The 115343-nt window shown below is 50.9% G+C and carries 99 protein-coding genes, 3 pseudogenes and 1 riboswitch (2 of these 103 only partly in view); of the genes and pseudogenes, 57 read left to right on the top strand and 45 right to left on the bottom strand.

From position 1 onward, the window contains the following. The 3 genes from DDY07_RS23865 to DDY07_RS08165 form a co-directional block, all read left to right on the top strand. Positions 1-1516 carry the 3' portion of an MFS transporter gene (locus DDY07_RS23865; protein WP_216614725.1) on the top strand. It extends 548 nt beyond the left edge of the window, so only the last 1516 of its 2064 coding nucleotides appear in the window; the start codon falls outside the window, past its left edge; the stop codon is at positions 1514-1516. Further along, on the top strand, positions 1513-2313 hold the full coding sequence (locus tag DDY07_RS08170) for a 2,3-dihydro-2,3-dihydroxybenzoate dehydrogenase (RefSeq protein ID WP_171695522.1): 801 nt from the start codon (positions 1513-1515) through the stop codon (positions 2311-2313). Before DDY07_RS23865 ends, DDY07_RS08170 begins: the two co-directional genes overlap by 4 nt. A 292-nt stretch (positions 2314-2605) precedes the next feature. Continuing rightward, positions 2606-3727, top strand: coding sequence for an XdhC family protein (locus tag DDY07_RS08165; protein ID WP_171695521.1), 1122 nt, complete (start codon positions 2606-2608; stop codon positions 3725-3727). A 253-nt stretch (positions 3728-3980) separates the two neighbouring features. On the opposite strand, the gene DDY07_RS08160 is transcribed toward DDY07_RS08165, so the two are convergent. The 3 genes from DDY07_RS08160 to DDY07_RS08150 form a co-directional block, all read right to left on the bottom strand. Then, complete coding sequence (locus tag DDY07_RS08160) at positions 3981-6182, bottom strand: cytochrome-c peroxidase (RefSeq protein ID WP_171695520.1); 2202 nt, start codon at positions 6180-6182, stop codon at positions 3981-3983. A 192-nt stretch (positions 6183-6374) separates the two neighbouring features. After that, positions 6375-7208, bottom strand: coding sequence for a hypothetical protein (locus DDY07_RS08155; protein WP_171695519.1), 834 nt, complete (start codon positions 7206-7208; stop codon positions 6375-6377). A gap of 197 nt (positions 7209-7405) precedes the next feature. Next, on the bottom strand, positions 7406-8155 hold the full coding sequence (locus DDY07_RS08150; protein WP_171695518.1) for a hypothetical protein: 750 nt from the start codon (positions 8153-8155) through the stop codon (positions 7406-7408). Positions 8156-8581: 426 nt separating this feature from the next. Then, a riboswitch (cyclic di-GMP riboswitch) is annotated at positions 8582-8656 on the bottom strand. A 713-nt stretch (positions 8657-9369) separates the two neighbouring features. On the opposite strand from DDY07_RS08150, the gene DDY07_RS08145 reads away from it, so the two are divergent. The 4 genes and pseudogenes from DDY07_RS08145 to DDY07_RS08130 all read left to right on the top strand — a co-directional run bounded on the left by DDY07_RS08145 (position 9370) and on the right by DDY07_RS08130 (position 11358). Further along, positions 9370-9753: a hypothetical protein gene (locus DDY07_RS08145; protein ID WP_171695517.1), complete on the top strand. Its 384-nt coding sequence runs from the start codon at positions 9370-9372 to the stop codon at positions 9751-9753. Positions 9754-9941: 188 nt separating this feature from the next. Then, positions 9942-10208: pseudogene (locus DDY07_RS08140) on the top strand (XdhC family protein); the annotation flags it as partial. Next, complete coding sequence (locus tag DDY07_RS08135; RefSeq protein WP_253734439.1) at positions 10201-10791, top strand: NTP transferase domain-containing protein; 591 nt, start codon at positions 10201-10203, stop codon at positions 10789-10791. The pseudogene DDY07_RS08140 and the gene DDY07_RS08135, both read left to right, overlap by 8 nt. A 3-nt stretch (positions 10792-10794) precedes the next feature. After that, positions 10795-11358 (top strand): D-alanyl-D-alanine carboxypeptidase family protein, encoded by a 564-nt coding sequence (locus DDY07_RS08130; protein ID WP_171695515.1) that lies wholly within the window; start codon positions 10795-10797, stop codon positions 11356-11358. A 43-nt stretch (positions 11359-11401) separates the two neighbouring features. On the opposite strand, the gene DDY07_RS08125 is transcribed toward DDY07_RS08130, so the two are convergent. The 10 genes from DDY07_RS08125 to DDY07_RS08075 all read right to left on the bottom strand — a co-directional run bounded on the left by DDY07_RS08125 (position 11402) and on the right by DDY07_RS08075 (position 23446). Continuing rightward, positions 11402-11848, bottom strand: a complete 447-nt coding sequence (locus tag DDY07_RS08125) for a hypothetical protein (protein WP_171695514.1) — start codon at positions 11846-11848, stop codon at positions 11402-11404. A gap of 17 nt (positions 11849-11865) precedes the next feature. After that, entirely contained in the window at positions 11866-12576 is a 711-nt protein-coding gene (locus DDY07_RS24430) for a MerT/CopZ fusion-like heavy metal transport selenoprotein (protein WP_331725253.1), read from the bottom strand. A gap of 97 nt (positions 12577-12673) precedes the next feature. After that, positions 12674-13078, bottom strand: coding sequence for a MerR family DNA-binding protein (locus DDY07_RS08110; RefSeq protein ID WP_171695511.1), 405 nt, complete (start codon positions 13076-13078; stop codon positions 12674-12676). Between the two features lie 51 nt (positions 13079-13129). Continuing rightward, positions 13130-13456, bottom strand: a complete 327-nt coding sequence (locus DDY07_RS08105; protein WP_171695510.1) for a hypothetical protein — start codon at positions 13454-13456, stop codon at positions 13130-13132. A 49-nt stretch (positions 13457-13505) separates the two neighbouring features. Next, on the bottom strand, positions 13506-15737 hold the full coding sequence (locus tag DDY07_RS08100) for a cation-translocating P-type ATPase (RefSeq protein ID WP_171695509.1): 2232 nt from the start codon (positions 15735-15737) through the stop codon (positions 13506-13508). A 96-nt stretch (positions 15738-15833) separates the two neighbouring features. Further along, positions 15834-19016 (bottom strand): CusA/CzcA family heavy metal efflux RND transporter, encoded by a 3183-nt coding sequence (locus tag DDY07_RS08095; protein WP_171695508.1) that lies wholly within the window; start codon positions 19014-19016, stop codon positions 15834-15836. Between the two features lie 18 nt (positions 19017-19034). Next, positions 19035-20582 carry an efflux RND transporter periplasmic adaptor subunit gene (locus DDY07_RS08090; protein ID WP_171695507.1) on the bottom strand — a complete coding sequence of 516 codons (1548 nt, stop codon included), beginning with the start codon at positions 20580-20582 and terminating at the stop codon, positions 19035-19037. Next, complete coding sequence (locus DDY07_RS08085; RefSeq protein ID WP_171695506.1) at positions 20579-21940, bottom strand: TolC family protein; 1362 nt, start codon at positions 21938-21940, stop codon at positions 20579-20581. The genes DDY07_RS08090 and DDY07_RS08085 overlap by 4 nt, the downstream gene beginning before the upstream one ends. A 90-nt stretch (positions 21941-22030) precedes the next feature. Further along, entirely contained in the window at positions 22031-22447 is a 417-nt protein-coding gene (locus tag DDY07_RS08080; RefSeq protein ID WP_171695505.1) for a hypothetical protein, read from the bottom strand. Between the two features lie 567 nt (positions 22448-23014). Further along, positions 23015-23446: a desulfoferrodoxin family protein gene (locus DDY07_RS08075; protein ID WP_171695504.1), complete on the bottom strand. Its 432-nt coding sequence runs from the start codon at positions 23444-23446 to the stop codon at positions 23015-23017. 469 nt (positions 23447-23915) lie between these two features. Between DDY07_RS08075 and DDY07_RS08070 the strand changes: the two genes are divergently transcribed. From DDY07_RS08070 to DDY07_RS08020, 11 genes are all read left to right on the top strand, one after another. Further along, a complete protein-coding gene (locus DDY07_RS08070) occupies positions 23916-24572 on the top strand; it encodes a thiopurine S-methyltransferase (RefSeq protein ID WP_253734438.1) in 657 nt (218 codons plus the stop codon). A gap of 546 nt (positions 24573-25118) precedes the next feature. Then, positions 25119-25358: a cytochrome oxidase putative small subunit CydP gene (gene cydP, locus DDY07_RS08065; RefSeq protein ID WP_171695502.1), complete on the top strand. Its 240-nt coding sequence runs from the start codon at positions 25119-25121 to the stop codon at positions 25356-25358. Beyond that, positions 25348-26898, top strand: coding sequence for a cytochrome ubiquinol oxidase subunit I (locus DDY07_RS08060; protein WP_171695501.1), 1551 nt, complete (start codon positions 25348-25350; stop codon positions 26896-26898). Before cydP ends, DDY07_RS08060 begins: the two co-directional genes overlap by 11 nt. A gap of 24 nt (positions 26899-26922) precedes the next feature. Beyond that, positions 26923-28062, top strand: a complete 1140-nt coding sequence (cydB, locus tag DDY07_RS08055) for a cytochrome d ubiquinol oxidase subunit II (protein WP_171695500.1) — start codon at positions 26923-26925, stop codon at positions 28060-28062. Positions 28063-28073: 11 nt separating this feature from the next. After that, positions 28074-28229 (top strand): cytochrome bd-I oxidase subunit CydX, encoded by a 156-nt coding sequence (gene cydX / locus DDY07_RS24425; protein WP_020481307.1) that lies wholly within the window; start codon positions 28074-28076, stop codon positions 28227-28229. Further along, entirely contained in the window at positions 28226-28438 is a 213-nt protein-coding gene (locus DDY07_RS08045) for a DUF2892 domain-containing protein (protein WP_033156334.1), read from the top strand. The genes cydX and DDY07_RS08045 overlap by 4 nt, the downstream gene beginning before the upstream one ends. A 42-nt stretch (positions 28439-28480) precedes the next feature. Further along, on the top strand, positions 28481-29752 hold the full coding sequence (locus DDY07_RS08040; RefSeq protein ID WP_101052267.1) for an NAD(P)/FAD-dependent oxidoreductase: 1272 nt from the start codon (positions 28481-28483) through the stop codon (positions 29750-29752). Between the two features lie 122 nt (positions 29753-29874). Next, on the top strand, positions 29875-31215 hold the full coding sequence (locus DDY07_RS08035; RefSeq protein WP_171695499.1) for a TolC family protein: 1341 nt from the start codon (positions 29875-29877) through the stop codon (positions 31213-31215). Positions 31216-31225: 10 nt separating this feature from the next. Continuing rightward, positions 31226-32323, top strand: a complete 1098-nt coding sequence (locus DDY07_RS08030; RefSeq protein WP_171695498.1) for an efflux RND transporter periplasmic adaptor subunit — start codon at positions 31226-31228, stop codon at positions 32321-32323. Further along, the gene (locus tag DDY07_RS08025; protein ID WP_171695497.1) at positions 32320-35595 is read left to right on the top strand and encodes an efflux RND transporter permease subunit; all 3276 of its coding nucleotides are present in this window, start codon (positions 32320-32322) and stop codon (positions 35593-35595) included. The genes DDY07_RS08030 and DDY07_RS08025 overlap by 4 nt, the downstream gene beginning before the upstream one ends. A gap of 91 nt (positions 35596-35686) precedes the next feature. Continuing rightward, positions 35687-36085: a cupin domain-containing protein gene (locus tag DDY07_RS08020; protein WP_033156330.1), complete on the top strand. Its 399-nt coding sequence runs from the start codon at positions 35687-35689 to the stop codon at positions 36083-36085. 137 nt (positions 36086-36222) lie between these two features. Here the strand turns inward: DDY07_RS08020 and DDY07_RS24050 are convergent, their stop codons facing one another. Continuing rightward, entirely contained in the window at positions 36223-36426 is a 204-nt protein-coding gene (locus tag DDY07_RS24050; protein ID WP_225893094.1) for a hypothetical protein, read from the bottom strand. A gap of 4 nt (positions 36427-36430) precedes the next feature. Here DDY07_RS24050 and DDY07_RS08010 point away from each other — a divergent pair, with 4 nt between their 5' ends. Then, positions 36431-36652, top strand: a complete 222-nt coding sequence (locus DDY07_RS08010) for a DUF433 domain-containing protein (protein ID WP_367575530.1) — start codon at positions 36431-36433, stop codon at positions 36650-36652. 47 nt (positions 36653-36699) lie between these two features. Beyond that, complete coding sequence (locus DDY07_RS08005; RefSeq protein WP_253734437.1) at positions 36700-36918, top strand: DUF5615 family PIN-like protein; 219 nt, start codon at positions 36700-36702, stop codon at positions 36916-36918. A gap of 227 nt (positions 36919-37145) precedes the next feature. On the opposite strand, the gene DDY07_RS24045 is transcribed toward DDY07_RS08005, so the two are convergent. Then, positions 37146-37376 (bottom strand): hypothetical protein, encoded by a 231-nt coding sequence (locus tag DDY07_RS24045; protein WP_225893095.1) that lies wholly within the window; start codon positions 37374-37376, stop codon positions 37146-37148. 166 nt (positions 37377-37542) lie between these two features. On the opposite strand from DDY07_RS24045, the gene DDY07_RS07995 reads away from it, so the two are divergent. From DDY07_RS07995 to recD, 5 genes are all read left to right on the top strand, one after another. Beyond that, positions 37543-38262 (top strand): response regulator transcription factor, encoded by a 720-nt coding sequence (locus DDY07_RS07995; RefSeq protein ID WP_171695496.1) that lies wholly within the window; start codon positions 37543-37545, stop codon positions 38260-38262. A gap of 71 nt (positions 38263-38333) precedes the next feature. Then, a complete protein-coding gene (locus DDY07_RS07990; RefSeq protein ID WP_171695495.1) occupies positions 38334-39710 on the top strand; it encodes a diguanylate cyclase in 1377 nt (458 codons plus the stop codon). Between the two features lie 109 nt (positions 39711-39819). Continuing rightward, positions 39820-43311, top strand: a complete 3492-nt coding sequence (gene recC / locus DDY07_RS07985; protein WP_171695494.1) for an exodeoxyribonuclease V subunit gamma — start codon at positions 39820-39822, stop codon at positions 43309-43311. Continuing rightward, the gene (gene recB, locus DDY07_RS07980) at positions 43308-46976 is read left to right on the top strand and encodes an exodeoxyribonuclease V subunit beta (RefSeq protein WP_171695493.1); all 3669 of its coding nucleotides are present in this window, start codon (positions 43308-43310) and stop codon (positions 46974-46976) included. The genes recC and recB overlap by 4 nt, the downstream gene beginning before the upstream one ends. Then, a complete protein-coding gene (recD, locus tag DDY07_RS07975; RefSeq protein WP_171695492.1) occupies positions 46973-48931 on the top strand; it encodes an exodeoxyribonuclease V subunit alpha in 1959 nt (652 codons plus the stop codon). The genes recB and recD overlap by 4 nt, the downstream gene beginning before the upstream one ends. 283 nt (positions 48932-49214) lie before the next feature. Here recD and DDY07_RS07970 read toward each other — a convergent pair whose 3' ends face one another. From DDY07_RS07970 to DDY07_RS07935, 8 genes and pseudogenes are all read right to left on the bottom strand, one after another. Beyond that, positions 49215-50249, bottom strand: coding sequence for a hypothetical protein (locus DDY07_RS07970; protein ID WP_171695491.1), 1035 nt, complete (start codon positions 50247-50249; stop codon positions 49215-49217). 2 nt (positions 50250-50251) lie between these two features. Then, positions 50252-51082: a hypothetical protein gene (locus DDY07_RS07965; RefSeq protein WP_171695490.1), complete on the bottom strand. Its 831-nt coding sequence runs from the start codon at positions 51080-51082 to the stop codon at positions 50252-50254. Between the two features lie 2 nt (positions 51083-51084). Then, positions 51085-51441: a hypothetical protein gene (locus tag DDY07_RS07960; RefSeq protein WP_171695489.1), complete on the bottom strand. Its 357-nt coding sequence runs from the start codon at positions 51439-51441 to the stop codon at positions 51085-51087. Positions 51442-51755: 314 nt separating this feature from the next. Further along, positions 51756-52070: a hypothetical protein gene (locus DDY07_RS07955; RefSeq protein ID WP_171695488.1), complete on the bottom strand. Its 315-nt coding sequence runs from the start codon at positions 52068-52070 to the stop codon at positions 51756-51758. A gap of 623 nt (positions 52071-52693) precedes the next feature. Next, positions 52694-53032: a hypothetical protein gene (locus DDY07_RS07950; RefSeq protein ID WP_171695487.1), complete on the bottom strand. Its 339-nt coding sequence runs from the start codon at positions 53030-53032 to the stop codon at positions 52694-52696. A 215-nt stretch (positions 53033-53247) separates the two neighbouring features. Then, positions 53248-54567, bottom strand: a complete 1320-nt coding sequence (locus tag DDY07_RS07945; RefSeq protein WP_171695486.1) for a TolC family outer membrane protein — start codon at positions 54565-54567, stop codon at positions 53248-53250. A gap of 334 nt (positions 54568-54901) precedes the next feature. Continuing rightward, complete coding sequence (locus DDY07_RS07940; protein ID WP_171695485.1) at positions 54902-56422, bottom strand: DUF4301 family protein; 1521 nt, start codon at positions 56420-56422, stop codon at positions 54902-54904. A 157-nt stretch (positions 56423-56579) separates the two neighbouring features. Next, positions 56580-57614 (bottom strand): annotated as a pseudogene (locus DDY07_RS07935) (IS630 family transposase). Between the two features lie 269 nt (positions 57615-57883). Between DDY07_RS07935 and DDY07_RS24040 the strand changes: the two are divergent. Further along, positions 57884-58174, top strand: a pseudogene (locus DDY07_RS24040) (UTP--glucose-1-phosphate uridylyltransferase); the annotation flags it as partial. A 22-nt stretch (positions 58175-58196) separates the two neighbouring features. On the opposite strand, the gene DDY07_RS07925 reads toward DDY07_RS24040, so the two are convergent. The 4 genes from DDY07_RS07925 to dksA are packed head-to-tail and all read right to left on the bottom strand — an operon-like array spanning position 58197 to position 62383. Further along, complete coding sequence (locus DDY07_RS07925; protein WP_367650861.1) at positions 58197-59087, bottom strand: DMT family transporter; 891 nt, start codon at positions 59085-59087, stop codon at positions 58197-58199. A 1-nt stretch (position 59088) separates the two neighbouring features. Next, complete coding sequence (gene acs, locus DDY07_RS07920; protein ID WP_171695484.1) at positions 59089-61029, bottom strand: acetate--CoA ligase; 1941 nt, start codon at positions 61027-61029, stop codon at positions 59089-59091. A 26-nt stretch (positions 61030-61055) separates the two neighbouring features. After that, positions 61056-61928 (bottom strand): tRNA glutamyl-Q(34) synthetase GluQRS, encoded by an 873-nt coding sequence (gluQRS, locus tag DDY07_RS07915; RefSeq protein ID WP_367650914.1) that lies wholly within the window; start codon positions 61926-61928, stop codon positions 61056-61058. Positions 61929-61951: 23 nt separating this feature from the next. Next, the gene (gene dksA, locus DDY07_RS07910; protein WP_033156319.1) at positions 61952-62383 is read right to left on the bottom strand and encodes an RNA polymerase-binding protein DksA; all 432 of its coding nucleotides are present in this window, start codon (positions 62381-62383) and stop codon (positions 61952-61954) included. Positions 62384-62493: 110 nt separating this feature from the next. On the opposite strand from dksA, the gene DDY07_RS07905 reads away from it, so the two are divergent. Genes DDY07_RS07905 through DDY07_RS07895 form a run of 3 tightly spaced genes read left to right on the top strand, consistent with a single transcriptional unit; the run spans position 62494 to position 64715 of the window. Next, positions 62494-63657: a pyridoxal phosphate-dependent aminotransferase gene (locus DDY07_RS07905; RefSeq protein WP_171695483.1), complete on the top strand. Its 1164-nt coding sequence runs from the start codon at positions 62494-62496 to the stop codon at positions 63655-63657. Next, positions 63648-63971, top strand: coding sequence for a rhodanese-like domain-containing protein (locus DDY07_RS07900; RefSeq protein WP_033156317.1), 324 nt, complete (start codon positions 63648-63650; stop codon positions 63969-63971). Before DDY07_RS07905 ends, DDY07_RS07900 begins: the two co-directional genes overlap by 10 nt. Positions 63972-63986: 15 nt before the next feature. Further along, on the top strand, positions 63987-64715 hold the full coding sequence (locus DDY07_RS07895; protein ID WP_171695482.1) for a DUF3581 domain-containing protein: 729 nt from the start codon (positions 63987-63989) through the stop codon (positions 64713-64715). 113 nt (positions 64716-64828) lie between these two features. On the opposite strand, the gene glp is transcribed toward DDY07_RS07895, so the two are convergent. Further along, positions 64829-66073 (bottom strand): gephyrin-like molybdotransferase Glp, encoded by a 1245-nt coding sequence (gene glp, locus DDY07_RS07890; RefSeq protein ID WP_171695481.1) that lies wholly within the window; start codon positions 66071-66073, stop codon positions 64829-64831. After that, positions 66066-66590, bottom strand: coding sequence for a molybdopterin-guanine dinucleotide biosynthesis protein B (mobB, locus tag DDY07_RS07885; RefSeq protein ID WP_171695480.1), 525 nt, complete (start codon positions 66588-66590; stop codon positions 66066-66068). The genes glp and mobB overlap by 8 nt, the downstream gene beginning before the upstream one ends. An 89-nt stretch (positions 66591-66679) precedes the next feature. Between mobB and DDY07_RS07880 the strand changes: the two genes are divergently transcribed. Continuing rightward, on the top strand, positions 66680-67159 hold the full coding sequence (locus tag DDY07_RS07880) for a DnaJ domain-containing protein (protein WP_367650913.1): 480 nt from the start codon (positions 66680-66682) through the stop codon (positions 67157-67159). 486 nt (positions 67160-67645) lie between these two features. Beyond that, the gene (gene rpoS, locus DDY07_RS07875) at positions 67646-68626 is read left to right on the top strand and encodes an RNA polymerase sigma factor RpoS (RefSeq protein WP_033156312.1); all 981 of its coding nucleotides are present in this window, start codon (positions 67646-67648) and stop codon (positions 68624-68626) included. Positions 68627-68701: 75 nt separating this feature from the next. Here the strand turns inward: rpoS and DDY07_RS07870 are convergent, their stop codons facing one another. Further along, positions 68702-69937 carry a hypothetical protein gene (locus DDY07_RS07870; RefSeq protein WP_171695479.1) on the bottom strand — a complete coding sequence of 412 codons (1236 nt, stop codon included), beginning with the start codon at positions 69935-69937 and terminating at the stop codon, positions 68702-68704. Further along, a complete protein-coding gene (gene ppx, locus DDY07_RS07865; RefSeq protein ID WP_171695478.1) occupies positions 69931-71433 on the bottom strand; it encodes an exopolyphosphatase in 1503 nt (500 codons plus the stop codon). The genes DDY07_RS07870 and ppx overlap by 7 nt, the downstream gene beginning before the upstream one ends. 118 nt (positions 71434-71551) lie before the next feature. On the opposite strand from ppx, the gene DDY07_RS07860 reads away from it, so the two are divergent. Together DDY07_RS07860 and DDY07_RS07855 are read left to right on the top strand one after the other, a co-directional pair. Continuing rightward, positions 71552-72457, top strand: coding sequence for an ABC transporter ATP-binding protein (locus tag DDY07_RS07860; protein WP_171695477.1), 906 nt, complete (start codon positions 71552-71554; stop codon positions 72455-72457). Further along, positions 72454-73218 (top strand): ABC transporter permease, encoded by a 765-nt coding sequence (locus DDY07_RS07855; RefSeq protein ID WP_171695476.1) that lies wholly within the window; start codon positions 72454-72456, stop codon positions 73216-73218. Before DDY07_RS07860 ends, DDY07_RS07855 begins: the two co-directional genes overlap by 4 nt. Positions 73219-73222: 4 nt before the next feature. Here the strand turns inward: DDY07_RS07855 and DDY07_RS07850 are convergent, their stop codons facing one another. From DDY07_RS07850 to DDY07_RS07840, 3 genes are all read right to left on the bottom strand, one after another. Then, complete coding sequence (locus DDY07_RS07850) at positions 73223-73957, bottom strand: helix-turn-helix domain-containing protein (RefSeq protein WP_171695475.1); 735 nt, start codon at positions 73955-73957, stop codon at positions 73223-73225. Between the two features lie 62 nt (positions 73958-74019). After that, entirely contained in the window at positions 74020-75024 is a 1005-nt protein-coding gene (locus tag DDY07_RS07845) for a class 1 fructose-bisphosphatase (protein WP_171695474.1), read from the bottom strand. A gap of 137 nt (positions 75025-75161) precedes the next feature. Continuing rightward, entirely contained in the window at positions 75162-76661 is a 1500-nt protein-coding gene (locus DDY07_RS07840; RefSeq protein WP_171695473.1) for a flagellar hook-length control protein FliK, read from the bottom strand. A 293-nt stretch (positions 76662-76954) separates the two neighbouring features. On the opposite strand from DDY07_RS07840, the gene DDY07_RS07835 reads away from it, so the two are divergent. Beyond that, positions 76955-78889 carry a hypothetical protein gene (locus tag DDY07_RS07835; protein ID WP_171695472.1) on the top strand — a complete coding sequence of 645 codons (1935 nt, stop codon included), beginning with the start codon at positions 76955-76957 and terminating at the stop codon, positions 78887-78889. Between the two features lie 279 nt (positions 78890-79168). Here the strand turns inward: DDY07_RS07835 and DDY07_RS07830 are convergent, their stop codons facing one another. Both DDY07_RS07830 and DDY07_RS07825 read right to left on the bottom strand, forming a co-directional pair. Next, on the bottom strand, positions 79169-79750 hold the full coding sequence (locus DDY07_RS07830; RefSeq protein WP_033156304.1) for an ANTAR domain-containing response regulator: 582 nt from the start codon (positions 79748-79750) through the stop codon (positions 79169-79171). A 2-nt stretch (positions 79751-79752) separates the two neighbouring features. Beyond that, complete coding sequence (locus DDY07_RS07825) at positions 79753-81231, bottom strand: NarK family nitrate/nitrite MFS transporter (protein WP_253734435.1); 1479 nt, start codon at positions 81229-81231, stop codon at positions 79753-79755. 431 nt (positions 81232-81662) lie between these two features. Here DDY07_RS07825 and nirB point away from each other — a divergent pair, with 431 nt between their 5' ends. The 3 genes from nirB to DDY07_RS07810 are packed head-to-tail and all read left to right on the top strand — an operon-like array spanning position 81663 to position 85504. After that, positions 81663-84203, top strand: coding sequence for a nitrite reductase large subunit NirB (gene nirB / locus DDY07_RS07820; protein WP_171695471.1), 2541 nt, complete (start codon positions 81663-81665; stop codon positions 84201-84203). Continuing rightward, positions 84203-84583, top strand: coding sequence for a nitrite reductase small subunit NirD (nirD, locus tag DDY07_RS07815; protein ID WP_171695470.1), 381 nt, complete (start codon positions 84203-84205; stop codon positions 84581-84583). The genes nirB and nirD overlap by 1 nt, the downstream gene beginning before the upstream one ends. A 3-nt stretch (positions 84584-84586) precedes the next feature. Then, positions 84587-85504 (top strand): PhzF family phenazine biosynthesis isomerase, encoded by a 918-nt coding sequence (locus DDY07_RS07810; protein ID WP_171695469.1) that lies wholly within the window; start codon positions 84587-84589, stop codon positions 85502-85504. A 3-nt stretch (positions 85505-85507) separates the two neighbouring features. Here DDY07_RS07810 and DDY07_RS07805 read toward each other — a convergent pair whose 3' ends face one another. The 5 genes from DDY07_RS07805 to DDY07_RS07785 all read right to left on the bottom strand — a co-directional run bounded on the left by DDY07_RS07805 (position 85508) and on the right by DDY07_RS07785 (position 90410). After that, positions 85508-86023 carry a metal-dependent hydrolase gene (locus tag DDY07_RS07805; protein ID WP_171695468.1) on the bottom strand — a complete coding sequence of 172 codons (516 nt, stop codon included), beginning with the start codon at positions 86021-86023 and terminating at the stop codon, positions 85508-85510. 61 nt (positions 86024-86084) lie between these two features. After that, positions 86085-87449, bottom strand: coding sequence for a cell envelope integrity protein CreD (gene creD, locus DDY07_RS07800; protein WP_171695467.1), 1365 nt, complete (start codon positions 87447-87449; stop codon positions 86085-86087). A 161-nt stretch (positions 87450-87610) separates the two neighbouring features. Next, complete coding sequence (locus DDY07_RS07795; protein WP_171695466.1) at positions 87611-88858, bottom strand: hypothetical protein; 1248 nt, start codon at positions 88856-88858, stop codon at positions 87611-87613. A 198-nt stretch (positions 88859-89056) separates the two neighbouring features. Beyond that, positions 89057-89404 carry a hypothetical protein gene (locus tag DDY07_RS07790; RefSeq protein WP_171695465.1) on the bottom strand — a complete coding sequence of 116 codons (348 nt, stop codon included), beginning with the start codon at positions 89402-89404 and terminating at the stop codon, positions 89057-89059. Between the two features lie 127 nt (positions 89405-89531). Further along, the gene (locus DDY07_RS07785; protein WP_171695464.1) at positions 89532-90410 is read right to left on the bottom strand and encodes an HDOD domain-containing protein; all 879 of its coding nucleotides are present in this window, start codon (positions 90408-90410) and stop codon (positions 89532-89534) included. An 87-nt stretch (positions 90411-90497) separates the two neighbouring features. Here DDY07_RS07785 and prmB point away from each other — a divergent pair, with 87 nt between their 5' ends. The 10 genes from prmB to DDY07_RS07735 all read left to right on the top strand — a co-directional run bounded on the left by prmB (position 90498) and on the right by DDY07_RS07735 (position 98714). Then, positions 90498-91427, top strand: a complete 930-nt coding sequence (prmB, locus tag DDY07_RS07780; RefSeq protein ID WP_171695463.1) for a 50S ribosomal protein L3 N(5)-glutamine methyltransferase — start codon at positions 90498-90500, stop codon at positions 91425-91427. Positions 91428-91429: 2 nt separating this feature from the next. After that, entirely contained in the window at positions 91430-92518 is a 1089-nt protein-coding gene (aroC, locus tag DDY07_RS07775; protein WP_171695462.1) for a chorismate synthase, read from the top strand. Continuing rightward, positions 92519-93673, top strand: coding sequence for an MFS transporter (locus DDY07_RS07770; protein WP_171695461.1), 1155 nt, complete (start codon positions 92519-92521; stop codon positions 93671-93673). It begins immediately after the preceding gene. 34 nt (positions 93674-93707) lie between these two features. Next, positions 93708-94322: a MotA/TolQ/ExbB proton channel family protein gene (locus tag DDY07_RS07765; protein WP_020481246.1), complete on the top strand. Its 615-nt coding sequence runs from the start codon at positions 93708-93710 to the stop codon at positions 94320-94322. Further along, positions 94322-94756 carry a biopolymer transporter ExbD gene (locus tag DDY07_RS07760; RefSeq protein WP_171695460.1) on the top strand — a complete coding sequence of 145 codons (435 nt, stop codon included), beginning with the start codon at positions 94322-94324 and terminating at the stop codon, positions 94754-94756. Before DDY07_RS07765 ends, DDY07_RS07760 begins: the two co-directional genes overlap by 1 nt. Beyond that, entirely contained in the window at positions 94753-95754 is a 1002-nt protein-coding gene (gene lpxK / locus DDY07_RS07755) for a tetraacyldisaccharide 4'-kinase (RefSeq protein ID WP_171695459.1), read from the top strand. Before DDY07_RS07760 ends, lpxK begins: the two co-directional genes overlap by 4 nt. Continuing rightward, positions 95747-95938 carry a Trm112 family protein gene (locus DDY07_RS07750; protein WP_033156289.1) on the top strand — a complete coding sequence of 64 codons (192 nt, stop codon included), beginning with the start codon at positions 95747-95749 and terminating at the stop codon, positions 95936-95938. The genes lpxK and DDY07_RS07750 overlap by 8 nt, the downstream gene beginning before the upstream one ends. Further along, positions 95935-96714 (top strand): 3-deoxy-manno-octulosonate cytidylyltransferase, encoded by a 780-nt coding sequence (gene kdsB / locus DDY07_RS07745; RefSeq protein WP_171695458.1) that lies wholly within the window; start codon positions 95935-95937, stop codon positions 96712-96714. Before DDY07_RS07750 ends, kdsB begins: the two co-directional genes overlap by 4 nt. A gap of 10 nt (positions 96715-96724) precedes the next feature. Beyond that, complete coding sequence (locus tag DDY07_RS07740; RefSeq protein WP_171695457.1) at positions 96725-97366, top strand: hypothetical protein; 642 nt, start codon at positions 96725-96727, stop codon at positions 97364-97366. An 874-nt stretch (positions 97367-98240) separates the two neighbouring features. After that, positions 98241-98714 carry a GNAT family N-acetyltransferase gene (locus tag DDY07_RS07735; RefSeq protein WP_171695456.1) on the top strand — a complete coding sequence of 158 codons (474 nt, stop codon included), beginning with the start codon at positions 98241-98243 and terminating at the stop codon, positions 98712-98714. Between the two features lie 2 nt (positions 98715-98716). On the opposite strand, the gene DDY07_RS07730 is transcribed toward DDY07_RS07735, so the two are convergent. After that, positions 98717-99175, bottom strand: coding sequence for an EVE domain-containing protein (locus DDY07_RS07730; RefSeq protein ID WP_171695455.1), 459 nt, complete (start codon positions 99173-99175; stop codon positions 98717-98719). 416 nt (positions 99176-99591) lie between these two features. Between DDY07_RS07730 and DDY07_RS07725 the strand changes: the two genes are divergently transcribed. Beyond that, positions 99592-103407, top strand: coding sequence for a DUF1631 family protein (locus DDY07_RS07725; protein ID WP_171695454.1), 3816 nt, complete (start codon positions 99592-99594; stop codon positions 103405-103407). Positions 103408-103435: 28 nt separating this feature from the next. Here DDY07_RS07725 and dnaQ read toward each other — a convergent pair whose 3' ends face one another. Together dnaQ and ppk1 are read right to left on the bottom strand one after the other, a co-directional pair. Then, positions 103436-104155: a DNA polymerase III subunit epsilon gene (gene dnaQ, locus DDY07_RS07720; protein WP_171695453.1), complete on the bottom strand. Its 720-nt coding sequence runs from the start codon at positions 104153-104155 to the stop codon at positions 103436-103438. A gap of 8 nt (positions 104156-104163) precedes the next feature. After that, positions 104164-106233 carry a polyphosphate kinase 1 gene (gene ppk1, locus DDY07_RS07715; protein WP_171695452.1) on the bottom strand — a complete coding sequence of 690 codons (2070 nt, stop codon included), beginning with the start codon at positions 106231-106233 and terminating at the stop codon, positions 104164-104166. Positions 106234-106359: 126 nt separating this feature from the next. On the opposite strand from ppk1, the gene cysM reads away from it, so the two are divergent. From cysM to truA, 4 genes are read left to right on the top strand one after another with little or no spacing between them, the layout of a single operon-like run. After that, entirely contained in the window at positions 106360-107250 is an 891-nt protein-coding gene (cysM, locus tag DDY07_RS07710) for a cysteine synthase CysM (RefSeq protein ID WP_171695451.1), read from the top strand. A gap of 58 nt (positions 107251-107308) precedes the next feature. After that, on the top strand, positions 107309-108631 hold the full coding sequence (gene rlmD / locus DDY07_RS07705) for a 23S rRNA (uracil(1939)-C(5))-methyltransferase RlmD (RefSeq protein WP_171695450.1): 1323 nt from the start codon (positions 107309-107311) through the stop codon (positions 108629-108631). Next, entirely contained in the window at positions 108628-109149 is a 522-nt protein-coding gene (locus tag DDY07_RS07700) for a L,D-transpeptidase (RefSeq protein ID WP_171695449.1), read from the top strand. Before rlmD ends, DDY07_RS07700 begins: the two co-directional genes overlap by 4 nt. Before the next feature lie 12 nt (positions 109150-109161). Then, positions 109162-109965, top strand: coding sequence for a tRNA pseudouridine(38-40) synthase TruA (truA, locus tag DDY07_RS07695; protein ID WP_171695448.1), 804 nt, complete (start codon positions 109162-109164; stop codon positions 109963-109965). Positions 109966-109996: 31 nt separating this feature from the next. Here the strand turns inward: truA and DDY07_RS07690 are convergent, their stop codons facing one another. Then, complete coding sequence (locus tag DDY07_RS07690) at positions 109997-111229, bottom strand: AMP-binding protein (protein WP_367650860.1); 1233 nt, start codon at positions 111227-111229, stop codon at positions 109997-109999. A 263-nt stretch (positions 111230-111492) separates the two neighbouring features. Between DDY07_RS07690 and DDY07_RS07685 the strand changes: the two genes are divergently transcribed. The 5 genes in view from DDY07_RS07685 to DDY07_RS07665 are tightly spaced (at most 10 nt apart) and all read left to right on the top strand, a layout consistent with a single transcriptional unit that may run on beyond the window. Then, positions 111493-112719 carry an NAD(P)/FAD-dependent oxidoreductase gene (locus DDY07_RS07685; RefSeq protein ID WP_171695446.1) on the top strand — a complete coding sequence of 409 codons (1227 nt, stop codon included), beginning with the start codon at positions 111493-111495 and terminating at the stop codon, positions 112717-112719. 10 nt (positions 112720-112729) lie between these two features. Continuing rightward, complete coding sequence (locus DDY07_RS07680) at positions 112730-113899, top strand: beta-ketoacyl-ACP synthase (protein WP_171695445.1); 1170 nt, start codon at positions 112730-112732, stop codon at positions 113897-113899. Beyond that, entirely contained in the window at positions 113871-114362 is a 492-nt protein-coding gene (locus DDY07_RS07675; RefSeq protein WP_253734434.1) for a 3-hydroxylacyl-ACP dehydratase, read from the top strand. Before DDY07_RS07680 ends, DDY07_RS07675 begins: the two co-directional genes overlap by 29 nt. After that, positions 114359-115087, top strand: a complete 729-nt coding sequence (gene fabG, locus DDY07_RS07670) for a 3-oxoacyl-ACP reductase FabG (protein ID WP_171695444.1) — start codon at positions 114359-114361, stop codon at positions 115085-115087. Before DDY07_RS07675 ends, fabG begins: the two co-directional genes overlap by 4 nt. After that, positions 115081-115343 carry the start of a beta-ketoacyl-ACP synthase gene (locus DDY07_RS07665; RefSeq protein ID WP_171695443.1) on the top strand. It continues 973 nt past the right edge of the window, so only the first 263 of its 1236 coding nucleotides appear in the window; the start codon lies at positions 115081-115083; the stop codon falls past the right edge of the window. The genes fabG and DDY07_RS07665 overlap by 7 nt, the downstream gene beginning before the upstream one ends.

The raw sequence follows: 115343 nt of genomic DNA, 5'->3' as shown, positions 1-115343 counted from the left end.
GGCGTTGGCGGATGCCGGTCGCACCGTGGTTGTGGTAATGCACGACCTGGTTGCCGCGCGCCATGCGGATTGGTTGGTGGCCTTGGATAACGGCCGACTAGCGGCCTGCGGTTCCCCGGTGGATGTATTGAATCCGGTTTTATTGCGGCAGCTTTACGGCATCGATAGCCATATCCTGACCGCACCCGACGGTACACCTGTCGTCGTGCCGGTAAGACCAGCCGATTTGCCGTTGCCGCAAGCGCAGCCTTTGCCTGTGAGCATGGCTTCGGTCGGCCCGTCCGCCGAAGCGTCGGCTAGCCTAGCGGAGCGTCGTTTAGTGCTGTTGTTTGCGGTACTTCAATTCACCCTTTTACTTGATTATATGGTGCTGATGCCGCTGGGCGCGGCGCTGATGCGCGATTTCGACATGGGTCCGGCGCGCTTCGGATCCCTGGTTGGTGTCTATACGCTGGCCTCGGCGCTGACCAGTCTGCTCGGTGGTCGATGGATTGATCGCGGCGACCGCAAGCGCACCTTGTTGGCCTTGTACGCCGGATTTGTGGTCGCCACGCTGGCTTGCGGTCTTGCGGGGCAATTCGGCGAATTGCTGATCGCGCGGGCGTTGGCGGGCGCTTGCGCCGGGTTGATGAACGCAACCATGATGGCGATGATAGCCGACCACATCGAGCCCGAGCGCCGCGGCCAGGCCATCGGTACCATTATGTCAGCCTTCGGTGTGTGTGCCGTGATCGGTGTACCCTCGGGCTTGGGATTGGCGGCGTTGGGCGGCTGGAGAATTCCTTTTTTAGTGGTTGCGGCACTGTCTGCCTTGTGGTGGCTAAGACTGTACCGGGCCTTACCCCTGTCACCAGTTAGTGTCGGTGCCGGGCGCGGGAGTTTGCGTTCGCCGGCACTGGCCTTGGGTTGGGTGTTGAGCTTTTGCATCGTTTTTGCCGGTTTTCTGATCGTGCCTTATCTGGGCGCGCATTTGAACGGCACATTGGGTGTTGATTTACGTGATTTGTCCTGGATTTATCTTTGCGCCGGATTGGCGACTTTCGTTGTGGCGCGCGCTATTGGCCGTGCGGTGGATCGTTTCGGTGCCGCCGGGATTCTGGCTGTATTGATGGTCGCCAGCATCATTCCGTATCTGTGGTTGACTCAGTTACAACCGGGGCCGTTATGGCAAACGACGCTGGTGTTTGTGTTGTTTATGGCTTTAACCTCCACTCGGGCTATTCCGGCCTCGGTTTGGCTGATTGGCAGAGTGCCGCCACCGTTGCGGGGCCGCTACATGGCCGTCAATACCGCGAGCACCGAGGCCGCATCCGGTTTAGCAGCCTGGTGCGCGGGCTTGATGACCGGCGGGGATGGTGCCGTATTGCAGCATTTTGAACGCGTCGGCTGGCTGGCGGCAGGTGTCACCTGCGTGAGCTTGTGCTTGCTGGCCGGCTTACACCGCTTCGGCGCGTCGCAGGGGGCATCGACAACGACGGTGGATCATCTTACGCCGGTTCCCACGGCCGAATCATGAAACCGGCAAGACAGTCGTCACCTAGCGCCGGATTCGGTTCGCGCCCCGGCGTTGCACTGGTAAGTGGTGCCGCGCGCGGCATCGGCCAGGCGGTAGCCACCGTGTTGGCCGGCGAGGGCTTGACCGTGGTTGCGGCAGACATCGATATCGACGCTTTGCGTGAGGTTTGCCAGTCAATGCCGGGGCTATATCCGCTGGCGCTGGATTTACGCGATCGTGCCGGCCTGGAATCCGCAGTCGCTGGAGTCGAGGCCAAAATCGGCGAAATCGACTATCTGGTGAATGTCGCCGGCGTGCTACTTCCCGGTCATGGAGTGGATGCCAGTGACGAGGACTGGCTGGAAAGCTTTGCCGTAAACTGTCATGGCGTATTTGCGCTAAGCCGCGCGGTAGCTCGTCGGATGCGCGAGCGGCGGCGCGGGGCTATCGTGACCGTTGGTTCCAATGCCGCATCGACGCCGCGGACCGGTATGGCGGCCTACGCTGCATCCAAGGCAGCCGCCGCGCAATTCACCCGCTGTTTGGGCTTGGAACTGGCGGAATACGGCATTCGTTGCAATCTGGTGTCGCCGGGCTCGACCGAAACCGACATGCAGCGCCGCTTCTGGCGCGCCGGTGCCGGTAGCGCCGCGCAAGTCATCGAAGGATGCTTGGCGCAACATCGGCTGGGGATTCCGCTCGGCAAACTGGCCCAACCGGACGATATAGCTCACGCCGTGGCGTTTCTGTTGTCGGATCGAGCCGGACATATCACCCTTCAGGATTTAGTGATCGATGGTGGGGCGACGTTAGGTTAACGGCAAAATAGCCCGCGTGTGGCCACGATGAATTGCCCGTAAGAAGTTTGAAACTCGAGCGGTTCGTCTGCGCGTAAAGTGGTATGGCGGTCCCGATGCTGATGGCTACGAATGTCCGATATGAGCGAAGCTGTTTAACCTGAATATAAACCGAGAAAATGACGCCGGTGGTGTGCAATGCGATCTTCGCCGCCACCGGTGTGCGGATCCGGCAATTGCCGTTATTGCGTACCGATTTGAGCTGGAGTTGATATGGCTTACAATCGCCGGCACACCCGCAAGCGAGTAAATCATGGCCCATAACATCAATCATCTGCTCGAAGCCTATAGGCAATTGCAACGCGACCGGCAGGACAGCGTGCTAGCGACCATTATCGAAACCTTCGGCTCGACTTACCAAAAGGCCGGCGCACGCATGCTGATTACCCAAACCGGGGAGTTGGTCGGTTTGCTGGGCGGTGGATGCTTTGAGCGGGATTTGGTGGAGCAGGCCGGATCGGTGTTCGAAACCGGCCATGCCAAAACCTTGTTTTACGATATGCGTTCCGGCGAAGATGCGATTTGGGGTTTGGGTCTGGGTTGTAACGGCGCTGTTCGGGTTTTCTTGCAGTTATTAGAAGCTGAGCAAGAATTTAGTCCCTTGAATCTGCTGGTCGAAGCCGCCGAAGCGCAAGCGCATGGAGTATTGGTTACGGTGTTCGAGTCCGCGCATGCGGATTTTCCGGCAGGGCGCAGCCAGTTCTTGCCGGCCGCCATTGTCGGGGAACAGCCGATATTATCCAGCGCGCCGTTCCCCTCCGCCACAGCGGCGCTGCAAACGGCCTTGCAACAAAAACCGCGCATCGAAACTCATCCGCTTGACGGCCTGGACATCAAAGTCTTTTACGATCCGGTGCAACCGCCTTGGCAGTTGCTGATGTTCGGCGCTGGGGCCGACGCAATACCGCTGGTGAATTGTGCCAAATCCCTGGGGTGGCGCGTGACCTTGGTCGATCACCGGCCCGCGCATATCAAGCCCGAGCGCTTTCCTTTAGCCGATCAATTATTGCATCTGACCCCGGAACAGGTGGCGGATCAGCTGGATTTGCATCGCTTCAACGCCATTATGCTGATGACCCACAACATCGAATACGACCAACGCTTTCTGCAAGCCATCGTCCACTGTCGGGCGGCGTTTATCGGTCTGCTGGGTCCGGCGCATCGCAAACAACGGCTGTTGCACAGCTTGGGCGATGATGCCGCGTTGATAGCCGAACGGGTATTCGGCCCTGTAGGACTGGATATAGGCGCGCAAACCCCGGAAGAGATTGCCTTGTCCATCGTGGCCGGCATTCAGGCCCAGCTTAACGGCCGTAGCGGCTTGCAACTAGGCAATGACGTAGTCGCGATCAAGCATGTCTGCAGCCCTGGATAATGTGCATGCCGGCGACTGAGAATGCCTCAGCGCTGAGCGTGGACAAATTACGGGAATGATTTATCGCGGCTTTTTGCCGATAAATAGGGGCTATTTTCTAGGAATCCCCCTTTTCAGAAGCCGGTGCTTGCAAGATTTCTTGCCATACATAACGTTGTGACTTAGCTAAGGCGCTGTTATTCACTTTTCAGCCTTGCATGGTTTGCAAGTCACCGGCCTTAGCCGGTGACTGTGGGCTGCAATTTAAACCGCGTTAGGGTGCCAAATACGCTTCGAAAGGCTGTATGGGCGATGCATTGCCTTGGGCGCCAACCGCGTCAATGGTCAGAAATTCATCTTTACCCAGAACGGCTCCCAGCGGATTACCGCCGCTTACTGTCTGCTCCACGCCAACATGGCCGTGGGGTATTTTGATTTCGGGGTGATCAAAGGGGGCTTTTTCGTAGCGGACTCTTTCATCGGTCAAGGTTTTCAGGAAGGCGATCAGGTCGGCGCGGTTTTGCGCATCCAGTTGTAGATTGGGCTGCGGAAATACCCGAGTAACTTGTTTGCTGTCGTAGGCAAAATTTCCGCCTCGCGAATAAAATTCGATCGCTTGTTCCAGCGTAGCCATGCTGCCGTTGTGCATGTATGGTCCGGTTAACTCGATATTGCGTAGCGAGGGGATTTTAAATGTCGAGTCGACAGACGCTACCATTTTCCGGGTATTGGGCTTGTTCAACTCCGCTAAAGCGGCAGCTGTCGTGGGCAAAAAGGCATTGTTTGCGGGCAGGAAACAGTTCTCCGTACTTTGTGGTTGGGGTCTTATGCCGTCGGTGATGGTAAACAAGCTCGGCAGCGAATAAGGCAGTTTGATATTTAGAGCAAGGGCTTCCTGAAAATCGCAGGCTCTCACTTTAGTGACATCTTCATCCAGTACAGCGGCATTATTGCCCGCCAAATGCTGTAAATATTGCTTACTGAACGATAGCGGGTTACCAAAGTCGTCGACGCCGCCTGCGCCAATATCAGCCGTTTCTTCGGTGACGCCTGTAGAAGAAAAGCCGGTATCGAAAAATGCGGTGACTGGGGCGTTTTTGATAAGCAATGGTATGCGATTGACCACATTGGTGGATGCGCTGATGAAGAAAGTCGGTTCACCGAAGGCTTCCGGATGAGTTTTGGCAATGGCCGCATTGGCGTTGATCGATGCCGCGCTGAAGTTGGGTCCTAAATGGCAGAGCGCGCACTGATTTTTTCTGAATTGTTTTAAGCCGTTCAATTCCGACGCGCTGAGTTCCATGGGTTGATTGCCGGCGTCGCGGGCGCTGTTGTCGAAGGGCGATTCGTCCGAAATCAATGTGCTTTCATAGAGTTGGATGGCCAGGCCAAAGAACATGCCAAAGTTGGCTTCGGTTTGATTATAGGGCGCAAACCCTTTGGGGGCCGGAATTGGCGGGTTACCGCTGTACGACCAGTATTTTGGATTGAATGCCTGCATGATCAGCAGCTTATACAGAGTGTTCATGCCGGGTTTGCTATTGAGGCTGTAAGGTCCCAATACACTGTCTTCAGGATGTACTTTTTGGTTTTGCAACGGGCGGCGTAACAGCAGCTTTCTACCGAGTTCCATCAAGGTCCGGTTGCGGCAGGCCATTTCGGTAGTGTTTTGTGGCGGAGCTACCGCTAATGACGCCAGCGAGGAATTGATTAAATGCAGGCGCTGCTTAATTAGCGTCGTGGCGTTCTGTTTTACCCAGACGCCGGCGTCGGGATCTCGGTCGCCCCAAGGACTGCTGCCGTTAAACACATTGTTGGCGCGGCCGTCCCAAAAATTGCGATGATTAAACACCGCATTGATCACGCTGGGCGCATTGCGTGGCGTTACTTTGCGGGTGCCGACCGCGCCGGCATGAAACAGGCTGTCGACGCTGCGGCTGCAGGTGTCGTTAGGCGCTGTGTAGCGGTCCACTGCTCTGAATTCACCACCGAAAGTACCGGACGAACCGACTACATTGTCAGTGTCATAGAGGATCGCGGAATGCTCTTGGAATGGATCTTCCCTTTGATGTAGCGGAAAGTCGCCAATGCTGAGGGTATGATTGGGTCCCAAAGACCCACCCGTCATGGCATTGCTGAATGTTTGATCGCTTAAGGGGCTGGATTGGCCGCCCGGAGCAAGCTGATTTTTTACTCTGCCGTCGGCGCCGGCGTGAAAGTGGCAGGACGCACAGGCCATGCCGTCGCTACCCACGTTAGTATCCCAGAACAGCGCTTTGCCCAAGGCAATCGCGGCGTTCTTGTTGACGACAATAGGGTCCGGGCCGTCCAGTAGGCCGGGAACAGGCGGAACGGGCAAATGCTTCAGGCTTATCGGCATGGGCCCTAGTGCCAATTCGACCGCGGCGGCGCTGAAACTGAGCAGTACACCTCCGGCTAAAACAATCGCTAATTGGCTATGACGAAACAATGTCATGGTGAAACTCCACTGAGAAATGGTTGGTTGGCAACAAATACGGCCAAAACGCCCGCATCAGCGGGCTCAAGCTATAAAAAAGGCCGATAAACCACAAAGCGTAATTTATCGGCCATCCTTTATTCCTTTGGCGAAGTCCCTCGCCAAACTTCCTTTTTTATCGGAACATCGGCTTATGTGCTGGGTGTTGGCTTACGCTTTAGCGTTGCGTTTGCCTCTGCCTATAAAGCCGGCCAGTGCCGTACCGAACAGCCATACAGCGGAGGGTACTGGCACCGCCGCTGGCGTGTAGGTAGAAGGGGCGGCCGACGCGGAAATGTTCAAAGAGATGCCGGCACTGCTTCCGAGGACGTCTGCACCGCCGACGAACACGGCATACCAGCCAGCTTGCAAGTCGTTCAGCGTCAAGGTCGCGAATCTTTTGGTGTTGGCAAAAGCAGGGTTGCCGGTGACGCCTATAGTGCCGGATACGCCGGTTTCATACAGGTCGTCGATACTGACATCGTGGGCGCCGGAGTCGATGACACCGCCGAAAGAGTTAACGTAGTTTTTGCTTGAGGAGCTGACGTAGCCCAGGGTTTCGACAATGCCGTCCGCGCCGGTTGCCCACATTATGCCTGGATCGCCGGCTTGGCCGACCGAGTTAAATTTGTGAATTTGGCCGGTTAGCTCGGCCGGTGTATCGACGCCGACCGTTTCACCCGAATAAGCCACATTGGTTCTGAAAATTGAAAAAGCCGGAAAGTTTGCCGCGGACGAACGCGCGTCGACAGTCACGGATTGGGCTGATGAGCTTAAATAAAAGTTGGTAAATGCCCCTTGCATGCCCCAGCCATCATTGGACAGAGACGGATTGCCCGCGAAGCCCAAATTGCTGGAATTAAAACTGGGGTTTGAGATGCTGGTGCCCAGCTCGAGAGTGTTATCGGCACCTGACCAAGCCGCCGCAGCAGGTTGAGCAACGGCAAGGGTTAGCGCGGCGGAGGATAGGGTGATTTTAAAAATAGTTTGTAAATCGATGTTCATTTTTGAGTGTCTCCAATATCTACCACATCGTTGTTTACGATTGTGGTAGATTTAAGTTGCTGTTTAATTTGGATTTGTCTGAGTATTTCGGGCCTGGCAGCCAAAAGATAGACATCTCCAAAGGATTTAGACATGCATTGCGAGGGGTGAGTCGACAGCTGATGTCGGCTGACCTTTTCGCTCTTGTTTGCCGGGGTTTACGCGGTGCGGCGTTTGCCGAATACACCGAATCCCATTAGTGCAGAACCGAATAACCAAACGGCCCCTGGCACCGGCACTGCGCTAACACCCTCGCCGGTTATGGTCAAAGGCAGGCTGGCTCCTGTGACGTAGTCAGTGGCGGTCAGGGTAATTTGATAGTCGAAATGATCTTGACCGGTGGCGCCCGTTATCGGGTTGACGCCGGTCGCACCGGTGATGGTGTCGCCCTTGTTGAAGCCCAGTACGGCTTCTTCGATGGTCAGAGAGTAATCGCCAAAAGCAATAATGTAATTGCCCACGTCCAATGCAGTAGCCAGATAGGAGTCTCGGCTCAACAAGCTGCCATCGGCCCATCCGCCGGTATTGCCGGGTATGGTGTAGGCTGGACTGTCGTCACCGCTGACGATTTCGGTAGTCAGTGAGACTGTGTCCTGAAAAATGCGGAATTGGCTATCTGCCAGTGTTAGTTCGCCGTCGCCGTTTATATCGACATACGCGCCGGGATGCGCGCCCCAGCCCGCTGCGTAGCCTTCATTCGCCAGGACATCGATTATCACATTGGCAGCCGATGACAAGGAGAACGAATAGAAATCGATTGTGGTACCGGCGCCGTGAACCGGGTCGACGGTTTTATAGATGGTGCCGTTTACGGTCTCGGCTTGTACATTGCCGAGGCCTAAAAGTGAAATAGCAAGTGTTGCAGCCACCTTTTTCAAGGCAGGCGCATGTTTCGTGTTAACAGACATATTTCAATTCCTTTCATAGTAAGACGAAGATTTTTACCGGTAGGTTTTACCGGCGACATTCAATGTTTCGCAATTCCCTTTGCGAGTCGTTGCCTAGCGCACTTACGCCGGATGCCGCGATGCCAGGCTCTTACTTTCCGGTCCTTTGTGTACGGTAAGTGCTGGGCCGATGGCTTCCCGCGCAATTTGAACAGCCTTAAAACCGCTATGTATTTCAATATTCCTGAATTGATCACGCTACGCTATGGTTGCGAGAGAGACCGTCCAAAGAGTTTTAAATACCGGGCTTGCTTGCGTAGTGAGTTAAACAACGGGTTTAGCTAATCAGGTGATACAACAAACTATTCCTGACCAGTGAGCGAGCGCTATGGGTAGTTGTCGGTGTATGAATCTCGACCGGCTAGACCCTTCTCTTACCCGCTCATAAGAGGCAGCTCGACTATCTGAATCAGATCCGCAGCTTTCCGGCCCCGCCTTGCGACGAGTGTGGCGACTTGGTGGCTGCGCCCAGGAGGGTGCAGCACTATTTGTAATGCAAAACGTGCGCCAAAATATATTTAAGCGTGGATTTGTAGTGCTTTTCTATGGCTATGTTCATATAAAACAATGGGATAAGCTGTTTTATTTGATAGGGTGGAGTAGTAATAAGTGTGGCGGTTTTCTGGGGTTTTAGATGGCTATAACGCTATGCAGGGTGTGTTATTTCGCGTATTTTGGGTTATATCCCTTATTTTATTTAAGAGATTTTGGGTGGCAGCTTTGAGTTTGCGCCGTAAGGGTAAAAGTCATAAGTTCGGGTAGTGATATACCAAGCTGGCTGCTTAAAAATCAGGGTGCTGGAACGAAGGTTGGGAACGAATTCCGAAATAAAAATCCAACGTTCTCATGCGTATCATGACTTCGTCGGCAATCGACGACCAGCCTCGCCGGAGCTTTAGTCATCTGCCAATTGCTGACGAAAATCACTCTGTCCCAGAAAAGGTTGATTCCTCTAATCGCCTTTGCCATCAGGTGGAAAAGGCATTTTTTGCATTTAAGGCGATGGCATGGCATAGCTACTGGTTAAGCTAAAAACACCGCTTGGTTCTTGCCAGCCTTGTAGTTACGCGGTATTGCGCTTTGGGCGGCTGTGTTATGACGACACTATCCAATATTTCCAACACAAAATTTTCAAACTTAAATTAAGATGCCCGACACTTTCACCGAGGATAGATATGAATAAAACCGATGCCATTTTGAACAAGGGTCAGAAGCTCTATGAAGACGATGCCTACATTTTGTTGTGGACGAAATTTTTTGGCCTGAGCCTGCTGGCGCTGACCTCTTACTATGTCTACGATAAACAAAAGCAACGGCTGATCAAGCTCATGAGCAGAGAAAAAACCTATCTGATGAGCATCAGTTACTACCTAACCCACGATTATGGTTTTACCCCGACAATGGTGCTGGAAGGTATCAGTTTATTTAAGGATATTTCGGTGGCAATTGCCGATAGAGGCTGCGAGATCTGGAAGACCTTCTTTGCGGAAACCGCCAAAGATAAAGCCAGGACGTATGCGGTCCGGGGCATCCGCAAGGATAAAAAAGCCAAGGCTTGAGTTTCCACACCTTATGCATTTTGTGCTTGGAGGCCGTCAATAAGTCGCGGACAAAACCCTGGTCAGTTTTTAACTGCTCGAGCGGCAATCTCTTTATAGGAATAGTCAGTGCAGGAATCATCCACTAAAAAACGCACGCCAATTTTTGGCAACAAACCTTTGGCTCGACCTACCAAAAGGCCACCGCGCGCATGTTGATTACCCAAACCGGCGAGTTGGTCGGTTTGCTGGGTCCGGTGCATCGCAAGCAGCGGCTGCTGCACAGCTTGGGCGACAACGCGGCACTGATAGTCGAACGGGTATTCCGCCCGTTCGGTTTGGACATCGGCGCGCAAACTCCGGAAGAAATTGCCTTGTCGATAGTGGCCGGCATTCAGACCCAGCTCAACGGTCGTAGCGGCTGGCAACTGGGGAAAGAGCCGGTTGCGCTCAAACATGCCTGCAGCCATGGATAATGTGCATGCCGTCATCGTGGCGGCCGGTGCCTCCAGCCGGATGGGCAGTCCCAAGCAATTACTGATTTGGCAGGAGCGTCCATTACTGGCGCATGCGCTTGTCAATGCGCAAGCCGTGTTGGCGGAGCGGACGTTGGTGGTATTGGGCGCAAATGCTGAGGCGATAAAAGCCGCGGTCGATTTGAGCGGCAGCAAAGTGGTATTGAATCCGAGTTGGGCGGACGGTATGGCCGGTTCGATTCGGGCTGGTATCCAGGCTGTGCCGGACTCAGCTAGCGCGGTATTGTTGATGCTGTGCGATCAACCCTTGATTAGCGCCGCGCATCTGCAAAGTTTGCTTAGCGCTTGGCAAAACGCGCCGGAGCGTATTGTGGTTAGTCAGTATGCGGAGTCGTTTGGCGTACCGGCGGTGTTTCCGGCTGCTTATTTTCCCCAGCTAGCCAGCTTGACCGGCGACCGGGGAGCCAAGCCCTTGTTACTGCGCTTCGAGGACACGCTGGTAAAAGTGCCGTTGCGGGAAGCGGAACTGGATGTCGACACCTCGAGCGATTACCAGCGCTTGCATGCACTCAATGAGATGTAGCCCATGATTGCCCAACCGCTTGACGCCTACTTACAGCGTATTCGCGAGCTATTCATCGAACTAGGCATTCCGGAAGAACTGCCGGCAGGTAGAGGTTTGGCATTATGCCGCGAGCCTTTAGAGTTGATCGTCGCGGAAACCACGCCGCAAGGCAGAGCGTATTATCTCACGGCGGAAGCGGCCGTTGCATGGCACGCATTGAAACAAGCCGCTGCCGAGGAGGGCATTACGCTATTGATGGTCTCGGCCTTTCGCAGCGCGGATTATCAAGCCGACATTATTCGGCGCAAGCTCGGGAAGGGCCAAACTATCGACGAGATTCTGCGTGTCTTGGCCCCGCCCGGTTACAGCGAACACCATACCGGTCATGCTATCGATATTGGCAGCGACGACTGCCCGGAGCTGGGCGAACGGTTCGAACAAACGGCTGCTTTTCAGTGGCTATCAAGCAACGCAAAACGCTTTCAATTTTTTCTGTCATTCCCGCGCGATAACCGCTTCGGGTATGTTTACGAGCCTTGGCATTGGTGTTATCGGGGACGGCTGTCGGCCAAAAGCAGTCTGTGAAAAATATAAAAAGTCAGTTCTCCGAACGGCTGGTTTATAGCGATCACTTGACATCTGTATTGTGCTCATTTTCTAAACGCTTGAAATTCGCTAAACAGCATTGGCCTGATGGGTTTCTAATTTCACAAGCACATTCCCCGGCTTGAGTACGTTGCATGACGAAAGCTTTGATCGGTTCTGCCCGTTGATTTTTTAACGCCGATAAATACTGCTCGGCGTCAATATCAAAACAGTAACAAAGCGCGTCGTTTTGAATGGCTTGATAGCTTCTTAATTGCTGCTTGGGAATAGTGTTGCCCACGCTGGAAAAGTACCCAACTGAGCATTTTTTGACAGGGCAAAAATAATAGCTGTCAGTGATGATTGACTGATTCTCGGGAAACCTGACCTGATGAAAAAGCGTAGACATATCGACACTTTTACAAGTGGAGCCGCATTCAGGACAATTCTGTTTGGTTTTGGTGGATGTACTTGGGCAGCAATCAGACATAGACCGTATCCTCGGCTTTATCGGGTAATAGGTGTGACCAGGGAACCCCGATAACCGGCATCTGTCGTGGCTTTGATCAAGGCGACGCTATTGGTTTTTTGGCTATCGAAAGTAACCACGGCCGTTTTGGCATCGTAATCGATAGCCACTGTTTGCACGCCTTCGACTTTCTGTAAGGCTTTCTTGATGGTGACTGTGCACATGGCGCAGGTCATATTCTCTAACTTCAGTGTAACCGTTTGTTGTTGGTTTGGCTGTGCCACTGTGGTTTCAGCATAGGCCATTGGCATCCATAAAGTGGCCGGTAACAACAAGCTTACCAGTAACAATCCAGAATTAATTGTCATATCGAGATCCTCTCAAGCCACGAAAAAAGGCGCTAACCAGGGAAAGGCCAGCAGACTCAAAATGAATGCTGAACCCAACCAAAACATCAGGCGTTGTCGGCGCTGGATGTCGAATGTGGCGCAGCTTTCACCTTCCTCACAGCGTTGAGGCATTAGATAAAGTTTTCGATACCCTAACGCCATAAAGACCACGGTCAGGATGATGAAAAATGGACGGACCGGTTCCAGTGCCGTCAACGTACTCATCCATGCGCCACCAATACCTAAAGATAAAAGTAAAAAAGGCCCGACACAGCATGCCGAAGCCCCTATAGCGGCCAAGAGAGCGCCGATACCTAACCATGACGGTGTGTAAATGGGTGTTTCAGGGTCTGTATTCATGTCAATCTCCTAAGCCAAACCATGTTCAATGTTGGCAAGGAGTCTAAACCCTGTTGTTTAGAACAGAGTCAAGTGGCCGGTGGTGTCTTACTTAAAATTAGAGGTTGGTTGATGTATCATCGCCAAACGCATCGAGAATAGCGCAATGAGCGGCTGGCGCTGTCTGCTGACAATCGTTGACCAGGCTTCCCAATGCCTGGCGCAGTGCCGTTAAATCCCTGATTTGTTGATCGATCTGCTGGCATTTCTGCTCGGCGAGTTGCCGAACATCAGCACAGTGCGCCCCATCAAGGGATAGCAAGGTGGCAATTTCTTTCAAGGTAAATCCGGCCTGTTGAGCGCGTTTGATAAAACGTATCTGGGCAATCGCATCAGCGGAATAAACTCGATAACCGCCATCGGGTTTCGCGGGTTCCGTCAATAAGCCGATGCGTTGATAGTGACGGATGGTCTCGATAGTGACTTCGGTTTGTTTGGCAAGTGTGCCAATAGTTAGGTTCATGCCGTTACAAGTTTCTCAGATTTATAAGTTCCACAAAAGCTGATCGCCAATTTAATGCTCCGTTGTTCCCCGAACCCACTCCGCCATTTCACGATTTGCAGTGACGGCCTGCTGGTAAAGATCAATCACTTCTTGGCTATGCGCTTTAAGATCGTTCGCGTGTCTACCGTATAAAAAGCTTTTTGACTCAAATTGGCTGAGCATTTTTTTGTGTTCCTCTATCTTGATCTGCAATTCGTTCGCTTCGTCTTCGAAGTGTTTGGCTAGTGCTACATGCTGTATGGCAAGATCAGGAGCCATTGCATGCCGATCAAAGAGGCTGCACCCTGATAGTAAATATTGCGCCAGAAAAAGGGTAATCAGTAATTTTGATTTCATGGTTTGTTCCAAAAGAAGTTTATAAGTTGTTTCTATAAAGTTGCTCAGGCTATTTAAAAGCAACGTTTTTGGGATGTAGCAATCTCAATCCGTTTGCAACGACCAATAAGGAAGCCCCCATATCGGCTGCAATGGCTTCCCATAAGGTCGCCACACCGGCAAAGGCCAAGACGGCGAACACGGCTTTGATCGTCAGCGCAAAAGCAATATTCTGTCGAATAATCGCTAGCGTTCTTTTGGAATGCCCAATCAGCCAAGGCAGATTGGAAAGGTCATCACCCATCAGAGCAATATCGGCTATCTCGATGGCCGCATCCGACCCTAACACCCCCATGGCAATCCCCAGGTTGGCCCGTCCCAGCGCCGGTGCGTCGTTGACACCATCACCGATCATCGCTACCTGGCCGTATTTCTCGACCATTTGACTGACTATCTCCACTTTATCGGCCGGCAATAATTCGGCGTGTACCTCATCGATGCCAATTTGGGCCGCGATGTTATTGGCCGTCACCCGATTATCGCCGGTTAACATGGCTAAATGTTTGATGCCTGTCTGTCTCAGCGCTTGCAAAATCGATCTGATGTCGGCGCGAGGTTGATCGGCAACGGCAATGAGGCCGCAAATATGCCGATCATTACCAATGGCAATCACGGTTTGCCCTGTTTGTTCAAGGGTAATCGCCTTTTCACTGATTTCCGGGATTTCTTGACTACGTTCCAACAGATAACGACGCGATCCCAGCCAGAAATCCGTGCCATTAAATAGTCCGGTGACACCTTTACCCGGTAGAACCATTACATTCTCTGCGCTGGCTACGTTGATACCGCGTTGTTCCGTATAGCGTAAAATGGCTTTGGCCAACGGATGATTGCTTCGTGATTCCAGTGCGGCAGCGCGGCTTAAAAGTTCTTCTTCGTTATGACTATTGAATGGATAAACACCGGTTACGATGGGCTGACCAGAGGTCAGCGTGCCGGTTTTATCAAAGGCAATCGCAGCAAGATGGGCCGGTGTTTCGATATAAATGCCACCTTTGATCAGAATGCCTTGTCGGGCCGCACATGCCAGTGCCGCGACAATACTGACCGGTGTCGAAATGACCAATGCACAGGGGCAAGCAATGACTAGCAACACCAAGGCGTGGTAAAACCATTCGTTCCAGGCCCCTTCGAAAAATAATGGCGGAATGATGCACATCACCAACGCCACCAACATTACTGCCGGGGTATAAATACGCGCAAATTTCTCTACCCATTGCTCGACCTCGGCTCGCTTACCGTGGGCTTCGCCTACCAGGCGGGTAATCTGTGCCAGGGTGGTATCCGAAACCAGCTTGGTGGATCGGATTTCCAATGTGCCTTCAGCATTAATGCTGCCGGCAAACACCTCGTCACCCACTTGCTTGGCAACCGGCATGCTTTCACCGGTAATCGGCGCCTGATTGACTGAACTGAAACCGGCAATTACGTTGCCATCCAGGGGGATTTTAGCGCCAGGCGCCAATATGAAATGGGTACCGATACTGACTTCTGCGGCAGATACCATACGTTCCTGGCCAGCTTCATCCTTGATCGTCACCGTCGATGGGGCTAAATCCAGTAAGGCTTCTACGGCATGCCGGGCACGACCAATACTCCAGCTCTCAATTGCCAGAGACAGCGCAAACAGAAAACTGACCGTTGCCGCTTCAAACCATTCATCAATGAACATCGCACCGATTACAGCAATCGTCATCAGCAAGTTCATATCGGCCCGTAAGCGTTTCAAGGCATAAAACGCCTTAACGATCACATGCCGAGCACCGCAAGCCACCGCTAAACCAAAGGCTATTTTTTCAGGCAAAGGCATCGCCTGCTGAGCGTGCGCATTCAATAAGCTTTGCAGATAGTCAGTGACCACGTCCCATTGCAGGGTTCCGTTTTTTGCCGAGCTGAAAACGGTCTGAATATCCACAAAGCCGCCGGCTATGGCGATATGAATCATCATGCCGGCCACGATAAATACACCGCTAAGCACGGTATAAACGGTCTTCGAACGGTGTAGTTGTTTGACATCGGCATCAGTCTGACCGGATTGCCAACGAGCCGCCTGCATGCCCGTTGCCGCTACCGCTTTGATGATGGTTTTTTCAGTCACAGGCTCGGCATCAGACAACAGTGTCATTCGCCCGTTTAAAACATCAAATGCCAGTTTGTCACTGCCCCCCACTAGCGGGCCTATCGCGCTTTTCAAGGTAGCGACCTCTTCGGCGCAATCCAGTCCCTCGATCTTGAATGTCATACCACTCGACGCGGTTGATGGCGTTGGCTGGTGACTATCCAGTTTCTCACCAGGACAACAACAGGTTTTTTCTGATGGCTTGCAACTACTCATCGCTTAATCCTCATCGGAATCAATCTGCGAAATTCCCGGTATCATGGGATTTATTGGTTGGTCTTGGCGATGCGCGAACCAGTAGAGAATCGGTAATACTAACAATGTCAACATCGTTGACGACAGAATGCCGCCAATCACTACAGTCGCCAGCGGGCGCTGTACCTCTGCGCCGGTACCGGTAGCGATTGCCATCGGTACGAAACCGAACGAGGCTACCAGTGCGGTCATCAGCACCGGCCTAAGACGTGTCAGAGCACCCTCTACAATCGCCTTATCCAGCGACATGCCTTCGTCGCGCAAACCACGGATAAAGGCAATCATCACCAGCCCGTTCAGTACTGCCACACCCGACAACGCGATGAAACCGACTGCCGCCGAAATCGACATCGGAATATCGCGCAACCAAAGTGCGACCAAGCCGCCGGTCAACGCAAAAGGAATGCCGCTGAAGACCAGCAAACCGTCCTTGGCATTGCCAAACATCATGAACAGCAGCGTAAAAACCAGCAGCAATGCCAGCGGCACGACGATCTGTAAGCGCTGGGTGGCCGATTGCAACTGTTCGAATTGTCCGCCCCAACTCGTCCAATAACCGGATGGAATTTTGACTTTCTGTTGCAGCTTTTGTTCGGCCTCGGCGACAAAGGAGCCGATGTCGCGGCCTCGCACGTTGGCACTGATGACGATTCGGCGCTTGCCGTCCTCACGGCTAATTTGATTAGGGCCGGGGGCCATTTCCAGGCCGGCTACTTCAGCCAGAGGGATATAGCTGGTTCGTCCATCTCGGTTTTGCCCGCGCGGCAATGAGATCGGTAAGCGGTTGATGGCATCCAGATTACTGCGCAGGTTCTCCGGCAGACGCACGATAATGTCGAAACGCCGGTCACCCTCAAACAAGGTACCGGCTTCGGTGCCACCAATCGCGGTAGCCACCGCATCCTGTACATCGCCCACATTTAAGCCGTAGCGCGAAGTTTTATCCCGGTCGATATTGAGCGTCAGCATCGGCAAGCCGGTGGTTTGCTCGACTTTCACTTCGGATGCACCGGGAATTGCCTCCATGACCGCCGAAATTTCAGTCGCCGTGTCATTCAATACATCCATATCATCGCCAAACACTTTAACGGCAACGTCGCTACGCACCCCTGAAATCAGCTCATTGAAGCGCAACTGGATCGGCTGGGAAAACTCGTAGAGGTTGCCGGGTAATTTGTTGGCCGCCGCTTGTATCGCCGCCAGCAGGTCATCGCGTGATTTATCGGGATCAGGCCATTGCTCGCGCGGTTTGAGCATGATGTAACCATCCGAGATATTCGGCGGCATCGGGTCGGATGCGATTTCGGCGGTACCTGTTCGTGCAAATATCCGTTCGATTTCGGGAAACTGCTGCTTCAGAGCCTGTTCAATCTGTTGTTGCATGGCGACCGATTGCGACAAGCTGGTACCCGGAATACGCATGGCCTGAATGGCGAAATCGCCCTCATTCAAGCTCGGCACAAACTCGCTGCCCATCCGCGTCGCCAACAGGCCCGACAGAATCACCGCGACTACCGCCAGCGTGAGTATCACCGGCTTATTACTCATGACGCTATCCAGTACCGGCGTATAGATACGCTTGGCGCTCTGCATCACCACATTTTCTTTTTCGGCGACTTTATCGCCGATAAAAAGCGCTACGGCGGCTGGGATAAAGGTCACGGACAGTATCATGGCCCCCACCAGTGCAATGACCACCGTGAAAGCCATCGGATGAAACATTTTGCCTTCCACCCCCGTCAGCGCGAAGATGGGCAAATACACGACCATGATAATCAACTGGCCAAATAACAGCGCTCGCCGCGCTTCTTTCGACGCCGTAAACACTTCATGAAAACGTTCACGACGTGTTAGCGAACGCCCCTGATGCTCCTGAGCATGGGCCAGCCTTCGCACACAGTTCTCCACAATCACCACCGCACCGTCGATGATCACACCAAAATCGAGCGCCCCCAGACTCATCAAGTTGGCACTGACTTGATACGTCACCATACCGGTGAAGGTGAACAACATTGATAACGGTATGACCATTGCCGTAATGATGGCCGCACGAATATTACCGAGGAACAGAAACAGAATCACGATGACCAGAATCGCCCCTTCGGTTAAGTTCTTCTTGACCGTATTGATGGCTTTATCGACCAATACTGTTCGGTCATAGACCGTCACGGCCTGCACCCCTGCGGGCAGCGTGCGGTTGATGTCCGCCATCTTTTTATCGACCGCTTGCGAGACGGCACGGCTGTTCTGACCGATCAGCATGAAGACCGTACCCAACACCATCTCTCGGCCATTTTCGGTGGCGGCACCGGTGCGCAGTTCCCGGCCGATTTCGACCTCGCCGACATCGCGAATACGAATGGGCACGCCCTGGACATTACCGAGAATGATGTTGCGAATATCATCTATCGAATGCACTTGGCCCGGCGCACGAATCAGATATTGTTCGCCACGCTTTTCGATGTAACCGGCACCGACATTATTGTTGTTACGATCCAGCGCGGTAACGATGTCTTGCAAGGTCAGGCCATAGGATGCCAGTTTTTCTGGAATCGGTGCCACCTGATATTGTTTGGCGTAGCCGCCAATGGAATTGATTTCGGTGACCCCCGGCACGTTGCGCAGCTGCGGTTTGATAATCCAGTCCTGGATTTCACGCAGATCGGTCGCGGTGTAAGGCGAACCGTCCGGTTTTTTGGCCCCTTCTTGGGCTTCGACTATCCATAAATAGATTTCGCCAAGACCGGTGGAAATGGGACCCATCGCCGGCGTGATACCGGCGGGCAGTTTATCCTTGGCTTCCTGAATACGTTGGTTCACCAATTGCCGGGCGAAATAGACATCAGTGCCGTCCTGGAAAATCACCGTGACCTGCGATAAGCCGTAACGCGAAAGCGACCGGGTTTGTTCCAGATGCGGCAAACCCGCCATGACGGTTTCGATGGGGTAAGTGATCCGCTGTTCGGTTTCCAAAGGCGAATACCCCGGTGCCGTCGTATTAATTTGTACCTGGACATTGGTAATGTCCGGCACGGCGTCGATGGGCAGAATCGAGTAATTGAAGATACCGAGCCCTGCCATACCGAGTACAGCCAGGATAACCAGCCAGCGATGCTCGATCGCTAAACGAATAAGTCGTTCAAACATGATGCGAACTCCTGGGGATCAATGCGAGTGCTCGGCACTGCTTTTGCCTTGCTCGGATTTAATGACGAAGCTGCCATTGACAGCGTATTCGGTACCGGGTATGAGTCCTGACACGATCTCGGTGACTTTGCCATCCGATAGTCCGGTGGTGACCGGTTGAGCAATAAAGCCGCCGGATACGCGAATAAAAATCGTCGGCTTGTTTTTGATCATCTGGATGGCATCGACTTCCACCGCGACTGGCACGTCACTTTCCTTGGTGGGCAGTTCGACCGTGATAAACAATCCGGGTCGCCAAGCCATCTGCGGATTGTCCAGCGTCACGCGAGCCGTAGCGGTGCGAGTTTGTTCGCCCATCAATGCGCCTATATAAGACAGCGTACCGGTTGCCGATGAATCGAACGCCGTGGCCTTGATGTTGACCTGTTTGCCGATCTGCACGACATTGAGATCCTTCGCCGAGACGATAATTTCGGCCCAGACGGAAGATAAGTCAGTAATGGTGAAAATGCTGGCATCTTCCTTGACCGCTTCTCCCATGGCGATGTGTTTCTCGACCACCATGCCGTCGAACGGTGCGCGAATTTCGTAACGATTGAGTGAGCCGCCGCTGGCCGACACGGTAGGATTTGCGCCGAGTGCTATCAATTTCTGTTGGGCATTATGAACGGCGATTTCCATTTCCTGCATCGCCTGCCGGGCTTGTTGGTAGTCTTGCTCCGCCGAGATTTTGTCCTCCCATAAGTGCTTTTCCCTCGCAAAGGTAGAGCGGGCTAACTCCAATCGCCTTTGTGCCGACAACAATTCACTACGCTGCTCGGACAACGCCGTACTGGCAATCACGGCGATGACCTGACCTTGTTTGACTTGCTGGCCCAGGTTGGCGGAAATGCTCTCCACCACACCGGCCAAACGCGGTACCACATGAGACGTCTTATCTTCATTGAAGCGAATTTCACCCGGTAGGGTGACAGAGCTTGTGATGTGCGCTGCACCTGCGGTCTGAATCGAGATACCGGTTTCGGCGATTTGCTGATCGCTCAAGGTTACTTTGCCTTCTTCTTTACTGAAAGCAAACTGAAACGTCTGACCATCTCGTCTTGCCGTCACGTTCGCTTCAAAGACATGGGGCTCGTCGATAGTCTGGGTACTCTGCCAATAGGCTTTTTCAGGCTCGAACTCGATGCGTTGTTGTTCGCCGCTCGGGCGCTTCAGTTGCACGGAGAGTTGATCGGCAACGGGCTGAAGCGGTTTATCCTGTTTGAACGGATAAACGCGAAAGTGCGGCTCGCCGCCTTCCTCGCTAAGCAGGATTTCCAGCTTAAAATCGCCGTCACTGTAAACGTCACCGCCGTGCGGGCCTTGAGCCTGCTTGGCTTCATCGGCATGTTCATGGTCATCATCGCCTTCGGTGCTATGTGCTTTAGCCGCTGCATGGCTTTCTTCGCCGTGTTCCTCACCTTCCGGCATCGATTTGTCGATGATCAAAATCAATAGGCCGAGCAAGAGGCCGACCACGATAATCGCGGCGATAGCGGTCCATTGTTTTTTGTTAATCGTGTTCATGGTGATACCTCGGGTTGGCTGTCCGCCACTGTCTCGTTCATATTGCCGCCGACCAGACGTTCCACGTTGGCCACGGACTTGTGATATTCGGCCAAGGCCAGTAAATACTGATTTTTGGCGCTAAACAGCGTGCGCTGTGCATCCAGTACGTCGAGAAAACCAAACTTACCCAAACGATAACCTTCACAGGCGGCGTCATAAGCACTTTGGGCGCCCGGCAAAATGTCTTGCTGCAAGGTGATGATTTCGGAATGAGCGGTATCCAGGGCCTGATAGGCGGTGTTCAATGCCGTAGCGATGCGTATCTCGGCGCTGCGCAATTCGTCTTCCGCTTTGGTCAATCGATGCTCGGCTTCTTGAATACGGCCTTGATTGCGGTCAAATACCGGCAATGGCACAGAAAAACCAACGACTAAGGCGTAATCATTGGGCATCAGAAATTTACTGGCACCGACAGTCGCGGTGACATCCGGGATAGCTTTGGATTTTTCCATCGTGATAAGCGCCTGACGTTGGGTGATCTCGGTGGCCCAACGGGCTAAATCGGGATTTTTGGAGAGGCGTTGCGTCAATGAGTCCAGGGAAGCCGGCGCCTGGATGCTTTCCAAATGACCGCTCACCGCCTCAAAGTGCGGTGTCGTACTGCCCCAGCCGGCGGCTAAACGCTTGCGGGCGGCTTCCAGTTCTTTCTGGGCACGCATCAGCTCGATTTGCACCGAAGCGCGAGCAACTTTGGCCTTGGTTTCTTCAACGGGCGACACCTTGCCTGCCTGCACTCGCGCAGCGGTCGTGACCGTCGTCTGATTCGCCAATTCATGCGTTTGTTTTGTTAGCGTCAAGCGCTGTTGGGCGGCCAACACGTCAATAAATGCCTGCGTAACTTGAGTGAGTACATCGGCTCGTTTGGTTTCGTAATCCCAATCGGCTAATTGTTTGGTCAGCGATGCCGCTTCCATGCGGGCGGTGCGTTTTCCGCCCAATTCGATCAATTGGCTGAGTTCCAAGGTGACGACATCGCCATCGAAGCCCTTGATGACCTGATTACCAAAGTTCGCGGCATTGGCATTGAAGGTGGGATTGGGAAACAAACCCGCTTGGAGGGTGGCCGCTTCCTGTGCGCGGCTCTCCCAGGAAAAGGCGGAGAGTTCGGGGTTCTGGGTTAGCGCTAGGGCAAGCGCTTGAGACAAAACCAGGGAACCGGTCGGTTCCTCAATGGCTTGCCGACTGGTATCGTTTGCACCCAGATCGCCTGATTGTGCCGGCAATAGCGTGTTATCTGCCGGACTCGCATCGACCGAGCCGACAGTAATCAATAAACACAGTGCAACGCCAAGTGGCCGCACATAATTTGAGAACATGGAAAATTTCTCCGTAGCATAGAGGGAACGTCAACACGGACACAGATGAACCTGCGCCTTCGGCTGGTGAGTTGCAGCTAGGAGAGGTGGCTAAATCAGTAAAACGGTACTGCGCAGGGCGAGTAGTCGGGAATCGGTAAACGGCGGGTCGAAAAATGCCGATTGCCGAATGATGACTCTGGCATAAAAAACCAAGAGTGAAATCAGAAAAAATACCGGCAAAAGCCCAATATCAATCGCTATTTTTGACAAATTCGTCAACTGTAGGGGAATGTGATCATCACCATCGATTGGGATGTCAGTGCAAGGCGACGAGCAGGGTTCACGTTCATCGCTCGTAAGAGCATTGGTCTCATCGATGAAACGAGTGACTGCATTTACACTAGCTAATGGGTCTTTGCCAGTCTTCTCTACAGCTATATGACCATCAGCCCCAAAACACAGCACAAAGGCCGACACATCTTGATGGCCCAAGCCAAAATGGCAGAGCATCGCGAGTATCAGCACGATAGAGAGCCATGTTTTAGAGTGTCGTAGAGCATTCATTTTTTAAAGTTACATTAAATGAATCTAAATGACAATGACTTACTGTTTTTAGTATTTCTTGGTTTTGAGACCTAACAGGCTGTTGAAGAACGCCTGTATATTTCACTCTGAGGCAGAAAATTTCAACGGCGATGCAAAAATGGGGCATTCGAATTCGTTGAAAGTTGCCACTATTAGATGCGTTGTTGTGCGCAATCTTCCAAAAGAAAGTAGGGATTTGATTTAGCAAGCTGAGGATTGTTTCTACCCGGCTTAGGTGGCTACATTTAACCGATCCAGGTTTGCACAATACGTATAGCGCACTTGAGCGCTATACGCTCAGAACCAAGGGCTATCCGTCTCAAGAACATGGAGTCTGTACTTGATCTAACTTGTTGAAGGTCAGCTAAGAAGCAGAATCCAGACAAAAACGGCCGATAATAGCGACTGACTCCTTGGGGTCGATTGCAGACTATTCTCAGAGAGCTTCTGACTGCAAATGATTGATCAAACGGCGACAACCTCCTTGTTATCGCCGATCTGATGGCTTTATACCTCGGTGCTATTCAACCAAAGATCGTGCTTGTTGCACAGACTCAAGGCGTAAACCGTGCCGCTGTATCCCGCCAGGCTGAATTCGGAAATGGCGATCGGGTCTTTGCTGGGATCGAACATCCGCTCGTTCAGGAATTTATAGTCTTTATCCAGCAATACGTGTTTGACGATGTAATGTTCATAGCCTTTCATTTCGTGCGGGGTGGTGATTTTGACGGTGGTTTTATCGTCGGCTTTAACGACTTCAATCACCGGCAAATGCGTCGCGGCTTTGCCGGCCCAGCGGCCTTGCGCATCCTTGGTGTAAAACACATCGCCCGGCGGTGTAGGTTGTTTGCCGGCTTCCCCGGCTTGGGCCAGACTGGGGGCAATGGCGCTGATCGCCGCACCGGCGGCACTCAATCGAATAAAATCGCGACGTTCCATGAAAATTCCTTGTGATGGTTTAAAAATTATCGACTACCGAGTTAAGCCCGCATGGCTTGCTCGGCAGCGTGTGTTGAACCGGTTCTTTATTCTGCCCATGCAGAAGAAGCGTTCGCAACGGCTCCGGCTCGCTTGACCGCGCGACGCATCGAAATGTATCACGATTTGTTGGATCTACGTCCATGGGTTCTTACGTTAGCTTATATTTATTACGCCGGTCCTTTTTACCCGTTCGGGCTGAGCTCTTCGAAGCCCAGGCTGGCGGCAGGTCAATGAGGCATTTAACGGCGGAAATTCAAGTGGATGTTCAGTATCGACAAGCCGCGCCAGCGGACATGAAGAGCTGATTGCCATCAGCTATCGCCGCTGTTCGAAAAAATCGGCTTTTTCGCTACCAACAATGCCGAGCAGTAAACCGGCAAGTCAAATAGAATGGTTATTCGTGCAATATCAAATCAGAGGGCAGGCTATGGATCACGATTTTTGGCATCAGCGTTGGCAACAGAACCAAATCGGTTTTCACAAGCATGAGTTCAACCCCATTCTGCAAACGCATTGGCCGCGCTTGTCTATCCCAGAAAAAGCGCGGGTGTTTGTCCCGTTGTGCGGCAAGAGCAAGGACTTGCTCTGGCTCTTGGCCATGGGCTATCAGGTGGTGGGTGTGGAATTAAGTCCGCTGGCTGTCGAGTCGTTTTTCGCCGATAACAATTTGCAACCAACGGTGCGGCGCCAAGGCGATTTTTGGGTCAGCGAGGTGGACGGTTTGCAGATTTTCTGCGGGGATTTTTTTGCATTGCAAGCTGCCGATGTCGGCGAGTTTGATGCGGTTTACGATAGGGCGGCGCTGGTGGCTTTGCCGCCGGATATGCGCATCGATTACGTGATGAAATTGTCCTCGCTGTTACTCGCCAACGTGCAAATGTTGCTGATAGCATTCGATTATCCGCAACACGAAATGCCGGGGCCGCCGTTTAGCGTCCAAGCCGACGAGGTTGAGCGTTTATACAGTCACTGGTGTGAAATCGAATTGCTGACCAGCGACGACGCCTTAGCGACCGAGCTGCATTTTAAAGAGCGCGGCTTAACTAAAATGGTGGAGCAAACCTATAAACTGTTGGTTCGGTGATAACAGAAGTACCGAATTGCCAGTCGCATAGCATTAACCCGGCGCTTAAATCGGTGTGTCTATAGGCGCATCCGCTTGGGTTTCGACGCGCGCAATCCGCACGAAACACCAGTGATAAACAGGGCCGGGTTGATCCTCTTTTGAATTTTCTGGAATCGTCGTTCCGGCGAGGAGCGGACTCCCTTTAAGCCCTTGGGCTCCAATACTCAATGGAGCGGCAGCATTTAGGGCGTCGGTTTATCAAAGCGGGAGACTGTTGCAGAATCGGTGTGCCACGTTTCATTTTTGTTTCAGACTCCTGGATATTGTTTCAATGTTTCATATTGAAACGTATTTTGCACCTCTAAATAGCTGATCGGCCCTTACCTACCTTGATTAATCGGAGAAATCACGTTTGGCACGCAAATTGATATAGAAATATTATTGATTAATGATATTTGCGAAGTGCGTATGTTTTTCGGTCAACTCTCAGAAACTGATACCTCGAGCGCTGGAATCACGACGCCAGCGAATTTAAGGAGCCTGCCAATAATCCAGGAGGCGGCTATGACGGATACTACACATTCTGCCTTACCGAAATCCGGCTTGCTACGCTGGGAAATAGCCGCAGCGCTGTTGATAAAAGTAATCCTGCTCACCGGCCTGTGGTTTTTGATCTTCCGCTGGCAAGAGCGCCCCGCAGTTAAACCGGACATCGCCGCACACTTTGCTTTGCCCGCCGCGCCGGTCCAAATCAATCCCGATTTTCTTTCACAACCCACCCAGGAGTCTCGCCATGTTCGGTGACGATATAGTCATGCTATCCCGCATGCAGTTCGGTCTGACCGCGCTGTATCACTTCCTCTTTGTGCCCTTGACCCTGGGCATGACCTTTATCCTCGGCATCATGGAATCGGTGTATGTGATGACCGGCAAGGAAGTCTATAAGGACATGGTCAAGTTTTGGGGCAAGTTGTTTGGGATCAATTTTGCCATGGGCGTCACCACCGGTTTGACGCTAGAATTTCAGTTCGGCACCAACTGGGCGTATTACTCGCATTACGTTGGCGACATCTTCGGGCCTTTGCTGGCCGCGGAAGGCTGGATGGCATTCTTTTTGGAATCCACCTTTGTGGGCTTGTTCTTTTTCGGGTGGGATAGACTCAGCAGGGTCCAGCACCTTACGGTTACTTGGCTACTAGCGGTTGGGACCAGCCTATCGGCCTTATGGATTCTGATTGCTAATGGCTGGATGCAATATCCGGTTGGGGCAGCATTTAACTACGAAACCCTGCGCATGGAGATGACCAGCTTCGCTGACGTGTTCTTCAACCCGGTGGCGCAGGTTAAATTCGTACATACCGTCGCAGCCGGTTATGTCACGGGTTCCATGTTCGTGTTGGGCATCAGTTCCTGGTACTTGCTCAACAAGCGTGACATCGGTTTCGCCAGGCGCTCATTCTCAATAGCCTCGGCTTTTGGCTTGGCTTCTATCTTGTCGGTCATCGTCTTGGGCGACGAAAGCGGTTACACCTCCGGCGAAACTCAAAAAATGAAGCTGGCAGCTATCGAAGCAGAATGGGATACCCACCCAGCCCCGGCAGGTTTTACCGTGTTTGGTTTGCCCGATCAGGACAATCAGAAAACCGACCTGGCGCTTAAAGTGCCTTATGTGTTGGGCCTGATTGCCACGCGCTCCGTCGACGAAGATGTCAAAGGTCTCAAAGATTTGCGCGAAGACAGCGTAGTGCGTATCCAGAGCGGCATGGTGGCTTACGACAATTTGCAAAAACTGCGCGGCGGTGACCTAAGTGCCAAAGCAGCGTTCGACGCCCACAAAGCCGATCTCGGTTACGGTTTATTACTGAAAAAGTACACCGACAAGGTCACCGACGCCGACCCGGCGATGATCCAAAAAGCGGCCAACGACACCATTCCCAAAGTGGCCCCGCTATTCTGGACCTTCCGCATCATGGTGGCTTGCGGCTTTATCATGCTGTTCATCTTTGCGATGACGTTTTACTACTGCGCTACCCGAGTTGCCGATCAAAAACGCTGGCTGTTGCGCATGGCGGTGTGGTGCATCCCCTTACCCTGGATTGCCGCCGAGACCGGTTGGTTCGTTGCCGAAGTCGGTCGCCAACCTTGGACTATCTCCGGCGTATTGCCCACCCACATGAGCGTTTCCAGCCTCAGCGCCGGGCAACTGTGGTTCAGTATTGGCGGCTTTGCCTTGTTCTACACGATATTGCTGATTATCGAGATGTATCTGATGTTGAAGTACGTGCGCCTCGGACCTAGCAGCTTGCATACAGGACGTTATTGTCTCGAACAGCAAGCCGCCTAATCCCTTCGTCAACAGGAGTTCATTATGTTTGATTATGAAACCATCCGCCTGATTTGGTGGGTCTTTATCGGTGTCGTCGGCATTGCGTTCGCATTGACCGAGGGTTTTGATTTCGGGGTGGGCACATTGCTGCCATTTATCGGTAAATCCGACGTGGAACGCCGGGTGATCATCAATACCGTCGGTGCTACCTGGGAAGGTAATCAGGTTTGGCTAGTGCTGTTGGGCGGCGCGATATTCGCGATTTGGCCAGCGGTGTATGCCACGTTGTTTTCAGGGCTGTATGCGGCGATGCTGTTGGTATTGTTTTCCTTGTTTTTTCGTCCGGCCGCGTTTGATTACCGCAGCAAGATCGAAGACCCGCGCTGGCGCAACAGTTGGGATTGGAGTCTGTTCATCGGCAGCAGTTTGCCACCGATTCTGCTCGGAGTGCTGGTGGGCAATTTGCTTCTGGGCCTGCCGTTTCATTTCGACCAAGATTTGCGCTCGTTTTACGACGGTTCGTTTTGGGCGCTGTTGAGTCCGTTTGCCTTGTTGTGCGGGTTCACCGGCCTTTTGCTAACTACTTTCCATGGCGCATTATTTCTGAAATGGCGTAGCGAAGGCGTGATTCATGACCGCGCTATCAATACCGTCAATGCCTTGGGGCCGATGCTGTTATTGGCATTGGCTACGATTACTGTGTGGGTATTCGTGGGTATTGATCGCCCGGAAATTACCCAAATGGCGGCTACCGATGCACCGTCCAACCCCCTGCATAAAACCGTCGTCGCCCATGGCGCAAGCTGGTTGCAACATTTCATGACCTATCCCTGGATGTGGCTGGCACCGCTGACCGCATTTGCGGGTATAGCGCTGGCTTGGTTGTTAGGCAAGGGCGAATCCAGGATGGGGGCATTCGTACTCAGTAGCCTAGGCATTACCGGTGTGGCGCTGACGGTTGGTTTTGGTTTGTTTCCCTTCCTGTTGATCTCGTCAACCGCGCCCGGTTCCAGCCTGACGTTGTGGGACGGTACCTCCAGTCATAACACGCTATTGCTCGGGTTTTGGATCACCATCATTTTTCTGCCCATCGTCCTACTCTACACCCGTTTTGTGTACCGGGTGATGTGGGGCAGCGTGACCGAAGCGGCTGTGCTTAAAGACAGTCACACACTTTACTAAGGAGACACATCATGTGGTATTTCGCTTGGATACTCGGCGTCGGTTTCGCGGCGTCCTTCGCCATCATCAACGCCATGTGGCTGGAGTCGGTGTGCGACATCGACCATCACGGCATCGATCAATCGTGCGAGAGCTTGGCGCAACGCAGCAAAGAGAGGTTGTCATGACCACCGAACGTATCGTCCGTATTGTCGCCGGCTTGTTTGTGTTGCTGTCGCTGAGTCTCGGCGTTGAAGGCAGCCCCTTATTTCAGTCTAGCAATTGGCTTTGGTTTACCGCATTTGTCGGGGCCAATTTGTTTCAAAGCGGTTTTACCCGATTCTGCCCGCTGGAAATGATTCTTAAAAAATTGGGCATTAAAGAAAGCTGCCAATAACAGCGGCAAAAAAATAATTATCTATCAATTTGGAGTAGTCTCATGGCAAAAATCGTAATCGTAGGCGCGGGCATCGGCGGTATCCCGATGGCATTGGAAATGAAAGAAAACGCTCGGAAAGAAGACGAGGTAGTGGTGATCGCCGATACCCCGACTTTTCATTTCGTCCCGTCCAATCCTTGGGTAGCGGTCAACTGGCGTAAGCCGGAGGATATCAAGGTGGAATTGGCACCGATGTTCAAGAAAAAGAAGATCGGTTTCATTCAACAAAAAGTCACCCGTTTTCATCCGGAAAACAATCAAGTGGAATTGGCCGATGGCTCGCAAGTCGATTATGACTTTTTAGTGATCGCCACAGGTCCGAAACTGGCCTTTGACGAAGTACCGGGCTTGGGGCCCAACGGCCACACCCAATCGGTCTGTCACGTCGATCATGCCGGCGAGTCCGGTGAGTTTTGGGACAAGTTTGTCGAAGATCCGGGTCCGATTATCGTCGGTGCCGCCCAAGGGGCGTCCTGCTTTGGCCCGGCTTATGAATATATGTTCATCGCCGAAACCGACCTGCGGCAACGTAAAATCCGCGATAAGGTGAAAATGACTTATGTCACCTCGGAACCCTACATCGGCCATTTAGGCTTAGGCGGCGTGGGTGATACCAAAGGGATGCTGGAAGCCGAGATGCGGAACAAACATATCAATTGGATTTGCAATGCCAAAATCGACAAGATCGAAGCCGGCATGATGTATGTCACTGAAGTGGATGAAAACGGCCAAGAGAAAAAGAAACACGAGTTACCGTTCAAGCACAGTATGATTCTGCCGGCCTTTAAAGGTGTCGATGCCTTGACCGGTATTGACAAGCTCGTTAATCCACGCGGTTTTGTGATTGTTGACGAGAATCAACGTAATCCCACGTATAAAAATATCTACTCTATTGGGGTTTGCATCGCCATTCCACCGCTCGAGCAAACTCCGGTGCCGACCGGCACGCCTAAGACTGGTTACATGATCGAGTCGATGGTTACTGCTACGGCTCACAACATACGGGCAGAACTGGATGGCAAACAACCCAAGGAAAAAGGCACCTGGAATGCACTATGTCTGGCGGACTTTGGCGATTCGGGCGTCGCTTTCCTGGCCATGCCGCAAATTCCGCCACGTAACGTGCAGTGGGCGTCCAGTGGCAAATGGGTGCATTTGGCTAAAATTGGTTATGAAAAATACTTCATGCGTAAAGTTCGCAAGGGTATTAGCGAGCCTTACTACGAAAAACTGACCTTAAAAATGTTTGGCATTATGCGTTTGAAAGGCTGACACTGGTTTGTGCCGTGCTGATAGGGAATGACAAAGGCAACAGTGCCGTTGGCCAACCAATGGCGCTATGCGTCTAGACTTCCCTATCAATCCATTTGCCCTAATTGCATGCAGATTACTCAATGATACATCGAACTTTATGGCGGTTAGTATTCGTGCTGGTGCTGGTTTTGGAGACGGCCTTAGCCGATGATACCGAACCTAGTCAATATAGCCTGGAACAAGCCATTGACACCGCGCTGGCGAACAATCCCGAGCTGGGCATCATGCAAGCGCGCATCGAGCAGGCCAATGCCCAGTTGGGCGAGTCCTTGGCCAGTTTTTACCCGCAAATCAAAGCCAGTTTGTCGTATCAGCACAGCGATAATCCGGCGCAAGCCTTTGCGATGATCATTGCCCAGCGTCGGCTCAGCTTTGCCGGCAACGACTTCAATCATCCCGGCGGTGTTGATAACTATCGGCCGCAAGTGACAGCGACGTATTCGTTGTTTCGCGGTGGACAGGACTACTACCGCAAACAGGCGGCGGAACTGGGTATAGAAACCTCGGAACTGGAAAAAGCCGCAACCCGCAATCAGTTGGTGAATAACGTCACCGCGGCCTATTACGGGGAGTTGGCGGCAATGGAAGCCCACGAGATTAGTCGGCGCTCGATTACAGCAGTGCAAAGCGAGTTGGATCAGTCACGGATTCGCTTTGATGCCGGCACGGTATTAAAGTCCGATGTATTGTCCTTGGAAGTACAATTGGCCGAAGCCAAGGATGCGGAAATACAAGCTGCAAACGCCATCGAGCTGGCGCAGAGTATGTTGAAAACCTTGCTGGGCTTACCCGTTAACGCACCTTTTACCATCGATACAACTCGGCAAGCCGCATTACCGGCCAGTCCGGCGGTTTTTGACGAATTACTGAATCAAGCACTGAGCAACCATCCTGAACTACAAGCCGCGCAGAAGCGTGTGGCGATGGCCGAACGTCAGCTTGATGTCGCGCAAGCCGCGCACCTACCGCGCGCCGACGCCTTTGTCAGTTATGGTTCCGACAGCAAAGATCTGGCCTTCAGCAGCAACCGCGATAACGTCACTGCCGGGGTAATGGTGGAAGTGGATGTGTTTTCCGGTTTTGCGACGCAAGAAAAAATCAAGAAAGCCGAGCACGAACTGACGGCCGCCCAAGAGGCAGCCAGGCAGACCCGTTTGCGCATCGAGCAACAGCTGAAATCCGCCCAAATCAAACTACAAGACGCGCTGAGTCGCGTCGACGTTAGCACCGTAGCGGTTAAAGCTGCAGAAGAAGCCTTGCGATTAGTCAATGAACAGCGCCAAGCCGGCGTCGTGACCGTGACCCGTTATATCGAAGCTGAAGTGGCGCGCGATAAGGCGCATACCCGACAAATCACCGCACGTTTCGATGCCTTGCGGGCCGAAGCGGAACTGAAACAAGCCACCGGTTACTGGCAATAAAGGAGTCACGATGACCGAACATTTTTCTGAATCAAATGCGCCGAGATGGCTGGTCCCTGCGGCAGCGATCACGGCGCTGTTGCTGGTGATTTTATTTGCCCTGGGCATTTTGGGCGGCGAGGATAAGACCGAACCCGGCAACACGGATCTGCCTGAGAGCAGCATACCCGCCGGCGCACAGACCTTAAAAGTGGGCACACAGACTGCGGAGAACAATTTGTCTTGGCAAGGCGTGGTCAAATCCCGCCTGGCGGCGAAAATTGCCCCGAAATTGAATGCGCGCATTCTGGAAATAACCGTGAATCCGGGCGACAAAGTCAAAAAAGACCAAGTCATCGCCCGTCTCGATGATCGCGATTTGCGGGCGGCGTACAGCGCCGCCAGCGCGGGGCAGGCGGCGGCTCAGGCCCAGGCGGCCCAGGCCAACGCCGAAGAAAAACGCATTACCGATCTATACAATAAGCAAGCGGCCACCCGCCAAAACTACGAAGCGGTGTTGGCGCAAGCGCAAAGCGCTCGGGCCATGGCCAATCAAGCCGCCAGTTCCGCGCAACAAAGCAAAGTGATGCTCGGCGAGAACGTAATCTATGCGCCTTTTGACGGAGTAGTGGGTGAGCGTTTACAAGAGCCGGGCGACATGGGTTTGCCCATTCAAGCCATCGTCACTTTGCACAAACCCGATGACTTGCGTTTGGAAGCAGCCATTGCCAGCCACTGTGCCGCAGCCATCAAGTTAGGCATGGAAGTAAAAGTGCGCTTCGATACGCCGCAGCAAACGCTAGCGGCGACGGTTGACGAGATTGCTCCAGAAATTGATCCGCAAACCCGCACCCTGGCAGTAAAAGTTAAATTACCTACTATGCCTGGTTTGCAACACGGCCAATTCGGTTGGCTGGAACTGGCTTGTGCCAGCGCACAACAAGCCGTGATGATCCCTTCGGCGGCCATTTTGCATTACGGGCAACTGCAAGCCGTCAAAGTGTTGGACGGACAAAGACTGCTTACCCGGCATATTCGCACCGGTAAGCAGTATGGCGATCAGGTCGAAATACTCTCCGGACTGCGCGCAGGCGAAACCATCTTGAGTAACGCTGGGTTGGGGCAATGAGCGAGTTGAACAAAACCATGGAAGCGAAAAAGGACAGTTTGACGGTTGCCATCGTTCGTTTATTTACCACCTCGCATTTATCCTTGCTGTTTTTATTGATTTCCCTGTTGGCGGGAGCGGCAGCATTGACCTTGACGCCGCGTGAGGAGGACCCGCAAATCATCGTGCCGGTGATGGATGTGTTCGTGCATTACCCCGGCGCCGGCAGCGAGGAAGTGGAAAAGCGCGTGACCACGCCTTTGGAAGTATTACTCAAGCAAATCCAGGGTGTGGAATACGTCTATTCGGCCTCCCGGCCCGGCGAGTCGCTGGTGACGGTGCGCTATCGGGTGGGCGAGAGTATCGAAGACAGTCTGATCAAAACCCGCGATAAATTGCAAGCCAATCTGGACATTATTCCGCCCGGCGTCAGCGATTGGGTCGTCAAGCCGGTGGAAATCGATGACGTGCCGATCTTGCTATTGAGCCTGTCCATGCCCAAGGCCAACGAAGACATTATGGCGGTACGCCGCATCGCCGAGGAACTGATCGAGCGCTTACGCGCCATCGACGACGTCGGCAAAAGTTGGGTCATCGGCGCCGCGCCTCGGCAGATTTCGGTGTACCCCGATCCCGCCAAATTGCAAGCCAGCGGCCTGAGTCTGCCGGAAATTCAACAGGCTTTGGCGCAGAGCAATGTCAATCTGCCGGCTGGGCGTGTGAATCAGCACAATAACGAAATCTTGCTCGAAGCCGGGCCGCACTTTGAAACGCCGGAGCAGGTCGGGGCGACGGTGTTGAAAAACGTCGCCGGCCGTCTGGTGTATTTGCGCGATGTGGCGCAGATCGTCGATGGCCCGCAAGACACTGATTATTACACCCGCATCGGCTTTGGTCCCGGTGTGGAGCAAATGAAAATGGTAGGGCACAAAGGCGGTTCTCTACCGATGGTCGGCGAAGAACGGCAAATGGCCACCATCGCCATTGCCAAACGCCGCGGCAGCAACGCCGTCGGCGTGGCAGAACAGGTGTTGGAGCTGACCGAGCAATTGCACGGCACGCTGATCCCGGATGAAGTGCTGGTCACAGTCACCCGCAACTACGGCGAAACCGCCGATCACAAAGTCAATGAATTGGTGATGCATCTGAGCATCGCAATTCTGACCATTATTGTTCTGCTGGCGCTGGCGCTGGGTTTTAAAGAATCGCTGATCGTGTCGTTGGCGGTGCCGATGACCTTTGCGATTACCTTGCTCTGCGATTTGATCTTCGGTTACACCATCAACCGGGTAACGCTGTTCGCGTTGATTCTGTCTTTGGGCTTATTGGTGGATGACCCGATTGTCGATGTGGAGAACATTCATCGCCACTACAAAATGCGCAAAGAGCCACCGTTACAAGCCTTGCTGACTGCGGTAAACGAAATTCGCCCGCCGACCATCCTGGCCACCTTCGCGGTGATCATGTCCTTCGTACCGATGTTTTTTATTACCGGGATGATGGGACCGTATATGGCGCCCATGGCCTTTAACGTGCCGATCGCCATGTTGATGTCCTTGCTGATCGCCTTCACGGTGACGCCTTGGGCCAGTTATAAATTGCTCAAAGGCGATTACGGTAAAGATCATGGACCGGAATTTCGCTTACAGGAATCCCGCGGTTTCAAGCTGTATCAAGCCATTATGGCGCCGCTGCTGCAGCATAAAGCCAAAGCCTTGTGGTTTTTGCTGGCGGTGTTCGTGGCATTTGTCCTGTCCACTATGATGGCCGTGACCCGAGTCGTACCGTTGAAACTGCTGCCGTTTGATAATAAAAACGAGCTGCAATTGGTGATCGACATGCCGCGTGGTTCGTCTTTGGAAGCCACCAATGAAGTTGCCACGGCCCTGGGTCAATATCTGGCCACGGTAAACGAAGTTAGTAGTTATCAAACCTATGTCGGTCTGGCATCGCCCATGGATTTTAATGGCTTGGTGCGGCATTACTATTTGCGCCAGGGCGCCTATGTCGGCGACATACGTATCATCCTGGTGGATAAAACCCGCCGCGCCCAACAATCCCATGCTATTGCGCTTAGGATGCGTCCGGATATAGAACGCATCGGCCAAAAATACGGCGCGAATCTTAAAATCGTAGAAATGCCACCAGGGCCACCGGTGCTGTCTAGTGTGGTCGCGGAAATTTACGGGCCGCCGGAAGCCGGTTATCAGGACTTGGTGAAGGTGTCCAAACAAGTCCGTGAACATTTGCAAACGACCGAGGGTGTGGTGGATGTGGACGATTACGTGCAAGCCCCGCAAGACCAATGGCAATTTGTGTTAAACCAGGACAAAGCAGCGCTATTGGGTATTAGTAATCAGCAGGTGGCCAGCAGTCTGAAGTTGGCGGTAGAAGGTGGCGTAGCCGGCACTTTGCATATCGCCAGCGAACGCCAGCCCTTGCTGATCACACTGCAATACCCCAGAGCGGCGCGTTCTTCCGAGGCTGATTTGTTAAACCTATCGGTGAAGTCTGCAAAAGGCGATTTGATCCGCTTAAGCGAGATCGGGCGGTTCAGCCACGAGATAGCAGATCAAACCATCTACCATAAAAACTTGCGCCAGGTGTCGTATGTGCTAGCTGAAATGGCCGGCCGCAGTCCGGTGGAAGCGGTGTGGGATCTGCAAGACGCCTTGGAACAGCAACCGCTACCAGCCGGATACAGCGCGGAAATGGCCGGGGAGGGCGAATGGAAAATCACCGTCGATGTGTTCCGCGACTTGGGCCTGGCCTTTGCCGCGGCGATGGTGATGATATATATCCTACTGGTCGGGCAGACCGGTTCTTTGGGTGTGCCGCTGATCATGATGATCGCTATTCCCCTGACGGTAATCGGCATCATGCCGGGTTTCTGGTTTATCAACCTGTTTGCGGCGGATGTGGGCCAATATGCCGATCCGGTGTATTTCACCGCCACGGCCATGATCGGCATGATCGCCTTGGCGGGTATCGTGGTGCGCAACTCCATCATCCTGATTGATTTTATCGAGAACATCTATCGCGGCAATCCGGATATTAGTTTGGCCGATGCCATCATCGAAGCCGGCGCCACCCGGTTGAACCCGATCTTTTTGACGGCGGCTTCGGCAGTGTTGGGCTCGGTGATGATCGTCCTCGATCCCATCTTTTCGGGCCTGGCCTGGAGCTTTATCTTCGGGATTATCGCCTCGACCTTGTTTTCTTTGGTGGTGATTCCCTTGGTGTATTTCTTGATCAACCGCGACATGCCCAAGCAAGTGCCAGTGGAAGACTAGCGTCTTAGCGCCCGCGATGGCAATTCAGCGGGCGCGGTAACTAGCGTTTTTGTATACTCGTTACCCATCCCTTAGCGTTGAGGCCTCCTTTATGAAACAATCAAACCGCGTTTGCTACTTACTTTCTGTGTTGGGATTATTGACGTGTGTGTCGCCACTGCTGCAAGCCGACGGGACCGCCAGCACATTCTCGCGCGAATTGTTAATGACCAAGCCGATAACTTTACCCAGCAAAGACGTCGAGAGTCATGTACTGCGGGTGCGCTTCCCCAAGGGGTATAAAACCCCCTTGCATACCCACGAAGGGCCCGGCCCAAGATATGTGGTGATGGGAAAACTGAAGGTTGTGGATGACGGCCAGACCAAAGTCTATAGCCAAGGCGAAGTGTTCTGGGAAACCGGCGCGGAAATGACCGTGGAAAATGTCGGTAAAGGCGAGGCGGAAATTATTATATTCGAGCTTGCGGCGGCTAAGTCGGCTAAGCATTGAGGCCTTAAGGAACCTCTGAAAAAAAACATTTTGAGAGGCAGTCACTGTCAAAGTGAGTCAAAAATTTCAATATTCGACCGTTTTATTATCAAAAAAGTGGTTTTTCATCGCAAACCCGCCCGTTTTCGGGCTTATTTTCAAATTTCGGACGCAATCAGGCTCCGGCGTTCATAAGCGTCACCGCGCAGCACATTGGCTATCGCCGTCAGGAAGGCCAAACACGCCGCATTTTTAGCCAAACCGCGATAACGTTCGCGAGCGTCCAACACCGACATGATCACGGATGACGTGTGAATCGCCTGGTGGTACTCTAAGTTAACTGTTATTTGGATGTAAGCCATGATCATAGATTATCGAAATATCATCACACTGGAACCAGGCAAACGCGGCGGGAAGCCCTGTGTCCGGGGGCTGCGGATTACCGTTTACGATGTCTTGTCTTGGTTAGCCGATGGCATGTCCGAGGATGAAATATTGGAGGATTATCCGGAACTGGAAACCAGCGACATTCGTGCCTGCTTGGCTTTTGCCGCAGATCGTGAGCGTAATGTATCCGCCATTGTTTGATGAAACTGCTATTAGACGAATATCTATCCCGTCGGGCGGTGGCGTTTTTGCTGGATGCCTTTCCAGAAACGACACAAATAGCGTTGTTGGGTATGGAAAACGCCGATGATTTAACCGTTTGGCGTTACGCAAAGTCCAACGGCTTTGTCATTGTCACCAAAGACGCGGACTTTTTTGAGCTTTCGAATTTACTTGGCCAACCACCAAAAATTATCTGGCTAAAAACCGGCAATCAATCAAAGCGGCAACCATTAACTGCTTATTAGCTAATCAGAGCGCTATACAAGCGGCATTGGTTGATGAAGACAAGGCCTGTATCGAAATTTATCGATAACAGCGAAATTCACATATCGCAAAGGGCGGAAGGCTGGGCAGAGCAACACGAAGCCCTGCAAATGTTTTGAAACGCTAGAACTGATTCGTTGCAACGGTTCATTGGGTGAGAAAACTCATCAGCGAAATATTCAAAATCAATTTCCCTGCACCCCAAAATTCAACAAACCCTCGGCAAAATATCGTCCAGATTCAACACGTCCGTATCCGTTAATTCAATCAAATTGAAATTGTGCTTCTGATAAATGGCGAGTTTTTCCTGTTTTCGGGCTTGGTATTTGGCGTCGTTTTCGTAGCCTGGAAACACACGTGGATTGACTTTGCAGGCCAAAGATCGCCCGAAATTACCGTTTGAGTTAATGCGTACCAGCCTGGGCTTCGACCAGCCCAAATCACATACCAATGATAAGAACCCGGTTCAGTAAAAGCATAAATGAGCCTGAACAGCAGGGAAGCGGATGACGTATCTAAGACCTTAGCCCAATAGACAAAACTTAGGACTTACGTACACTTGACAAGCTTTGGAACGCGAACCTTTGTATCAACTTTTATAGACTATGGCGCTGCAGATTTTGGAAACCGATAGATTAATCTTGGTTGCTGACCGGGAGGTCTCGTCCTTTAAAGGGATCAATCGGGTCAGAGAGAGCTTGCAAGCCAACGTGGAGTATGTTGCCAGCCGGGACGAGTTAGCTCGCTGGATCGTCGACAATAAGGCGAATTTAACCAGCAAAAATATTGCCTTTGTGATGGTATTTGACCCGGACGTGGTCGAAATATCGCCGTCCGGTTCCGAGCTGGGCTTATTACTGGAATACCCGCGGATTTGCATTACCCGCTCAAGCGATCTCTCAACGACCTTGCGTTCGATAAAAACCGGTTTGTTTGATTTTATTGAAAAGCCGTTCAGTTTGGAACAGATCCGCAAATGCCTTGAGCTGGCGTTTTTCGAGTATGAGTTCGCGACCACTATCAACAATCAATTCCGTAATCTGACCAAACGCGAAATTGAAACCTGCGAGTTGGTGGTACTGGGCCACACCAACAAGGAAATATCTGAAAAACTGGATATTTCCGTAAAAACCGTCAAAGTGCATCGTGCTAATTTAATGCGTAAAACCAACGCCAAAACGGTTACGGATCTTCTGAGGTTGCACGATACCTTCAAGTCAAATACGCGCCAAGGACCGAATGATTTGGTCACTATCCCGCCGTTTAAAATATTGAACACCCAACAAAGCAACAAGCGTGAGAAACGCCAAAAATCCCCGGCTTAGCCCCCCTTGCTACCCAACAAACCCTTTTCGGCCAGCAATAACCGCAAGGCATAGCCAAATTTGAGACGCTCGTGACTGAATTTACAATTTTTCCAACGGTTGGGTCGATTGCGCAAAAACAACTTTTGCGCGCGACGTTAAATATGACTATTCGTTCGGTCTCGCAGTTGATAGACCAGCATAACGTCAGCAGCGTGGTGCTGGAGATCGGCGACGAATATTTTGTATTTTCCGTTGAAGACTTGCTGCGGCATCTGCACGCGGGCGGCAGTAGTGATGCCACCTTGGCTGAATTGACATTAAGCAAGATGACCTGCGTTTTCGAAAATGAACGTATTCTGACCGCATTCGAAATCCTTGAAAACAATGGCGACCGGTATCTAGGTGTCGTGGATTCCGCGGAGAGCCTGGTCGGGATATTGACCGATACCGACATTTTATCGGCGGTCGATCCTACCGTTCTGGTGCAAAAGAAAACCATCGGCGAGTTGGTGACCAGAATAGAGCCTGTCACCTTTACCGCGGACTGGATGTTGGACGATGTGCTGAACCATCTGCAAAAAATGGAGGACTCCATCATTGTGGTCGAAGCCAAAATACCGATTGGCATCATTACCACCAAGGATATTTTTAAACTGATTTCCGCTGCGGATACCACCGACAGACCGCTCCGGGAGTACATGACGAGTCCGGTCATTACCACCCAGGTCAGTTCAACCATTCAAGACGCGCTCGCGCAGTTAAAAACCTGTCACATCAAACGCTCCATCGTGGTGAATCTGGAAAACCAGTTGGTAGGTGTCGTTACGCAGAGCGAACTGGTGGGATTTGCCTATGGCACCTGGATTGATTTAATCAAACATCATGCCGGTGAACTCAAAGAGCTGGTGGCTATTCTGGACGCCAAGGCCAAGGGCTTTGAAAAATCCTCGTTGACCGATCCCCTCACCGGACTTGGCAATAGACGGATGCTGGATAAAAGGCTGGCCGATGAAATCGGCCGCATGCGGCGTTATGATGCCCCGGCGTTTTCGCTGTTGCTATTGGACATCGATTTCTTCAAACACATTAACGATACACACGGCCACTTGATTGGCGACGAAATCTTGAAAGCCATCAGTTTGAAACTGATGAATGTGGTCAGATGCAGCGACGATGCCATTCGTTGGGGCGGGGAAGAATTTGCGATTTTGCTGCCGCATACACTTCTTCAGGATGCCGTCGAGTTTGCAAATCGCTTGCGTACCACGATAGAAGACCATTCCTTCGTCGAGCAGATACAAGTCACTATCAGCATAGGCGTCGGACAGTTTTCCATTACCGAGCACGAAAGCCAATTCCTTGATCGCGTCGACAAGGCGCTATACCTTGCCAAGCATCAAGGCCGCAATCGGGTGGTTGCCGATACCTCGTCTGGTCCGATCCAACATCTTGTCATGCCGATATGAAACGTATAGATAGCTAAGACTGTATTGCGGCTAATTCGCAAGGTCTCGATGGTCCGGTCAAAAGCGGCGATAATAGGCGCAGCGCTCCTCTAAACTATTTCAGCCTATCATGCCCGCAGCAGGTCACGCCCACTCCCTAGATAACGGCATTGCCGTCATCCACTCCAATCAACTGGAAGAACTCCGCGATGTGGTCGAGTACTGGCTCAGACAACATCCCTTGCTGCCCTTGGAAAACGAGATTTTTCTGGTGCAGAGCAATGGCATGGGGCATTGGTTGAAGCAAAGTCTGGCGCAAAATTCCGCGCTGGGCATTGCCGCCGCGATGAAGATGCAATTGCCGTCCTTGTTTATCTGGAGTGTTTACCGGGCCGTATTGGGCGAGCAGATTCCCACCGAGCAACCCTTAGCCAAAGACCCACTGACCTGGCGCTTATATCGACTGTTGCCGGGCTTGTTGCAACAACCCGGCTTCGAAACGCTCGCCAGTTTTTTGACCGACGACAGCCATTGCCGCAAACGACACCAACTTGCCGAACAACTGGCGGATCTGTTCGACCAATATCAGGTGTATCGCTCCGATTGGGTGTCGGATTGGGCGGCGGGGCAGGATGTGTTGCGCAACGGCCATGGCGAAAGCAAACCGCTACCCAGCGCGCAGCTCTGGCAAGCCGCCATGTGGCGGGCCGTGCTTGAAGATTTGGGCGAAGAGTCGTCGCCGTTCGCCAGCAGGGCAGCGGTGCATGCCCAGTTCATGGCTAGAATCGACACATTGACTGCCCGGCCTGCCGGCCTGCCGCGCCGCGTCGTGTTATTCGGTCTGTCTTCCCTACCGCAGCAATCGCTGGAAGTGCTGGCTAAATTGGGCCGGTTTTGTCAGATCGTGTTGTTTGTGCATAACCCTTGCCAGCACTATTGGGCCGACATCATCGAAGACAAGGAACTGCTGAAAGCCGAGCGCCGCCGTCAGACGTATAAATCGGGGATGAGCGCGGCATTAAGCGATGCGGAACTGCATTTACAGGCGCCGCCCTTATTGGCGGCCTGGGGTAAACAAGGCCGGGATTATATTCGTTTGCTGGATCATTTCGATGAAACCCAAGCCTACGCCAACTGGCATTGGCCCGATAGTAAAATCGACATGTTCAAGGACTACGGCGAAGCAGGGCAGCGAAGTTTGCTGCAACATCTGCAACAGTCGATACTGGATATGGACCCGTTGCTCGAGCAGCCGGTTTTACTGGCTAGCGCCGATACGTCTATCCAATTTCATATCGCCCATAGTCCGCAGCGTGAAGTCGAAATTCTGCACGATCAACTGTTGGCGTGCTTCGAGAGTGCGCAACAAAATGGCAAGCCTCTGTATCCGCGCAATATCATTGTGATGGTGCCGGACATCAATACCTATGCGCCGCATATCCATGCGGTATTCGGCCAAATTCAAAGCGACGATCCGCGTTATATTCCCTACAGCTTGGCCGACCAGCAACAGCGCGGACAAAATCCGCTATTGCTTGCCGTGGACGCCTTGTTGAATTTACCCGAGTCGCGGTTTGCGGTTAGCGAATTTCTGGGCTTGCTGGAAGTGCCGGCCTTGCGGGCGCGGTTTGAGATTGACGAAACCGCTATACCTAAACTGCATCAGTGGATCGAAGAATCCGGCATACGCTGGGGCTTGAATGCTCGGCAGCGCGCGGAACGGGTGAATATGCCCGCAAACTTGCAGGCCAATACCTGGCAGTTCGGGCTGCGGCGCATGCTGCTAGGTTATGCGGTCGGTGCCGGTGGGGCATTCGATGAGATTCAACCTTACGAAGAGATCGGCGGCCTGGATGCGCAATGGCTGGGTGGTCTGGCGTTTTTGTTGGAAACGTTGGAAAAATACACAGAGCTTTTGCGGCTGGAATACCCGCCGGCCAAATGGCAGCAGCTATTGTCCGAACTGCTGAACGATTTTTTTCAAGTAAGCGACGAACGCGAACGAAAAACCCTGGATACCCTGACAAGTTCATTGGCTAATTGGTCGAGGTATTGCGAACAAGCCGGTTTAAACAGTGCGGATTTACTGCCCATTCATGTGGTAGGCGAGGCCTGGCTGGCTGGCGTTGACGAACCGTCCTTACATCAACGCTTTCTCAGCGGTCGGGTGAATTTCTGTACCTTGATGCCGATGCGGGCAATTCCGTTCCGGCTGATTTGCCTGTTGGGCATGAACGACGGCGATTATCCGCGTAATCAACAGGCCCGCAGTTTTGATTTGATGAGCCAGCGTGGCCAATATCGCCCCGGCGACCGCTCGCGCCGGCAAGACGATCAATACCTGTTCCTGGAAGCGTTGCTATCCGCGCGCGAACAGCTGTACATCAGCTGGGTAGGGCGCAGTATCCGTGATAACAGCGAGCGGCCGCCCTCGGTGTTGATCAGTCAATTACGCGATGTACTGGCGCGGGGCTGGGCGCTTGCCGATCAGCCTTCATTGTTGCAATGCATAACTATTGCGCATCCCTTGCAACCGTTTAGCGAAGCCTATGTGCAAAAAGACCGCGATCCGAATCTTTTTACCTATGCCCGTGAATGGTTTGTACCAGCCGCCGCTCAGCCTCTAAACGGGCAAATCGTCTCCAGCTCGGATGATAAAACCTACTCCTTGAGCCTGGAAACGCTTGCGCGATTTTTGCGCGCGCCGGTGAAAAGTTTTTGTAATCAAACCCTGAAATTTGGCTTCGATGGCGAAACGGTCACCAGCGAGGATTGCGAACCGTTTGGGTTTGATAGTCTGCAAGCCTATTTATTTAGCGATGAGTTGCTGCAAGGTTTAGCCGCGGAGCATCCGGACGACACGGAAGAATTTCTGTCTCGACGGCAAGCCGCGATGATGCAGAAAGGCCAATTGCCCTTGGGCGGTTTTGCCCAGGCGAGTTTCTCAGCCTTAGCCGAGCCGGTTACAGCGGCCTGGGAGCGTTATTGTGAGTTGGCTTCTGTATGGTCAGAGGTTTTAGAACCGCATGTATTGCAGCTAGCGCCTTTTGCATTGGCCGGCGGCGTGACGGTGCAACTGACCGACGATCTCAGTCAACTGCGCCGGCACAAACAGCAAGCCGGCCTGTTGTATTTGACGGCGCAAAATCTGCTGAATAAAGACAAATCCATCAAGTATCCGAATTTATTTTTGCAGTGGCTACAGCATTTGGCGGCTTGCGCCGATAGTTTGCCGGTAAACACCTTAGTTGTTGGTGCAGACACGGTGCTGGAAATGCCGGTTGTTGAGCAAGACGACGCTTACCAACAATTACAAGACCTGGTTGCTGCTTATCACGACGGCATGCAAGCACCGTTGCCGGTGGCGTGCCGCACCGCATTTTCCTGGCTTGCCGCTCCGCCGGAAACTGCGCGGGAAAAAGCCCAAGCCAGATATGACGGCGATGATTGGAATGCCGGCGAAGTGCAATACGACGCCTATTTGGCGCGCTTCTTTCCCAATTTTGCCAGTTTGACGGCGTTTGCCGCTGACAAGGATTTTGCACACTGGGCGGATAATTTGTATCGGCCGATGTTGGCGCGTATCCGCGAATTACCAGCGGCAGGGGAGGCGTCTGTATGACCACTGCTATCCCACTCAACCCCATCGCATTTCCGTTGTCGGGTACGCGGCTGATCGAAGCCAGCGCCGGCACCGGTAAGACCTATACCATCGCCGCCTTATATGTGCGGTTAATTCTGGGACACCATCCCGACAATGCTGGCCCCAGCCGTTATCTATTGCCGCCGGATATTTTGGTGGTGACTTTCACCGAAGCCGCCACCAAGGAACTGCGGGAACGGATACGCGAACGCTTGAGCCAGGCCGCACGGTTTTTTCGTCAGCAACTGCCGACGAAGGATGCCTTCTTGCAAGACATCCGTGGCGCTTATCCTGAAGTAGACTGGCCGGCCTGCGCCCGCCGTCTGGAATTGGCGGCCAACTGGATGGACGAGGCGGCGGTTTACACCATCCACAGTTGGTGTAACCGCATGTTGCAACAACATGCTTTTGATAGCGGCAGTTTGTTCCGGCAGGAAGTCAACACCAACGATACCGAATTGCTGAATGAGGTGGTGCGGGACTATTGGCGCAGTTTTTATTACGACATGTCCAACGATGCCGATTTTGCTAGCCTGTATACGTTGTTCAAGCATCCGGACGAATTACTGCTGGCGGTGCGTTCGCTGCTGGGTAACGCCGAGCCGATACCGTCTAGCTTGGCCGACGGTCAGCCCATCAATGCCTTGATTGCCGCAGTGGCGTCCATTCGGAAGACTGAGCTACAGGCTTTAAAAGCGCCTTGGCTAAGTTGGCTGCCTGAAGTCCGCGAACTCTTAGAGGCAGCAATAGAAACCAAAGTGCTGCCCGCAAAAAATTACAACGCCACTAACCGCCGCAACTGGCTGGACAAAATCGAGGCATGGAGCCTGGACCCGGCGCAGGATATGCTGGACATCGGCAAGGGCTTTGAGAATCTGTCGCCGGCCGGTATGGCTAAGTTAGCCAACCCCGGACAAACGCCGCCGGACCATCCCGGTTTTGCGGCGATTGGCCGCTTGCCCGAGCAACTGGCGGCATTGCCGAGTTTAAAAGTCGAGCTGATCAAGCACGCCGTGCATTGGATTAGGCAGCGTTACGATTTTGAAAAGCAACGCATCGCCAGGATGACCTTCGACGACATGCTGGTTCGTTTGGATAACGCGCTGCAAGGCCGCAATGGCGACAGGCTGGCTCAGGTGATTCGCGAGCAGTATCCGATTGCGTTGATCGACGAGTTTCAGGATACCGACCCGCTGCAATACCGGATTTTTTCCGCGCTCTACGCCACGCCAGCCGACGGTGATTTTGCCTGTTTGATGATCGGCGACCCGAAACAAGCTATCTACTCGTTCCGCGGCGCGGATATATACACTTATCTTAAGGCTCACCGCGACACCCAAGGCCGGCATTACACCCTGGGCACCAATTACCGTTCCACTCAGGCTTTGGTCGACGCGGTCAATCAGGTGTTTTTGCACGCCGATCAGCAAGAGCGCGGCGCATTCCGCTTTAAAACCGAACAGGACAATCGGTTACCTTTTTTGCCGGTCAAGGCCCAAGGTCGCGACGAGGTATGGCTTATCGATAAGCAAGCCGCCCCGGCGTTGACCCTGTGGCATTGGGAAAGCGCGGATGCGGTCGGCATGCCGGCTTATCGGGAAAGGCTGGCGGAGGTGACGGCCAGCCAGATTGTCAAATTGTTGAATGCGGCTGATGCAGGGCAAGCCGGGTTTAAATCTGCATCCGGTATACAAATGTTGCAGCCTGGGGACATCGCTATCCTGGTTCGTAGCGGCACCGAAGCAACGGCGATACGCAACGCTTTGGCGCGCCGCCGCTTGCGCAGCGTTTATCTGTCGGAGCGCGATTCCATCTTTGCCAGTGGCGAAGCGGTCGACATGTTGCTTTGGTTAAATGCCCTGGCCGAGCCGCGTAATGAGCGCAAGGTGCGCGCGGCCTTAAGTTCGGCGACCTTTGCTTGGTCTTACCAAGCGCTGCACGCACTGGCCTTGGACGAACCCGGCTGGGAATTGCATCTGGAACGCTTTCTGACGTATCAACAACGCTGGCAACGGGACGGTATTTTGCCCGCGCTGCGGCAATTGATTAACGATTATGGCTTACATGCGCGTCTGGCTGACGACAACGAAGGCGAACGCTCCATCACCAATCTGTTGCATCTGGCTGAATTGTTACAACGCGCCAGCACCCAGTTGGAAGGCGAGCAAGCCCTGATCAGGTATCTGGCTGAGGCGATAGAGGCCGGCGGTAGCCAAGCCGGCGATGACGGTATCATCAGGCTGGAGAGTGATGCCAATTTGATTAAGGTCGTCACCATTCATAAATCCAAAGGCCTGGAGTACCCGTTGGTATTTTTGCCGTTTATTTGCAGCTTTCGGGAAGTTGGCGGCCGCTTCAATGCCTATTACCGCTATCACGACGACAATCAGGATTTGCAAATCGACTTGCATAAACAAGAGCAGATCAAATCCATCAGCGACGAAGAAAGGTTGCAGGAAGATTTGCGTTTGCTGTATGTGGCGATGACCCGAGCCCGGCATGCTTGTTGGTTGGGTATTGCTCCGGTCAAGTCCGGCAGTACCAAGGATTGCCAGTTGGAAAAATCGGCGCTGGGTGCCTTACTCAATTGGCAGGCAAAAATGCCTATTAGCGTCTTAGCCGAGCGACTGATTGAACTGAAAGGCAGCTGCGCAGCAATTTCGATTAAGCCTTTACCGGAAATTGACGACGCGCGCTATAGCCCGGTTTTGGCAGACGAGGGTGGCTTTGATGCGCGCGTGCCGCTCAGTAAAGTATTCAGTAATTGGTGGATAGCCAGCTATAGCGCCTTGCACATCGCGGACCACCTGACGCCTGCGGAAGATCAGTCTCGGCTGTTGCCTGAGTTTGAAACCGCCCAAGACGATAAGCAAAACGACGAAGCCGAAATTGCTGCGGCGCTCAGTAGACCCTTGTCCGGTGTCCACGCTTTGCCCAGAGGCGCTGGCCCCGGCGTGTTGATTCACGATCTGCTGGAGGAATGCGCGCAACGCGGTTTTTCCAGTGTGTCGGCAAATCCTGCCTTAAGACAAGAATTGATTCAAAAGCGATTTATCGGCGAATGGGAGAACAAACATGCTGTCATCGGTTCGGCCTTGTCGCACTGGTTGCACATGCCCTTGCTGGAGGACGCCAATGTTAGTTTGGCTACGTTAGAAGCTAATGCCTATCAAGCCGAGCTGGAATTTCTGCTGGGTGCCGATACCGTGGACACTGAGGAACTGGACCGCGTGGTCAGCCGCCACACCTTCGGCGGGCAAGCTCGTCCGGGCTTACTGCCCGGCCAAGTAAACGGGCTGTTAAAAGGTTTTATCGACTTGGTGTTCGTGCACGATCAGCGGTACTACGTGGTCGATTATAAATTCAACAGTTTGGGTGCCGACGACGCGGCGTATACGCAGGAGGCCTTGACTGCGGCGATGTTGGCTAAGCGGTACGATCTGCAATACAGCTTGTATTTATTGGCCTTGCATCGTTTGCTGAAAGTCAGATTGGGTGCTGCTTACGATTACGATACCCACATCGGCGGGGGCCTGTATTTGTTTTTAAGAGGCGCTTTAGGGCCAAGGGCAGGGCGCGTATTCGATAAACCACCCAGAGCCTTGATCGAGGGTTTGGATGCCTTGTTTGGAGCGTCGTCATGACCACGCAAGCGAGCATGCAACACTGGGTAGCGAAAGGCTGGTTAAGTCATTTGAATCGGGCCTTCGTCGGTTTTTTGCTGGATCTCGACCCGGCGGCGTCTGACCAAGTGCTATGGGCGGGGGCCTTGGTCAGCCATCAGCTGGATAGAGGCGAAGTATATTTGGACTTGGCAAAACTCTGTGAGCAACCGGGGATGACGCTGGCTATTCCCGCAGATGATGCCTGGGCAATTGAGCAGGACGCGGCGGCGGCCGAGTTGGCACGCTTAAAAGTATATAGTCTTGAGGTCTGGCAAGGGGCACTATCACAATCAAGACTGGTGTCATCAGGAGCGGGCGATACGCCGTTGGTTTTGGCGGGCAACCGGCTGTATTTGCGGCGTTACTGGCACTACGAACAAATCACGCAAGCCTGCATTATGCAACGTCTGCAACCGGCGCGGGACCAACTGCCGGCGTCCTTGGCGGAACGCTTGCAAACGCTGTTTCCCGCCAGCTCGGAAAGCCCGGACTGGCAAAAAGTTGCTTGTGTCCTGGCTTTGCGCGCCCGCTTTGCCATCATCACCGGCGGGCCGGGTACCGGCAAAACCACTACCTTGACCAAATTGTTGGCCTTATTGATTGAACTGGCGCAACAGGAAACCGATAAACCCAAAAGTCTGAATATCTTGCTGGCGGCACCGACCGGCAAAGCGGCGGCCAGGGTCAGCGAATCGATTGCCAAGGCACTCGATAACTTGGCTATCGACGACAGCATTAAACAAACTATTCCCCGAAAGGCCAGCACCTTGCACCGCTTGCTGGGCAGCCGGCATAATTCGCGGCGCTTTCTGCATGATCGTCACAATCCTATCGTCGCCGACATCGTGATCGTCGATGAGGCGTCGATGATAGATCTGGAAATGATGGCGTCGCTATTGGAGGCTTTACCGGCAAACGCCCAGCTGATCTTGCTAGGCGACAAGGATCAATTAGCTTCCGTCGAGGCCGGTTCGGTGATGGGGGATTTATGTCGCGGCGCCGAACACGCCGCTTATGATGCGGAAACGCTGGCTTGGATTGCTGATTATGCCGGCGAACAACTCAAACCTGCCGTAGCGCCCGGTTCTGCGATCAATCAACAAACCGTCATGTTGCGGCACAGTCATCGTTTCGATGCACATAGCGGCATCGGCCAACTGGCTAAAGCCGTGAATCAGGGCGACGCCTTGCAGGCTCAGGCCATCTTAGCTGACACGGCACAGTACCCCGATTTGCTACCCGAACCGCGGGCAGAATATATCGCCTTACGGCAACAGCCCAGCCCGGAGGCCGCCGATAGTTTGTTAAGAAAACTGGTGATTAATAGCGGGGACGCCGCCCGCCCAGGGTATGGCTATTATCTGGCGCAAATCAATGCTGGCCGGCCGGACAGTGCGGAGCAGTACGACGAATGGGCCATGCAAGTGTTAACCGCCTTCGATGCGTTTCAGGTGCTGTCGGCATTGCGGAAAGGGCCGTGGGGTGTGGAAGGCCTTAATCAGCGCATCGAAGAATGGTTGTTTGCCAAAGCCAAGCAGGCGCTATGGTACGAAGGCCGGCCGGTGATGATCACCCGCAACGATTACAATCTGGGACTAATGAACGGCGATATTGGGATTGCGTTGCGAGACAGTAGCGGTAAGCTTAAAGTGGCATTTCCCAGTGCCGATACCGAGCCATCGGCCAATCTGAAAATACGCTGGATCTCGCCAATGCGCCTGCCGGATGTGGAAACCGCTTTCGCCATCACCGTGCATAAGTCGCAGGGCTCGGAGTTTAATCACGTGGCCTTGGTCTTACCGGAAAACATCAGCCCGGTGCTCACCCGCGAATTAATTTACACCGGCATCACCCGCGCCAAACAACACTTTAGTTTGCTGGAAAGCAGTGACGGGGTGTTTGCTAAAGCTATTTTGACCTGCCGTAAGTTTTAATAAAGCAAAGCCCATGTGTTTGGATTTTATAGGTAACACTTTGGGTCATGGATTCAGCGAGACTTACGCCACTGGCGAATGATAGTATTTTGAAATGGGAATTTATTGAAACCGACCCAAGGAGTAAGTTCGTGTATTTATCTTGAATGTCGGTTTAAAATTTAAATCAGCCATTCAAATAATAAAAATTGTTGGGTGGATAAGGGAAGCGCCATCCACCTGTTTGCGTTCCTATGGGGGATGGCGCTTCGCTTATCCACCCTACGGCCCTGACTATAATGCATTAATTTGAATTATTTGTTAGATTATTAATCTGTTCATTTATTTCATTTAAGTCGTTGATTAATTTTGCTCGCTTAACTTTGAGATCTGAAATACCGCTTAATTTAGGTTGATTAAAGGGATTGTTATTAATATCATTGGGCGGCTCTTCTGCTTTTTTGTCAGAATTTTGGGGTGCGCAAATGTTACTTATTTCTTTTTTAATTTCAATTGTGTTTAAAAAAATCAGCGCGCTCAACAGACCAATTGCGAAAATAATTAAATTGAGAATTAGGTTGATTGATAAGCGCTGTTTTAATGATCTGATCTTTGGAATTATATTGTTGGATCTTGATCTATATTTATCTTCTTGATGCCCAGGTTCTGAAGTATCTAATTTTTTGCCAGTATTTTTTAAAAGCTCTTTAAGCTCCTCTATTGAACTATTTTGATATTTATATTCAATGTTTTTTAAGGCTAAATAAATTTCTTGACTACAAGATGAAAAATAATTTAGCAAATCAAGTTCATTGAATATATTTCTATTTTCACTGTCTCCCTCAATGTCGAGCAATATCGCTTCGTTAGAATAACTTCTTGTTTCTAAAGTTTTTTGGCTATTAACAATGGACATTAATTCATCAAGAATATCTGTTCTACTTATAGGCTCTCTTTCAAAAAAAAGCTGTTGATTTAATTGATTCGACAAAGAAGTATTAATGGAATTCAGCTGCAATATACAGCGACGGACGTCAATGGTGAATTTATCTCTTATATATGCTATCCCGCAACCGAAAAACGCATCCCTATTATCGCTATCCTTGCAAAATTTGTAATAAGTTATGGTCCTGTATTCCATATTATTAATTACAATGCTCTTAAATCTAACAAGAGCACCATTTTCTAATATTTTTAATTTGCTGTCCGGCCATAAATGGCTTATTAAAGTACCATTGTTAATATCTGCAGCCGCATTAAAAATATGCTTTTCTTCAAAGATTTTTAGGCCGAAAACTTCCAAAAAACCAAACGTAAAAACAAAAACATTGCTACGCATTGTCATTTTTTTATAATTAATTCAAAAACTTCAGAAATAATTTTTTTGTTTTTTAGGAAGAAACTTGCGACACTTTTTATGCTTTTGACTTCTAGGCTTTGATTTTCTTTTAATGAGTGTGAAAATAGCCAATCCACCACATCTTCACAATATTTATTATCTTGATTAATTATGAACTTATTGTCACCAGAGTCTTGCTCACCAATGCTAAAAATGAAAAAATTCTTATTGGCGACATTTTTGTTTATCCAATTAAAGGTGCCTGTAAAATCTTTTTCAATGTAGCTGGAAAGTGGCTTGGACTTGATATTGGGATTTAAAGTATCAGATTTTGTTAAAACAAGTGCAACATTATTAAAGTTGTAGTTATAATGATTTACAAGTCTGAGATAGAGTTGATGAAGCAGAAGATCCTGATCTAAACTGGGCTTGGTTGGATCAATAAATATAAATACAGTCACTGATGTTTCATTGTTATTAACAAGGCTTTCAATTGTGGAATTAAAATTTCGTTCAATTGAAGCTATGCTTTCGCCGGATAAATCAAAGATCCTATATTTTGCCAAACTGTTATTCTTTGTTATGGCAAAATTAATACCTCTAAGTTGATCTGTGGGTGTAATTGACGGAAGTTTGTTATTTGACCACTCTTTAATAAGGTTGTAGAAGTGTTTCGCCCCATCTTTATCATGCTCGCTATCAATTAAAAGTGCATTTTTATTGTAAAGATATTTCATCAATGCAGTAATAAAACATGTCTTTCCTGCGCCAGAAACACCAAATAAAAGCAAAGCGTTTGAGTTGTTTTCCAGAAAATAATTTTTACCGAACATTTTTATTCCTTTAGTTCTTTTGTGTCTATTAATACACTGAGTTCGTCATTGTCTGAAGGATTTGGTGGACGAAAAACAGACCGAGACCTTGTGGTAGCACCAGACGTACTGACGAATATTAAAATAATCGGAGAAAACTCAAGTATCGTTGTCACTAATAAACTATAGTTGACATCACTAAGTTTGCTTTGGTTGGCAACTGTTGCTAGCGTGTAAGAAACAGTCCCAATTCTATCAATATCTGACAAATAGTTTTCAAAGTTAAAATTTTGGAAAATATTCTTAAGGCCATTTCCAACTGCGTTATATTGCAAGATAAAGTTTTTTATTGATTCGCTGCTCGCGTTTTCATTTTCCAAGCCTTTAATGTTAGTTTCAATGTTTTTAATCGAGTCCTGATAAAATTGGATGTCTGAATAATTTTTAGAAATATAATCATCTATTCTTTTTCCTACATCTCCGAGCGAATTTTTATCCTCATTTGTAAAAGCAATTCCGTATTTTTTTTCTAAGTCTTTTGTGATTTTTCTTGCCTCATTACCGAACCCAGTCCTTAGCTCCGTTAACAGTGCCTGTTTTTTTTGTTCTATTTGGCTTATTTCGAGTTTTTTTTCCTTTTTTTCTTTTTCAAAACTACTGATTGCTGCGCCTTTTAAACTTGAAAACCTCGAAATTAAAGAGTTTTTCTCTTCAGAATATTGTGAGCTTGTAATCTTGCTGCTATAGAACGCATGAAAGCTGCAACCAAATGATATAAAAATAAAAAAATTAATATACTTATCGGACTTTTATTGATGCTTTTTCTAGTTTCATACAATTTAAATTCTAGGCTGATTATTGAAAGAATAATTACTGTTGTTGCAAGTACCGCAGTTTCTTGTCCAGCATCTTTTACTATCCCGCCATAGGTTTGTTTTGCAGTATATATTAGTGCTGAAATTATCCCAAACAAAACACTCTTCTCTCCTAGTTGTTCTGCTTTAATCATGCCTAACTCCCACAAATAAGATTCCAAATAAGGTTCAAGTATAGGTATTTAATACTTGGATCAGCGTCATTGACTTCAGTCAATGACGAGATAACGTTAATGCACGATTGCAGCAGGCTACTTAACCATCTGTAAATTTGCGACAGCACAAAGCGTAGGCAAACAATGTTCGACAACCAAATATACTTCTAGCTTCGCTAATCTTACGTTCGCGCGTGTTTTCAGTAATTCTGGCATAGGATTTGACTCCTTACAAATCTAATGCATCTAACAGGGGAGGGCCGCAGAATGCGTCGAACAACGTGAAGCGCATCTTTCGCGATTGGCACGGTTCGTAAACTTACAAAACTCTACGTCTGCTTTTGAGTGGACATTTGCGATTGGCGTTTTTGTATCGTTTGGCGGCTTTTGGCCGATGGCCGTCAAACCCCACCACAAATAACGTGATCGACTATATCTAATTCCCGAACAGATGCCATATTTTCCGCAGGGGTGGTTAGCTGTTCCCCGTTAGTAAGCCTTGGAGCCAAACGAGAATCGCATTTTGCTAGTCGCGAAAGCCAAATTCTCTTGCGTGCAAACCAAAACGCCTTGCGCGCAAGGCATTTTGCCGGGCGAGTAAATCAATTTGCTTTGCCTGCAAGGCTTGGTGGGTTGCGGGCAAACCCAAAAGCATTGCGAGGATAGCAAAATAGCTTGTGCGCAAGCTTAATAGCCTTGCACGCTAGGCGTTTTGCCCGGCGAACAAATGATTTTGTGTTGCCCGCAAAACTTTTAAGTGAGTCCGCAAGGCTTTTAGAATTGCGCGCAACCCAAAAAGCCTTGCGACGATAGCGAAAAGTCTCGTGCGCGAGCTTAAAAGGCTTGCGCGCAAGGCTAAAAGCGATGACGGGATGATTCCGAGGCTTGCATGAATCGATTAAGGTTACGGCGGGCTGCTTGCCGCCGGATCTTGGCTGCATGCGGCCTCAGCCGTTGAGGATGCGGTAAACGAAGTAAAGCGTATCTTTCCCGCTATAGCAAAGGTTTGGAAACTCACAGCATCCTCAGCCAGAACATTTACCGGTTATAGCCGAAACCTACATGGTCAGCACATGGTTGTGCCAATAACGCCCGGCATTGGCGAGCGGCGAAACCGGTAATGTTAACGAGCGGCCTCGAGCACTCAATGGGTAGGCTAGTTCTTACTCAATGTTCCCTGCAGATATTGATTGATCTGTTCCAGATCCTGCTCATTCAGGCTGCCGGCCGCTTCCTTGAGTTTGATACCGTTGATCAGATAGTCGTAGCGGCTTCTGGCGTAATCGCTCTTGGCTTTATATAAATTACGTTGCTCGGTGAGTACGTCCACCATGGTGCGGGTGCCTACTTCAAAGCCGGCTTCAGCGGCTTCCACGGCCATTTCGGCGGATTTGCTGGTGGCGTCTAGCGCTTTAACCCGGCTGATGCTGGAAACCACGCCGCGAAATGCGTCTTTAACGCCGCGATTGATGCTGCGTTTTACTTTAGTCAAATCTTCCTTGGCGGCTTCATACTCGTAGGCCGCTTGGCGGCTACGGGAAGAGGTGCCGCCGCCTTCGTATAAAGGCAGGTTCAGTTGCAATCCGAAACTTTCATTGTCGCCGCGTAAACCGTAGCGGTTGCCGGTGTCCATTTCGCTGTATTGCGCGACGATGTCGAGGGTGGGCAGATGTTTGGATTGTTGTAACTCGACGTTTTTGCGGACGTATTCGGCTTGATTAATTTGTGCGACGATAGAGAAATTATTGTTCTCAGCCGTATTCGACCAGGACGCCAAATCCTCGGGTGCTGGTGGGCTAAGCGGGATTTGCGCTTGTAAGCTGTTTAGTTCGGCGGCATTCTCACCAATGATTTCCCGCAAGGCTTCTTTGCTATTATCCAAAAGGTTTTGTGCTTCGATCTCGCTGGCCAGAGCCCTGTCATAGCCGGCTTGGGCTTCGTAAACATCGGTAATGGCGATGATGCCGACATCGAACCGCTGTTTGGCCTGTTCCAATTGTTTTTCGATGGCTTTTTTTTCCGAGTTGGCAAATTCCAGATTGTCTTGCGCGGCCAGAATGTTGAAATAAGCCTCGGCGGTTCTGCGGATCAGGCTTTGTTGTTTAGCCTGGAATTGTGCTTCCGCCTGAGCAATTTTGTTATCGGCTTGATCGAGCTGCACCCAATGTTCCCAATGAAACACCGGTTGTTTTAAATTGATACCGAATTTGCTGTCCCAGTAATGCTGCAAGGTGGTTCCCAGAAAGCTGGTACTTTCCAGGCGATTGCGGCTGCTGTTGGCGCTAAAGGAAAGATTCGGCAACATCTGCGCGATGCTTTGCGACTTGATCTCGGCGGTAGCGAGCTTATTGATATCCGAGCTTTTAAATTCCGGGTCATTGGCTTTCGCTAGCTGATAGGTTTCCAGCAAATCCTGACTAAAAGCCAGTTTTACCGGTATCAATGCTACCAAAAAGGTGCATAACAGTCTTATCATTGCTATATCTCGTGCTGAGAGTTGGGAATAAACTTACATTATCGCCTAAAACAAAGACCTTACAGTGCTTATTTAATTTTGCCATAAGGTTAGGCACACATCATCCGCTCGTCAAAGTAAAACCTTAAGGAACTGATCATCCTAACCTATACGGAGTAGAAAATAGCAACTGCAGGTTAAAGAAAGATCGCGCACTTCACTTTTAAATTCGCCATGTTTCCAAAGAAACTGCATCGAGAAAAATAAGTATGCAGATAACAAAGCTCATTACAAATAATGTGATAAACCTTTTGAATAAATATGATTCAATAATTTTAATTGGAAACAAATTATCTTATTTTTGATGTTCAGGACGAAGCAAATCGTTCACTGTTTTTACCGGATTAAATGTTTCGATAGGAACTTCAACAAAAATTGTATTCCAATCGCTCATGGCTCCATTCCAAAGTCCGGGCAACTCTAAAGCTTTCAATTCTTTACCACCCTTGGATTTCGATGAAATAAATCCGGTTTGGTTGTCGACATAATGTAAAAGATTAAATTTTTCGCCTTTATAGTTTTTCACTCCACATACCAAATCAACAGGATTAAAATGTGTTGAATTCATCATTTTAGCTTTTTCAGCAGGATTTGATAAATCAATTTGCGAGCTTTCGAGAATTTGAGTAGATACGGTTCCATCTGCATTTACAGTAAGAAAAGGACCGCCACCAGGCTCTCCGGTATTTTTAACCATACCACAAACCCTAATCGGACGATTCAGTTTTGATTTTAGGTACTGTTTTAATTCACTTTCATTCAATTTGTTAATTTCAGGGTGAATGTTATTAAGTTGCTTTTCGCAAAACAGTGCAATTTCATGTAAGCTTGAAATGGAGATGTTATCGTTCTCCAATAGTTGAAGATTTTCAAACGCTTTTTGTTGAAGTTTAATCAATAAACCTGCAATAGCTTTCTTATATTTGACTGTTTGGCTTTTGAGCGAATCAGGAACCACATTATCAATATTCTTAATAAAAATCACATCTGCATTCAAATCGTTCAGATTTTCAATAAGAGCGCCATGTCCTCCGGGACGAAAAACTAATTTTCCATTTTCGCGAAATGGTTGATTTTGTTCGTCGACAGCTATAGTGTCAGTCGATGGCTTTTGTTCTGAGAAACTGATGTTGAATTTTTTACCCAGTACATTTTCGTATTCAGGAAGCGTATCATTTACATGTTTTTCAAACAGTTGACGGTGTTCAGTTGAAACTGTGAAATGAATATTTACTTCATTCGATGCATTAGAAGCATACAATCCACCTTCCACCAAATGCTCCTGTAGCGAAGTACGTTTTTCGTTGTTATAGGTGTGAAATAAAAGTAAGCCTTTAGGCAAAGCACCATAATTCAAGCCATTACTGTTTAATAAATTAGATACAATGGCTTTCGTCTCTCCATTTTCAATCAGCTCATCAATACTTTTATTATTATTTTTCAAACAACATTCGTTCAAAGCATCGTAAAAAGCGAAGTTTTTAATTTCGGTAATAAATTTAATTTCAGCAGGTTTTGTCGGTTCGGCATAATCGGCATCCAAAAACTCATATAAATCTTTAAACATACGACTAGCCGCACCCGATGCCGGAACAAATTTGAGTATTGAAGCATCGCTTTTTAAATAAGCATTCCATGTTTCCAACAAATCATTAATTTGTGCATCCGAAGCAATCGTAATACCATGATCTGGTGATGCAGCATTAATAATTTTCAAAAACGGGAAACCCGTTTCAAAACTTTTAAGCTGATAAACAATTTGTGATTCTGAAATACATTTTTCGCTAATTTGCTGTAAATCGTTGTTTGATAGCATCGTATTGTAATTTTAATGTTGAAAATTTTGTAATATTTATCTGCACAGTTAATTATAGGACAAAAGTACAGCTACATTTGGGTGCCTCGAACAAATCATCAGATGAGAAAATAGCGGCAACCCAATCCTGCAGATACTGCTCATAAAGAAAGTATTGTCACTCGCCAGCATATCGACATTCCGGATGCCTAAAGAAAGATTTCACGACATCCGGGAGTTTCTGTAATCGGTGCATGGCCGATTGAACGAGTTTCTTTAATTCAATTTTATTCTCCGGCATCTGCTTGGCGACACGCGGCTTGATGTAGCCCCAGACCTGTTCATCCGGATTCAATTGCGGCGCATACGGTGGCAAAAAGGCCAATTTCAGCCGGCCTTGCTGCTGTTCCACAAAGGTTTTTACGGTCTTGGCCTTGTGAATCGGGTGCCCGTCGACAACCAGAATGATCGGCTGTTCGGCACCGCGCAGCAGGCGCTTCAAGAATTCCACAAACACCTCGGCGGTGACGTTGCCTTCTTGCACCATGAAGCGAAAATCGCCCCGCGCACTGACCGCCGAGATCAGATTCAAGCCGTAGCGTCACCCGGTCGACTTCACGACGGGCGTTCGCCCGACCGGCGCCCAGGTGGTGCCAGCATGAAAGTCAGAACGGACGCCCGCTTCGTCAGCAAAATAAATCACCGCGCCGGTGCGTTTAGCTTCTGCCTTCAAGGCTGGAAACTCGTCAGCCTGCCACTTTTCCACCAACACCGGGTCTTGCTGCCAAGCCCGATATAAGGGTTTTTGCGGGGTAAAGCCGAGAATCCGCATGATCCGACCCACGCTTGGCGCGGTCAGGCGCTTACCAAACTGGCGGTAAATGACTTCGCCGATCAACGACAAGGTCCACAAGCCAAACTCCAGTTTCATCTGCCAGGGCGTTTTATCCCGCACCATTTCGGCAATCCAGCGCATTTCGTCGGGGGTCACCAGGGGTGGGCGACCGGTGATTTTCTTGGCCAGCAAAGCATTTTGACCGCCGGTCGCAAAGTCTGACAGCCAGCGAAACACCGTGCGGATGTTGACGCCCATGACTGCCGCTACGCTGGCAGCGGTCTGCCCGTTTTTCACTGCTTTGACCGCCTGCTGACGCATCACTTGCAGGGTATGGTGGTCGATTTCTCGACCGTCGGAATCTCGTTTGCATTTCATGCGCGTATTATCGCATGAATATGGCTTAACTTATTTTAAGAGCAGTAACTGCCATGATCAAAGAAATCTTCTTTGCCGGCGAAGCAGGGCATTGATCTGCCCATAGTGGGGATTGTGGTTGTGGTATCCGACTCCGTAGCCTTTACCAAAATCGTCCCCACGTTATAAAACACTGATACCCGATTGATTCCCGTATGAGTTACCGTTCGGCATAACTCTTTATTATAATCATATGGTAACAATGCATCAGCTTTGGAACTAAACAAAATGAAGTGGCGCCGTCTAACATCGCCGTTGTTGGTCGTTATATTCTGATCCCGGCGATTTTTGAAAAAATCGAAAATACCGGCCGTTGCGCAGGCGGCGAAATTCAATTGACCGATGCGATTGCCGCGTTGATGAAAGACGAGCAAGTGCTGTCTTACGAATTTGCAGGTAATCGCTACGATTGCGGATCAAAATTCGGTTTCTTGTTGGCTAATGTTGAGTATGGTTTGCTGCACCCGGAAATTAAATCAGAATTTGCCGCGTACCTGCAGCAGCGCGTTAGCAAAATTTAGTTCGCAGACGGCGGAGTGGCGATTACCCGCCATTCCGTTGTTGCCGGCGATTGACGATTTCGTAAATCAATAGTGCGCACATAATCAGTGCGGTGCCGGCCATGGTTTTTATCGTCAACGGTTCCTGGTTGACGCTATAACCCAGCACCAGGGACATTATCGGCGTCATTAGATTCATCATCGCCACATTGGTGGCTTGCATGTTGGCCAACACAAAATAATACAATGCAAAACCCAGGGTGGTGGCAATTACGCCAAGATAAGCAATGGAATACAGGGTTTGCTGTGGAATATTTTCCGGCAATAAGCCGCCATCCAACCAATACCAGGTGCCGAAATACAAGGGTACCGCGACTAACAATCCGCCCGTAACCAATTGCAAAGCCGGTAGACGTGCGTCAATCTGCTTGACCCACACCGCGCTAGCCGCGTGGATGAAGGTAGCCACCAGCACGCCGATCAAGCCCTGCAGAGCGAGTTCATCCAATTCCAGTGCCGAGCTGAACATGACCACCAGCCCACCCATACCCAAACAATAAGCGAATAACTTGCCCCAACCCAGGCTGCGTTCCTGCAAATATGCCGCCGCCATGAAAGCGGTCATAAACGGGCTTAATCCGAAAATTACCGAGATCCAGCCGGATGGCACGAATTGAGCGGACCAATAGGTAATCAGCATGCTGCCGTAAAGCTGTATCGCCACTGCCAGATAAGTGATCAAAGCAGGGCGGTTGAGCGGCAAACGCCGACGCAAAAGCAACAATAACAGCAGCAGGCAAGCCAGTCCGGTGCTCATTCTTGCCATCGCCCCGAATACGAAGCTGACGCCGATGCTGCTCCATTTGATGGCTAGCGGTGTGGTAGTCCAGACCAGAATGACACCGAAATAGGCTAAAGCCAGCCGTGTTTTCACCTTAAGGCAATTTCAGACGGTTGGCGATCAATTGCTCAACGACCGAAGGATCGGCCAAGGTTGAGGTATCACCAAGATCGTGAAATTCATTGGCGGCGATTTTACGCAGGATGCGGCGCATGATCTTGCCGGAACGGGTCTTGGGTAGGCCGGGTGCCCATTGAATCAGATCGGGTAGGGCGATAGCGCTGATTTCCTCGCGTACCAAGTCTTTCAACTCGCCTTTCAGGCTGCTGTTGCCTTCGATGCCGACGTTCAGTGTCACATACGCATAGATGCCTTGGCCTTTGATCGGATGCGGAAAACCCACCACGGCGGCTTCGGCTACTAAGTCATGCAGCACCAGCGCGCTTTCGATTTCGGCCGTACCCAAGCGGTGGCCGCAGACGTTCAATACGTCGTCGATGCGGCCGGTAATCCAGTAATAGCCGTCTTTGTCGCGGCGGGCACCGTCACCGGCGAAATAATAGCCGGGGAACTTGGCGAAATAAGTGTCGATAAAGCGCGCATGATCGCCATAAACGGTGCGCGCTTGTCCTGGCCAGGGATAGGTCAACACCAGTACGCCTTCCGCTTCGCCTTCCATGATATTGCCATCCGGATCGAGTATCGCCGGCTTTACGCCGAAAAACGGCAATGTGGCTGAGCCGGGTTTTAACGGCGTCGCGCCCGGTAAGGGGGTGATGAGAATGCCGCCGGTTTCGGTTTGCCACCACGTGTCTACGATCGGGCAACGTGTACTACCAACTACCTGATAATACCATTCCCAGGCTTCCGGATTGATTGGTTCGCCAACGCTGCCAAGTATACGTAATGAGCTGCGGTTGGTGCGGGTGACAAAATCGTCGCCCTGGGCCATCAACGCTCTGATTGCGGTTGGCGCGGTGTAAAAAATATTAACCTGATGTTTGTCGATGACTTGCCAGAAGCGGTCGGGATGCGGATAAGTCGGTACGCCCTCGAACATCAAGCTGGTGGCGCCATTGCATAATGGCCCGTACAGCACGTAGGAATGGCCGGTAATCCAGCCGATGTCGGCCGTGCACCAGTAAACATCGCCTTCCTGGTAATCGAACACGTATTTATGGGTCATGGCCGCATACAGCAAATAACCGCCGGTGGTGTGTAGCACACCCTTCGGTTGGCCGGTGGAACCGGAGGTATACAGGATAAATAACGGATCTTCGGCGTCCATCATCACCGGTTCGCAATCGGTCGATGCGGATTGCATCGCTTCGCGATAATCAATATCGCGGCCTGCGGTCCAGGGGATGTCGTGGCCGGTATGCTTGATCACTATCACGGTATGCAAATTGGGGCATTGCTTGGCGGCTTTATCGACATTCAATTTAGAATGCACAATTTTGCCGCCGCGAAAGCTCTCGTCGGCGCAGATCAAGACCCGGCAATCGGCGTCGATGACACGATCACGTAAGGCATCGGCCGAAAAGCCGCCGAAGACGATGGAATGCACCGCGCCGATACGCGCGCAGGCTAAAATAACTACCGCCGCTTCCGCGATCATCGGCAGATAGATACAGACTCTGTCGCCTTTTTGTACGCCATGGGCTTTCAGGACGTTGGCGAATTGGCAAACTTGGGTGTGTAATTCGCGGTAGGTCAGTTGACGATCATGCGCAGGGTCGTCGCCTTCCCAAATGATCGCTACCTGGTCGCCGCGTTTTTCCAGGTGTCGGTCCAGACAGTTGACGGTGACATTGAGTTTGCCGCCCAGGAACCACTGTATTTCGCCCTTGGGGTAGTCGTATTGCAGTACCTGCTGCCAAGGCTGATGCCAGTCCAAAAATTCGGCGGCCTGCTCAGCCCAAAAAGTTTCCGGTTCGTTTATCGACTGCTGATATAGACGCTGGTACTCGGCACTGTCGATATGCGCGTTGGCGGCAATCTGCGGGTTAACCGGATAAATTTTTTGGTCTGACATAACGTAACCTCCTTCTTTGAACGTTATTAACTGTGTTGTAAGGCAGAAACGGCTTGGGTGCTCGTCAAACGCTCGGCTTGCCAGTGTTCGATGGCCCATTCCAGAATACTGTCGATTGCGGCCAGCCGCAAATCGGGTGGTGGATTTTGCTTGAGTAAGGTTAGCAGCAGAAACAAGGTTGGTCCGGCTTGATTGGGATTGACGGCTTCCGCTCGGGTCTGCTTACTCAGCTTATGGCCTTCTTGGTCGACAATCAGCGGAATATGCATGTATTGCGGCGTCGGGTAACCCAGCAAATGCTGTAAATACAGCTGTTTAGGGGTCGAATCCAATAAATCGTAACCTCTCACCACCCGATTGACCTTTTGCCGTTGGTCGTCAACAACACAAGCTAATTGGTAAGCAATGATGCCGTCCTTACGCTTGACGATAAAATCGCCGTGCTGGCCTGCCAGATTTTGGCTGATTTCACCCTGCAAGTCATCAACAAAGCGCGGACAAAATTCCGCCGTTTTTACTCGTAGTGCATGTGGCGCATCAGTCGATTGCGGGTTTTTGCGGCAATAACCTGGATAAATCAAAGGCGAATTTGCCAATAAGCTGCGGCTACAGGTGCAAGGGTAAAGTGCCTGCCGGCTTTGCAATTCGACAATGGCCTGCTCGTATTGCTCAAGATGATGGCTTTGATAATCCACCTCGCTGTCCCAATACAAGCCGAAGCTTTGCAGGCAATTCAGAATCGCGTCGCTGGCTCCCGGCATATTGCGCGGCGTATCGAGATCGTCGATGCGTAACAGCCATAGCCCTTTATGCTGACGGGCATCCAGATAGCTGGCAAGTGCGGTGTATAGAGAACCGAGGTGAAGTGGGCCGGTAGGCGAGGGCGCAAACCGGCCGATATAAGATGTTGCTGTGGGCAGAGTTAACCCAATTGTTTTTCCCTGATTTCATCGAGTGTCTTGCAATCGATGCACAGGGTAGCAGTTGGACGGGCTTCCAGACGGCGAATACCAATCTCGATACCGCACGTTTCGCAATAGCCGTAGTTTCCGGACTCAATTTCCTTCAATGATTCGTCGATCTTCTTGATCAGCTTACGTTCGCGGTCGCGGGTGCGCAGCTCCAGGCTGAACTCTGATTCCTGCGTAGCCCGGTCGTTGGGATCCGGAAAGTTGGCCGCTTCGTCCTGCATGTGGTGGACGGTGCGATCCACTTCCATCATTAATTCGGACTTCCATTTATTTAAGATGGCGGAAAAATGGCTCAACTGCGCCTCGTTCATGTACTCTTCGCCTTCTTTTTCCTCATAAGGCTTAAAAGTAAATTCCGATGCGGCAGGGTTAGTATTGTTCATCCAATGACTCCTGGCGGTCTATAAAAAAATCGGGGCTTTTTAACAGAATAGCCGGGGCCAAGCAAGAAGTTTGTTATTATGAAGGCGCTTTCTACTAACGGAATTTGGACATGAAACACCACGTCGCCGAGCGAATGCGCGGCATCAGCTCATTTTATGTGATGGAATTATTACAGCGCGCCAAGCAGCTGGAACAAGAAGGCCGGGACATTATTCATATGGAAATCGGTGAGCCGGATTTCGAAACGCCGCCGGCAATATTAGCCGCTGGAAATGCGTTCATGCAGGGTAGGGAAGTCAAGTACACCGCTGCAGCCGGATTGCCGGAATTGCGTCAAAGCATCGCCGATTATTACCAAGCGCAATATGGAGTAAATCTGGATCCGAAACGGGTTTTCATTACCCCCGGCGCGTCCGGCGCGTTTTTGCTGGCGTTTGGGATTAGTTTAAATCCGGGCGAACAAATCTTGATGGCCGATCCGTGTTATCCCTGTAACGATAATTTCGTGCAATTGTTCGACGGTAAGACTCAGTTCGTGAATGTTGGCGCCGAAACGGCTTATCAACTCAACGCCGAATTGATTCGACTGCACTGGCAGCCGGCCAGCAAAGGCGTATTAGTCGCTTCGCCTTCCAATCCGACCGGCACCGTCATCGGTAACGATGCGCTACGCGCTGCGATTCAGCAGACGCATGCTTTAGGGGGCTGTTTTTACTCGGACGAGATTTACCACGGCTTGGTTTACGGCGAAACCGTCAGCAGCGCTTTGGCGTTCAGCGATGACGTATTTATCATCAACAGCTTTTCCAAGTTCTTTGGCATGACCGGCTGGCGTATCGGTTGGTTGATCGTGCCGGAAGATTTTATCGACGCGGTGGAAAAACTGGCGCAAAACATTTTTATCTCCACACCTACCCATTCACAGTACGCGGCTTTAGCCTGTTTCAGTGCTGAAAATATGGCGGAATTGCATCGCCGCCGTGACGAGTTTGAGAAACGCCGGGATTTTCTTTACGACAACCTGTTACGGCTGGGTTTTAAAATTGCCTGCAAACCACAAGGGGCCTTTTATATCTACGCAGATTGCAGTGCGTTTACCGACGATAGTTTTGAGTTTGCCAAGCAGCTGCTCGAACAGGAAGGGGTGGCGGTAACGCCAGGCAAAGACTTTGGCCAGTATTTGGCTCACAAGCACATTCGATTTGCATATACCGCCTCAATCGATAGAATGGCCGCCGCGCTTCAAAGACTGGAAAGATTCATATGCCCATAAACCAATACACGCCAGAGCAGCTAAAACAACATTTACAGGACGACCCGTCGGTATTTTTACTAGACGTTAGGGAGCCCCACGAGTTTGCCTATGCCAAGATAGCCGGTAGCGTATTAATACCTCTGCAACAAATACCCGCGCGCTTCGACGAAGTGCCGGCTGACCGAGACGTGGTGGTGATTTGTCATCACGGTATGCGTAGCCAGCAAGCCTGCCATTTTTTGCAGCATTCCGGACTGCAAAGATTGTTCAACTTGAAGGGCGGCATCGACGCCTGGTCCGTGATTTGCGATCCGTCTGTTCCTCGTTACTAAACAATTAATAAAGCTATGTTTCTAAAAGAGTACTATGCCATTCAGGATGGCAGTGTCGCCATCAGCGCCGCGCAGGCCAGTATGTTTGCCAAGGAAGTCGCCCATGACTTCAACCCCTTGCACGACGAAGACGCAAAACGTTTTTGTGTGCCGGGCGATTTATTATTCTCGTTAGTGTTGGACAAATACGGCCTTAGCCGAAACATGCACTTCATTTTTTCCGGGATGGTCGGTCATGGCGTGTTGTTGAATTTTCCCGATGACGACGCCGAAAAAATCGATGTGACCGACAACCAAGGCAAGACTTATTTGCAGATCGAGCGCTCCGGCGATGTGATCCGAGATCCGGCTTTAATCGAAGCGTTAATTCGTGACTACGTGGCGTTTTCCGGGCAGAACTTTCCTTATGTGCTGGTACCTTTATTGGCCAAAGAGCAAGTCATGTTCAATATAGACCGGCCTTTGGTGATCTATGAAAGCATGACCTTGAGCTTAAACCGGATGGACTTCCACGAACCGCGTCTGGAAATGCTGGAACCGAAAATGGAAGTCAACGGCAAGCGCGCCACTGCGTATCTTTATTTCCAAATTAAATGCGGTGACGAAGTGGTTGGTTCCGGATTCAAGAAGCTAGCGGTCAGCGGTTTACGCGAATATGAAGCCGAACCGATGCAAGCCTTTGTAGACGAGTATCTGGCTAGAAAACATGGCTATTTAGGTAATCTTGCGGAAGCCACCGCGTAATCAGATATTCTGCCGTTCGCATGCATGGGCTGGCAATTTGTTTGAGTTTCGAGTTTTCCAACCGGAGCGCGCAGAACACTCCGGCTGTTACTTGGGTTGGGGGATTCAGCTGTTTATAACACCGCAGAAAATGGCTCTACTGTCACCATTTCTCCAGCATCTATACCCGTACTATCGGCATCCAGCACAATAAAACAGTTGGACTGACTGGCTACTTTTAGTTGATGAGAATCTTGTTGGCCGGCAAGACGGACGGCTAATTCGCCTCCAGCCTGCTGGTAAAGGATGCCGCGTTGATATTCCTGCCGCCCTGGCGATTTTTTTAACCGGCTGTCGCATCGGACTCGCAAGCGCAATGCTTGTCTGGCTGGTAAGCCGGCAAGCTGTTCCAGACCCGGCTTTACGAATTTCTCGTAAGTGACCAATACGGCAACCGGATTGCCGGGCAAGCCGAAAAACCAGCAGCGGCCGATTTTGCCAAAAGCCAGCGGTTTGCCGGGCTTGATTGCCAGTTTCCAGAAGTTCACCTGCCCGCATTTTTCCAGCGTTTGTTTGACAAAATCCGCATCGCCAACCGATGCTCCGCCGGTGGAAATGATGACGTCATAGTGCTGGGCTGCGTCCTTGAAAGTTTGTTCGAGTTTCAAAGGATCGTCTGCGACGATGCCCAAGTCCGAGACTGTGTGGTTTGGGTCGGATAGCAGTCCGGCTAATAAATAGCGGTTGCTGTCATAGATTTGGCCAACAGCTAGCGGTTCTCCGAGTGCGACCAATTCATCACCAGTCGAAAAATAGCCAATGTTGAGTTTGCGTTTTACGCTGATTTTTTCGATGCCGGCGGCGGCCAATAGACTTAGATCGCGAGCTGTCAGCTTTTTCGGTGCGGCAATTAATTCCTCATGCTGTTTAACGTCGCTGCCGGCTGCACGAATATTTTTATACGGCTGCCAGTCTAGGGGAAGTGATACAGTGTCACCATCGATTTCAATTTGTTCTTGGGCAATAACGCTGTCCGCAAATTCCGGGACTACCGCTCCGGTGAATATTCTGACGCATTGGCCCGGCCTCTGCTGCGCCAAGAACGGCCGTCCGGCCCATGCGATGCCGATTACTTGCAATTTAGCCGCTTGCCCGGCAGCTACATCGCCAGCAGCAAATGCGTAACCGTCCATGGCCGCCGTGCGTTGAGATGGAATGTCCATAGGCGACGCCACGCTCTCGGAAATTACCCGGCCCAGTGCCTGCGGCAAATCGATATGCTCGTGTTCGTTGACGGTCTCGATCGTTTCGCGGATTTCCAAAAGCGCCTGTTCGACGCTCAATAACTCGTGTTTGTTGGGGTAGCAGATGTTAGTCACGTGGGCGCTTCAAAAAGATTTCGATAATGAATTTGGCTACGGCCTCTGCATCGTTTATATCAAGGCACGGTAAGCCGGGTGGTGTTAAGAGGGGTTGATCGCTTGCTATCGCGATAATCGACGGGTCTTCAGGGTAAAGCAGCGGTTTGCCTAGGCTTGGTCTGCACAGCTCAATTTTGGGGTAGCTCTCGTGCCTGAATCCTTCCACTAAAATCAAATCCAGGCCTGCATTGGGAAACAAGGCAAGCTGTTCAGTCAGCGAAATATCGCCATCTGCCGACAATTCGCTGATTACCGCACGCCGGTGTCGGGAAACCAGCATAACCGGAGTGGCACCCGCTTCGCGCAGCCGAAAACTATCTTTACCGGGTTGATCAATCTCGAAGTCGTGGTGACTGTGTTTGATTACACCGATTTGCAGATTATATGCTTTCAGTATCGGGATAAGTTTTGTCAATAAACTGGTTTTGCCGGTGCCGCTGGCGGCCGCGAAGCCGAGGACAGAAGGGTTGGACATGGACTTCTCTACATTTGTCGAACTGGCCGTATTCTAAGTTATTATGGCGCTCGTCGGTTAAAGCGTTTGGAGTGCGGGTGATACGAATAGTGATATTGTTGGCATTGGTACTGGCAGTTTTAATGCTGCCGGGATTTATGAAGCTACCAGCCGAATTGCGCAGCAAACGACTTAAACAACTGGCCTGGGTTGCGATTGCGCTGATTTTGCTTGTACTGATGTTGAGTGGAAAACTTAGCGGTCTGCTGGCGATATTTGGCGTAATATTCGCGTTTTTAGTGCGCTCGATGCCGCTAATATTAAGGTACGCGCCGCAGCTTCATAGCATTTGGTTGCGGTTCAAAGCCGGCAATCCACAATATGGTAAGCCTGGTCCTGGGCCATCTCGACAAGCGGGTATGACAACAACGGAAGCTTTTGAGGTTTTGGGGCTTAATCCCGGCGCCACGGAAGAAGAAATTATTCAGGCCCACCGTAAACTCATTTCGCGCTTTCATCCTGATCGAGGCGGTTCAGATTATTTGGCGGCCCAAATTAATCAAGCCAAAAAAACATTGTTAGGTCGTTGAGAAGCACGATCAGAAAAAGCTCCTTTCAGAATTGTATGTTCTTGCAGTTCTTTTAAATATATGTGATGCGCATCACTTTCTTATTTTCATAATTTAGAAGTGGTTCGGATTTTAGTTTGATCTTGCTGATTTTAGTCGCAAAAATGACCTGAGAGGTCGTTGTGAATAAAAATCAAAAAAGAGATGTGGGCCACAAAAATATCAGTAAATTCAATTTATAAGATAAATCTTTTAAAGTTATACTGGCACTCGCCGTTAAGGTTAGTGCCCTCAATTAGATCGGATCGGAAATACACGAAGAGGCATGATGTTGTTAAGAATGAACTATTGACTTAATTGGTTTTGGCAGTGAGCAATATCGGTTCGGTTGTTGGGTTTCAATCTTATCTGCATTTAAATAGTTTTAAGGGATTAATAGTTATCTGGCGAGACACGTACCAATAAAAATAAACGATTCAGCAAGCCAAAATACCTGGGAGATTAATCATGATGGAAGAAACGATAGATGTAATTAAAGATATGGATATTCCAGATTTCATTTCTTTTGATGATGTCGATGAAGAAGTTGTCGAAATCGATCCGAACGAAACCTTTAAGCTGGCCGAAATAGAAAGTAACGAATCGCAAAATGAGAGTACTTTCGATGCTACCCGAGCGTATCTGAATGAACTCAGTAAATCCCAACTGTTAACTGCGGATGAAGAAAAAATCTACGGCAGACGAACTCAACAGGGCGATCCACAAGCCCGAAAAATTATGATCGAAAGCAATTTACGTCTGGTTGTGAAAATTTCCAGGCGTTATTTAAATCGCGGGCTCCCTTTACTCGATTTAATCGAAGAAGGTAATTTGGGGCTGATCCGCGCAGTGGAAAAGTTTGATCCTGATCGTGGCTTCAGATTTTCAACCTACGCAACCTGGTGGATCAGGCAGACCATAGAGCGTGCAATCATGAATCAGACTAGAACTATTCGCCTGCCGATTCATATTGTTAAAGAAATGAACATTTATTTGAAAGCGCAGCGGAATTTAGCGCAACAGCTTGATCACGAGCCGACTGTCGACGAGATTGCTCGGCATCTTGATAAACCGGCCAAAACCGTCAGTAAAATGCTGAAACTCAACGAGCGCGTCACATCTGTTGATGTGTCATTCGGTAAGGACTTTGACAAACCCCTACTTGAGACAATTTCCGAAGAAGAAAGCCGCAATCCTGCTGAAATCTTGCAAGACGACTTTATCCAAAATAACGTCACCTACTGGGTCTATCAGCTTGCCGAAAAACAGCGCGAAGTCATATGCCGCAGATATGGTCTTTGCGGCTTCGAAAACGCAACTCTGGAACAGGTGGCGCTAGAATTGGGTGTCACTCGAGAAAGAGTTAGGCAGATACAAATGGACGGTTTGAAGCGTCTCAAAGAAATTCTTGAAAGTAGTGGCTATTCGTTTGAATCGATTTTTAGCTAATACTAAAATTTAACAGGCGGCAAACCAGAGTAGTGCGACTTTGTCAGATCTGGTTTGGGTGCCTTCTATAGGTACTTATAATCGATACACCGGCAAGCCGTTAATCCTGTCGTCGATTACTTGGATTAGCTCGTTGTATGCAGAACTTCCTACCGAATGAAACTTGCTGACAAACGTAGCTTCGTCCATATGTTCCGGTAAGTCCTGTAATTCCGGGATAATAGACGAATAATCTTTAGTGCTAGACATTATTCTTTGTAATGCTCTCGCTTTCTCGGTTGATGCCACGGCTATTTGACCGAATCTAGTCCCGGCTCGATCTGCGGTCAGATCAATGAAGCTGAAGCCGCTACCTTTTTGCGCATCTCCCAGTTCTTTATCTATGCCTATTTGCTCGCCGAGTAATGAGGAATCAAGAATTGCCAATAATGCCGAAGCAATAAAATGCTGAGGTATATCCACTCGCTTATAAGCAAATACAGGATATTCCTTGCTGTAAACCAAGCCAAGCGGCAGATAGCGGCGTAAGTCCTGTTTATAGATATAGCTGCCGACAGCAATGATGATCGCGCGATTTTCCTGAACGGCGTCCTCCGTCGGTGTTTGTTGATACGCCGTCAAAAATAAAGGTTGCAACAAATCAGTAATAGATAAGCGCCAGCTAGGATCGTGTTGGCTGACGATTTCGTTGATTTGCTGTTGATAACGATGCAGGTTTGGGTAATCCCGATGCTTTTGGATAGCCAATTGCTTTGCCGCGTCGACGATGGATCCTAGATAACTGATTTCCAAAGCTTGCGGACTAATGTGAATTTTCTTGACGTATTGGCTCAACAATTGCCAATGCTGCTCTAGGGGCGTGTTATGCACGATAGCGGGAATCAGGAGATTTGCAGCGGGATCGGGAATGGAAATTTCACCAATTTTCAAAGACTTGATAACAATGGCGTCATCTACCTGTCGTAGATTAAAACTAAAGTCCAAATATCTGCCCCAGGGGCTTTTAGGGACAAATATCGCTATCTGAATCATCAATCTGTCATCTACAATCTGAATTTGCGTCGTATTTTCCGCAAAATGGTTTAATAGATAACTCACCGCAATATTCAAGTCCTTCTGGTCCAAACTAACGGTTTTAATTTGGCCTCTTTCCTCCGGTGCCACATGCAATAACTGCTTCGCGCGCTGTATGTCTTCGCGGTTCAAACCCTGATGGATTTTTAACAACGGCGTATCGTCGATTGCGAAAAACAGTAAGCCTACGAACAGTATTGCCAGTGAAAGGAGGATATACAGCAGGAATTTCAGCATTGATCAAAGATCAGATTAAAGCGAGCCTCCTTGAGGTAATACATTTCTTGTTTGAGATCAGCATGCGTCAGAGGCGCTTGTTCCAGCCAACTTTCCGGAAAATCAATTTTTATATCGTGGCGATTAATCGTGATGCTAAAGTCCGGGCGTTTGCTATTACGGTTGCGGTGTAGCAAAGCGGCCAGTCGAAATACCACTGCCATGATCGGCGCATGTTGGCGCCAAGGAAACGGCAAATCCTCAAAACGTCTTAAATTAAGCTTCTTGCGGTGGCTGCGCACCAACTTAGACAGCAACAGTTGATCTTGCTTGGAAAACCCCGCCAAATCACCATTTTCGATAATATAGGCGCTGTGTTTGTGATATTGGCTATGGGCAATCTCAAAGCCAATTTCATGGAGTTCCGCCGCCCATTCCAAAAACTGTAAGCTGGCAGGGTTGTCGTTAAAGCAAGGGTGGTCGTCTAATTGCTGAGCGATGTAACGTAAGGTTTCTTTGAGCTGTTGGCTGTGTGACGTGTCGGTGTGGTAACGTGCGGCAATGGTCTGGCTAGTCTGCGAACGAACGTCATCGTTATAAATTCTGCCGAGCAAATCTTGCACCAGACCTTCGCGCAATGCGCCATCCGAAACCGTCATTTGCTGAATATTCAAGGTCTTGAACGTGGCATAAACAATAGCGACCGCGCCGATAAACACCGGCCGCCGCTCGATACTCAAGGCCGGAAAGCTGATTTCGTCGATCCGATTCAGTTTTAACAGGTGGGCGACCAACTGTTCCAAGCCTTCATTGGTGATGCCGTTATTGCTCCAGCCCATGGTTTGTAACACATTGCTGACCGCCTTCAGGCTGCCGGAAGCGCCAATGGCTTCCTCCCAGTTTTTGGAATTGAACGTGTTTTGAAAGGGTTCGAGATGTTGCTCGGCAAACAGTACCGCTTTACGAAAGGCCTTTTTGGTCAGTTCGCCGTTTTTGAAAAAGTTCTGGCTAACAGTGACGCAGCCCATGTTCAGGCTTTCTTTAGTGTGGGCAATATCATCGCGGCCGATAATGTACTCTGTGCTACTGCCGCCGATATCCATCACAAAACGGTTGTTGGCATTGCTGCCCAGGCTGTGGGCCACGCCTTGGTAAATTAAGCGCGCTTCCTCAATGCCGGAAATGATATGAATCGGATGCCCCAGAGCTTTTTCGGCCTTATTGATGAATTGTTGCGAGTTTCTGGCGATGCGTAGCGTATTGGTGCCGACTATGGAGACGCTGTTGGGTGCAAAATCCCGGATGCGGTGACCGAAGCGTTCCAGGCAGGCCAAGGCGCGTTCTTGCGTGATTTGGTCGAGATTTTTATGCTGATCCAATCCCGCAGCCAGACGAACCATTTCTTTCAAGCGGTCGATGGTTTGCAATTTGCCGTTGTGCAAGCTGCATATAATCATGTGAAAACTGTTGGAACCTAGATCGACGGCAGCAACACTGGTCGGTATTTGATGTGGCAAGAGTCTAATCCTGTTCAGGCTGCTGAGGAGCGGTGAATTCTGATAAAATCCGAAAGCTTTATTGGCGCATATTTAAATAGCGCGTCAATTTCTTTGCCCGGGATTATAACATCAGAGCATGACGGCTTTATCCATCCAAAATCTAAAAAAGACTTACAACAACGGCTTTGCAGCCTTGAAAGGCGTGGATCTCGAGGTCCAGCGCGGCGACTTTTTCGCGTTGTTGGGTCCTAATGGCGCCGGCAAATCGACCTTGATCGGCATCATAAGTTCGCTGGTTAACAAAACCAGCGGATTGGTCAGCATCTTCGGTCACGATTTGGATAAAGACAATGTCGCTGCCAAAACCTGCATCGGCGTGGTACCGCAGGAAGTTAACTTCAATCAATTCGAAACCAGCATGAGCGTGGTGATGAACCAGGCCGGCTATTACGGCATTCCGCGCAAGCAAGCCTTACAGCGCACCGAACAATGTTTGCGGCAAATGGAACTATGGGATAAGCGCGACGTAGTGTCTCGGCGTTTGTCCGGCGGCATGAAGCGGCGGTTAATGATAGCCAGAGCCATGGTGCATTCGCCACGCTTGTTAATATTGGACGAACCCACCGCCGGCGTGGACATCGAAATACGCCGCTCTATGTGGGAAATGATGCAAGATGTGAACAAACAGGGCACCACCATCATTTTAACTACCCATTATCTGGAAGAAGCCGAAAGCCTGTGCCGGAATATCGCCATCATCAATAACGGACAAATAGTCGAAAAGTCAGCGATGAGCAGTTTGTTGAGCCGCTTGCACACCGATCATTTTGTATTGGATATAGCGCGCCCCTTAACGCAAGCACCGCTAATCGATGGCTGTGAAATTGTGTTGAACGCCGATACTGTATTGGATGTGGCGGTGCCGAAAAGCCATGGTCTAAACCGTTTATTCCAGGCGCTATCTGAGCAACATATCGAAGTCCTCAGCCTGCGCAACAAGTCCAATCGACTGGAACAATTATTTTTGGATCTGGTGCAATGAACTATTCGGTCGCTTTTTCGACAATTTTAATCAAAGAAATCCGCCGTTTCACCCGGATTTGGCCGCAAACGCTGCTGCCGCCGGCCATTACCACGGCACTGTATTTCCTGATCTTCGGCAAGCTGATTGGCGACCGCATAGGTCTGGTGCATGGCGTCAGTTATATGGACTACATCGTGCCCGGCATTATTCTGATGTCGGTGATCAGCCATTCGTATTCCAATGTGGTGTCTTCTTTTTATTCCACTAAATTCCAGCGCCATATCGAAGAACTCTTGGTGGCACCGGTGCCGAATTATGTGATTTTGGCCGGTTACGTCTGCGGCGGCATCGCGCGCGGGGTGTTGGTTGGCGTGGTGGTGGCGGGGATTTCGATGATGTTTACCCACACCACCATTTTGCATTGGGACATCGCGGCTGCGGTGTTTGTGCTGACGGCAACCTTGTTCGCGCTGGCCGGTTTCATCAACGCGGTGTTTGCCGATAGCTTTGATGATATTTCCATCATTCCCAACTTTGTACTGACACCGTTGAGCTATCTGGGCGGGGTATTCTATTCGGTAGCGATGTTGCCGGGGATTTGGCAAAAAATCGCGCAGGCCAATCCGATTTTATACATGATCAACGCCTTTCGTTACGGCATGATCGGGGTCAGTGATGTCGAGATCGAACTGGCTTTTGCGATGACAGGTGGCTTTATCGTGTTTTTAACCGCCCTGAGCTTGCTGTTGTTGCACAAAGGTATCGGTATAAAAAATTAGTAGCTTATTCCAATGGCACCAACATATTGCGCAAGGCGGTAATATCTTTGATTGCGATAAAGCGGTTCTGCACCACGATCAAATTATCGTCCTGGAATTTTTTCAGCAGCCGGCTCACCGTTTCCAAGGCTAAGCCTAAGTGATTGCCGATTTCTTGGCGGGTGAGTGACAATTTAAATTCAGATGATGAAAATCCGCGCCGTTTCAACCTTTCAGATAAGCTGATCAGAAAATAAGCCAAACGCTCTTCCGCCGGTCGTTTGCTCAATACCAGCTGGTTTTTGTCCTCCAGCATTTTCTCACCGGTATGCCGAAACAATTCGCGCGTCAGGCTGGGCATGTTCTTGAACAAATCTTCCATATTGTCGGCCGGTAGGATGCAAAAACTCATGGTTTCCAACGCAATCGCCGCGCAGCCGTGCTTTTCGGCGGAGAGACCGTCGAAGCCCAGTAGTTCTCCGGGCAACAGAATATTTAATATATGCTCGTTGCCATGGCTATCGTTAGCCACCAGCTTGGCGCTGCCGGATTTTATAGCCAGAATGCCGCGGAAATTGTCGCCTTCGCGGTAGATAAAATCGCCGCGTTGCAAGGTTTTACGGGCCTTGATGACTTGGCTAATGTTATTAATTTCGGCTTGCGACAGACCGCGCGGTAAACAAATATTATCCAGACTGCAATTAACGCAACTGACTTGATTTTTAAGCGGCTCAGGGGCTTGAGTTTTCAATGAAAGCATAGTGTTGGGTTTGATAATTTGCCGCTTCTCGACGAAGCGGCGACATAGCAACGGATGACCAGTTAATCTTGTTGGTGATAGGCAACTATCCGTTCTACTTCGGATTTAGAACCTAAAATCAACGGCACTCGTTGGTGAATACTGCTGGGTTTGAGATCTAAAATTCGTTCGCGACCGGTGGAACACAGCCCGCCGGCTTGTTCGATGATAAATGCCATCGGGTTAGCCTCGTACATCAGGCGCAGTTTGCCGGGCTTGGACGGATCGCGAAGATCGTGCGGATACAGGAATACCCCGCCGCGCGTGAGGATACGATAGACTTCAGCTACCAGCGAAGCGACCCAACGCATATTGAAATCCTTGCCGCGCGGCCCATCCATACCGGCCACGCATTCGTCAATGTAACGCTTCACCGGTGGTTCCCAAAAACGCTGGTTGGACATATTGATGGCAAACTCGCTGCTTTCCTCGGGAATTTTCATGTTGCAATGGGTGAGAATGAACTCGCCGACATCCTGATCCAGCGTGAATGCGTTCACGCCATTGCCGGTGGTTAGTACCAACATGGTGGAGGGACCGTACAGCACGAAACCGGCGCACACTTGTTCGGTGCCTTTGCGTAAAAAATCCTCGGTTTCCGGTTCAACGCCTTCGCGGCAGCGCAGAATCGAAAAAATGGTGCCCACAGTCAGGTTAATATCGATATTCGACGAACCGTCCAACGGATCGAACAACACCAGGTATTTGCCCTTCGGATATTGTTTGGGGATTTTGATCGGATCGTTGATTTCCTCGGATGCCATGCCGCCCAGCGAACCACTCCAGTCCAAAGCTTTGACCATGATGTCGTTTGTAATAATATCCAGCTTTTTTTGTACTTCGCCCTGCACGTTTTCAGATTCAGCGCTGCCCAATACGCCAATTAAGGCGCCGCAATTGACCCGGTGGGAAATCTGTTTGCACGCAGTCACGATGTTATTCAACAACAGTGTGAACGTACCGGATGCTTCCGGCAGCCCGCGCTGCTGCTCGATGATGAACTGGGTTAGGGTAACTTGGTGGGACATGCGTTAGTTCTCCATAGCGTTGGCTAAAGTAAGAAGTTTTTTCGGTAGCCACGGCAGTCTAGTGCCTGGCTTGGCGAGTAAATTGTTTGCCTGTTCGCGGCAGGTTTGATTATCCAATTGCTGTGTCCCGCCCGGTATCAGACTTTTTCGCTCAACAGACTTTGCGGTGGGAGCGTTTGCGGATGGGTTTGCGAGGGTTTCCCTTGTTGAACATCCATAAATCCGGGTATTAATCCTTTTTGTTCGAACTGTTGTCTTAAATAGTCCAGACGCGCATTGATTTTATCCACGGTGCTGGTGGACTCGCTCCAGAAACGGGTGTTAATACTGCCGTCGTAACAGGAGACCTTGCAATGTATTGTAGCAAGTTCGGGAGGGGTAATGGTAATGCTCACTACCCAGTTCTTTTGGCCGTTCTCACTGTTGGCTTGTTTGTCTTGTTCCACTATCAACTGCAATGTTTCCGGCTCGGCTTTGTTGAAGAACGGTAACTCCAGCATCCAGACCTGTTTCGGCGAATCGTCCCTGGGCAGCGAATTGAGTTGATCCAATGTCAATTTGGCCAGATTGCCCTGGGCCTTTTGCAAGGTTTCTTTCAGTAGTTCGCTTGCTGTCTGCTGAGCCGCATTTTCATCCTTAGGCACAGTCAGCTCCAAGCCTAGCTGTGCAATCAGCTTGCTCAGTTTTAATTTAAAATCGTCTGGTAACACAAATGACGCGGGTTTTGCCTCTGCCTCGACCAAATTGCGTTCCATAAACAAACCGGACTGGGCGATGGCTTGCTTGAGGGTGGCCGGTTCGAACAGCTTGGTTTTGTCAGGAATCTGCTGCAATATTTCGCGGGCCAGTTGCTTGAGTAATTCGCCTACGGTTTTATCGCTTTCGGCAGGCTTTATCAGAGGCGCCAGGTGCGCCAGAAATTGTTGCGGCGGCACTTGAACGGGCAATAACTGCTTGAACACCGTCGCTATCTGTTCGTCAATAGAGGGTGCCGGTAACGATGCGCTCAGCACTGGGCGCTCACCGCTCTTGAGAATTTGTAAATCTATGCGGCTACCGACGGTTAGCGTGGACTTAGCCGCCGGATCGCTCCATTGCAGTTGTTTGCTATCAAGCACGACTCGGTTTTCGCCGCTAGGCAGCGGTGTACTTTGGGTTTGTTGGGTATCGCTGTGTGTCGGCGTCAATTGCAACGTCAAGGTATGTTTGCCGATATTCAAAATCTGCGCTGGTATCTGTTCACCTGGGTTTAACGTCGCCAGTGGATTGCTAACTGCAGGTGCCGTAATAGTCGCAGTTGGGGAGGGTAATAATTTAAGTAGTTGTGCTTCGGGCGGCGCTGAGTTTGAGGTATTGGGCGTTTGCAATGGTGGCGGGGCGATAATTTTTAGCTCCGGGGTCGGCAAAAGTCTTACCACTTGCAACTGCAAGGTCTGGCCGGGTGGCAAAGCCAATGCTTGTTGGCTCTGCAAAGTCATGGTTTTATCGGCGACGCTGACAGTCAGCGTGTTCAGCATGACTTGATTGGTAATGATTTTGGCGTCTAACACTTGATTCAATTTAAGCTCGGCAAGCGGCGCGCTCGACTTGTTCAAAGCCATCACAAGTTTCGCATCTAAAGGCAGCTTTATATCCATGACATCCTCACCTCGCCGCAACCGGGATTTACGCTTGTTCCGCGCAATGTTCGCGGTGTGGCTAGAGTACTATAAAAAACTCACCCTTACGATTCGCTGTGGTAAGCGTTTTGGCAAACTTTTTCGGTGTTCGCCCATAAAAACCTGATGCCACCGCTCAGGTAAGCATACATGTATCAGAAAATAAGCCATGTGTTAGGCCAGAGTCTGTAAATACTTTTATTTTTAAAGAACTTGACAAGCCACTTGCGCGCACTCTAGGCTCAGTTGACATTCAACTGGGGGAGTGAGCCATGAAAACGCTGCAATTGGGTTTTATCTTTACGGTTTTTTGGGTTAATGCCGCGCTGGCGGTTAGCGTGACGCAACGCGCCGGCAATAATTTTCGTACCGCGGCCAATAATCAAGAGTTCACGCTGAATAAAACTAACGTGAATACCGAGCAATTCGGGCTGCTGCGCACTTACGATTTCAACGCCAAAGTCGAAACCCAGCCCTTGGTGATTGAAAAGGGCGCCGGCGCCGATGATTTAGTGATCATCACCACCATGAAGAATGACGTCATCGGCATTAACGCCCGTACCAACGAAACCGTTTATAACGTTAAACTCGGCCCGGAAATCAGCTCGCAAGACATGGATATGTGGAAACACACGCCCACCTGGGGTATTTCCGCCACGCCGATAATTGACCCTGCCACCAACACACTGTTTGTCGCTTCCTGGCAAAAGAAGAACAACGACAGCCGGTTCCGCGATTACTGGGTGTATGCCTTAAATCCGCTGAACGGCAGCCAAAAAAGTAAACCGGTGCGTATCTTCGGCAAGTCACAGGAAGGCAACGGCTGCTGGTTTAACGATTCCGGCGCGACATATAAGCAAAATAATCAAACTAAGCAATATGTCTATCCCAAACTACGGGCCGGACTGGCGTTGACTGAGAACAACGGCTTGGTCATGGCATTCGCCGCCAATGGCGAATCGCTGATGGGCGGCCGGAAAAATCCGCATGGTTTTGTGGTGGCTTACGACACCAGAGCCTTGCTCGGGCAAAGCGGCTTTTCCAAACAAGCTGCCATCTTTTGCGCAACGTCATTCAATTCTTGGGGCGCAGGCATTTGGCATGCCGGCGGTGCGCCGGTCACCGAAGAAGACATGATTTATGTCGCCACCTCCAACGGCACTTCAAATAACGGCGATGTCGATCTGGCCGAAAGCATGATCAAACTCCGTTTCAAACCCAGCGTTGGCGGAGCCCGGCCCGAACTGGAAAAGGTGGATTTTTACAAAGCGTTTTTGGATGAGCGCGTTCCCGCTGATAAGTGTCTCTGGGGCGACAATAACTCCGAAGTGTCCTGCGGCAGGGCGCAAGCGCATGCCGCCGGCGCCGACTGGGATTTCGGTGCGGCCGGGCCGATGCTCGTGCCTGGCTCAAGGCTGCTGTTGCAAGGCACCAAAGACGGCATCATTTACTCCTTGGACAAACTTAATTTGGGCCGGAACGACCGCTTTAATCAATTGATGTCCAAACCGCCGTTGGTGGCAACCTACTTTGCGGGCGGCGTTCAGGAAAACTGGGACCGGGCCCAGCAGCTGAATCGTAGCCTACCGTGCCCGGCATCCGGGCATAGCGATCACGGCTGGTTCGTGCCATGCGGCGATCCGGAAAACAACAAAATGCACCATATCCACTCGCTGGCCTTGGCGCAACGCGATCAGAGCGGCGGCATCGTCTATGTCTGGGGTGAAAACTCCCGCTTGAAGTCCTACAATTTTTCCACTGTGGATGGAAATTTGCCAAGCTTCCGTGCGGAAGCAGAGGAGATGGCATCGGTGGGCGTTGAATCGCCTGGCGGTATGCCCGGCGGCTTGTTGATGGTATCAGGCAAACCGTCCACAACTAATAATTTTGCGCACGCCATCGATTTCGATTCGGCGGTCGTTTGGGCGGTATTTTCCAAATTCGGCGATGCCAATAAGGAGTTCGCTGAAGGTCAGCTGATTGCTTACGATGCAACCACGATAGAGCCGGGTAATAAGTTGAAACGCTTATTTCGCACCGGTGACGACAATAACGGCGGCTTGGGCAAGATGTCGCGGATGATTCCGCCGGTGGTGGCGAATGGCCGGGTCTACGTGATGATTTATCGAGTCGGTACTTCCGACTGCACCGTGCCGGACAATCAATTACCGGTTTGCAGTCAGTTGAAGGTGTACGGCTTGAAGTAATAATGGGGACGATTTTTTCAGCGACTCAAGCACATATCGGCATCATCTTCACCGAAATAGGGTGTTTGCAGACGCAGCGGTAAAACTCGGTATCGACGGCATCGCAGATCAAGCTGCGATGCCGGACTATTAACCCGCGTTTATCTGTCGCGGGTATTCCTTTCGGGCTGAGCGCGTCGAAGCCGAGGCTTGTGTATCATTCGACAGGCCCAGTACTCTCGAGGGCCGGGTAAAAAATAATGACCTGATGTATAGCTGCCGCGACCGCTCCGCAAATCGTCATTTGTTGAACAACTCCGCCATTGATATGACGTTCTTGGCCATTTCACCGATCGCGATGTTGCGGTCCATCGCCAGTTTGCGCAAGGCGTGATAGGCCTGGTCTTCCGTGTAACCTTGCGACTTGATTAAAATCGCCTTGGCGCGATCCACTAGCTTGCGATCTTCCAATTGAGTCTTGGTCTTTTTTAATTCTTCTTTTAAAGCATGTTGTTCTTTGAAACGCGCTATGGCGATGTCGATGATGGCCTTGATGCGTTTCGGATCCAAGCCGTCGACTATATAAGCACTGACCCCGGCTTTGATGACCTTGTTGATGGTCTCGGTTTGCTGATCTTCGGCGAAAATGACGACCGGCAGCGAACAGTTATGATTGATGTCAACGATGGTGCGCAAGACGGCCTCGTTAGGGGCGTACAAATTCAAGACCACCACGTCGGGGTTCAGGGTCTGGACAATTTGCATCATGTCCAGTTCTTTAAGTTTCAAGGTTACCACCTCACAGCCGTGCTGGCGCAAGCTGGTTTCCAGCAAGGGTTCGCTGTCGAATTCATCGACGACCAAGACGTTAAGCGCTGCCATGTTCAATCCAGGGCGATTTTCAGCAAGGAGCCGTCAGGCATGATTTCGGTGATGTAGTTTTTCGGCTCCTCCAGGTAATAAATCAAACCCAGCAGCAGAAAGCAGGATAAACCCAGTATCAGAAAGAATTGGCTGGTCGAGACAAAGGTCAGCAAAATCAAATAGACGATGGCGCCGGCGTTGCCGTAAGCGCCGACGATGCCGGCCACTTCGCCGGTAATGGCGCGTTTGACTAAGGGCACGAACGCGAAAATCGCGCCTTCTGCCGCTTGCATGAAGATGGAACACAGCAATGTAACGGCAACCGTGATCGTTATCGACCATTGGGGCGAAATCATCGCCATTAGCCAATAGCCGCCGGCCAGACCGGCCACGAATAAATACAGGGACAGTTTGCGGCCAATCTTGTCGCTGAGCCAGCCGCCGGCCGGACGGGCGATCACATTGGTCACCACAAAACTGGAAGCCAGGAACCCGGCATCCAACATACTGGTGCCCTGGGTTTCGTTGAATGTCTTAAAGAAAAACATCGGCAGCATCGATAAAACGGCCAGTTTGGAGCCGAAGGTAACCAGATAGGCTATCGCCAGAATGAATACCTGCCGGTACTGATAATGATGGATGCTGGCAATCGGTTGGCTGAGGCGGTCGGCGTTGTTGTTGACCAATTGAAAGACGTGGATCAGGAACAGTAGCCAGACGACAGCATGAATAGCCAGATTCCAGCCGTCGGTGAGAACAGGTGTGGCCGGCGTAGACAGTTTCCACGCCAAAAGGGAGATGGTCGCGTACAAAGGCACCAGACTCAGCATGTATAAAAACAAATCGCGGATACTGGTAACTTCCATCGCCATCGGCCGGCGGGTTTTCAGCGCGGCAATTTCCGGCGGCAGATTTTCCACACTGAAATAATAGATGACCGAATAAATCAAAGCGATGACGCCGGTCAAGGCAATCGCCGAACGCCAGCCGTGTTCGGCGCCAAAATAAAACGCCAGGCCCGGCAGGAAAATCGCTGCAACGGCCGAACCGAAATTACCCCAGCCTGCGTAAATACCCTCGGCGGTGCCGACCTGGCTGGCCGGAAACCAGTCGCCGATGATGCGTACGCCCACCACAAAGCCGGCGCCGATAAAGCCCAGTAAAAACCGCGACCAGGCCAGTTCGGTGAAATTTTCCGCCATCGCGAACATGAAGCAGGGGATGCTGCATACCGCCAGTAACACGCTGTAGCTGATTTTTGCGCCGAATCTATCTACCAGCATGCCGGTGATAACCCGAGCCGGAATGGTCAGCGCCACGTTCAGCAATAACAGGATTTCGATTTGGGTTTCGCTGATTCCCAGATCTTGCTGGATCAGTACTAATAAAGACGCATGATTGAACCAAATAACGAAGCTGATGAAAAACGCGATCCAGCTCATGTGCAGCACTTTGGTCTTGCCGCGCATGGATAGTAATTTAAAAGGCGTAAAAGACATGGATGATCCGTGGTTGTCGTTCCTTGGTCTTTTTTAGCAGTTTATATGCCAATGATTCAATAGCGACAAACCCGGCAATTCGCGATCAGATAGCCCCATAGTGGTGCAAGTAACCGGTTTCTTTGCCTTATTTGAGTGCGAATTTTGCAAAAAAAATAATGTCTGACGGCGGGAAGCGGCGTTTTTAAAGGGTTTTTAATGTTGGCATAAATTTTGTTAAAGATTTAGCAAGTCTCGTCGTTAGACTTTACCCCCGTATTAAACCTGGACAAAGGTGTCCTGCTTGAATGAGTCATTCATTCGAACAGGATGCCTTTTTTTTTGGCTGCGAAAAAGGGCGGTAGCGACCAGACAGTAGCTCCTTGAATCGCCTTACCGCCACTAGGCCGTGTAGCGCGTTTGCATAAATTCTGAGTAAACAGAGGCCCCTGATGAATATGAAACAAACCCTGGTTGTTATCGGCAACGGTATGGTAGGCCAGAATTTTCTGGCTGGATTGGTCGCTAGCAATGCGAGAGATCGCTATCGGATTGTCACATTCTGCGAGGAGCCGCGAGCGGCTTACGACAGGGTGCATTTGTCCGAGTATTTTTCCGGGAAAACCGCGGCTGATTTGTCTTTAGTAGAAGACGGCTTCTTTGCCGAGCACGGTATCGAAATTTATTTAGGCGACAAGGCGGCCAGTATCGACCGGGAGCGCAAGCAAGTCACTTCTGCCAATGGCGTGGTGGTCGATTACGACAAACTGGTACTGGCGACCGGCTCTTATCCGTTCGTACCGCCGGTGCCGGGGCATGAAAGACCGCAGTGTCTGGTGTATCGGACCATTGAAGATTTGGAAGCGATGAAAACCGCGGCAGCCAAATCCAAAGTTGGTGTAGTCATCGGCGGCGGTTTGTTGGGTTTGGAAGCGGCCAAGGCGTTGAAAGACTTAGGGCTGGATACGCACGTGGTCGAATTTGCGCCGCGCTTGATGGCGGTACAGCTCGACGATGGCGGCGGGGCGATGTTGAAGCGCAAGATCGAAGCGCTGGATGTGAAAGTACATTTAAACAAAAACACCACGCTGATCGATGACGGCACCGAATGCCTGCATAAAATGAATTTTGCGGACGGGGAAACCTTGGAAACCGACATAGTACTGTTTTCGGCCGGTATCAGACCGCGCGACGACATTGCGCGCGGTTGCGGCTTGGAAGTCGGGCCGCGCGGCGGCATAGTGATCGACAATCAGTGCCGCACTTCCGATGCGGATATTTATGCGATAGGCGAATGCGCATTGTGGAACGGACAAATCTTCGGCTTGGTAGCGCCAGGTTACGCGATGGCGCGTACCGTCGTCGCTGATTTGGCAGGCGAAGCAGGCAGTTTTACCGGTGCCGATATGAGTACCAAACTAAAATTGATGGGCGTCGATGTGGCCAGTATCGGCGATGCGCACGCCAGAACCCAGGGCGCGATGGTGTATACCTATCAAAACGGTGCCAGTGAAATCTATAAACGCTTGGTGGTTAGTCAGGATCAGAAACGGCTGTTGGGCGCGGTTTTGGTCGGCGATGCGTCCGCTTACAGCACTTTGTTGCAATATTGCTTGAACGGCATCGAGCTGCCTGAGCATCCGGATTCCTTGATTTTGCCGCAACTTGCCGGTGAATCGGCCGGTCTCGGGCCGGATGCCTTACCCGCATCGGCGCAGATTTGCTCCTGTTACGATGTCAGCAAAGGCCAGATTTGCGGCGCAATCGAAGCTGGTTGCACCACGCTCGGCGGCCTGAAAGCCGAGACCAAGGCCGGCACCGGTTGCGGCGGGTGCTCCGCGCTGCTGAAGTCGGTATTGGATTGCGAATTGACCAAGCTGGGCGTGGAAGTCAGCACTGATATTTGCGAGCATTTTCCGCACACCCGCCAGGATTTGTATAACCTGGTCATGGTGGAAGAAATCAAAACCTTCGACGAATTGCTGGACAAACATGGTAAGGGTTTGGGTTGCGAAGTCTGTAAGCAAGCGGTTGGTTCCATCCTGGCTTCACACTGGAATGACTACATCTTAGAAAAACAGCATATCGGTTTGCAGGATACCAACGATATTTTCCTGGCTAATATGCAAAAAGATGGTACCTATTCGGTGGTGCCGCGCGTCGCCGGCGGGGAGATCACGCCGGATATGTTGATCGCCATAGGCCAAGTCGGCAAAAAATATCAGCTTTACACTAAAATCACCGGCGGTCAGCGCGTGGATTTGTTTGGTGCCCGCGTGGAGCAATTACCAGCGATTTGGCAAGAGCTGATCGACGCCGGTTTCGAGTCCGGCCATGCTTACGGCAAATCCTTGCGTACCGTCAAATCCTGCGTCGGCAGTACATGGTGCCGGTTCGGTGTCGATGACAGCGTCGGTTTGGCAATTGAATTGGAAAATCGCTACAAAGGCTTACGCGCGCCGCATAAAATCAAGTTCGGCGTCTCGGGCTGCACCCGTGAATGTGCGGAAGCGCAAGGTAAAGACATCGGCGTCATCGCCACTGAGAATGGCTGGAATTTATACGTCTGCGGCAACGGCGGTATGAAACCGCGTCACGCCGATTTGTTTGCCACCAATCTGGATAAAGAGACATTAATCAAGTACATCGACCGGGTGTTGATTTTTTATGTCCGCACCGCCAACCGGATGCAGCGCACCTCGGTATGGATGGAAAATATGGAAGGCGGTTTGGACTATTTGAAATCGGTGGTAATAGAAGACCGGCTGGGTATAGGCGCACAATTGGAAGGGCAGATGCAGCACGTTATCGACACCTATCAGTGCGAATGGAAAACTACCTTGGCTGACGAGCAACGCCTGAAACGCTTCCGGCATTTCGTCAACAGCGATCAGGCCGACGACAATGTGGTGTTTGTCGAGGAACGCGGCCAAGTTAGGCCAGCCAACGTCCAAGAACGTAAACATTTCAAATTAATCGAGGAGGCGGCATAATGAGTACCTGGATAGATGTGTGCGGCATCGACGATTTGCAAGCCGATTCCGGGGTGTGTGCCTTAGTAAAAGGCAAACAAATCGCGATTTTTTACCTGCAACGCCGGCAGGAAGTTTATGCCATCGGTAACTTCGATCCGTTTAGCCACGCCAACGTTTTGTCACGCGGTATGATAGGCGACATAGGCGGCGAACCGATGGTCGCGTCGCCGATGTATAAACAGCATTTCCATCTACGTACAGGTGTGTGCTTTGAAGATGCCGGCGTCAGTGTGCCGGCCTATCAAGTACGCCTGGAAAACGGCAGAGTCGCCGTGATGCCGGCGTCGTCGCCTGCACAACAAAAATCGCCGTCTTTGGCTGTCTGTGAAATGGAGTAAGGTGTGAACTACCAATATTATATCGCTGATGTCTTTACCGACCAGATTTTCAACGGTGCGCAGATAGCGGTATTACCTAAGGCCGATGGCTTGAATGCCGAGCAAATGGCCAAGATTGCCAAGGAATTGAATCTGTCGGAAACGGTATTTCTGTTTCACAAAGCCGATGACGACAAGCACCGGCGGATGCGCATATTTTCCCCTTTAGGCGAAATCAATTTTGCCGGGCATCCGATTATTGCCGCGGCCTACGTGTTGGCTATGTCCGGCGGTGTGGCGTTAACCGAACCGCTGACTAAACTCGAGTTCGAACAAAATATCGGCGTTATCCAAGTCAATCTGTCCAGTCAGGATGGCCAACCGAGCTTGGTACAATTTAGCCGTAGCGTCGATTCGATAGTCGACCGCTTTGCGCCCAGCGACGATGAAATTTGCAGTTTCTTATGCTTGCAGCTCGCGGAGCTGGATCATAAAAAATACTCGCCACGCCTGGTGTCTTGCGGGTTTCCTTATTTAGTAGTGCCGGTTTGGAATGTCGAATCGGTGCGCAAAGCCCGCTTTAATTACGCGGCTTGGGCGCAATCCACGGCACCGCAAACCGCGGCGCAGGAAATCTTGCTGTTTTGCCCGAAATCATCAAGCCCGGAAGCGGACTTCAATGCCCGCTTGCTGGGACCCAATATTGGCATCCACGCCGATCCGCCGGTCGGCAGCGCGATGCCGGCATTTTGTTGTTACCTGTGTTCGTTTGAACACACTCAGAAAGGCACCCACACTTTTGCGGTGGAACGCGGTGAGCAAAGTACACGCCGCAGCTTGATCCACTTGGAAATGGATAACAAAGGCCTGGAGAACTTGACCATCAGGGTCGGCGGCCAAGCCGTGTTGTTTGCCGAGGGAACGATCCGTCTTCCGGATTAAGGTTTATTCGACCAATTCGAGCCTATTTAACCGACGCCTAAACCATAAACCGGTAGCCCAAATTACCAGCAAAATTTCCAGCACAAAGGATCTGTGCAGCAGAAAATTCAGCCACCAATCCTGGTAGACACTGGGCACCTTAATCAAGGCAAAAGGCTTGTTTACGAAGGGGGCCAGCCAGTAGATATTGGTCGAAATATAATCCAGCACCATATGCAACATACCGTTGCCGGTAAAAATCAGCGCCAACACCGGCAGCTTCTTGTGCCGGCAATGCTGAAAACACAGGATTGCCTGCGTTAATAACAGCAGCCAAACGCTGGGGAAGTGACTGAAATAACTGTGATGCGGATGAGCGCGGTGGTCGAAACCATAAAAATAAATCATATCCAGATCTGGCGCGATACTGCCGAGCAAGCCGGCGCGCAGAAAATTTATCCCGGTGACCCCATATTTTGCAAATCGCCTAAACAGCAGCGTCGATACGATATAGCCGGCCGGAAGATGAGCAACAATCATAACTACCTCGATTTTGTTGCTCGGAACGCTGCTGACAGCCAACGCCCCGAGCCGGTGGGATTTAAATGATTACCGAGTTATCGGCAGCGGATTGACTCAGTCCATACCAATCCAGGCGCCGCGTGGTAACCATCGCCAGGGCCAACAAGACAAACATCAGTAAAGATCCGAGCATCAGCGCGTTATCCTCTGACTCCAACAAGCCATACAAACTGCCGAACAAGCCGCTCAGTAAGGCGCCGGCGCTAATACCGCGTTTGGCGCTACGCAACACTGCACTGAGATAGAAGCCGATCAGTATTACGCAGGCAGTACTAGCGATTAGATAAGCCAGCACAAAGTCCAAATGCTCGGATAAACTCAACAGCAGCAGAAAAAACATCGCCAAAGCCAAACCCACCAAGGCGTATTGCGCCGGATGAATCGCCAGATTTTTCAGAATTTCGAACAGAAAGATGGCTGCAAAAGTCAGGCAGACGAACAGGAAACCGTATTTACTGGCTCTATCAGACAAGGAATAGACATTGATAGGTTCCATCAAGCGGATGCCAAAGCTGTCGTAACAACTGATAGCCTGACACTTATCAAGACTTTCGGCGACATTCGATGCCAGTGCGTCAACCGACCATAGCGCATGAAAACCTGCCTCGCCGACTTGCTGGGTTTGCGGATCAGGCAGAAATCGGCCGTAAAAGCTGGGGTGCTGCCAGGCTGAGGACAATTCCACGCGGGTTTGCTTGCCGGCCGGAATAAAATCCAGCGATTCAATGCCGCGTATTTTTAGCGTGAAAGCAAACGGTATATTGATAGGGCCAAACTCGACAGGCGGAGCATCCAATGACACGTGCATGCCGTTGGCTTGGTGTATGGGTAACTCCGCGCCTTGTTCGAAGGCATATTGCTTGCCGCCCCATTCCATGCCCGGCGCTTCGAGTATGCCACGCATATCCGCCAGCACGACGCTGGCGTAAGGGGTGCCGAAACTGATCTGGCCTTTATGTAGCGGCTTGGGATTGCCGTAAGCACCGGGCAGTTTCATATCGCCTTTGATACTGACATTCAGTACATAAGAGCGCACTTTGAACAGGCCGCGCTGCTTGGTTTCCGTAGCAAGCTCGCCGGTTATATTCAGGTGCTCGGGAAGAAAATACAGCAGCCGATTATCGACACGTTCGATTTGTTCGCGATTGGGCTGTCCGTCCTGTTTGGTTTCGATAATCTCGGTCCAGCGCTCGGTGTAAGGTACAGTCAACAACGGGCCGAACAATTGCTGGGGACCGGCAGAACTGGCGGCAATGTCGCTCACTGCCTGTTGTTGGCGTTCGGCGCGTTCGCCCACCAGATTTTTTATCATGCCTATCGGTATCAGCAGCACCAATGTCAGACCGAACATTATGCAGATCTTTTGCCAGAGTTTTTTTTGCATCGCGTTTATTCCGTGGAGTTAAAAGACGATGAACAGCATGCACCGGCACGGTGAGCGGATGATGGTGGGAATGTGAAGCGAGGGTGAAGTGGGCGAGACTGCCGTGAGGGGTAATGCGAGGGGAAGGGTATGGCTAAGCCTTCAGCCATACCCTAAAAAGCTTAATCGATGGTTTCCACCCAGTGACAGCGCTCTTTGACGATAGGTGCGGTGTGTTCGTTAGCGATGCCTTTGGCGATCAAGGCAATCACCCGGTCGTCCGTATCGTAGCCGATATGGGCATCCATCGGATTCGCCAGTTTACCCAAGCCAAACGCATCATAAACTCTGGCGACGTTAATATTGATATTGGTAACATTCACGCATAATCGCGAATCCAGATATTTATTCACGAAATCGTGCGGGATGGCATAGCTGAGTAAATCGTTGGGGTCGCTAAACGCAATCACCGAAGTTTTCGCCATGATCCGTTCATTGTATTTGGCGCCGTCGGCTTGGCAATAAGTGTCGGCATGATTCGCCACTTCAGGTAGCGCCCGTCCCAATTGCAGCATGGGCAATTGGTTGGACATCATGTAAATAGGTATCTCTTTATTCTTTAAAACATTGGTTAATGCGGTGTAGTAACTGGCCGTTTCGCCGTTACCCAGTTTAGAGGCAATTTGTTGCAAGCCGTCGATAGTGATACGGCTACCCAAACTGTGGGAGATGAAGGCGTAGCTGTCGTTGTAAAACGGTGTGACGTTCTTGGTGGAGCAGGTTTGCTTGACGTCGTCCGGCAGGTTGTTCCAGTCGCCGTGGATCATCCAGCAGAAGGATTGCGCGAATGCCGACAAAATATCCTCGCGTTTCTCGCCCAGATAAATGATAGGGTCCGGTCCGGTATCGTTCGAGAATTTTTTTAACAAATCGTTGACTTCGGCGCGGCGAAACGACTGCTCTCCGGAATTATCGTAAGACAATACTTCTTTTTCCTTGGCACTAATCTCCGACCAGGTTAGCTCGTAAAACAGCATTTCCTGCGACTTATTAGCATCCAGATAACGGTGGATACGCAAATTGCCCAGTGGTCGCTCAAGGCCTTTTGCATCGGCCAAGCGGATATTTTTCACATTTTTGCTGGTGACGGTCAGATCAAGTTCCTTGGTCAGCTTTTCCATGAACTGGGTGGAGTAACCCGGCAAGTGGTTGCCGACTCCGTGCACCATCAGCAGCTTCATTTTCCGGTCATGCACTTCCAGTTGCGGTTTGATGCCTTCGAATTTATCGCCTTTGATTTCGCAAATGCGGGTGTCTTCCGCTTCCTGCTTTTCCAGAATGGCTTCGGTAATCCCTTTGCCGAGACTGGCGCAACCGTTTAACAGCACGCTGATCGCCAGTATCAGCAGCTTGATGTCGATTTTTTTCATGGCTTGGGTAGTGTTTATTGCTAGAGAGTGGTGGTCTGGGAGCGCAGCCCCCGCGTTACGCGAATGGCTGCTGCATGTCATGCGGAGATTTTATGATAAATCCCCGTTGCTCGGGAGGCTTAATCGGGGCGCGAATTGTAAACGCTGGTAAAAATAACCTGTCGGCCGCAGCAACTGCAGCTTGCAGTGCGCGCCAGCTTATTCTTTATCGAGTTTTTTCTTGGCTGCCTCGGCTTGTGCGCCGATTTTTTCGACTGTTTCCCGATATTTGGCCTGAGCCTGATTGGCGTGGTCAGCGATGATGCCGTTATCGGTGTTGGCTTCTTTGATCAAGCATTCGAAATAATCGCGGGATTTTTGTTGCCAGGAGTTGATCGCCGCAATGCTTTTATTGTAGGCATCGATATTGCCGGCATCGATAGTAGGTGACTCGGGCACGGCGCCGCAACCGCTGGGTTGCCAACTGCCGTTGGCCAGGCTACCGGCTTGCGCGGGGTTTGCAAATAGGGTGGGCAGCAAGGCGGCGATTAATAATGTATGTTTCATCTAGCTAACTCCTTTGGTAAGAAAAAATCCAAGAATACTCAGGATTACGAATTACAATTTGCGCAATTCAATCTGGGCGGAATTATTCCGCAACTTGAGTAGATTGCCAACGCTGGCGCTGAGCGGTTTAACTCAACATCTGCCGGATATGTTCGATCTCATCTTTAGCCTGGTCGAGTATATTGATACTTAAATCCGCATCCAGATTGCCTTTGGCCAATTTTTTATAAGCCGGCAATTCGTCCAGCTTGGGCATTTGTTTGATGTCTATCTTGCCGATGAAGCTGTGCAATTGCGAAATCATGACTATGTCGCTGTAACTGGCGGTTTCGCCGCTGTCGCGGTGCCAGTTTTCAGCGTGGATGATCACGTCTTCAAAGTCGCCGGGAAAATCCCATTTGCGGATAATTTGCACGCCAATCGGGCTGCGCAATTCGCGCACCGCTTCAGCCAAGTCGCCCGGATTAGCCACAATCTCCGGTTGCCGGTCGGCGTAAGCCAGAATCGGCACCACGCCAATGTCATGAATCAAGCCGGCCAACATGGCCCGGTCCGGATCGAAGCCGGGCGTTTTATGGGCAAATACCGCACTGATCGCCGCCACGTAACTGCTATGCGCCCAAAGCTCTTGCATCTTACGGCGAATCACCGGTGATTTGGCGTTGAACACCGCTTTCAACGCGAAGGCGGTAATAATGTCCTGCGCGGCTTTCAAGCCCAAACGGGTCAAGGCTTCCGGACAGCTTTCGATCTTGCGCCGGCCCCGGTATAGCGGACTATTGGAGATTTTCACCAAGCGCGCGGTAATGCTGGGATCGATCTGCACGACTCTGGCGATTTTGTTGCTGTTGGCGTTAGGTTCATTGATTGCCCGGCGGATTTTTACCGATACATCCGGTATGGTCGGTAACGCCAAAGAATCGGATTGCATGTATTTAAAGCAATCTTGATACAGGCGATTTTTTGCCAGTTTGGCGGATAGCGCTTGAGAATGGGCCTCGGTCATTTACTTTGCTTTATTCGGGCAAGCGGCGGGGGATTGGTTTAAAATCCGCCGTTGCATTTTTTACACGTATTTTTTACATAGACACGCATGAATATAACAGGCCCGGATGTTATCACAACCCTCAGCAGCATCAGAGACTATATTCGCTGGGCTGCCAGCCGTTTTGCCGAGCACCGCGTGTTTCTGGGACATGGCACAGTCACGCCTTTGGATGAAGCAGCGGCGATTGTGTTGCATACTCTGCACCAACCCTACGATCTCGATCACGGCTATTTGGATTCGGTGCTTACCATGGCCGAACGCCAGGCTGTGGTGGCTTTAATCGAACGCCGTATCGTCGAACGCAAACCGTCCGCCTATTTAACCCATGAAGCGATATTTGCCGGCCTATCTTTTTATGTCGATGAACGGGTCTTGGTGCCACGCTCACCCATAGCCGAATTGATTGCCGAACGTTTCGAGCCTTGGATCGAAGAAACCCAAGTGTTCAACATCCTGGATTTATGCACCGGCAGCGCCTGCATCGCTATCGCTTGTGCTTATGCCTTCCCGGATGCGCAAGTGGACGCAGTGGAATTGTCGGACGATGCGTTGGCAGTAGCGCAGATCAATATCGAAAAGCATGAACTGGAAGAACAGGTCCAGCTTTATCAATCCGATTTATTCAACGAACTGCCGATCAAGCCATACGACATCATCGTCAGCAATCCGCCCTATGTTGCTATTGCCGAATGGGAGAGCCTGCCCGCTGAATTTCATGCCGAACCCGAGATGGGCTTTACCGGTGGCGAACACGGCCTGGATCTGGTGTTGCGCATTTTGGTTGATGCCAAACGTTATCTGGCGGAGCAGGGCATCTTGATCATCGAAGTGGGCAGCAGCGCCGAAACCTTGCAGGAAATGTTCCCCGACGTGCCGTTCCAATGGCTGGAATTCGAACGCGGCGGCGACGGCGTATTTTTACTGACCGCCGAACAAGTCTCTCTCTATCACTCACACTTTGTCAGCGCGTTATAACCATGTCCGGAAACAGCATAGGAAAATTATTTACCGTTAGCACCTCTGGCGAAAGCCATGGCCCGGCCTTATTGGCTATTGTCGATGGTTGCCCTCCCGGTTTGGAGCTCTCGGAAGCGGATTTGCAAATCGATCTGGATAGACGCAAACCCGGCACGTCCCGGCATACCACGCAACGCCGCGAAGCCGATGAAGTGAAAATTCTCTCCGGCGTGTTCGAAGGCAAAACCACCGGTTGCCCGATTGGGCTGATGATCGAAAACACCGACCAGCGCTCCAAGGATTATTCGAAAATCGCCGAGAGCTTCCGGCCCGGCCATGCCGATTACACCTACCAGCATAAATACGGGTTTAGAGATTATCGCGGCGGCGGCCGCTCCTCGGCACGGGAAACCGCGATGCGCGTAGCCGCCGGTGCGATTGCCAAGAAATATCTATTCCAAGAACATGGCGTTCTGGTGCGCGGCTACTTGTCGCAATTGGGTCCGATCAAAATCGACGCATTCGACTGGAACGAAATTCCCAATAATCCATTCTTCTGTCCCGACGCCGGCAAAGTTGAAGAAATGGAAAAATACATGGACGCCTTGCGTAAGGAAGGCGAGTCGATAGGCGCGAAGATCGAAATAATTGCCAGCAACGTCCCGCCCGGCCTAGGCGAACCGATTTTCGACCGTCTGGATGCAGAGCTGGCCTATGCCTTGATGAGCATCAATGCCGTCAAAGGTGTGGAAATAGGTGACGGTTTTGAGTGCATCGACACCAAAGGCACTAAATTCCGCGATGAAATCACCCCGGAAGGCTTTTTAAGCAACCATGCCGGCGGTATCCTGGGCGGTATTTCCAGTGGTCAGGACATCGTGGCCCGGATTGCCTTGAAGCCCACCTCCAGCTTGCGCTTGCCGGGCCGCAGTATCAACAGCAAAGGCGAAGTCATAGAAGTGGTCACCGAAGGTCGCCACGATCCTTGCGTCGGCATCCGCGCCACGCCTATCGCCGAAGCGATGGTGGCTATCGTATTGATGGATCATCTGTTACGGCATCGCGCGCAAAACCTGCATGTAAATTCAGGATTGCCGATTCTGCGCTGAATGAGCGTACCTTACTGGCGCTTATCCGGCTTTTACTTTTGCTATTTCGCTACGCTGGGCGCTTTCCTGCCGTTTTGGAGTTTATACCTTAAGCAAGTCGGCTTCGCCGCCACCGAAATCGGCGAGCTGACGGCTTTTTTGGTGGCTACCAAGATCATCGCGCCGAATTACTGGGGCTGGCTGGCCGACAAAACCGGTCGTAGTTTACGGCTGATTCGCATCACCTCACTGCTGTCGGTGCTGTGTTTCGCCGGGTTTTTGTACCGCAGCGATTACCTGTGGTTTGCCGCGGTGACCGTAGTTTTCAGCTTTTTCTGGAATGCCACTTTGCCGCAGTTCGAAGCCGCGACCTTGTTTCATTTACAAGCCGAACCGCAGCGTTATAGCCAAATCCGGTTGTGGGGGTCTATCGGCTTTATTGCGGCGGTATTGGGCATAGGTCGGTTTCTGGATCAGTTTAGCATCGCCTATTTGCCGTGGATTATCGGTAGCTTGATGTTGTTGAATTGGCTGATGGCGCTGATGACGCCGGAAGCGCGGCCGCGCTTGACACACAGCAACGCTGGCGGCATCTGGCAAATTCTCCTCAAACCGGAGCTGCTGGCGTTTTTGCTGGTTTATATGCTGCTGCAAGTCGCGCACGGTCCTTACTATGTGTTTTATTCGGTTTACCTAAAACAACACGGCTATTCGGCCACCGAAACCGGTCTGTTATGGGCCAGCGGCGTAGCGGCGGAGGTATTGCTGTTCATGGCAATGCGCCGTTTGTTGAAATGGCTCTCGCCGCGCACATTGTTGCTTGCCTCGGTATTGCTGAGCGTACTGCGTTGGCTGTTAATCGCCGACGGGGTGGATTCGCTGGCATTGACCATCTGCGCGCAAATTCTGCATGCGGCGACCTTCGGGGTGGCGCACGTGGTGGCGATGCAATTGCTGTATCAGTATTTCGGCGAGCGCCATCAAAGCAAAGGTCAGGCGTTGTATAGCAGTATCAGTTTTGGCTTGGGCGGGATGATAGGCAGTCTGTACAGTGGCTATTTCTGGGATATGCTGGGTGGGCGTTTGGTTTACATCATCGCCGCCTTGGTGTGTTGCGCGGCCTTGCTGATTACCTATATCGGCGTGGCCCGGCAATCTCGCCCCGGATTGGGTTAAAATTGATCAGTTTCATGAAAGAGGGATAGACAACGTGTTTGAAGTAATCAAAAACGGCGGCTGGATGATGGCGCCGATCATCTTGTGTTCCATCGTGGCGATGGCGATCATCGGCGAACGCTTTTGGTCCTTGCAACGCAAACGCATCATTCCCGTCGATTTGGTGCCGTACATTTGGCAATTGCATCGGGATAAAAAATTGGATGAACCGACCATTCGGCGCATCAAACTGAGTTCGCCATTAGGCAGAATTCTGGCCGCCGGCTTACTGAATCGCAAGCATGGCCGGGAAATCATGAAATCCAGTATCGAAGAAGTCGGCCGGCAGGTGACACACGAGCTGGAACGCTATTTAAATGCGTTGGGCAGCATAGCTTCTATCACGCCTTTATTAGGATTACTGGGTACCGTGGACGGCATTATCCGGGTGTTTTCCGACATCGCGATAGGCGGGATGGGCGATCCGGCCGTGCTGAGCGGCGGTATTTCCGAAGCCTTGATTTGTACCGCCTCGGGCTTAACCGTGGCGATTCCCAGCCTGTTTTTTCACCGTTATTTCGAACGTCTGGTTGATGATCACGTGGTGCGGATGGAAGAAGAGTCGCTGCGTCTGATAGACATCATGCAAGGCGCGCGCGAGGATATTTAATGCAATTCCGCCGCAAACGCCGCACGCAGGTCGATATCGGTTTAATCCCGATGATAGATGTGTTGTTGGTTTTACTGTTTTTCTTCATGGTGGCCACCACGTTTCGCCATCATTCCGAACTGAAGATCAACTTACCGGAAGCGCAAGGCAGCGATGCCACGGAGCAAGGTAAGACCATCAATTTATACGTCGATGCCAAAGGTACTTATGCCTTGGCCGGTGAGGATAATCAGTTTCACGAGTTGGTGAATCAAAACCTGGACGGCTTGAAAGCGGCTTTAGCACAAACCGCCGGCGAATCCAGACTATTGCCGTTCATCATCAGTGCCGACGGCAAAGCCCCGCATCAAGCGGTAGTCAGCGCCTTGGATGTAGCAAATCAATTGGGCTTTCATCATATTACCTTTGCTATCAACAGACCGGAAAAACCGTGAACAAAAAATTGATCAAATGGTTTGAGGACGCCTGGTACAAGGAGATGTATATCTCCGCTTGGTTGATGCCATGGTCCATGCTCTATGTCGATGCGGTCCGCTTCCGGCGCTTTTTGTATCGCATAGGCTTACTGAAAAAGACCAAATTGCCGGTGCCGGTCATTATCGTCGGCAACATCACCGTCGGCGGTACCGGCAAGACGCCCTTGGTGATCTGGATGGTCGAATTCCTGAAACAAAACGGCTACAAACCGGGCGTGATTAGTCGCGGTTATGCCGGCGCCGCCAGCACCGGTCCGCAAGCCGTAACCGCCGAGAGCGATCCGGCGCAAGTGGGTGACGAAGCGGTGTTGTTAGCCAAACGTTGCGCTTGCCCGATTGTGGTCGGCGCCGAGCGGGTAGCGGCGGGCAGGCAATTGCTGTCAACCAACGCCTGCGACGTGCTGATTTCCGATGACGGTTTGCAGCATTACGCGCTGGAACGCGACATCGAGATTGTGGTGATAGACGGTCAGCGCCGCTTCGGTAACGGTTATTGTCTGCCGGTTGGCCCGCTACGCGAGCCGCAGGAACGAGTCAAACAAGTGGATTTGGTGGTGGTCAACGGCCCGGATGAATTGTTGGAAGGCGAGTTGCCGATGCACTGCAAGGGCCAGCAACTGATCAACATGAAAACCGGCGAACGAAAACCGCTGGTCGAATTCAAAGACACGGCTTGCCACGCCGTCGCGGCGATAGGCAACCCGGCCCGTTTCTTTGCGCAATTGGCGGCTGCCGGACTGGATTGTCAAACCCACGCCTTGCCGGACCACCATCCTTTTACTGCCGAAGATTTGCAATTTAAAGACCGGCGCCCGGTGCTTATGACCGAAAAGGACTCGGTGAAATGTGCCCGTTTCGCTACCGACCAATATTGGTATTTACCTATCGATGCCGAATTGCCCGTGGCATTTTCTCAACAACTGTTAAAACTACTCAAAGACAAAGCTCATGGATAAAAAACTGCTCGAGATTCTGGCCTGCCCGCTGTGCAAAAGCTCCTTAATTTACGACAAAGACAAACAGGAACTGATTTGCAAAGCCGACAATTTGGCTTTCCCGATCCGCGACGATATTCCGGTGATGTTGGAAGATGAAGCCCGCGAACTGAGCTTCGAAGAAGCGGACGCGCTACGTAAATGAGCGGCGGTTTTAAAGTCGTCATTCCGGCGCGCTACGGCTCTACCCGCTTGCCGGGTAAGCCCTTGTTGGACATCGCCGGCAAGCCGATGATCGTGCATGTGTGCGAACGGGCACTGGAGGCTGACGCCGAGCAAGTGGTAGTGGCGACCGACGACCAACGCATCTTCGATGCGGTCAGCGACTTAGGTTTGCAAGCGGTAATGACCGATCCCAATCACCAGTCCGGCACCGAACGGCTTGCCGAAGTGGCTAGGGTTATGGGCTGGGCAGACGAACAGATCGTGGTCAATCTGCAAGGCGACGAACCGTTGATTCCGCCGGCATATATTCGTGATGTAGCTATTGCTTTGGCCGGGCAAGATCAGGCCGGCATTGCGACCTTGGCCGCTAAAATTTTGGATGTGGAGGAAATCTTCAATCCGAATGCGGTTAAGGTGGTTTTAGATAAAAACGGTTACGCCTTGTATTTCAGCCGAGCGGCGATTCCTTGGAACCGTTCGACCTTTCCGGATAATCACGATATTGCGTCTGCTGCTTTGCCGCATTTCAGGCATATTGGTATGTATGCTTATACGGTGGGCTTTTTGCAGCGGTATTGCGGTTGGGCTGCGTCGCCGTTAGAGAGTGTTGAGTCGTTGGAGCAGCTTCGGATACTTTGGCATGGAGAGAGGGTTTTGGTGAAGATTGTTGATAAGACGCCGGAGGCGGGGGTGGATACGGAGGAGGATTTGGTGAGAGTTTCTAGGCGGCTAGGTCTTGTTAATTCAGGCCCCTAACCAAGAAATCATGGACAAGAAACTCGAAAAATGGCTGAAATGGCTTGATATTATAAAGTCAGAGATTCGAGAACTTGTCGTTGCAAAGCATACCTTTCATGAAGTCCAGAAAATAATTAGCGATAATCCTGAGTTGCACGAAGCTAATTCATTTTATAGATATTTTACTAACACCTATGTGTCCCATGTGGTTAGCGGGGTTCGCCGTCAAGTAAAATGCGATGATCAAAGTATTTCTTTAGCTCGGTTGTTGACTGAAATGGTCGCATCTCCTCAAATTTTAAGCCGCGATTATTATGTCTCACTTTATAAAGGCTCACTTGTTGAGGGTTTTGCCGACAAAGACTTTAATCGGTTTGCTGATCCAAATTGTAAACATATTGATCCCGACAGAGTTTCTTGTGACCTAAAGCATCTGCGTGAGACAAGTGCTGTATGTGAGGATTTTGCAGACAGACGTGTTGCACATCGTGACAGACGAGGTCCAAAGCAACTTCCTACATATAAACAGTTAGACGATTGCATCGATATGCTTGACAGCCTCTTTGTGCGATATTGCCTACTATTTCATGCTACGAACATGAGGTCACTTCTTCCCACTCGACAACATGATTGGAAGAAAATTTTTCGTGTGCCTTGGATTCCTAATTAATTCTGCTTGGCAGGGCAAGCACGATCTTTACCTATGCAGGCTACAATTTTGTGTCGCTGTCGCGACGACTGATTCTAATGTCGGTTCTCGGACCGACGACCGAGATACTTTCTTTTGCTTCGCCAAAAGAAAGTATCCAAAGAAAAGGCGGCCCGGATGCCGCTTTGATCCTGCGCGCCGAAGCTTTTATCGAGGGTCGGCAGAAGGTGCTTCCCAGCCCCTCCGCCGACGCGCCACATCCTTGCGGCGCCCCTTCGGGCTGTTCTCGATAAAAGCTCCGGTGCTCGGCGCGGCATACGGGGAAACACCGTTGCTGTGTAGCAGGGGGATTAATGTATTTTCGTGGTCTTAACGCTCCCTCTCCTTGCGGGAGAGGGTTGGGTTGAGGGGGAAAATTCTTGCAGCATTTGTTTGGACTCCCTCATCCTAACCTTCTCCCTGGGGGAGAAGGGATGGTTTTAATTATTACGACAGCTTTCCCTTAGGAGTGGGGTTTGGTCCCGTATTTCGACCCCGAGCATCGCAGTTTTTTGCAGGATTAGCCCGTCAGGGGAGCGGCAGGGATGCCGCTCGTTGGCGAAGGGGCAGGAAGCCCCTTTCGCCAACCCCTGCAAAAAACGAGAAGCGCAGGATCAGGGCGAAATCCGGGTGTCTTTTCTTTTGGATACTTTTCTTTGGACAAGCACAAATTCGCTTGGAGCGAATTTGAACAGCCGATAGGCTGGCCCGAAGGGAGAAAACCAAGGATGGTTTTCGTAGCGAAAAGTATCGCGGTTGTCGGTCCGCGAACCGACATTAAATCAAGCCGTCGCGATAGCGACACCTGATCGTTTTATTCTGAGCAGATGGAATACGCTCATTCCGCATATTAAATATGACCATCATCAACCTCTCCCAAGAACCCCACCAAATCCCAACCCTAGCCCAATGGCACCACGCCGAATGGGCCGATCTGAATCCGGGCCAAGCCTTGGAACACCGCATCCAAAAAATGCAGGCTTATTTAAGCAACAAACTAATTCCGAGCACCTTCATATACAAACATGAAGACCAGCTAGCCGGCTCGGCAGCCATCATAGAAAGCGATATGGATACCCGCCCGGAACTGACACCATGGTTGGCCAGCGTTTATGTGGCCCCCGAATTTCGTCGGCAGGGCATCGGCTCAGAGTTAGTAAAACATGTCATGTTGCAAGCTAAGACAGCCGGCGTTGCCAAGCTCTATCTGTTCACGCCGGATCAGGCTGGTTTCTATGCAAAACTTGGCTGGACAGCGATGGCCGAGGAATATTATCGCGACCACCGCGTGACGGTTATGAGCGTGTCCCTAAAGGATCCCAATGTTTAGTCTTATTCCAAACTAAGGATAAATGCCCATTGCTCAGCATTCACCGGCATGATGGACAAGCGGTTGCCGCGGCGCAGCAAGGCCAGATCGGCTAATTCGGTTTTCAGTTTCAGTTCGCGCAGACTGATGTTACGCGATAGCTTTCTGACAAACTTTACATCGACCATGTACCAAGTAGGTTTGTCCGGATTACTTTTCGGGTCAAAATGCTTATCGTCCGGGTCGAACGCGGTAAAGTCGGGATAGGCTTCGCGCACCACTTGCATGATACCGACGATACCCGGTTCGTCGCAGTTGGAGTGGTAAAAAAATACCTGATCGCCGATTTTCATGTCATCACGCATCATGTTCCGCGCCTGGTAGTTGCGCACACCGTCCCAATGCTCGGTTTGGCCGGGTCGGTTAAACAAGTCGTCAATGCCGAAGGTGTCGGGTTCTGATTTCATCAGCCAGTAATTCATAGATGTCCACTTTGGGGTTTGTTGTCAGGTTTTTTTATTTATCCCAAACTCAGACGCAATCGGCAAGCAAAATCGCGCAAAACATTCGCCGAAACACGGGTTGTGTCGTGAGTGCTTGAAGCTGTTGAACTATAAACCTTGGCGAGACTCAAGTAACCGTTGAAACCACGCTTTTTGTGCGCTAAATATTCGCCTGAACTGGTCTAAACTTGACAACCAGCCGGGACCGCACTCAAGCCTATCGTGGTATAGTATCCACACCAGTATTGTCGTTAGATAGATAGTGCTTAAATAAATACATTTCCGCTTCGTTAAATAATGTCAATTAGTCTATTTACGGAGTTTACACTGGCTTGGTTTAAACAACACGGTCGGCGTCTATTATTACGGTAGTTTTTTCCTATTTCATCTGATTTATGTCTGCTAGTATTAAAAAAAGCAAAAGACGTCGCTATATTAGATATGCGATTGATCTAAACGCTTTATTGATAATCGACCAAACTGATACACTGGAATGCCGTATTCTGGATTTTTGTAGCGGTGGATTTTATCTGGTTTTTGATAAAAGTCATCCGCAGATTGCATTGCATAAAAATATAAAAATTCGCTTTTCTATTCAATTGGAGTTCGAGCTAAAAACTTTTGAAGTAGATGCGCAAATAACGCATATTGGTTCGACGGGAGTAGGCCTTGTCACTGAACAGATGCCCGCCACCACGTTTAATGCGTTAAGAAAAATAGCAAATGTTGGATCGCTTTCCTCAACGAATGACAATTTAGATACTTCACCAGACAATTTAAATCAAGAAAATTATAAAAACACATTTAAACAATTTCTAATAGAAAGCTTGCCTTTATTAATCGATAGGTTTTTTGACTCGCTGAGCGATTGCATGGAAGCTGCGAACACGCATGCTGAGTTTTTTTCCAATCCATCGGCTTTTGACGACTTAATTACCACGCTAAAGCTGAATAGAGAGATTATTAGTAGCGAATTTTGTTGTTCTGTTATATATCAGGTTGATTATATTTCCAGTGACAACGAAAAAAACTCAGATGCTTTATATCATGATTCGCTTTCATTAATCGAAAAAGACGACTTTGAAGACTGGCTGAATATGTCGGCTACTATCAGAAAGCTTAAAAACTATTTTGACGACGAGCTTAATCTGTTAGTTAGAGAATTATGCAGGGTGTTTGGTATATTTGATAATGCAGTCAATAATCCAATTGGTCCAGCGGTTTTATGTGATAGTTTTAGGGAAATATTTTTGCAGTTAGAGCTGGGGAGTAATATAAAAAAGGCAATTTATAACTGCTTCGAAAAAATCTTAATTATCGAGTTGCCGGGTTTTTATAAGCAAGCAGCTGCGACTTTAGCTAAGTTTGAATCCGCGCGACTGCAAATGCCCGTTCATAGTAAGCAGAGCGGCTCTGTTTTTGATACAAAAAATAGCGATAAACAGCAAGTTTATTTCAATGACTATTTGGATGCCGAACCGCTGGTCGTTCATAAAGCTATTCAACCTTTAAGCCAGGTTACAGGCAAATTACTGAACCTGTTAACTGAAACAATGGCCGTATCTACCGATACCCAGCGCAAGGAAAATACCCTGCCTGTCAATAATGTCCAGCAAGTATTTGACCCAGCTGAAGTTTTATCGGCTATTGCGAAAATCCAAAAGGATATTACCGCTAAATCGGGCCTTCATTTAGATACCACAACACTGCAAAAAAGCCTTGCCGATAAATTACAAGCTGATAATCCGGAGGCAAAATCGTTGGCCGCAAACGATGTTCAGCGTCTTGAACTGTATGGTAGGTTTTTTGATGCCTTGTTCGGTGAGCTTGAGTTTTCTAAAGACATTAAAGATTATTTGGAAAGTATTCATTTACCTCTATTGTCATTGCCCATGCAAGGTAATGATTTTCTGGATTCCGAGTCGCACCCTGCCCGCAAGATACTTAATCAACTAGCTGTTCTGGAACCTGCGATTAAAAGTAATCGGGTAATCAAAAATACGAATATAAAAAATACTGTAGAAAAAGCAATAGCGCGGATTTCCGCTGAGTCCATTAGCAATCCTAATGTTTTCACAGAAGTCGAGCATGAATTGGATAGCGTCACTAAGCAGTGGACAAAATCCAATGAAACCAACGTCAAACGCATAATAGAGCCTTACGAAGGCCAACAAAAATTGGAGGCGGCCAGACTGACTATTCAGCAGGAAGTTGATAAGCGTATAGCCGGCCGCTCTGTACCATCGATTATTCCCACGCTGCTTGGCGCTGGATGGCAAGACCTGTTAGTGATTGCCGAATTAAATAAGGAAGCTAAGCCTGAGGAAAAAGCCTCTTATCTCAAAGTAATTGACGATTTACTATTTTGGCTTTACGAACAGGATTCGTTTCTGAATATGCAATCGGTCAGCATTCATACCACACTCAAATTTATCGAAGAGAATCTAGGCACGGTTTGTCCTAACTTATTCAAACGCGATAATGTTATTGAAGAATTGTTTGCTTTACTGGTGGGTAGCGGTGTGCCAAAAGTTAGGAAGCCGATGGATACCGTCAGAATTCCCGCGCCTGGATCCATGCAGGACATTATAGAATCTGAATGGGCAGCGCAAGTTTCACAATTACAGGTGGGCGAATGGCTGATAATCTATAGAGGCTCCGAAGGTTTTGAACCGATGAAACTGGTTTGGATAGGCGATATTTTACCAATTTGCGTTTTTGTTAATCGCGATGGACTGACTAAGTTAGAGCTTAATAAGACCGAGTTGGCACTACTTTTGGAAAATGGCGGAGCGAATAGAATAGAAAGCCTGGATGTGCCTTTAATGGATCGCGCGACCAATCAAATGTTGCAAAATATGCATAGCAAATTGATTTATAACGCTACGCATGACGCGGAAACCGATTTACTCACCAAAGACGAGTTTGTTAAACAGCTAAAAATCGAGCTCGTTAAACTCGATAGTACCGGCCATATCTTGGGTCATATAGAGGTTTTGGATTTTCGCGTCATTACTAATGTTTGCGGCGTCGCTGGCGGCAAACAATTCTTAAAAACCCTCACGCATTTAATCAGCGAGCAGTTGCGTGATGGCGACTTATTCGCGCGAATCGGCGATAAATCTTTCGCAGTGCTGCTAAAAGATTGCGGCGCGCAAACTGCTTATGAGTTATCCAAAAAACTGTTAAAAGTCATTAGTGAATCGCGGTTTCAATGGCAAGATAAAAGCTATACCATCGGTGTGAGTATCGGTTTGGTGCCGTTCGAACAGAACAATTTTGACGTTAACGAGTTGTTACAAAATGCCGATACCGCCAGCATGTCGGCAGAGCGTTCCGGTCCGAATAATGTTTTGCTTTTTACGCATGATGACGAGAATTTAAAACGTCAAAATAAAATATACGAATGGATAGGCAATATTGACAAGGTATTTTCCGAGAATAGGTTGTTTTTACGTTGCCAAATGATTACCGCGGTCGATGAAACCAGTGCCAGTCATCAACATTACGAAATTTTGCTGGGTATTAAAGACGAAAACGATAATATTATTCCGCCCGATCATTTCATACCTGCTGTGGAACGCTGTAAGCGTATGCCGGAAATTGATCAATGGGTGATTACCAATGTGCTTATGTGGATTGAAAATAATAGACATTATTTCGATCATATTGATGGCTTTGCGATCAACTTGTCCGGACAATCTATTAACAGCGAAGAATTTTTAGGCTTTCTTAAAGGGATATTGGAATCAACCAGCGTGCCCACAAATAAACTGACGTTTGAAGTCACGGAAACGGTTGCAGCGGAAAGTTTTTACTTAACAAATAGTTTCATCAAAGCCATCAAGCAGTTTAATTGCAAATTTTCATTGGATGATTTCGGGTCAGGCTATTCGTCGTATTCCTATCTGAAGAACTTGAATATCGATTATCTGAAAATAGACGGGGCCTTTGTCAAAGACATATTAAATGACAAAGCCGATGTTGCCATCGTTAAATCCATGAATGAAATCGCTCATTCCCTGGGCTTGACGACCATCGCTGAATACGTCGAAAGCAGCGAGATCAGAGAGGTTTTAAAAACCATAGGCGTCGACTATGCCCAAGGCTACGGCGTGCATAAACCAATGCCGCTCAGCGAGTTGGTCATCGAACCGCCGCCGAGCGCACCGCTTTTTTCATTTGAAGACACTGAGTTCTGGGGCTTTTGAAAGCAGGGTGTCTAAAAAATCAGCTACACTACTGTTGCCACAAACAATTGCCGCTGACTTTGGCGATTTTTGCCAAACGTTGTTGGTGCGCCAGTTCTTCCTCGCTACTGCAAGCAATGATTTTTAATGGCGCTCTGTCGGCCGATAGTCTAACGATAGTCTGTTCGCCGCCATTGCCGGTGTGATCGCCTTCATCCAACAGGGAAGCCTGGCCTCCGGTCATCAACAAATAGACATCTGCAAGGATTTCCGCGTCGAGTAAAGCGCCATGCAATTCGCGGTGACTGTTGTCTATGCCGTAGCGTTTACATAAGGCATCCAAACTGTTTCGCGCGCCGGGGTGTTTTTTCCGGGCGTAAGCCAGGGTGTCGAACACGGTGCTATTGGTTTCGACGCGGCGTTCTTCCCCGGCTAATAGCGCCAATTCGTGATTCAAAAAGCCGACGTCAAACGGTGCGTTGTGGATGATCAGCTCCGCACCCTGAGTAAAGCGCATAAAGTCTTCGACGACATTGGCGAAGCGCGGCTTATCTTTTAAAAATTCGTTGGTGATGCCATGCACTTCGATGGCGCCGGCATCGATTTCCCGGTCCGGATTCAGATAGACGTGGAAATGATTACGGGTCAAACGGCGGTTAATCAGTTCCACGCAGCCGATTTCGATAATCTTATGGCCTTCCTTGGGGTTGATGCCGGTGGTTTCGGTATCCAGCACCACTTGCCGGATTTGGCGGGGTTTTTGACTCATGGCTTATCCTATCCGCAAAACGCTTTGAGCAGTTCACTCTGCACTTGATAAATGGCTTGATCGTCGGCGCGCAAATGCCGGTACTGGCCGTCGCTTTGCAATTGCCAGGCTTGGGCGTTATCTCTGAGATACGCATCCAGGTCGTTAAGAATTCGTTCGGCAATCCGTTTGTCGGCGATAGGGAAACAGACCTCCACCCGGCGGAACATGTTGCGGTTCATCAAGTCGGCGCTGGATGCGTAAACCGCCCAATCGCCGCCGTTACAAAACGCATAGATGCGGGTGTGTTCCAGGAAGCGGCCGACGATGGAGCGTACTTCGATATTCTCTGAAACCCCCAGCACGCCCGGCCGCAAGCAACAGACGCCGCGCACGATCATTTTGATTTCCACGCCGGCTTGCGAGGCGCGGTACAGGGCTTGAATTGCCGTTTCCTCGACCACGGCATTGACCTTGATAATAATCCTGGCCGGCTTGCCTTTTTTGGCATGCTCGATTTCTCTATCAATCATCTTCAGGATGCCGTGGTGCAAAGTGAACGGCGATTGCAGCAGCTTATTCAGTTTGCTGACCTTGCCTAAACTGGTCAGTTGCATGAATACCCGGCGTACGTCTTCGCCCAATTCTTTTTCGCAGGTAAATAATCCGTAGTCGGTATAAAGCCGGGCAGTTTTAGGGTGGTAGTTGCCGGTGCCCAGATGCACATAATTGCGTAATGTGCTGCCTTCCTTGCGCAAAACCATGCACATTTTGGCGTGGGTTTTATACCCCACCACGCCGTACACCACGTGAGCCGCGGCTTCTTGCAGTTTTGCGGCCAGACCAATGTTGTCCTTTTCGTCGAAACGTGCCCGCAGCTCGATGACCACCGTCACTTCCTTACCGGCGCGGGCGGCTTTGATCAAGGCCGCGACGATAGGCGAGTCCACGCCGGTGCGGTACAAGGTTTGTTTGATGGCTAGTACATCCGGATCGGCAGCGGCCTGGCGAATGAAATCCACCACCGGCGAGAACGACTCGTAAGGATGGTGCAACAAAATGTCCTGTTTGCGGATACTGGCAAAAATATCCTTGTTGCGCCCTAGCGCTGGCGGCACGCTGGATTTGAAGGGCGTAAATTTAAGATCGGGCCTTTCGACCATGCTCAAGATGGTTTGCATCCGGCTTAAATTGACCGGACCGTTGGCTAAAAATAAGCGGTCCGGTTTTAAATCAAAGCGCGCCAACAAGAAATTCACGGTTTCTTCGGGACAATTGCCGTCGATTTCCAGACGTACTTCATCGCCGTAATTGCGCATCGCCAGTTCGCCTTCCACGGCCAGCATCAAGTCGTCGATCGCGTCATCGTCGACGAAAAAATCGCTGTTGCGGGTGACCCGGAATTGATAACAGCCCTTGACCATCATGCCGTTGAACAATTCGTTGACGAACGCATGAATGATGGAGGACAGAAACACAAAATCGTAAGGCCCGCTGTCGGTCTCGTTGACAGGTAATTGCACGATGCGGGGTAGGGCGCGCGGCGCCTGCAAAACCGCCCGGCCGCTGTTACGGCCAAATGCGTCTTTGCCGGTTAGGGAGATGATGAAATTTAAACTTTTATTGAGAATGCGCGGAAACGGATGTGCCGAATCCAGCCCGACTGGGGTCAGAATCGGCAATAGCTCTTCGTTGAAATATTTTTCCAGCCAGGCTTTTTGTGCCGGGCTCCAGCGGTCGCGCCTTAAGAAACGAATATTTTCGGTTTCCAGGCAGGGGATCAGTACTTCGTTAAGTACCCGATATTGCTCGGCGACCAGTTCGTGCGCTTTGATCGAGATCTTGTCGAATTGCTCGTTAATGGTTAATCCGTCGGAACTGACCAGATTGGGGTCCATTTCCGCCATTTGTATCAAGCTGGCGACACGTACTTCGTAAAACTCATCCAGATTGGAACAAGAAATGCATAAGTAATTCAGCCGTTCCAATAGCGGCAGCGTTTCGTCCAGGGCTTGCGCGAGCACCCGAAAGTTGAACTCCAATAAGCTGTGTTCGCGGTTGATATAAAGCTCGGGACTATTTAAATCGATGGATTCCATGTCGGCTGCTGGTTTGATTGGGGTCAGTCGATTATAAATGAAATTTTTTCGCCTTGGGTTACAGCGGCGCTTGAGGTCTGGAACTTGCTATAATCGCCGCCGTAAACTTAACCGGACGTTAAAGTCATGAACTTCCCAACCATAGAATCTTTTGTCGGAAATACGCCATTGGTGCGTTTGCAACGCCTGCCGGTCGCCGGTGGCAATACTATTTTGGTGAAGCTGGAAGGTAACAATCCGGCTGGTTCGGTGAAAGATCGGCCAGCCTTAAGCATGATTCAACATGCCGAAGCGCGCGGCGAGATCAAACCGGGCGACCGCTTGATCGAAGCCACTAGTGGCAATACCGGTATTGCCTTGGCGATGGCAGCGGCGATTAAGGGTTATAAGATGACCTTGATCATGCCGGACAACATGAGCGCTGAGCGCATTGCCTCCATGAAAGCCTACGGTGCGGAAATCATCCTGACCCCGGCCAAAGGCAGCATGGAAGCAGCCATCGATCTGGCAAGAGCCATGGAAGCGCGCGGCGAGGGACGGATTCTGGATCAATTCGCCAATCCCGATAATCCTTTGGCGCATTACGAAGGCACCGGTCCGGAAATCTGGCGCGACACGCAGGGTAAGATTACGCATTTCGTCAGTTCCATGGGCACCACCGGCACCATCATGGGGACCTCCCGGTATTTGAAAGAACAAAATCCCGCGGTTCAAATCATCGGCGTGCAGCCGGAAGGCGAATCGAAAATCCCGGGTATTCGCCGCTGGCCTAGGGAATATTTACCTAAAATATACGACGCTGTGCGGGTGGATAGCATCATCGAAGTCAATCAACTGAACGCGGAAAACACCACCCGAGCCTTGGCTGCACAAGAGGGTATTTTTGCCGGCGTATCTTCTGGCGGTGCGGTTTACGCGGCTTTGCAATTATCCCAACAAATTGAAAACGCCTTGATCGTGGCGATAGTTTGCGACCGGGGCGACCGCTATTTATCCACCGGCATTTTTCCAACCTAAACAACGCAGCTTTATATTGGGTTACACCACGCTAACCCAACCCACCCAATCGAGCACAATGGCCCACAAGAAAAAACTCCCGTTAGATCCCGTCACCGTTACCATAGAATCTTTGTCCCATGATGGCCGTGGCGTCAGTCACGTCAACGGCAAAGTCGTGTTTATCGACGAAGCCTTGCCCGGCGAAACCCTGGAATTTGTCTACACCGACAGTCGTAAAGATTATGCGGAAGGCAAAGTGGTCAATCTGATCAGCCGGTCTGAACACCGGGTTGAACCAGCTTGTCCGCATTTCGGTAGTTGCGGCGGTTGCAGTTTTCAACATGTCGATGACGCCGAACAGATCAATTTCAAAGAGGACTTGCTGCGCGATCAGTTCCGTCGCATCGGTAAAGTCGAGATTCCGCAAATCTGGGAAGCTTTGACCGGCCCGCATTGGGGTTATCGCAGCAAAGCGCGGATGGGCGTGAAATGGGTAGCGAAAAAGAATCGGGTGTTAGTGGGTTTTCGCGAGCGGCGCAATCCGTTTTTAGCGGAAATCGATAGCTGTAAAGTGATGAACCCCATCGTCGGCGAGAAGCTGATCACTTTGGGTGAGATGATCGCCGGGTTGACGGTGAAAGACAAAATTCCGCAAATCGAAGTGGCGATTGGCGACAAGGAATGTGTGCTGGCGTTTCGGGTGCTGGAGCCACCTACCGATGCCGATAAACAACGGCTGCGCGAATTTGCCCATCAACACCAGCTCAGCATTTGTCTGCAGCCGAAAGGTCCGGATACCATCGTGCCGTTGGACGGCGAGCCGGAAGTCATTCCGAGTTACGCGCTTGCCGAACAAGGCGTTAAGTTCAATTTCCGCCCGGCGATGTTTACCCAAGTCAATTACCAGATCAATCAAAAGATGGTGACGCGGGCCATGGCAGCGCTGGAATTAAGCAAAGACGACAGGGTGCTGGATTTATTCTGCGGCTTGGGTAATTTCACCCTACCACTGGCGACCCAGGCGGGTCAGGTCGTCGGTGTGGAAGGCGACTTGCCGCTGGTCAAGCACGCCCGCGAAAATGCCAAGTTGAATAATCTCGATAACGTCGAGTTTCACGTCGCCGATCTGACCAAGGACTTGAAAGACCAACCCTGGTCCAAGCAAAAATTTACCAAGGTGCTGCTGGACCCATCGCGGGCCGGTGCATCGGAAGTGTTACACAACTTGAAACACTGGCAACCGGAGCGCATCGTTTACGTATCCTGCAACCCATCCACCTTGGCCCGCGATACCGGGATTTTGGTGAACGAACTCGGTTACAAGCTGGTCAAGGCAGGCGTGATGGATATGTTTCCGCAAACCGCGCATGTCGAATCGATAGCCTTGTTTGTGAAATGATTCCGGGTTCCGCGGCAACCCAGCACTATCACTTTGCAGCGCCTTATTTGGACATCGCCATTGCCGAGCAGCGCCTGCACCTAGTACACGGCAGCGAGGTGTTGGCCCAATTTCCGGTCTCTACCGCAAAAAATGGCCCCGGCGAAAAAAAAGGCAGCTACTGCACGCCGACCGGCTGGCATAAGATCCGCGCCAAAATCGGCGCCGGCCTGCCGATCAACAGCGTACTGGCAGGTCGTCGGCCAACCGGCGAAATCTACACGCCGGAACTGGCCGCGCAGCATCCGCAACGCGACTGGATTCTCAGCCGCATCCTGTGGTTGGGCGGCCTGGAACCGGGCAAAAACCGCTACGGCGATGTCGACAGCACCTGGCGTTACATTTACATCCACGGCACGCCGGACGAATTGATGCAAGGCAAGCCAGAATCGCACGGCTGTATTCGCATGCTTAACGCCGATCTAATCAGCTTATTCGAGCAGATTGCCGTGGGTTGCCGGGTGTGGATTCATGAATAAACAGCAACTGATATGCAGCGTATCGTTTTAGGCATCGAATACGACGGCAGTGCTTATGCCGGCTGGCAATGGCAGGACGGTAAAGCGACCGTGCAGGGCCAACTGGAAAAAGCCTTGAGTAAAATCGCCAATCAGCCGATTACCGTACTATGCGCAGGCCGCACGGATGCCGGCGTGCATGCGCTGGAACAAGTGGTGCATTTTGATTGTGAGACGGAGCGCGACATGCGCGGCTGGTTGATGGGTGGCAACAGCCATCTGCCGGATGACATCCGCATTACCTGGGCGCAAGCGGCGCAGGGCGACTTTCATGCCCGCTACAGCGCCATCGCCCGCGCTTATCGGTATGTGATTTTGAACCGGCCGATGAAGTCGGCTTTGCTAAGAACGCAGGCCACTTGGTGTTATCAGCCGTTGGACGAGCAAGCCATGCATCAGGCTGCCCAATCGCTACTGGGTGAACACGATTTTTCCTCGTTTCGCGCGCAGAGTTGTCAATCGGTCAGTCCCAACCGCTTGATGCATTTTATTGATGTATATCGCGACGAGCAGCGGGTGATCATCGATCTCTGCGCCAATGCCTTTTTGCATCATATGGTCAGAAATATCGCCGGGGTATTGATGGAAATCGGTATGGGCCGGCGGCCGGTGGATTGGACTGCCGAACTTTTGGAGACTAAAGACCGCTCCCAAGCTGCGATGACCGCCCCCCCGCATGGTTTACATCTCGCGGCTGTGTATTACCCGGAGCATTATGCGATCGCCAAAAACCCCTTGTTCGATAAGCTGCCGGCAGACGCTAAGCGGCATGATTAATCTGGCCTGCGCATCGCGCCTGGCAAGTCGTCTAACTTAAACTTTCTAACAGATTTTCCAGTTCGGTTTTTGCCAGCTTACCTGTCCCGTTTCTCGGAATCTTAGTAACAAAATGAATTTTTCGCGGCAGAAACACGTCATCCAGATAGGGCTGTAGACCCCGCCGAATGGCGTGGTTGTCTAGCCTGCTGACCACAACAGCCGCCAGTCGCCCATTATCCTGGATGAAACAAACACCGTCGTCTACGCCGTCTATATCCAGCAAGCGACGGTTCAGTTCGGTCAGGGACGCGCGCTTGCCGCCAATTTTCACCATGTCTTGATCCCGGCCCAATACGGTAAAACAGCCGTCGGCTTGGATCTGCACAGTGTCTTGCAAAGGCACTTCGTCTGGCAAATGCCCAGATTGCAGATAGGTTTTTCCACCTTCATCTTGATGCAAGCGGCAGCCGGTGTAAGGTCTCCACGGGTTCTCAAGCAAGGTCTCGCGACTGGCAAACGACAGGGTTTCTGTGCTGCCATAGATTTCGCGCGGGGATTGCCCTAAAATTGCCGCGGTTTCGCCGGCCAGCTTTGCGGATAAAGTGTCGGTGGCAGAAATTATGCCGGCCAGATTGTCCCAAGCGCCGGTGGTTTTGATTAAGGAACGCAAATGGGTAGGCGTTGACGCCAACACCGTAGGCCACGGCGCAGTGTTAACCGTCTGCCGGATGTCTTCGGCGAAAAATGGTCGGCCGTCGTGCAGCACGAGTTGGGAAAACAAAGGCCAGAATACCGAGGTTTCCAGACCGTACATATGTTGCGGCGGCGTGGTGGACAGCATTAATAGGCACTGCTCCGCTAACCCCAGGCTGCTGACCGCCATTTCGGCGGAGGTTTTAAAAGTATGCAGGCTATGCGGGCAGGGCTTAGGTTTGCCGGTGCTGCCGGAGGTGAAGGCAATCACGGCGGTGCGCTGCCAGTCGAAATCGGGTGGCGATGCTGGGGTTGCAGCGTTTGGCGCGATGACTTCGAACCAATCCAAACCCTTTTGCTGTGGCGCGTGTTCTCTGGCGATATACGCGCCGCGATAGTCGCGCAGAATTTCCAGGATAACCGCCATTTGCCCGGCGGGCGGCAACAGGCAAATCTGTCCGCGTACCGCCGCCGCTAACAGGCAGAGACAAAATAGGTAGCGGTTTTCGCATAAATTAAATTGATAGGGCTGGTCCGGCAATTGCGCGGCCAAGGCCGTCACGTCAGCCCATAGTTTACCGCGGCTCACTACATGGCCGTTATGCAGGGCAAACGGTGCTGTGTGGCTAGAATATAGTGGTGTCGGTGGGGCGGGAGATTTTTGAGTTTCCAGCATTGAATGGGATGTTATTGGGGCATACCGCCAAGTTAACGCCTATCTTGCTAGGGCTTGTCGTAGAAGTTCGTTCTCCTGCTGGAGAAGGATTACGCCAATTGAACTTGACGGCATTGCCGCTGTTTCTGAATTTTGTACTGGACGTATTTTAACCGGATAAGAGGGTTGGTAAGTAAATGGATGCAGATGTATTGATTATCGGGGCCGGCCCCTCCGGCAGCGTGGCGGCGAAAATGCTGAAACAACTCGGTCACCAGGTGGTGATTCTGGAAAAAGAACAGTTCCCGCGTTTCTCGATTGGCGAAAGTCTGCTGCCGCAATGCATGGCCTTTATGGAAGCCGCGGATATGCTACCGGCGGTGACGGCGGAAGGCTTCCAATTCAAAAACGGCGCCGCTTTTTCCCGAGCCGGCAAACTGACCGAATTCGATTTCACCCAAAAATTCAGCCCAGGCTGGGGCACCACCTTTCAAGTACCGCGCGCCCATTTCGATAAGGTGTTGGCCGACAGCGCCGAGGCGGCCGGCGTGCCTATTCATTATCAACAAACCATCCAGTCTGCCGATTTTAGTAATCCTGAGCAAGCCAGCCTGACCAGCGTGGATGCCAACGGTGTGCACAAGCAATGGCGGGCAAAGATGGTATTGGATGCCAGCGGTTTTGGCAGGGTCTTGCCAAGATTATTGGATCTGGAAACGCCTTCTTCGTTGTCGCCGCGCCGCGCGCTGTTCACGCATATCGAGGATCGGATTACTGTATCCGATTACGACCGCAATAAAATTTTAATTGCCATTCATCCGAAATTTCATGAAATCTGGTACTGGCTGATTCCGTTCAGTAACGGCAGAAGCTCGCTGGGTGTGGTGACGCCCGCGGGTTTTCTGGATCAGCGTAGAGGTGAGCCGCTGGAAGTGTTAAAGGACATTGCCTTCGAAGAACCACGACTAGCTGAGCTATTGGCCGACGCCCGTTTCGATACCCCGGCAAATACCATCGGCGGTTATTCCGCCAACGTCAAGCAACTCTATGGCCAGGGCTTTGCGTTACTCGGCAATGCCGGCGAGTTCTTGGATCCGGTGTTTTCATCCGGCGTGACGATTGCGATGAAATCCGCCGCGTTGGCCGTACCCTTGGTTGACCGGCAACTGCGCGGTGAGCCGGTAAACTGGTCTGTCGAATACGAGCGGGCTTTGCGCAAAGGCATCGAGGTATTTCGGGCTTATGTGGAGGCTTGGTACGACGGTCGTTTTCAGCAAATTATTTTCGAGGAAAATCAGTTGGCCAGCGTCAAGGCCATGATCTGTTCCATTCTCGCCGGCTATGCCTGGGACGAGGAAAACCCCATGACGCAGCGCAGCGCGAAGAAAATCGAGGCCATTTTGGCAACTTATCAAACTGCCTGAGCGGTGTCATTTGTATTTACATGATTTAGGCCTAGTCTGCGCATTGGGGGACAGCAAGGCCGATATTTTAGCGGCATGGCTTGCCGGTCGCTCCTTTCCGCCCGTTCCGCCGGCCTGGCTGGATTCGGCAATTCCCGCATTCGGCGTGCTAACAGAATTACCGGTCATTCCGGCCAAGCTTAAACAATACGATTGTCGCAATAACCGTTTGCTGTTGTCGGCGCTTTGCCAGATCGAGTCCGCTACTAGTACCGCCATAGCTCGTTACGGCACAGATCGCGTTGGCATAGTGGTAGGCACTAGTACCTCCGGGATTGCCGAGGGTGAAAGTGCGGTGCAAGTGTTGCGGGCAAGCGGGAGCATGCCTGGTCACTATCACTACAAACAACAAGAACTGGGCGGTGCCGCGGAGTTTCTGGCGGCGTACCTGGACGTTCGTGGCCCGGCCTTCACCGTCTCCACCACCTGTTCATCGAGTGCCAACGCCATGGCGTCGGCCCGTCGGCTGCTGCGCTTGGGTGTCTGCGCTGCGGTCGTGGTGGGCGGTGCTGATAGTTTATGCCGCACCACGCTGGAAGGCTTTTTTGCGTTGGGTGCCCTTAGCAAAACCACTTGCAATCCGTTCAGTAAAAATCGTGACGGCACGACAATAGGCGAAGGTGCGGCTTTATTTCTGATGACGCGCGAGCCAAGTGAGATCGCGTTGCTGGGTGTCGGCGCTAGTGCCGATGCCTATCATATTTCCGCGCCGCGCCCTGACGGTAGCTGCGCTTTGCTGGCGATGCAGGCGGCATTAGCCGATGCACAGCTAAAGCCTGAGCAAATCGATTACATCAACCTGCACGGCACGGCAACCTGGCAAAACGATGCGATGGAAAATCGGGCGGTTGCGCAATTGTTCGGTAGCGATACGGCATGCAGCTCCAGCAAACCGTCCACCGGCCATTGTTTAGGTGCGGCCGGTGCGCTGGAAGCCGGTTTATGCTGGTTGCTACTGTCTGATTTACATCAAGAAAGGCGTTTACCTGCGCATCTGTGGGATGGCGAACCTGACCCGGACATGACTCGACTAAACTTGGTCGGGCTGGAAAACCAGCAGCCAAAGCCGCTACAATACTGCCTTAGCAACTCTTTTTCATTCGGCGGAAACAATGTGTCCCTGCTCATTGGACATCCCTGACAGTCCAGCGGCTTTTCCCTATGCCATCGAATCCCTAGTACCTCAGTCCGGGCGTATGGTGCTGTTGGACCGGGTCCTGGAAGTCAGTGACAGCCATATCGTGGTCGAATTGCAGGTGCGCGATGACAGCCTGTTTTCGTGTGGCGATCACAGCGTGCCGGCCTGGGTGGGCTTGGAATACATGGCGCAAACTATTGCCGCCTACTCCGGGTATCACCGCAAGTGCCGAGGCGAAGCGATTGGTTTGGGGTTTTTATTAGGCACGCGCTACTTCGAATGCTCGGTCGGCAGTTTTCCCTGTGGCGCCAAACTGACCGTCAGGGCGGAAAAAATTATCGAGGCTGCCAACGATATGTCGGTGTTCGACTGCACGATAACCGGGCAAAATATCAAGGCCAGCTCGAAGTTAAATGTGTTGCTGCCACAGGATTCGCAAAAATTTCTCGCCGGAAAAGGAATATGAGCCAACCAACCATCCTGGTCACAGGATCCAGCCGAGGCATCGGCAAAGCCATCGCCCTGCGCCTTGCTCGCGAGGGCTACGATATTGTGCTGCATTGCCGCAATCGGCTGGATGAAGCCGAGCAAGTCAAACAGCAGATTGTCGAGATGGGCCGCCAAGCGCGCGTACTGAGCTTTGATTTGGCCGACCGCCATGCGGCCAAAGACAGTTTGGAAAACGATATTCAAAGCCATGGCGCCTACTATGGCGTGGTCTGCAATGCCGGCCTTTCCCGAGACAATGCCTTTCCAGCGCTGAGCGGCGAGGATTGGGACCAGGTGTTGCGCAGTAATCTGGATGGTTTTTACAACGTGCTTTATCCGCTGGTTATGCCGATGATACAACGCCGTAAACCGGGACGCATCGTCACGCTGGCTTCCGTATCCGGTTTAGTCGGTAACCGCGGCCAAGTCAATTACAGCGCGGCCAAAGCCGGCATTATCGGCGCGACCAAAGCGCTGGCGGTGGAGTTGGCGAAGCGCAAAATCACCGTCAATTGCGTGGCCCCTGGTTTGATCGAAACCGAGATGCTCGAAGGCTTGCCCCTTGAAGAAGCGCTGGCCGCCGTACCGGCCAAACGCTTGGGTACACCGGAAGAAGTCGCGGCCTTGGTGGCGTTTTTGATGTCCGAAGATGCCGCTTACATTACCCGCCAAGTGATTTCGGTGAATGGAGGTTTGTGTTGACCCGCCGCGTCGTCGTGACCGGCATGGCCGGCTTTTCGCCGATCGGCAACGATTGGCAGGAAATACGCGGCAGGCTTTTAGGCAAGCAATCCGGCATCCGTTACATTCCGGAATGGGAAATTTATAACGGCCTGCTGACCCGTTTAGCGGGGGCAGTGGAAAATTTCACGCTGCCGGGCCATTACACCCGCAAAAACACCCGCAGCATGGGTCGAGTCTCGTTAATGGCAACTCGGGCTACGGAACTGGCTATGCT

The organism is Methylomonas sp. ZR1, from assembly GCF_013141865.1.
Classification (GTDB): Bacteria; Pseudomonadota; Gammaproteobacteria; order Methylococcales; family Methylomonadaceae; genus Methylomonas.
The sequence above is the reverse complement of the archived record's forward strand: the minus strand, read 5'-3'. Positions and strand labels throughout refer to the sequence as shown.

Bases quoted from the DNA above. Each gene is read 5' to 3' on its own strand.
- DDY07_RS08025 (WP_171695497.1), top strand. From the start codon at position 32,320: ATGAGCGAGTTGAACAAAACCATGGAAGCGAAAAAGGACAGTTTGACG.
- DDY07_RS08110 (WP_171695511.1), bottom strand. From the start codon at position 13,078: ATGAACCTAACTATTGGCACACTTGCCAAACAAACCGAAGTCACTATC.
- DDY07_RS07950 (WP_171695487.1), bottom strand. From the start codon at position 53,032: ATGCAGCCAAGATCCGGCGGCAAGCAGCCCGCCGTAACCTTAATCGAT.
- DDY07_RS08160 (WP_171695520.1), bottom strand. From the start codon at position 6,182: ATGACATTGTTTCGTCATAGCCAATTAGCGATTGTTTTAGCCGGAGGT.
- cydX (WP_020481307.1), top strand. From the start codon at position 28,074: ATGTGGTATTTCGCTTGGATACTCGGCGTCGGTTTCGCGGCGTCCTTC.
- DDY07_RS07895 (WP_171695482.1), top strand. From the start codon at position 63,987: ATGTTTCTAAAAGAGTACTATGCCATTCAGGATGGCAGTGTCGCCATC.
- DDY07_RS08045 (WP_033156334.1), top strand. From the start codon at position 28,226: ATGACCACCGAACGTATCGTCCGTATTGTCGCCGGCTTGTTTGTGTTG.
- DDY07_RS07750 (WP_033156289.1), top strand. From the start codon at position 95,747: ATGGATAAAAAACTGCTCGAGATTCTGGCCTGCCCGCTGTGCAAAAGC.
- DDY07_RS08090 (WP_171695507.1), bottom strand. From the start codon at position 20,582: ATGAACACGATTAACAAAAAACAATGGACCGCTATCGCCGCGATTATC.
- nirD (WP_171695470.1), top strand. From the start codon at position 84,203: ATGAGTACCTGGATAGATGTGTGCGGCATCGACGATTTGCAAGCCGAT.
- DDY07_RS07735 (WP_171695456.1), top strand. From the start codon at position 98,241: ATGACCATCATCAACCTCTCCCAAGAACCCCACCAAATCCCAACCCTA.
- DDY07_RS08085 (WP_171695506.1), bottom strand. From the start codon at position 21,940: ATGTTCTCAAATTATGTGCGGCCACTTGGCGTTGCACTGTGTTTATTG.
- DDY07_RS07855 (WP_171695476.1), top strand. From the start codon at position 72,454: ATGAACTATTCGGTCGCTTTTTCGACAATTTTAATCAAAGAAATCCGC.
- DDY07_RS08035 (WP_171695499.1), top strand. From the start codon at position 29,875: ATGATACATCGAACTTTATGGCGGTTAGTATTCGTGCTGGTGCTGGTT.
- DDY07_RS07845 (WP_171695474.1), bottom strand. From the start codon at position 75,024: ATGTCCCACCAAGTTACCCTAACCCAGTTCATCATCGAGCAGCAGCGC.
- DDY07_RS08130 (WP_171695515.1), top strand. From the start codon at position 10,795: ATGATTGCCCAACCGCTTGACGCCTACTTACAGCGTATTCGCGAGCTA.
- DDY07_RS07835 (WP_171695472.1), top strand. From the start codon at position 76,955: ATGAAAACGCTGCAATTGGGTTTTATCTTTACGGTTTTTTGGGTTAAT.
- nirB (WP_171695471.1), top strand. From the start codon at position 81,663: ATGAATATGAAACAAACCCTGGTTGTTATCGGCAACGGTATGGTAGGC.
- DDY07_RS08020 (WP_033156330.1), top strand. From the start codon at position 35,687: ATGAAACAATCAAACCGCGTTTGCTACTTACTTTCTGTGTTGGGATTA.
- DDY07_RS07840 (WP_171695473.1), bottom strand. From the start codon at position 76,661: ATGGATATAAAGCTGCCTTTAGATGCGAAACTTGTGATGGCTTTGAAC.
- rlmD (WP_171695450.1), top strand. From the start codon at position 107,309: ATGGCCCACAAGAAAAAACTCCCGTTAGATCCCGTCACCGTTACCATA.
- DDY07_RS07955 (WP_171695488.1), bottom strand. From the start codon at position 52,070: ATGATTAAAGCAGAACAACTAGGAGAGAAGAGTGTTTTGTTTGGGATA.
- DDY07_RS24050 (WP_225893094.1), bottom strand. From the start codon at position 36,426: ATGGCTTACATCCAAATAACAGTTAACTTAGAGTACCACCAGGCGATT.
- DDY07_RS08075 (WP_171695504.1), bottom strand. From the start codon at position 23,446: ATGGAACGTCGCGATTTTATTCGATTGAGTGCCGCCGGTGCGGCGATC.
- prmB (WP_171695463.1), top strand. From the start codon at position 90,498: ATGAATATAACAGGCCCGGATGTTATCACAACCCTCAGCAGCATCAGA.
- DDY07_RS07870 (WP_171695479.1), bottom strand. From the start codon at position 69,937: ATGCTGAAATTCCTGCTGTATATCCTCCTTTCACTGGCAATACTGTTC.
- DDY07_RS07940 (WP_171695485.1), bottom strand. From the start codon at position 56,422: ATGCTATCAAACAACGATTTACAGCAAATTAGCGAAAAATGTATTTCA.
- DDY07_RS08135 (WP_253734439.1), top strand. From the start codon at position 10,201: ATGGATAATGTGCATGCCGTCATCGTGGCGGCCGGTGCCTCCAGCCGG.
- mobB (WP_171695480.1), bottom strand. From the start codon at position 66,590: ATGTCCAACCCTTCTGTCCTCGGCTTCGCGGCCGCCAGCGGCACCGGC.
- DDY07_RS07675 (WP_253734434.1), top strand. From the start codon at position 113,871: ATGTGTCCCTGCTCATTGGACATCCCTGACAGTCCAGCGGCTTTTCCC.
- DDY07_RS08100 (WP_171695509.1), bottom strand. From the start codon at position 15,737: ATGACATTCAAGATCGAGGGACTGGATTGCGCCGAAGAGGTCGCTACC.
- DDY07_RS08155 (WP_171695519.1), bottom strand. From the start codon at position 7,208: ATGAACATCGATTTACAAACTATTTTTAAAATCACCCTATCCTCCGCC.
- DDY07_RS07725 (WP_171695454.1), top strand. From the start codon at position 99,592: ATGTCTGCTAGTATTAAAAAAAGCAAAAGACGTCGCTATATTAGATAT.
- DDY07_RS07760 (WP_171695460.1), top strand. From the start codon at position 94,322: ATGCAATTCCGCCGCAAACGCCGCACGCAGGTCGATATCGGTTTAATC.
- kdsB (WP_171695458.1), top strand. From the start codon at position 95,935: ATGAGCGGCGGTTTTAAAGTCGTCATTCCGGCGCGCTACGGCTCTACC.
- DDY07_RS07770 (WP_171695461.1), top strand. From the start codon at position 92,519: ATGAGCGTACCTTACTGGCGCTTATCCGGCTTTTACTTTTGCTATTTC.
- cydB (WP_171695500.1), top strand. From the start codon at position 26,923: ATGTTTGATTATGAAACCATCCGCCTGATTTGGTGGGTCTTTATCGGT.
- dksA (WP_033156319.1), bottom strand. From the start codon at position 62,383: ATGAACAATACTAACCCTGCCGCATCGGAATTTACTTTTAAGCCTTAT.
- recB (WP_171695493.1), top strand. From the start codon at position 43,308: ATGACCACTGCTATCCCACTCAACCCCATCGCATTTCCGTTGTCGGGT.
- DDY07_RS08150 (WP_171695518.1), bottom strand. From the start codon at position 8,155: ATGTCTGTTAACACGAAACATGCGCCTGCCTTGAAAAAGGTGGCTGCA.
- ppk1 (WP_171695452.1), bottom strand. From the start codon at position 106,233: ATGGAATCCATCGATTTAAATAGTCCCGAGCTTTATATCAACCGCGAA.
- DDY07_RS07740 (WP_171695457.1), top strand. From the start codon at position 96,725: ATGGACAAGAAACTCGAAAAATGGCTGAAATGGCTTGATATTATAAAG.
- fabG (WP_171695444.1), top strand. From the start codon at position 114,359: ATGAGCCAACCAACCATCCTGGTCACAGGATCCAGCCGAGGCATCGGC.
- DDY07_RS07860 (WP_171695477.1), top strand. From the start codon at position 71,552: ATGACGGCTTTATCCATCCAAAATCTAAAAAAGACTTACAACAACGGC.
- acs (WP_171695484.1), bottom strand. From the start codon at position 61,029: ATGTCAGACCAAAAAATTTATCCGGTTAACCCGCAGATTGCCGCCAAC.
- rpoS (WP_033156312.1), top strand. From the start codon at position 67,646: ATGATGGAAGAAACGATAGATGTAATTAAAGATATGGATATTCCAGAT.
- cydP (WP_171695502.1), top strand. From the start codon at position 25,119: ATGACGGATACTACACATTCTGCCTTACCGAAATCCGGCTTGCTACGC.
- DDY07_RS07970 (WP_171695491.1), bottom strand. From the start codon at position 50,249: ATGCGTAGCAATGTTTTTGTTTTTACGTTTGGTTTTTTGGAAGTTTTC.
- recD (WP_171695492.1), top strand. From the start codon at position 46,973: ATGACCACGCAAGCGAGCATGCAACACTGGGTAGCGAAAGGCTGGTTA.
- DDY07_RS08030 (WP_171695498.1), top strand. From the start codon at position 31,226: ATGACCGAACATTTTTCTGAATCAAATGCGCCGAGATGGCTGGTCCCT.
- DDY07_RS08145 (WP_171695517.1), top strand. From the start codon at position 9,370: ATGAATAAAACCGATGCCATTTTGAACAAGGGTCAGAAGCTCTATGAA.
- DDY07_RS07700 (WP_171695449.1), top strand. From the start codon at position 108,628: ATGATTCCGGGTTCCGCGGCAACCCAGCACTATCACTTTGCAGCGCCT.
- DDY07_RS08165 (WP_171695521.1), top strand. From the start codon at position 2,606: ATGGCCCATAACATCAATCATCTGCTCGAAGCCTATAGGCAATTGCAA.
- DDY07_RS07830 (WP_033156304.1), bottom strand. From the start codon at position 79,750: ATGGCAGCGCTTAACGTCTTGGTCGTCGATGAATTCGACAGCGAACCC.
- DDY07_RS07790 (WP_171695465.1), bottom strand. From the start codon at position 89,404: ATGAAACATACATTATTAATCGCCGCCTTGCTGCCCACCCTATTTGCA.
- DDY07_RS07900 (WP_033156317.1), top strand. From the start codon at position 63,648: ATGCCCATAAACCAATACACGCCAGAGCAGCTAAAACAACATTTACAG.
- DDY07_RS07850 (WP_171695475.1), bottom strand. From the start codon at position 73,957: ATGCTTTCATTGAAAACTCAAGCCCCTGAGCCGCTTAAAAATCAAGTC.
- DDY07_RS08060 (WP_171695501.1), top strand. From the start codon at position 25,348: ATGTTCGGTGACGATATAGTCATGCTATCCCGCATGCAGTTCGGTCTG.
- DDY07_RS07995 (WP_171695496.1), top strand. From the start codon at position 37,543: ATGGCGCTGCAGATTTTGGAAACCGATAGATTAATCTTGGTTGCTGAC.
- DDY07_RS07825 (WP_253734435.1), bottom strand. From the start codon at position 81,231: ATGTCTTTTACGCCTTTTAAATTACTATCCATGCGCGGCAAGACCAAA.
- DDY07_RS07905 (WP_171695483.1), top strand. From the start codon at position 62,494: ATGAAACACCACGTCGCCGAGCGAATGCGCGGCATCAGCTCATTTTAT.
- aroC (WP_171695462.1), top strand. From the start codon at position 91,430: ATGTCCGGAAACAGCATAGGAAAATTATTTACCGTTAGCACCTCTGGC.
- DDY07_RS08040 (WP_101052267.1), top strand. From the start codon at position 28,481: ATGGCAAAAATCGTAATCGTAGGCGCGGGCATCGGCGGTATCCCGATG.
- DDY07_RS08070 (WP_253734438.1), top strand. From the start codon at position 23,916: ATGGATCACGATTTTTGGCATCAGCGTTGGCAACAGAACCAAATCGGT.
- DDY07_RS07945 (WP_171695486.1), bottom strand. From the start codon at position 54,567: ATGATAAGACTGTTATGCACCTTTTTGGTAGCATTGATACCGGTAAAA.
- DDY07_RS08095 (WP_171695508.1), bottom strand. From the start codon at position 19,016: ATGTTTGAACGACTTATTCGTTTAGCGATCGAGCATCGCTGGCTGGTT.
- DDY07_RS08105 (WP_171695510.1), bottom strand. From the start codon at position 13,456: ATGAAATCAAAATTACTGATTACCCTTTTTCTGGCGCAATATTTACTA.
- DDY07_RS07685 (WP_171695446.1), top strand. From the start codon at position 111,493: ATGGATGCAGATGTATTGATTATCGGGGCCGGCCCCTCCGGCAGCGTG.
- cysM (WP_171695451.1), top strand. From the start codon at position 106,360: ATGAACTTCCCAACCATAGAATCTTTTGTCGGAAATACGCCATTGGTG.
- DDY07_RS07795 (WP_171695466.1), bottom strand. From the start codon at position 88,858: ATGAAAAAAATCGACATCAAGCTGCTGATACTGGCGATCAGCGTGCTG.
- DDY07_RS07805 (WP_171695468.1), bottom strand. From the start codon at position 86,023: ATGATTGTTGCTCATCTTCCGGCCGGCTATATCGTATCGACGCTGCTG.
- creD (WP_171695467.1), bottom strand. From the start codon at position 87,449: ATGCAAAAAAAACTCTGGCAAAAGATCTGCATAATGTTCGGTCTGACA.
- recC (WP_171695494.1), top strand. From the start codon at position 39,820: ATGCCCGCAGCAGGTCACGCCCACTCCCTAGATAACGGCATTGCCGTC.
- dnaQ (WP_171695453.1), bottom strand. From the start codon at position 104,155: ATGAGTCAAAAACCCCGCCAAATCCGGCAAGTGGTGCTGGATACCGAA.
- DDY07_RS07965 (WP_171695490.1), bottom strand. From the start codon at position 51,082: ATGTTCGGTAAAAATTATTTTCTGGAAAACAACTCAAACGCTTTGCTT.
- DDY07_RS08125 (WP_171695514.1), bottom strand. From the start codon at position 11,848: ATGTCTGATTGCTGCCCAAGTACATCCACCAAAACCAAACAGAATTGT.
- DDY07_RS07785 (WP_171695464.1), bottom strand. From the start codon at position 90,410: ATGACCGAGGCCCATTCTCAAGCGCTATCCGCCAAACTGGCAAAAAAT.
- truA (WP_171695448.1), top strand. From the start codon at position 109,162: ATGCAGCGTATCGTTTTAGGCATCGAATACGACGGCAGTGCTTATGCC.
- DDY07_RS08170 (WP_171695522.1), top strand. From the start codon at position 1,513: ATGAAACCGGCAAGACAGTCGTCACCTAGCGCCGGATTCGGTTCGCGC.
- DDY07_RS07730 (WP_171695455.1), bottom strand. From the start codon at position 99,175: ATGAATTACTGGCTGATGAAATCAGAACCCGACACCTTCGGCATTGAC.